This window comes from Terriglobus albidus (assembly GCF_025685425.1).
GTDB lineage: Bacteria > Acidobacteriota > Terriglobia > Terriglobales > Acidobacteriaceae > Terriglobus > Terriglobus albidus.
Genome location: NZ_JAGTAS010000026.1, coordinates 57,672 through 169,089 on the forward strand (window position 1 = coordinate 57,672; position 111,418 = coordinate 169,089).

A 111,418-nucleotide genomic window follows, 5' to 3' on the forward strand; every position below is an offset into this window, starting at 1 on the left:
CTCCGATGCGAATGCCCAGATCAGAACCGGCACAAGAATGATGGGATAGCGGAATCGGTTGGTGACGATTGCGCCGGGCCAGTCGAAGAAGAGGGCCGCAAGAAATATTCCTGTGAACAGCAGGCAGACTCTTCCGAGCCATGACCGAAAAAGATATGGAATCGCGATGCAGATAGGACCGACGGTGAAAGCGAAGCTGATGAGACCCAGCGCCTCGACTGATAAGGCTCTTTTAGACAGGTAATCGGGATCGGCGAAGAAGTAGTGCTTTGCAACGCCGGTCTGCGGAAATGGAGTTCCGATTGAGCGGTAGTACCAGAGAGCAGTTAACACTAGTGGTATCCAAGCGATGACGCAAAGAAGAATGGCGCGCTGGTATTGTTTCTGCCGCCAGCACTTAATGACCAACAGAAGCATGACGAAAAAGGCCAGGGGCATCAGGTCAGGCCGAATGCTGCCGGCAAGTCCGGCTGCGACGGCAGCCCACGCCCATTTCTCCCGGTTTCCTGATGCAAGTGCGAGCAACCATATGACGGAAGCGAGCGCCCACGAGGTCTCAAGACCGTTCAGCAGCTGATATGGAACAAAAGAACAAAGAAGCCCGAGAGCTATCACAGCGATTCTCGTTGTTCTCGGGAGCCCCAGCACTCGTGTCATGAAATGCAATCCGAGTGTGTATGCGAGCACGCCGAGCCAGCAGGCGATGTCGAGCGCCGCTAATGGTTTCAGGAAAAACAGAAGGAGATAGACGAGCCCTAAAAACGGCGCACATGTAATTCCGTAGAGGGGGTGCATGCCGGGAAAATTCGGATCGAAGCCAGAGTGCAGCACCTGCGCCGAATGCAGAGTGATGAAAGCGTCGTCCAGAGGGAAGGTTGGCGTCGGGCGAACCATTCTAATGACCGCGACCGCGAGGAAGACAATGCCTGCAATCGCTGCCGACTCGGATCCAAATATTTCAGGAGTGATTCGCTCTGCCGGCTTGGCCCAGCCGGACTCGGGAGTCTCTACGGTGCCGGGGACAGGACCGCTCATCAGGTGACTATCCTCCAAGGCTTACTTCGGGGTCTCCCACTCTATCACGGCATGCTGGAGGGCCCTCGTGAATTTGACGTTTTGCTCGAGCCCGGAATGCCGTCGTCACCCACGAGCTCAGGCTCGCTGGCGATCGAACGCAGTGCGATGAAGAATGCGTCCACAAACTCTTCCGGGGATACTAGCAACAGGGAAATGCTCTAAAGCGGGGCGACGGATCGTTGGTCAATTCAGATTGCAATTCACTTCAGGCCGATGGCTAGCGGGTGCTTTGGCTGGTACAGACCAACTGAGCCGCCACCGGGAAGCCATATCCTAGTAATGGAACCCCATCTTGCTTCTTGCACTTCGGAACACTTGACATCTCTTTTCGCAAGGGAAGCCATCTCGGATTTCAGGTCTTCGCAAATGAAATAGAGTTCGTGGGCGCCATTCTCATCGGATGGGTGAAATGCGGCCTCTCCTGGCGGTAAGGCAAAGATCAACCAGCCATGCCCCGCATCCACGGATTCGAACCCGAGAACGTCGCGGAAGAATGCGCGGTCCGCCTCGGCGTTTTTGGTGTGAACAACTATATGGGCGGCGGAAATCATTTTGTGCCTCCTAAGATGCCACCGCGTTCAGCGGTCGAAGCATTTCGGATGGTAAAAACTCGTCATGATTGATGTCACGAACTTTAGATTCAGGACACCAGATTGGCCATCCCTCGCTTCCAAGTGGCGGCAGATAAGCTCTGGACATCTTTCGCGTGGGGCATTCAGTGCGGAGCGCCTGGATAGGGTCGATGCTTGCTGCTCTCCGCGCTGGGATCATCGCAGCGACCAGCGTTGCTAATCCAAGGAGGACAGTCGCAGTTGCTAAGAGCAGCGGATTCCAGGGCGCGACTCCGAAAAGCTGGCTGGCCATGAGATATCCCAATCCAATGGCTGCCGGAATCCCGATTCCCAATCCTATGCCGACCTGCCAGAATGCTCCGCGCAGCACCATCGCGACCACTGAGCTGCGATCGGCCCCAACCGCCATGCGTACGCCAATCTCGCTTGTACGTTGTTCTACGCCGTATGCGGTGACGCCGTAGAGCCCAATCGCCGCCAGCACCAGGCCAACCGCACCAAAGAGCCAGGCAAGGCTGACGATCATATTCTGCTGGTCGAAGGTTCCCTGAATGACTCTCGAATACGGCTGAATGTCATAGATCACTATATTCGGATCGACTTCTGCCAGCGCCGTCTTCACTTGCATGAAAATGTTGGCGGGATGCCTCGGCGCCCAGATCACGATGTTGCCGAGGTTCTGCGACCAGAGCTCGTCACTCTGGATATCCGGCTGATCGAACTGTACCATCTGCGCTTCGGGGATGTAGTACATAGCCCGGGCCGGATCTCCGAAGCCCCACCTCACGTAATGAATGTTCTGGACGACACCGACAATCTCATACGTTCCCGCATTTTTTATAGGACCAGGACCGAATCGCCGGCCGATGGGATTCTGGTTCCCAAAAAATTTCTTCGCAAAAGCTTCGTTGATCACAGCCACATGCCGCGTATTTCCGTTGTCATCTTCGTCGATGGCGCGGCCCGCCAGCATTTGGGCGCCGATCGTATCGAAGAACCCCGGTGTGATGCGAGTCCAGTCGGCGGACACATCATCCTTCGGGCCGGGCTCCGGTTGGCCCTGAATGCGAATGTCATTGCCCATCTGGTTGCCGGACATCGGCGCATACGTTGCGGAACTGACGCCACGTACCCCGGGAATAGTGCTGAGCCGATCTTGAATCTCACGAAAGAGTGGAAGCAGTTGCTCCTGTTTATATTTCGACACCAGCGAGCTATTGATGGAAACTAGGTAGCGATCATCCGGATTGAACCCGAAGTCCTGGTGCCCCAGATTTCGTAGGCTGCCGCCCAGCATCGCGGCCGCGCTGAGCAGCACAACTGATACCGCAGCCTGAGCGATGACCAGCGCTTTCTGCGCCCAATGGCGGCCACCCCCCACCGCACGGTGGGCGCCCCGCATCGCCTCCACCGGCTCGGCGTGCGAGGTCATCCACGCGGGCGCGATGCTGAAGATCACTCCGGTGAGCACAGAGACTCCAAGGGCGAAAAGCAGAACCAGTGTTGAGGGCGTGGCATGCACTGGAATCCAGGTGCTTTGCTCCAGGGTATGAAAAGCGAGATACAGAATCAGCCGCGCGCCCGACCAGGCCACAGCCACGCCGGCCGCGCCGCCGATCAGAGACAGTGTGACGCATTCAATCAGCGCATTTCTGACCAGGCGTCCGCGCGATGCGCCCAACGCTACACGTACCGCTGTTTGTTGCCGGTTTCTGAGAGCGCGCGCCAGCAGCAGGTTGGCGATGTTGGCGTAGGCAACCAATAGTACGCAACAAGCCGTGATCATCAGAAGCCGCAGACCCTCGCCGTAATCCTTCTCCAATCTGGAAAAGCCTGTGCCACCAGGCGTCAAGCGGAGCGTCTGCTTCTGCCACACAGCTCTTTCCTGCGGACTCATATCCGCCAGGTGGCTGGCCAGCCAGCCATACAGTTCGCTCTGGAGCTGCGCTTCGAGCGCTTTCGTGTTGGTTCCGGAGCGCACTCGTCCGATCAGGTCAAGCCAATCGACCCGCGTGTCTTTAATCCGCGACGTTGTTCCCAACATCAACGGCTCGGTTGTGAGCGGCAACCAGATATCCGGCATGCCCCAGTCCACGATTGTCGCCCCAACAAAACCTGCCGGGGCAACGCCGATGATGGTGAACGCACGGCCGTTGATCTGATAGGTGGATCCCACCACCGCAGGATCGGAGCCGTACTTCTCCTGCCAGGCATGGAAGCTCATCACCGCGACTGGAGGCGCGCCCTCCTGGTCGTCGGCATCGACAAACATCCTTCCACGCCACGCGGAGACACCAAGGGTCTGAAAAAAGTTGCCGGAGACAAACTCGCCGTTCGCGGTCTCCGGTGGTCCCGCTGAGCCGGCGCATCGCACTGCCAGCGCCTGGTTACCCGCCTGGAGCGCTGCCAGATCCTGGAACCCCGTCGTGTTTGCGCGAAATAGCTTGTATGCCTCCCACGGAAAGAGATTCCAATCGCCCGGCTGACCGTCGTTGTCCTGGCTGTATCCAGTCCAGTTGCAACAATGGGGGCGGTCGCCGATGCGCCAAAGCTGATCCGGCCTGGTGACCGGCAGCGATTGCAGCATCACCTGCTGCACCAGCGTGAAGATCGCAGTGGTGGCGCCGATGCCCAGCGCCAGTGTCAACACGGCCGTCAACGTGAAGCCAGGTGATTTCCGCAACTGGCGCAACGCGTACCTGACGTCTTGCACAAGCGATTCGAACCACATGGTTCCGCGGCTCTCCCGGCAATCTTCTTTGATCTGCTCCATGCCGCCGAACTCAAGGCGGGTGAGCCGGCGGGCTTCCGCTTCCGCAATCCCGGTCCGCATTTTGTCGGCGACCTGCGATTCGAAGTGGAAGCGCAGCTCTTTCTCCAGATCGCCCTCCATCTTCTTGCGAAAGATAAGCCTGCTTAGCCAGCTCATGAGGCGCCCTCCAGCGTTCCCTTGAGGATGAGACCCACCAACTCCGTGAGGCGTTTCCAGTTCTCTGTCTCGGCCTCGAGCTGTGTCCGTCCCTTAGCGGTGAGCTCGTAAAACTTGGCTTCACGCCCGGTTTCCGAAGATTTCCAGGTGGCGGCAAGCAGCTTTTTGTATTCGAGACGGTGGAGAGCGGGATAAAGCGAACCTTGCTGGACCTGCAAAGCGTCGCGCGACATCTGCTGGATTCTCTGTGCGATGGCGTAGCCATGAATGGGGCCAAGCGCAACAACCCTCATGATGAGGAGATCGAGCGTGCCTTGCGGGAGATCGAATCGGTTTTCAGCCTTCATACATACCTTTGGCTTCTACATATAGTCCTCAACGTGTAGAAGGTCAAGGTGTATGTCGGCCTCGGTTCAGCGTGGAGTGTTGGCTGTCCGCGCCGATTTCCTTCGAAGAAAAACGGCATTCTCAGATTTATCCAAAGCTACACATTCGGCCGCAGATCGGTGTTGACATCCGACCCGAGTGCAGGAATACTTGGGTCGGATGCCTACCTAAGTAATGGCGGTGGCGCGTGTCTTGAGTCCTTGTATCTTGCGCTGCAGAGACTGGAAGAGGGCAGGCTAATTACGGCGAAGTGGAGTGTCTCTGAAAGGACCGTAAGGCCCTGGTTTATACGCTGACAAGGAAGGGCGCGAACAACTCTCGATGAAACAGAGTAGTGGAAGCGGCTGACGCGGGCGATGGCGCTGGTCCTTGGCGCGGATTCAGGTATTTACGGTCGGGAGGTCTAAATGTTCGCGCGACGGATGTTTTGGCAACGGCGTAAGATGAATGATTTTGCGAAAGAGATTTGCAGTGATCCGGAACTGGAATCGGCGGAGCTCGAGACCGAGGGCAAGATAAAAGAGCAGGCGAAGCGCATTGCGCGGATCCGGCTCGGGAATGTCGCCGCAGTGGCGCTAATGGCTGCTTCAACAATGGTGTTGGGCGAACAAAAAATGATCTCCGTCGGAGATCGCCGTATTTCCATCTACTGCGATGGCAAAGCCGGTACTCTTCCCACCGTTATTTTGGTGCCGGCCGGCGGAAGAACCGCCAAGGATTGGTCGAAAGTACAGCCGGCTGTAGCCAGCTTCACCCGTGTTTGCAGTTACGACCACGCCAATTTTGGTGCAAGTGACAAGGCTCCTGTTCCGCTGCAATCCGTCGAAGACGTTGTCGACGATTTACATGCGTGGCTGCAGGCATCAGGCGAACAGGGGCCATTTGTACTGGTAAGCCATTCCAATTCAGGCATCTATGTTCGGCGATTCGAGACGCGCTACCGGCAGGATGTAGCAGGCCTCGTTTTTTTGGATTCCGCTCACGAGGAGCAGGCGCTACGTTTGCACGAACTCGACCCGCTGGACCCGTCCCAGATGAACTTATGGCCAGAGTCGGATGGTACGTGAAACCAGGACAACGCCTTGACTGGCACACGCAAGTTCCCTTGATTGTGATCGGTCGTGGTACACCCTATGAGCGCACCGCGCGTGATGGAAGTAACTCACAGACGAACCGTATGACAGAAGCTCAGTTTGAGGCCTGGGACCGCATCTGGACAGAGTTTCAAAAGGATCTCGCGAAGCGTTCTCCGCGAGGCCAATACCGCGTCGCACAAAAGAGTAGTCACTGGATTCAAATCGATCAGCCAGAGCTTGTCATTCAGGCAATCCGGGATGTTTGTCGTATGGTTCGTCCTTCCTGAATAGACTGACTTCTGGGATCGCGATGCTTTGGCGGTCGCATTCGATACCATAGCCAGCCGCCGCCGAACCATGCATCGTGTACACCGAAAGCTGCAGTTCCTGTCGAGCCGATCGCCGCGATCGTGGACGCGTTCCAGTCGCATGCCATCGTTGCGCTAGTAACGTGTAGTTCCGGAAAAATTTGACTCCTGTTGACATCCGACCCAAGAGGGCGCATTCTTGGGTCGGATGTCTTCCCGAAGCAGATCCGACGACCGCATCGCCCTCTTACAGGGCACGCTCGACTTACTTATTCTGAAGACTCTTGTGCTCGGTCCATGCCACGGACAGGGCATAGGGCGCTCCATACTACGCCGGTCGGAAGAGGTCCTTTTTGTCGATCACGGGTCGCTTTATCTTGCTCTCCAGCGATTGGAAGACAAGAAATGGATCAGTGCCAAATGGGGTGTCAGTGCAAACAACCGCAAGGCGCGGTTCTATTCGTTGACTCCTAAGGGACGCCAGCAGCTCACAGAAAAATTCAGCGAATGGCAGCGGCTCGTCCGGGCGATGGGGCTGATTCTGGAAGGCGGCATGTTGGATGGAGGAACGGACAACCAGGAGGTCTAGTCATGTTCAGACGCAGACGAAGCGAGGATGATTTCGCCGAGGAGATCAGATCGCATCTTGAACTCGAAGCCGATGAGCTACGACGTGAAGGCTTCAGCGAAGAGGAAGCGCATCGCAGAGCGAAGGTTGAGTTTGGGAACGCACAGACGGCCCGGGAGCGCTTCTATCTCAGAGGCAGAGTCATCTGGTTCGACAATCTAGTTCGCGATATTCAGTTCGCCATTCGTCAGCTCACACGAAATCCCGGCTTTGCCGTGGTTGCATTTCTCGTGCTTGCTCTTGGTGTCGGCGCCAGTGTCGCGATCTTCGCATTCGTCGATGCGGCCCTCTTGGAGCCATTGCCCTACGCGAGCCCGGACCGGCTCATGTCGGTCAGTGAAAGTGATACCTCGCTGCCGGGTTGGCCACTTTCGTATCCCGACTTTCTCGATTGGAAGGCGGAGAACAAGTCTTTCAGCTCGCTCGATATTTACACCGGCAGCGGTTATCTTCTGCGCACCCGTTCAGGTGCGGAGCCTGTGCACGGAGAACGGGTAAGCGGCGGTTTTTTCCAGACATTAGGAGTGCGTCCTCTCCTCGGACGAGACTTCAATCCAGGAGAGAATCAGCCAGGCGGCCCCAATGTAACGCTCCTGAGCTACGGTGCATGGGTCCGCCGCTTTGGCGCGCGGCCCGAGATCGTTGGACAGACTATTGACCTCGACAATGAGGCCTACACGATTATTGGTGTGCTGCCGCAATCGTTTTCGTTCGCACCAAGCGGCAACGCCGAGTTCTGGGTTCCCATCAACAAACTAAGCCTCCATGAGCATTCACGGACCTTCTATAACTTTGCTGGTATTGGACGGTTGCGGGATGGAGTCACGGTAGCATCGGCGCAGTCCGAGGTACGTGCGATCTCTAATCAGATTCAACAGCAATACGCCATTACAGGACATGACCTGAACGCCGGCGTCACTCCTCTCTCGGAGGTGATGGTCGGTGACGTGCGACCCATTTTGCTCACCCTGCTCTGTGGAGCCGGACTGTTATTGCTGATTGCATGTGTCAACGTCAGCAGCCTCGTTCTCGTTCGCGCAGAAAACCGCAGGCGCGAAATCGCAGTACGTGGCGCGTTGGGTGCAACTCCGGCCCGATTAGTAAAGCAGTTCGTTACCGAAGCAGTCGTACTGGCAGCATGTGGCAGCAGTGCGGGAATCATCCTTGCCGCAACTCTCATTCCGGTTCTCGCTCGATTGGTTCCTGTCCGTATGGCCTCAGGAATGCCGTTCCTCGACCGTGTTGGCTTGAATGTGCACACAGCGGGAGTTGCCACGGCGACCGCATTGCTGACCACCTTGCTGCTTGCTATCACACCAATATTGCGGCTTCCGTTTCGGCAAGTACACGCAGATCTCGCTGATGGAGGGCGCGGTGCAGCCAGCGAGTTTTGGAGCAGGCTTGGAGCCAATCTGGTTGTCTTTGAACTTGCAATTGCGGTCGTACTGCTTGCCGGGGCCGGATTGCTGGGGCGAAGCCTTTACCACCTGCTGCATGTGCACCTGGGGTTTGATTCCGGCCATCTTGCAACCGTAGAGATCGCGCTACCCAGCACCTTGCACCAGAACAGTGAGCAGATCAAGGTATTCAATAACGAAGTGCTTCAGCGCGCAACGAGCCTGCCAGGAGTCGAATCGGCCGGGCTGACCAGCAGACTCCCAGTCCAATGCAATTGCAGCACCGATGGAATCAGGATCGTAGGAAGGCCATATCATGGTGAGCATAATGAAGTGAATGAGCGCCATGTAAGTCCTGGTTATCTACCTGCGCTCAAAGCTGGCCTGATTCGGGGGCGTTTCTTCACCGAAGAAGACGATGCATCGAGGCCAGGAGTAGCTGTCATCAATCAGACGCTTGCTCGGAGGTATTTCCCTGACCAGGATCCGATTGGTCAAAGCATCGCGAACGATGAAGGAGGACGGCCTTCCACTTGGCAGATCGTCGGTGTCATCGACGATGTTCGCGAGGGTCCGCTCGATGCTGAGATCGCACCTACGGAATATTTCCCCGTCAACCAGACGGGCGATCGCTCGTTCACTCTAGCCGTCCGATCGTCGCGTGATGCCGGAGCTCTCCTGCCTGAAATGGTGAGCTCCTTGCATGAGGTCAATCCGAATTTAGGTGTATCCAATGAAGCGACCATGGTGGACAAGATCGACACTACCCAAGCCGCTCTACTGCACCGCTTTGCGGCATTGCTGGTAGGCGGTTTTGCGGTGATGGCATTAGTGCTCGGTGTCGTTGGGCTCTATGGCGTAGTCTCATATTCCGTAGGCCAGAGAAAACGCGAGATCGGTGTGCGCATGGCACTTGGGGCACAGAGAAGCTCTGTCTACCGCCTCATTATCCGCCAGGCGGCATGGCTGGTCTTAGTAGGTCTGACGGTAGGGCTGCTCTGCTCCTTAGGAACATCTATACTCATGCGCCGCCTGTTGTTCGGCGTTCACGCATGGGATGCAGTTACTTTAGTTGGCGTGTCTGTACTTCTAGGTCTGTCATCACTGGCTGCAAGTTTTTTGCCTGCGCGTCGCGCGGCGTCGGTAGATCCGGTGGAAGCTCTTCGTGCTGAATAGTTGACACTCCGGCTCCGCTTCTACTTCTTCATCGCGCCGGAGCGATCCGGGGGAACCTGGGGACAGGAGCGTCATAGGAAAAACGCCGCTGCACTCCTCTTCCGGAACACCCAGCAACAGGGAAAATGCTCTAAGAGGTTATTGAAAGGATGGTAGGCACGAGCGGATTCGAACCGCTGACCTCTACCGTGTCAAATCTAAGGTTCACGCATTTTCAATGACTTACACGAAATAAATCAGCCACTTAAACCACGCAAAGGAACATCAAGGAACGCTTATTGTTCCCAAATTGTTCCTTGATTGTTCCCAGATTTAAGCGGGCGGATTGGCGCTCTATCCCTCAGCAATATGCTGATGCACTCATCTTTTCAGCCTGCCTGATCGATTATGGCCGTCACAAAAATGGAGAAGACCGTCTCCGGGTCGGAAATACTGACATATTTCAGTGGAGTATTTATTGCCGTCGTCGTCGAGGTAGGTCTCAAGCCGCCCAACGTAGATGCGCTTACCTGATTGTTGGACGTCGATCATATCTTTGTCCGACAGTGGGCCGAGGTAGGTTGGCATAAACACACTGTTCTTTTCACCCGGTGGCTGGTCTGCGACGGGCTGATCTTTGTCCTTCGATCTGGCATAGAGATATTCAAACAGCTTGTCCTCTGTACGATCCTCGCGCCCTCCAATAGCCCAATAGGTAGCACCCCTACTTTGCCGCGCTACCGAAGAACCGTTGTTCACACCATCGACGTGCAGGTTGTAAACCCTTCCACCTGGTTCCACGGAATCGAGCATGAATTCAGATAGATCAATACGCGGCTCCGCAGCCCGTTCTTTTTTGGCGCTTGGGTAGATGTTGGTGATCTGCTGCACTATCGGCGGAGGCTTGCCTTCGGAGATAGCGGCTCGATTCTCGGATGGAGTGGTGGTCCCGCCCCTTTTCTTGTTGACAGAGACTCCCATCTTGAAGAGCCCGCTGCACGCTATCACCAGCGTGACCATATAAATGCCAAACTTCCTCGCCGGACTCAGGCCTTCTAACGATTTTGCTCTGAAGACGGCATATGGGACCACTGGCCCAAGGAGTACAAAATAACGACCATCGAGGAAAGTTCCGGCAATTCCCCCGAGCCACCCCAGCGTCGTCTGGAATGAGCTATTGTCGATCACGCGCCAGATCCGCTCACCAATGCTCATCTTCTCTTGAATCGGGTGTTGGGGGGCGGCGGTGGTCCCGGTGTTCTCTTTCATCGCATCCTTCAACAGCCTTTGGATAACTCTCCTCTGGTGGGAATTGGACATAACAAACTTTCTCGTTCGGCCAGGGATTGCGTCAATATGTTTCTCCTAGATCGCCTCTCTACTTCGGCTTGACGCTAAGCCGCTTGATGACGCGCAGATAGACGTGCCAAGGGATACGGATGCTTCGATATCCCTGTTTGTGCATCCGCTCCGGACGCTTAAGAACGATGACATCAGGCTCGTTCTCGAATAGCTTTTGCGTCGTCTCGTAGCTGAAGCCGAGCAAGCGGGCCGCTTCCCGGACGGTGTAGACCTCTTTGTTGATTGGGGTGCTACGGCATTTCCGCATACGCGGCCGGCCTAACGTCTTTGTGCAGACTGGACACACCCGCCAACGCCGGTTGTCCCTCCAGGTCGTTAAGCAAGGATCACAATCCATCGAAAATTCTATGGTGTAGTCGCGGGGCTGTACTTTTATTTGCATGTCCGCAATCCTGCCATTTACTGTAATTACTATCAAGTTAAATTATTGATTTTAAAGGATTAAAGTCCATCATTGGCATCCATTTTTGACGTTCTCCGGGAGTCGTGCAAAATTTATTGCGGGTTTTAGTGAAATGCGCTTGACATAACCCCACTGCGGGTTCACTGTAAACCTGCATGGCACCACTAAACGAACACGCTCGGAAGCTCGGTCAAAAGGCAATGGAAAAGACGCTCACGTCTGCGGGGCGGGTCCAGCGCAAGGTTAAATCCGGTCGGCCTCCGAGCGGGACGATCCGATTATCCATTTACCACGCGCTAGCTCGGCTCACAGACGAAGCGGATAGAGTTCGCTCACTGATGCAGGAAGAAGGGCTTAGCCCCGACGACGCGCAACTCATTCTCGTTTTCATTTTGGAGCGAGATGAAGTCGTCGCCGTAAAGCCCCTTCCTAGGCCGGGAGAGACCGCGAAGTTTTTCGCTTATTTCGACGGCTTGAAAGACGAAGCAGTACATTTTCTCGGCGTTTTGGGGTTATTGAAAGACCGAGAGGCGGAGAAGATTCTGTCTTTCATATTGCCTTTCACTTCGGAAGCAAGGGATAACAAAATTTTGGAGGCAGCAGTACGAGAAGCTGCGCTTAAGTCTGGAAAACCACAGCTCAACTAAGACGAAGGCCCCAAAGTGCGCTAACACTCTGAGGCCGGCTAGACCAAACAAATACGGGATAACGCATCGTTCGGGCTCTCTCCATTGTAGGTGAGGCGCGAACGCAATGGAGAACTTATGCAATTACGAAAGATCACGCCTGCCTTGGTACGTCGGGACTTGCGCAATCTAGCGCATGGACGTCCGACGAGCACAACGCCTTCCATGCTCGCGCATTATGCGTTGATGTTCTTACCTGCGGACCCGAAGCTCCCGCGGAATGACTTCAAGTCTTTCGCTACGAAGCTGTGGGCACTGCCTGATACACGGAGCGTACAGAAAGAGGGCCACGCATGAAACCTCTTCTGGATGAGTTTGAGCAAATCGCCTGCTGTGCGAAATACCCCGTTGCGATCTTAGCCAACACGCTAAAGCGTGACATCGAGCTAATCGACCTCGCGAACGCGCCATCCGTACCAGAACTGTACACGCTCGCTGAAGGCCGCGGACTCTGCTTTCTTGCGGCAGTCGGTCTAGTCGATGGCGTCCCGATGTCGGCGTTAGCCGCACCACTGGACGACGATATGACAAAGCTCATGACGTCCGCTTACCTGGAGTACGTCCACGAGAAGCAGCGACAGCGGGTCATGGACTTGATACCGCCAGATGCGGCACAGGATTATCTCTGCCGGCTTTGGTCTCTCTCGGACCCGCGTCATAACCGCACCGACGCTTAGCCACATAGCCAAGTTTCAGGGCTGCTCGGCTAAATAGGGCCGAGTCGTAGGCGATAGCCCCCGCAATACGCGGATGGTAGGCGCTGCTGTGCCCCCGTGCGTCCAGGGGAGGGACACGCGGGTATCTCATTACGGAGTTTTTTGCAATGCAGCTAATGGATATGAAACAGGAGCATAAAGCCGCTTTTGATCGTGCCGAAGTGATTATCACCAAGGCAGAGCACGAGAATCGCCCTCTCACCACGTCGGAGAAGGCAGAGTACGGCGAGAACATGGCCAAGTCGAATCCTTGAGTCGTCGAATCAAGGAAGTTGAGTCAAAAAACACAATCAGAAACAAGATGACCAACGGGACGCTCATCATGGATAACGGGCGTCGGTACAACGCGACGCCTCAGCAGAAGTTCCTTTCCAACCAATATGCCGAGGCGTTCTTCGATTACGTCGCATCGGGCGGCTCGCGCGTCGATGCGGCGTTATACGAGGGTGCAGACAACGCAGGCGGTTACACCGTACCTCTGACCGTGGAGTCCAACGTCATTCCGCTCGCTCCGCCAGATCAGGGTGTGCGGCAGGTTGCAACCGTCATTCCCACCGTGATGGACATCAAGCTGCCACGTAAAGGTGCGTTCGGTGTAGCAGGCGCGAAGCCGGAATCGGGGGCTAGCTCCAACAGCTTCCCCGAAACTGACCCCGTGCTTGAGCAAGTCACGTTATCCGCATTTATGGCCGGCATTCGAGAAACCATCAGTTGGGAACTCGCGCAGGACGTGCCGACCTTCCAGGCGTTCGCAGTGGATGACATGCTGACGGCGCAACAGATTTACGAGGGCAACAAATACATCAACGGCGGCGGTACCGGAGAGCCTCAAGGCTTGCTCGGCAACGTGGGCGCGGGTGTAACCGGAGCGGTGGCAGATGCGCAGGGTAATCTCTTGAGCATTGATGCAACCTTCGATGTCCTCGGCAAGCTGAAGACGCCATACCACCAGAACGCCGGATGGCTCATGCAGCGATCAACGGCTGTTGCAATCCGCAAGGCGCAGAAGCAGGCAAACCTCTTCGAGCCCGTGTTCGTTCGCGTGGGTGACCGTGACTATCTGCACGGCTATCCCGTGACGTACGACAGCAACATGCCCTCTACCGCAGCCGGCGCTACCCCTGTTCTGTTCGGCGACTTCAAAGCCGGATATGTCATTGGTGACCGCGGCGGTTCCGGTATCAACGTGAAGGTGCTCGATCAGGTCCAGGCAATGTATTCAAATTTTCTATTTGTCGACAAATCGTTGACATTAAATCTATGATGCCCACATGGCAAAATTGGTAACGGGCGTTTATGCGGCAGTACTTACGCCGCGCGATGCCGTGGGAAAGATCGACGCAGAACGGCTTCGGGGATGGATCGAGTTCCTTCTGCGCAAAGGTGTCCAGGGTTTTGCCATCAATGGAGCAACCGGCGAGTTTCCTATGGTGACCGAGGCAGAGTTCTCGGAGCTGATGGAGATCGTGGCCGGTACCGTCGCGGGGCGGGGGAGCTTCCTTGCTGGTGTGGGGGCTGCTGGAAGCTCTGCTGCCATTTGCCTGGGAAAGATTGCGTATGAGGCGGGCGCGCAGGCTTTGCTGTTACCGATGCCGTACTTCTTCCCATACAGCCAGGGAGATTTGACGGCTTTCTGCCGCGAGGTGGCCGAGAGTGTGGAGACACCGGTGCTGCTCTACAATCTGCCGCAGTTTACCTCCGGTCTGCAACCGGAGGCGTCGCTGGCGTTGATCGAACAGTGCAGCAACATCATCGGCATCAAGGACTCGAGCGGTTCGCTGGATACGGTATCGCTGCTGAGCAAGCGCGCGCCGGAGGCATGCCGCATCATTGGGAATGACAGTGCTCTGGCGCCGGCCTTGAAGAGCAAGGTGGCCGATGGTGTGGTCTCGGGCGTATCGTGCGTGTTGCCGGAGCTGATTACAGCGATCTTCTCCTCCGGTGTGGAGGAGACCCGCGGCGTGGATCTGGATGCGCTCAACGGCAGGCTGCACATGTTTATCCAGCAGCTTGACCGGATGCCGACGCCGTGGGGGCTGAAGGTCTTCGGCGAGGCGCGCGGTCTGGCGCATGCGACCTTCCCCTTTGCTCTCAGCGATGAGCGCAGGCAACAGATGCATGAGATGCTGGCGTGGTTTGCGGAGAACCGCGCAGCCATGATGGTTCAGGAGTAATGGCGATGGTGAAGGAAGTTGTTCTGGTAACAAGCGGCGATCTGCGGCTTTCGGCAAACCAGGCCTGCTGGCCGGCACAGAAGGAGCTGGAAGAAAAGCTAACCTCGGTGCTTGCGTCGATGGGTGTTACGTTGCGGCGTGCCTTTCCTGTCAATGAGAAGACAGGACACGGCTTTCTCTCCAGTCAGCGCATGGGAATGGATGTCTTCGCCACGATCTCCAAGGATATGCCGCTGATCTTTGCGACCGCAGCGTGGCAGTACACGCATCATGTGCTGCCGGGCATGCGCTTCCACAAGGGACCGATTCTGACGCTTGCGAACTGGTCGGGTCAGTGGCCGGGCCTGGTGGGTCTGTTGAACCTGAACGGATCGCTGGTCAAAGCGGGCGTAAAATTCTCCACCCTGTGGAGCCGCGGCTTTGACGATGCCTTCTTCCTGCATGGCCTGAAGCAGTGGCTGGAGACAGGGACGGTTACGCATGATCTTTCGCATGTGACGCCGCTGAAGATCGACAGGCTTCCGGAAGCGGCAAAGACCGCGGGCCGCGAGGTGGCCATTGCGCTTCGCGATCACAAGGCGATCTTCGGTATCTTCGATGAAGGCTGTATGGGAATGTACAACGCCATCATCGATGACGAGCTGCTGAATCCCTGTGGGTTCTTCAAAGAACGGCTGAGCCAGAGCGCGCTCGCCGCGCGCATGAACACAATCAGCGACGAAGAGGCTGCGAAGGTACGCGCGTGGCTCGATGCACGCGGTCTGCGCTTCGTCACCGGCACAGATGAGGCAACAGAGTTGACCGATCGCCAGATCCTGCTGCAGGCGAAGATGTATATCGCCGCTGTACGCATCGCGGCGGAGTTCGGTTGCGATGCTATCGGCATTCAGTATCAGCAGGGACTGAAGGATACGACGCCGGCCTCGGATCTGGTGGAAGGCCTGTTGAATAATCCTGAGCGTCCGCCGGTCTTTGATGAGAATGGTGTAGAGCTCTTCGAGGGTAAGGCGCTGCCGCATTTCAATGAGGTGGACGAGGGCGCCGGTGTCGATGCGCTGGTGACCAATCGCTGCTGGACGAAACTCGGGCTTGATCCTTCGACGACGCTGCATGACGTGCGTTGGGGCGAAGAGCTCGAGGTCGATGGGGAGAAGCAGTTTGTGTGGGTGTTGCAGATTTCGGGAGCTGCTCCGGCCAGCCATTTCGTCGGCGGCTATGCAGGTTCGGTCAGTGAGCGGCAGCCGGCGATGTACTTCCCGCTTGGTGGCGGATCATTGAAGGGTGTCGGCAAACCCGGCGAGATTGTATGGAGCCGTGTCTTTGTCGAAGGCGGCGCGTTGCACGTTGATCTCGGCCGTGGAACGGTTGTTGCGCTGCCCGAGCAGGAGACGGAGCGTCGCTGGCGCGAGACCACCTATCAGTGGCCCATCGTCAATACGGTGCTGCACGGCGTTACGCGTGACAGCTTCATGGCGCGCCATCGCGCCAACCACATCAGCATTGCCTATGCGAATGATGCCGCTGGTGCCGATCACGCACTGGCGGTAAAGGCCGCGGCGTTTGCGGAGCTTGGTGTTAACGTTCATCTATGCGGAGTCAATGCATAGCGTGACGGCCACCGAGTCGCGTACCGGCACGCCCTATCCCTGGCTGCTGGTGGGCATGCTGTGGTTTGTCTGCCTGTTCAACTATGCGGATCGTCAGGCAATCTTTTCGGTCTTTCCGTTGCTGCGGAAGGAGCTTTCGCTTACGCCGATTCAGCTCGGCATCGTGGGATCGAGCTTCATGTGGATGTATGCGCTTGCCGGACCGCTGGCAGGGTGGGTGAGCGATCGTATCTCTCCACGCAAGGTGATTATCGGCGCGTTGGCCTTCTGGTCGGTGGTAACGGCAGGAACGGCGCTCTGCCATAGCTACGGCATCCTCGTCTTCTTCCGCACGCTGGGTGGGTTGGGTGAGGCTTTTTACTTTCCCGCGGCCATGGCGCTGATCGGGGCGTATCACGGTGCGGCGACACGGTCCCGGGCAATGGCCCTGCATCAGTCGAGTGTCTACGCAGGCACCATCACGGGTGGAGCGATGTCCGCGTTCATCGCTGAGCGGCACGGCTGGCGGTCGAGCTTTACCATCTTCGGCGTGCTGGGTGTTGTGCTGGCGGTGGTGCTGCTCTTCTGCCTGCGGCAGCCTCCGCGTGTTGCCGGCGATGAGCGACAGGAGAACCCGCTGCTGCACTTTGTACGTGGAGTGCGTGAGGTGCTGCGTAACGGCCGCATTGTCCTGATGATTGCGGTCTTCATGGGAGCGAACTTCGTCGCCGTGGTCTTCCTGACATGGCTGCCGACCTTTCTGCTGGAGAAGTTCCACATGAGCCTGAGCAATGCCGGCTTCAGCTCGACGGCGTATCTGCAGGCTGCTTCGGTGTTGGGTGTGCTGCTGGGGGGCTGGCTTGCTGACCGGTTCGCAGCAAAGCGGGCAGGCGGACGTCAGCTGACGCAGGCGATCGGCCTGCTGTGCGGTGTGCCATTTTTGTTTCTTACCGGATGGTCGATCACCGTGTTGGGACTGATCGTCAGCATGACCGGCTTTGGTTTTTTCAAAGGCATCTACGACGCAAATATCTGGGCATCGTTGTATGACGTAGTGCCGGTGGAGAAGCGCGGTGTTGCCGCCGGTGTGATGAATAGTCTGGGATGGCTGGGTGGAGGCTTTGCTCCGGTGCTGATTGCTGCGGCAGCACAGAGGTTTGGGCTTTCAGCGTGTATCAGTGCGACGTCCGTGATCTATCTGTGTCTTTCGGTCGTGATGATGGGACTGGCGGCGAGGCTCGCGAAGCGAGCCTCGGTTAAAAGTTGAAAGTTAAAAGTTGAAGCGTTAATGCATGGGTGAGATTGGGCGTATGGTCTGCCCATGCACCGTTGCCCCATTCTTTCGCGTGGCGAAAGGGTGGGGTATCGCGCTGTGCGCGACCGCTTTTCGTTCTCTGGGTAATGAAAGCCAGAGCGGTCTCGCTTCGCTCGATACCCCACGCTAATACCCCAGCGAACAAGTTCGCCGGGGACCCCACCCTTCGCGATGAAGCCGCGAAGAATGGGGCAACGAGTGTATTGCTTGTCGAGAAATGTGTGGCTTCCGCTCACCCTAGCGTTGCGAGCGTTCACCCCCAAAACGAACAAGTCCATTGGGGACCCCGAGGGTGGGGTGCCCGGGCGGGATGTTTCTCTTGCTAGAGTGACGCCAGAAAAGCGCGGTCTTCGTCGGAGAGATCTGCTTTGGCTAACAGGTCGGGGCGGTTGCGGGCGGTCTTCAGGAGCTGTTGTTGCCGTCTCCATTTGCGTACCTGGGCGTGGTCGCCGTTGGCCAGCACTTCAGGGATGGTGTGACCGAGGAACTCTGCGGGGCGGGTGTAGTGCGGGTAGTCGAGCAGGCCTCCGCTGCCGTGGGTGGCTTGCGGACTTTCGAGGGTGTGTTCGATCTCCTCGTCGCTGTGGCCGAAGGATTCGAAGCGGGCGGAGTCGGCGTTGCCCAGCACGCCGGGCAGCAGTCGCGTAACCGCGTCGAGGATGATGGCCGCGCCCAGCTCGCCGCCTGAGAGAACGTAATCTCCGACGGAGAGTTCGCGGTCGCAGAGCAGGGTGTTGACGCGTTCGTCCACGCCTTCGTAGCGTCCGCAGATCATGGTGATGCGTTCCAGCCTGGAGAGTTCGTGAGCAATGCTCTGGGTAAACGGCTTGCCGCCCGCTGCCAGCAAGATGACGGATTCGTGTGTCAGATCGCGTTCGGCCAATGGAGTGATGCCGATCGATGCGGCGCACTCGAAGATGGGCTGGGCTTTCAGCACCATGCCTTCGCCTCCACCGAAGGGCCGGTCGTCGACAGTGCGATGGCGGTCGTGCGTAAAGGCACGGAGGTCGTGGGTGTTGGCAGAGACCACGCCTTTACGAATGGCGCGGGAGACCACGCCGTAGTCGAGGGGGCCGGCGAAGAAGCCGGGAAAGATGGTGATGATCTCGAACCGCATCCTGAGAGTTCAGTGTACGTCTCCTGCGAACAGGGAAGAGGGGGTGTACTTCGCCGGGGCTGGTTCGGTATAGTCCATACCGAGCCGTGTGGGACCCCGTTTTGCGTTCCTGGGAGGTTTTTCCGGGACAAATCCGGCCGGTTGAGATAACGTTTTCTTAAATCCGTTCGAGGAAGATACATGCAAATGAAGTGGATGGCAGTTGGCCTCAGCGCGCTGGCGCTGGGGGTTGCGGCGGCGCAGCAGCCGGCGAAGCTGAGCGTGGACACCACGCAGAAGACGGCTGATGTGAGCCCTACGCTCTATGGCCTGATGACAGAAGAGATCAACTTCAGCTACGACGGTGGCCTGTATGCGGAGATGATCCGCAACCGCACCTTCACCAACCGCTGGCCGCGGTTTGAGTGGTGGCGTGTGGTGACCCAGGGCGACTCCTCCGCTGTCGTGGAGAACGGCGACAGCGGCCCCAGCGAGGCGTTGCCCAAGAGCATGAAGCTCGTGGTGCGCGAGGCATCGAAGGGCAACGAGGCGGGTGTTACTAACGATGGCTACTGGGGCATGCCGGTGCGGCCTTCCTCGACTTACAGCGGATCGTTCTATGCCAAGCCTGCGGGTGTGGGGACGGCGCATATCCGCCTGATTGCGAACCAGACCGCTGCGACGCTGGCGGAGACGACCGTACCGCTGACCGATGGCGACTGGAAGAAGTATGACTACACCCTGAAGACGGGCGCAGGCGTGGTTCCGGGCAAAGACAATCATTGGGAGATGACGTTTACCCAGAAGGGCAGCATCGAGCTGCAGATGGTCAGCCTGTTCCAGCCCACGTTCAACAACCGCGAGCATGGCAATCGTCCCGACCTGATGAAGATGCTGGCGGCCATGCATCCGAACTTCCTGCGCTTCCCCGGCGGTAACTACGTCGAGGGCAACACGCTGGCCGAGCATTTCGATTGGAAGAAGACCATCGGGCCGCTGGTCGATCGTCCGACGAAGCGGACCTCATGGGGCTATACCTCGAGCGACGGCATGGGCCTGCTCGAGTTCCTGGAGTGGTGTGAGGACCTCAAGATGGAGCCGGTGCTGGCCATCTTCGCCGGTTACACGCTGAACGGAGAACATGCCGAGGGCGACGCGCTGAATCCCTATATTGCCGACGCCCTGGATGAGATCGAATACGTGATTGGTGACACGAGCACCAAGTGGGGCGCGGTCCGTGCTCGCGACGGACATCCGGAGCCGTTCAAGCTGCGCTTTATCGAAGTCGGCAACGAAGATAACCTCGACCGCTCGGGTAGCTACATCAAGCGCTATCCGCCATTTGAGAAGGCCCTCCGCGCGAAGTATCCGCAACTGAAGCTGATTGCGACTGCATGGCAGCATGGCGGCTCGCCCGACCTGGTGGACGATCACTACTATCAGACTCCGCATGAGTTCTTTGACCTGGTGCACAAATACGACAACGGCGACCGCAACGGCCCGAAGATCTTCGTGGGTGAGTGGGCGACGCGTACCGGCTCGCCGACGCCCGACTTCGGCGCTGCGCTGGGTGATGCTGCCTGGATGACCTCGATGGAGCGCAACTCCGACCTGGTGGTCATGGCTGCGTATGCTCCGCTGTTTACGAACGTGAATCCGGGCGGCATGCAATGGTCGAGCGATCTGATCGGCTATGACGCGCTGCATTCGTATGGCTCTCCCAGCTACTGGGCGCAGGTGCTCTTCAACGAGCATCTGGGAACGCAGGTGGCGAAGAGCCAGGCCGAAGGAGTGGGCAGCCGGTTCTTCTGGTCGGCGACGGTTTCGCCGGCGAAGAAGGTGCTCTACCTGAAGCTGGTGAACGCGAGCGATCGTCCCGAGGCGCTGACGCTGGACGTCACGGGAGCCAAGGCGGGAGCCGCGGTTACCAACACCATGCATGCAGCGACCTGGTATGTGACCAACGCAATCGATCATCCGGAGACCATCAAGCCGGTGAAGGGAACCACCATCGTAACGGCGGGCAGCTGGAAGCACGTGGTGGGACCGAACACCATTGAGGTGATCGACATTCCTCTGAAATAAAAGTCCCTCCCCGGAAAGCACGCAGGCGGAGCGCGTAACAGGCGCTCCGCCTGCTTTTTTTTGCGCGCAAAGCACACTTTCTTCTAAGGCTTAGAGCAGTTCTCCATCAGCTATAGAGCTGCAAAAGGGAGTCTGAAGCAAGCACTTGGTCATTGGGTGTGATGGAAGGAGCATTGGGTCCTTGCAATGAAACAAGCTCTATACCCCAAAGAGAACACTCTAAAGCACTGAAGGCCTTTCCACCCCAACGAACGTGTTCGTTGGGGGCAGACGCGTTCTATACCAGCCTACTGCTACGCCCAGGTTTTCGCGCTATATCGAAGTTCGTTCCTGTTTTGCTTAAGGGCACGGCTTCAGCCGTGCCGTATAAAGTTGGCAAGAAACGCGGCTTTAGCCGCTGAGGTCATGGTTTGGTACCTCAGCGGCTAAAAGCCGCATATCTTCTGGGCTCAGTACGGGACGGCTGAAGCCGTCCCCTTAAGCAAGGCATTCGCGCCGCAGGCGCGAACCAGAGCTGTTCTCCATCAGCCATAGAGCTGCAAAAGGGAGTCTGAACCAAGCAGTTGGTCGTTTGGTGTGATGGGAGAGAGCATCCGGGTCCTCGCAAAGAATCAAGCTCTATACCCCAATAAAAGAACAGCTCTAGTAGAAACGTTTGCGACCCCGAATCATCAGCCTCCAGTGACATTTCAGGCGAAATTCCCCCGATTTTTCCGATTTAATTCCTCTGCTGAAACTTCTTCCCTATTGACAATGAAACGTTTCACGAAATAGCGTTCCGATGGACATCCAACGACAAGATTTGGAGTCGCAGGAGGAAGTATGGCAACAACCCTTTTGGAGCCGTGTGAGCGCATTGTGTCTTCCAGGTGGAGCCGTCTGCTGGGTATGCTGGCCCTTCTCGCCGTTGTCTTGATGCCGGGCGTGTTGCCGGCGCAGACCGGTGGTGAAGGCGGTCTGCAGGGCTCCGTGACAGACAGCACCGGAGCCGCAGTTCCGGACGCAACCATCATCATCACCAACCAGGGAACCGGCACGCAGACCACTCGTCAGAGCACGGGCGCCGGCCTGTACTCCATCACCCCGCTACCGCCGGGCATCTACACCGTTGACGTGAAGCACGAGGGCTTCCAGGAGTTCATCCAGAAGAACCTGACCGTCAACGCGATGACGGTTACCGGCTTCGATGTGACGCTGACCGTCGGTGCAGCCTCGGATGTGGTGACCGTCAATGAAGCTCCGCCACAACTGGAGACGACGAACGCATCGCTTGGTCTGACGATCGAGAACGAGGCATATTCCAATCTTCCGCTGGTGACGAACAACGCCCAGCGCGATGCAACCGCATTTGGGGCGCTGGCGCCTGGCGCACAAGGCGGCGCACGGCTGCCGATCGTTGGCGGTACGGGAAATTATCTTGGGCAGCTCTATGTAGATGGTCTGCCCGCGCAGACGGTCAGCCAGCAGGGTGATAACCGCCTGGTCTCGCAGGCATTCTCGATCGAATCCATTGACCAGACGCAGGTTCTCACCAGCACGCCACCCGTGGAGTACTCCGGTGCGGGTGCGCAGAACTTCACCATCAAGTCAGGCACGTTGAGCTATCACGGCCAGGTCTCGGACTACATCCGCAACACAGCGCTGGATGCGTGGCCGCTGCTGACCAAAGCGCAGACTGTTTCCGATGGCAAGGGCGGGCAGGTTCCTGCGCCGAAGCCTGTCGATCACCAGAATGAGTTGTCCGCCAGCGTCGGAGGACACGTACCAGGCACGAAGCGTGTTTTCTTCTTCGCCGCATATGATCGCTACCACAACCGCACGGTGCGTGGTCCCGTGGCCTACACGATCCCAACGCTTCTCGAGCGCCAGGGGGACTTCACCGAACTGCTCGGTACCTCCAGCCCGGCGCTGTTCGATCCCACAACAACGAGCTGCTCCGGTGGAACCTGCACCCGTAAGCCATTTCAGGGAAGCAAGAACGGAGTTCCGACTTACAACGTAATTCCGAGCAGCTATCTTTCTCCGTTCGCGAAGGCGGCTCAGAATTATCTGCCCCAGCCTTCCAACTCCGGTACGACGAACAACTATCTCGGCAGTGTTCCGTACGGATTTGATAACTACACTGTCGATTACCGCGTAGACTTCCAGATCACACCGAACCACCGCATCTCAACCGTAGGTGCGATCGGTAAGGTCGGTTATCTGAACAACTACAGCGCACCTTTCCTGCCGCAGCCCTACACCGGCGGAAATCTCGCGACCATCTATCCGAAGATCTTCGACGTTCAGGATGTCTACACCATCAACAACAATCTGGTGAACCAGTTGAAGTTTGGTTTTGTACGCTTCTTCCAGGACATCAAGAACGCCACCCAGAATGTTCCGGGTTATCAGATCGGTGATCTCGGCGCGACCAACCTGCCTGCGGGGCAGGCGGGCCAGACCTTCCCGGGTATGACGTTTACAGCCGGAGGTGCCAGCTCGGTCGCGTTGCAGACGTGGACCGGCGCCAGCGATGCCGTCTCAACGCAGAAGACGACGCCGAACAACTACACCATCCTCGATAACGTGCTGTGGACCAAGGGCAAGCATTCTGTCACCGCCGGTATCCAGGTGCAGTGGCAGCAGATCAACAACGCCAATCCCGATACCTACACTGGTCTGCTGCAGATGGTTTTCAACAACTTCTCAACCGCGAACTTCGGAGCAAACTCGCAAACGCTTTCCAGCTCTTCCGGCTACTCCTATGCCAGCTTCCTGCTGGGAGCGATCGGCGGCACTCCGAGCCTGCAGCTTCGTCCTGTCAGCGAGGTCGGTGGCCGCTATCGCCCGATTGCTCCCTATGTCTCTGATACATGGAGAATCACGGAGAAGCTGACGCTGGATGCGGGACTTCGCTGGGACTATCTCCCGCCTTATCACGAGGTGAAGGATCGCTGGAGCTTCCTCAACCCAAACCTCACCAATCCATACACCGGAACACCAGGCGCGATTCAGTTCGCGGGTAACTATGGTGGAGCAGCGGCGAGCTGCCAGTGCCGTACGCCAGTACAAACCTATTGGAAGAACTGGGGACCGCGCGTCGGTCTCACCTATGCGCTGGATGATAAGACCGTGCTTCGTCTCGGTATTGGACGTGTCTTCTCGCAGGGCGGTGGTGTAGGCGGCCGAGGTGGAGCATTCAACGGAACCGGCCAGTTGGGCTTCAACACCAGTATTGCGTCACCGGCGGAAGTAACCACGGGCGCGGGTGCGGGTCCGTCGTATTACCTCAACAACAGCAGCGCATTCCAGGCGTTGGGGATGGCCAATACGGCTCTCTTTGGTGGCCAGGCATATCCGACGGCTCCGACCCCTGGGCCTGCGACGCTTGGGCTGAACACCGGCTTCTACCTGAACAACGGAAGAATGGTGACTGGGCAGGGAGTGAGCTATGCTGACCCGTATTTCTCCAGCCGCGCTCCGAACTTCACGTTCTACAACGTGGGCATCCAGCGTTCGTTGACCAAGGACATGGTGCTTGCCATCAACTACGTCGGCAACCAGAGCCATCACCTTATCAACTCAACCTCGAACGCCGCGAATGCCCGTGGCTACTGGTCGAATCAGCTCAACCCGATCTATCTGGCGGGGCTCGGGAGTGTTGTCGCGACGGACGGCAAGACGCCAATCCTGATCGCGCCGGCAACTGCGGCGAACGTTGCCAAAGCACAGGCAGCCATGCCGGGTGTCAATATTCCACAGTTCTTCCAGAACGCGGCGGCGGCCGGCAACGGAGGGGCGGCGACGATTGCTCAAGGTTTGACGGCGTTTCCGCAGTACTCCGGTGTTTCGGACACCTGGGGTAACGTGGGCAACTTTAGCTACAACTCTCTTCAGGTGACCGTTCAGCAGCGCATGTCGCGTGGACTTACCTTCAACTTCAATTACACGTGGTCGAAGAACGTCGGCGACGACGGAACCTTCCGTAGTGGCTTCGCGATTCCGCAGGCCGCGATCTCGGGTGGTACGCAGAGCTGGGCGCAGGATCGTATCGATCGTGGTGTCACTACGATCTCATCGCCCCATACGTTCCATGCCTATGGTGTCTGGAAGATGCCGTTTGGCAAGAACGGATTCGGCGGTGGCCATCTGGCGACTCGTACGCTCTTCAGCGATTGGCAGCTTTCGAACATCTTCACTTACAGCACGGGAACACCGGTAGCTGTGGTCTGGAACACGGACGCAAGCTGCAATACGCTTTCGACGGCGACGGGTTCCAATCCTCTTCAGGGGCGCTGCATGCCCGACTTGAATCCGTCGTATGTCGGATCTGGCCGGACCGGCAGCAACTACGGTAAGGGTGGCACCAGCATCGCCTGTAACCTTGGTGGCGCGGGATGCTCCGCGACCAAGTACCTTGACTCGACTGCCTTCCAGGCGCCGAGGAGCATTTCCACTGGAAGCACGCCTCTGTACCTGTTGGGGAACGCGCCTCGCACTCAGCCACTTGGCCTGAAGAATCCTGCGGCTCTTACGCTGGATGCCGCGCTTCGTCGCACCATTCCAATCCGCGAATCCATCAACTTCCAGTTTGAAGTGACGGCTTCGAATGTACTGAACCATCCCATCCTGGGCAATCCGAATGCACAGTGGGGTACGACAGCGTTCGGAACCATCACCAGCATCAACAGTGCCAGCACGCCGCGCAGCTTCCAGCTCGCGGGCCACCTCAACTTCTAACGTAGGTAGCAGCCAGCTCGTGGGCCCTGCATGACCACGTCATGTGGGGCTCAATTTCTTACCGACAACAATCTGCACCGCAGGAGTATGTTGTATGCGCTTCAAGGTAGCTGCATTCTTCCCCCTTGCCGCCGGCGTATTGCTCTGTCCGGCCCTGTCTGCCGCTCAGGACTTCAACGTCCCCAACGATCGCCGTCCCGCTGACAAGCGGCCCACGCCGGAGGAGGTCGCGCATCCCCCCAAGAGCTGGATCGATAAAGACACCGGCCACCGCGTCATTCGTCTGACGGATGAGCCGGGCTCGGCCAGCTTCTACTTCAACGTCAATGCCTACACTCCCGACGGCAAAGAGATGGTTTACACCACGCCGGAAGGCATCTCGGTGTTGGACCTGCACACGCTCAAGTCGCGCAGCGTGGTGAAGGGTAAGGTGCGCACGCTGGAGGTAGGCCACAAGACGCAGAGTATCTTCTATGTGAAGAACGACGAGCGTGCGGTCTACAAAACCAACGTCGATACCGGCGAGACCACCATGCTGGCCAAGCTGCCTCCGCGCGGCAACATTGTCTCGGTGAATGCAGACGAGACGCTGGCCGCGGGAACATACGACGAAGAAGATCGCCCGAACGAACAGTATGGCCGCAACGGACGCACCTCAACCGGACAGCCGGCCGGTGTTTCGCAGACCAGCCCTCTGGATCAGCCGGTCAATAAAGGCGAGATGATGGAGCGGCGTCTGGCGGCGAAGATTCCGCTGGTGCTCTACACGCTGGACCTGCGTAACGGCAAAGTCACCCCACTGCTGCATTCGACCGACTGGGTGAACCATCTGCTCTTCTCACCCAGCGATCCGAAGCTGCTGATGTATTGCCATGAGGGCCCGTGGCAGAAGGTCGACCGCATCTGGACCATCTGGACCGACGGCACGCACAATCAACTCATGCACAAGCGCACTATGGCGATGGAGATCGCGGGGCACGAGTTCTGGGGACAGGATGGAAAGACCGTCTACTACGATCTGCAAACACCGAAGGGCGAGGACTTCTGGTTGGCGTCTCTGAATCTCGAGACAGGGAAGCGCAACTGGTATCACATGGATCGCAATGAGTGGTCGATTCACTTCAACGTGAATGAGAAGGCTGGCTTGTTCACAGGTGACGGCGGCGATCCGCATCAGGTAGCTCGCGCTCCTGATGGCGAGTGGATCTATCTCTTCCATGCGAAAAAAATCCAGAGTGAGGGCATGATGGATGGCCCTGAGTTTGTTCAGCCGTGGGTCTTCCAGTCGGAGAAGCTGGTGAATATGAGCAAGCACAACTATACGCTGGAGCCGAATGTAAGCTTTACGCCGGATATGAAGATGGTGATCTTCCGGTCGAATATGTTCGGACCGACGTACGTGTTTGGCGTGGAGATTGAGAAGGCGAAGTAGCTGTTGATGAAAAAGAGGCACCCCGAAGGGTGCCTCTTTTGTTTTGGTTTGAATTGAGTGGCGACTTTAGAAATGACCTCAGCGGCTAAAGCCGCGCTTGGTGGAAGTCTTGTACGGGACGGCTGAAGCCGTCCCCTTAAGCACGGCATTCGCGCCTTCAGCGCGAAACCGTTGCGCGACGCGCAATGGTTTATAAGTCTTTCTATAAGTAATGTTGTTGCGAAAACGCCGTCTTTGTCGGGCTGCAATTTCTTATCAACGTCGCAGGATGGTCTTGCTTAAGGGCACGGCTTCAGCCGTGCCGAACTAATGCAGAACGAAGATGCGGCTTTAGCCGCTGAGGGCAATGTGTTGGAGAAACAGATTTCTTCGCTGCGCTACGAAATGACAAACAAAAAGCTCGAGCTTCGCTCGAATGTCCCACCCATCGCGATATCACCCCAGCGAACAAGTTCGTTGGGGACCTCGATGTGCGATGGATGGGGCAACCGGTGCATGGTCTACTTCTTCTTCGTCATCCGTTTCAGTTCGCTGCCGGCCATCAGGAAGCCGCCTACGCCGTAGGTGTAGCTGGCGCTGGGGCGGTAGTAGGCGGGCTCGGCGCCGGTCTGCTGGATGTTGCCCAGGCGGCCGTCGGCGTAGATGTTGGTGAGCAGCCCGGCCCATGCCTTCTTGATCACCGGCATGTACTTCGCCTTGTCGAGGATGCCTTCATTCACGCCATAAGCCATGCCGTAGACGAAGAGAGACGCGCCTGAGGTCTCGGCCGCAGGGAAGTGTTCCGCATCGAGCAGGCTTGCGTGCCACTGTCCATCTTTGTCCTGCAGCTCGGCGATGCGTGCGGCCATGTCCTTGAGTTGTTGCACATAGAAGGGACGCCGTGGGTCGTCCTTGGGAAGGAACTGCAGTGTACGGGCGAGACCGGCCATCACCCAGCCTTCGCCACGCGACCAGAAGATCTTTTTGCCGTTCGGGCCGCGCTTGGGGATGTAGCTCGCGTCACGCGCATAAAGACGCTCATCCTTGTCCCACAGCAGATCATAGGTGCGTTGCCACTGCGCGTTCATGTAGTCGATGTACTTGTGATCGCCGGTTGCGGCGTACATGCGGACATACACAGGTGGGGCCATGAACAGGGCATCACACCACCACCAGGGAATGCGCGGGTCGCCGGGACGCAGCGTCTCCAGCGGCATGACGGTATCAAGGGTGTGGATGGTGGGAGCGATGATCTTCGCATCCTTCTTACCGCCGGCGAGATAGAGCTCGGCATAGGTCTGCGCGATGCTGATGTCATCGGCATTCGGCAGCTTGTCAGGATTGCGCGGCTGGTACTCGAACTTCTCGGCCATTTCGGCCATGGCATTGCGATACTTCGGATCGCCCAGTGAGTCAGAGGCAGCCATGAAGCCGCTGTAGAGCACGCTCCAGGTCCAGATCCTGTCGAAATAAGGCTGCGACTCCTTGAGCTGCCGGTCGGCGACCTTGCGCATCACCTTGTCGATCGCGGCAGGCGACAGCGCGGGAGAGATGTCTTTCGCGAGCGGACCGGCATCTTCCGGCGAGGTGCCGAAGTGACGGCCGTTGTCCTTATCGATGATGGCCTGCATCTCCGGTGTGGGCTTCGGACTCTGCTGCGCGTGCGCAGAGATGGAGACCGCGGCGAGAGCAAGCGATGCAACTCCCGCGCGGAAGAGAGACGATGTCTTCATGCGTGCGTTATTCCTCGTATTTATGCGGGGTTTGAGCGTTGGCATCGCTCTTCTTTGAAGTCTGCGTAAGGCCCTTGATGTTCTCTGTGTCATCCAGCGCGACGGAACTGCCGTCGGCGATCTGCAGCTTCAGGTCGTGCAGGTTCCAGTCGCGCGCGGCGCTGATGTGTCCGGCGGTGCCGGCCTGTACATCCAGGTGATCGATCTCAAAGTGCTCGACCGGCTTCTTCGGATTGCCGGCGACGTCGAAGACCATTTTGGCACCGGTCGCTTTGATGTTCCAGATGTGCACATCGTGGAAGTAGGCAATGCCCTTCTCTTCAGGGACAGGGGTTGTAAGGACCTTGTAGTAGTCCGGATAGTTGGTCAGGCCATCGGGGATTTTGGTGTAGCTGTAGTTCGGATTCCAGTTCATGGTCATGCGCAGCACAGTTGGTGTGTCTTCCATCACCAGGTCGTGAATGCGTATGTTCTCGCCGAAGCCGCCGCGCGTGCGGGCTGATTTGAAGAGGATGCCTGACGGAACTCCCTTGAGTGTGCGCAGGTTGTAGATCTCGATGTTGCGGAATCCGCCCGAGGTCTCGCTGCCGAAGGTTACGCCTGCCGCTCCGACACGGATCAGCGAGTCGCGGATGATGATGTCTTGCGTGGGGCGATTGACGCGCAGCCCATCGGCATCGCGCCCGGCCTTCAGGCAGATGGCGTCATCGTTGTTCTCGATGTCGGCGTGGGCGACGGTAACTTTGCGGGAGGAGTCGATATCGACGCCGTCTGTCGAAGGGCCATGTCCGCCTTCATTGGCGCGGACGATCACTCCGTCTACCAACACATCGTGCGAGTAGACCACCTGTACGGTCCAGAAGCCGGGGCGTTTCAACAGCAGGCCACCACCAAGCTTCACATCGTGTGAGTCATAGATAACGATCAGGCGCGGGCGTTTGGCGTCGTAGTCCGCGGCCCAGCGCAGGCCTTTGGGATCGTCCTCTTTGCGCAGTGCCCAGTAGCCGTCCCACCAGACCTTGCCGTCGCCGTCGACGGTGCCTTCGCCGGTGATGGCGGCGTTGTGCTCCTGGTAGACGTTGATCAGAGCCGCGGGCCAGGTCATCTCAATACCGGCAACGCGCGTGGGACGCATGGGATAGTCTTCGAGCTTCTGCGATCCCTGAATGGTGACGCCTTTGTCGATCTGCAGCGTCACGCCCGACTTCACGAAGATGGCGCCGGTCAGATAGGTGCCCGCGGGGAAGGTGACGGTGCCGCCGTGTTTTGCAGCGGCATCGATGGCGCTCTGAATGGCTTTGGTGTTCAGTGTGACGCCATCGCCCTTGGCTCCGTATCTGGCGACAGAGAAGGTTGCGGCCGCAGCAGAGACGGTGGTGCAGGCAAGAGCAAGGAGGGAAAGAAGTGTCTTCTTCATGCGCGTTTCCTGTTATTGCTGCGCTTCAAATACAAGTTCAATGTTGCCGAGAATGCCTGATGGGACGGGCTTGACCTTATCGAGGTCCTGCATCTGGAAGCGGTCGCCGTACTTTTCAATCAGTGGCTCGTAGTCATGCGGAGGCAGTGCTGACCAGGCGTTGAGCGCGGTGTTGTAGACATAGATCTCGATCTTGTTCTCACCAGACTTCAGCAGCCCGGCGATGTCCAGGCGATAGGGCGGATGCCACAGCGCTCCCGCCGGCTTGCCATTTACGACGAGCAGGGCGCCTTCGCGCACAGGCGGGTTGTACCAGGCGCGGGTGCCAGGCCCTGTGCGGGTGACCAGGGGATTGGGAATGCCCTCACGCTTCTCAGCGCTTGGCGGAGCATCGGGAGCTCCAGGCTCCGCGCTGCCGCCGCTGATGGTGAGATACACACCTGAGGTCGGAGCCCTCTCGATACGGAAGCCGCGCGAGTAGACCGCCTCACCGGAGTAATGCAGCGTGGCTTCGTTGGAGGTCCAGTCAGCAAGCGTGTGCTGTGTTTCTGTCTTGCCCGTGCCGGTGAAGCTGACACTCCAGTCGTGGCTCAGATCGATGGGAGTGGTCGACGCTGTCGTTGTGGCTTTGCTTGCGGCAGCGGTCACTCCATTGCCGAAGAGATACGTTCTTGACTCATAGGGAGCCAGTGTCAGCACGATCTTCTTCGGTGCGAACGTGCCGGGTAGTGCGTGGCCAGTCTCCGGATCGAGCGCCACGCCTGATGCGTAGCTGGTGGCGAAGCTGACAGTCGCTTTGATCTCGCGATTGCTGGTGTTGGTCAGGAAGTAGATATCGCCGGTTGAAAGCTTGCGGCGGATGAAGCCGATTGCGTTGCGGTCGAAGTCTGCGGTATCGAACGAAAGATCGGGAACTGCTGCTTGGTGTAAGGCCGTGGTCAGTTCAACGGTGGTGTTGGCTGCTGCAGGAAACAGATTCGAAGCGAGCTCCGTGAGCTCGGCGGAAGGCCGGCCCTCGGGAGTGAGTGTGGGCAAGTGGCCGTAGGCAACGACCTTGCCTCCGGCTGCCTTGAAGGCAGCGATCTTCTTCAGCGTGGAGACAGGGATGCGTGTTGTTGGCGGCAGCAGCAGAATGCTGTGCTGCACGCCCAGGCGATCGATCGCTTCCGCATCGGTGAAGTCGAAGTTGTAGCCGGCGGAGAGGATCGCGCCCAGCATCTCCTTAGGAAGGAGGTCCTGCATCGCTCCGGTGACGGTGACCTTGGTCGGCCTGAAGGCTGCCCATGCATCGTCGGTCGGCAACAGAACTGCGACCTGGTTTGCGGGCTTGCCTTGTCGCATCAGGTAGCTCAGACGGGCGATGTAGTTTGTCACCGCAGGCATGACCGGATGCCACGGGTTGTGATCATTGAAGACGGCGGCGGCGTAGAGCGACCAACCGGGCTCTCCTACCTGTGGCGCCGAGTAGGGCCAGCCGTGGAAGATGAGCTGGTTCTCGCCCATGATGAAATCGATGTCGGCTTCGGCCTTCATATCGAGCGGTGTCGCACGGAAGACGGGCGAGTGCAGCCAGGTAAAGGTCTCGCCGGAGGTGACGTTATTGCCAAAGAGGTGATTGCCGGAGCTGGCCCAGCGCAGTGTCGAAAAGGCCCGCCACTGCGGTCCTTCACCTTCGGGTAGAGCGACAAGCTTCTGGCTCGAGAGTGAGACGGCGGGCTCGCCATAGGTCTGCGAACGGAACTTCGTGCCGTGCTGTTTGGCCCAGTCATTGATCTGCACCAGGTAGGCTTCGTTGACCAGCTCGGTCAGCGTCTTGCCCCAGTCGTGGCGAATGTTCGCGGAGTTCGGAGCGTCGCCCGCCACCAGTTCGGGCAGGTGTGGAAGCAGATCGTAGCCGCGACGTTTGCGGAACTCTTCGGGAAGCGTTGGCGTCCAGTCGGCTCCATAGGCTTCGAGGGAGTCGGAGAAGATGGCGTAGGGAGGCGTATTGCCGAAGGCTTTGACGAGAGGCTCGCCCACGGTCTTCAGATGAGTGGCGACTGCTTCCTTGCTGAAAGGATCGAGCACCCAGCCTTCAGCACCGACTGCGGCGCGTTTCACCATCTGGCCGGTGTGGCTCTGAACGAAGAAAAGGATCGCGCGCGGCACGTCTGCTGCAGTGACTTTTGCGGACGCAGAGTCCAGTGTTGCTGGCGATGAGGTGGAGGCATCCCACTTCGACTGCGTTCCGTTCACGGCTGCGGCGTAGATGAGGCTCTCGCCCTCTTTCAATGCGGGCAGTGGAGTGCTGGCGGCTCCCGCAGGCAGTGCCGCGACGATGGTGCGCAGGCGCGTTGCTGCATTGTGCAGCGTGACGGTGGGGCCGCCGTAGGGCCAGCCGCTGCCGAGGGTGACATCGATGCGCAGACCGAGCTTGCGGCCCTCTGCCTGGGCGTACTGCACGGCATCAAGCATCTCGGGCGAGAGGAAGGAGAAGTTCTTCAGGCCGCTTGCGGGATCATCGAGGACCTGGGGATAGACGAAGGCGAGCTCTGCTCCGCCGATGCCATCGGCCTTCATCTGCTGCAGCTCGCGCAGAATCTCGGGCTTCTCCACTGCGGGGCCGAACCACCACCAGCGCACCATGGGTTTGGCCTCGTTGGGCGGACTCAGAAATCCCTGTTGGATGGCTTGCAGAGACGGTGCGGCTTGCGCGTATGCAGAGACGTGGCAGCAGGCAAAGGCCAAGGCAGCCGCCGGCAGCAGCAGCTGTTTGCAGGGTAGAGATTTCATGCAGGCGAGCTTACTCCCTCAGGTGCGAACTCTAGTGAAGCTGATATGCCAGTGTCAATAGGTAAACAGTTTCTGGAAATTCAGGGTCAGATCGTGTTGCTTGCATACCGTCGCAGTGACGGCCGCGTCCGCCGCTCCGAGGCAATCCAGGGTATTACCCTCCACAGCTAACAGCTAATCGATATCCGCTAGGGTTGAGGAGCGGACGATAGAAGCGGACAAGCTCAACAGGGGCCTGCTTACCTCATCTCCCTTGTCCGCCTTTTCTCCACACCCGCTTTGTTTGTGATTGGACCCCCGAGCAAAGCGGGTGCTTTTCGAAAGGAATCCTGTCATGCATAGCACGACGATTACGGGCCGGTTGCGGCCCGCAAAGAAGTACTCTTTAATGCTGCTGTTCGCTGTAATCGGTATCGGTATCGGTACGGCGCGTGCGCAGTACACGACTGTGACAGCATCATCACTACGGACCGGAAATGCTCCCATCAGCGTAGGCACCGTATCATTTCAACCCCGGGACGCCAAACAGTTTAAACAAGCGATATCGTTGGCTGGTGGTGGTCTATTGTCTCCCGATCCTATCGTTTGCCATGTCAGCAATGGCGTAATCGACGGAGCGGTCCAGCCCGACGGAACGGTCTCTGGGCCTGCCAAGTTGCCGATCAAGCGTTGAGCAGTCCCCCATTTGCCTATGACATTACCATCGCGAATACATCAACAGGCCTCTCTACAAGCGGCAAGAGCTTCAACCTATGGGGCGTTATGGGAATAACTGGGGCAACATGGGCGCTCGACCACTACTCCCCGGTACAGGCTGCGGGCTCTATCCTTGGTCCGCAGGTCATCACCTATAAAGGTGACTATTCGCCCACTACCGGCTATGGCGTGGGAGACTTGGTCACTTATGCGGGTGGAACATGGGTCTCCCTTGTCAGTTCGAACACCAATCACACTCCCGGCAGCTCGCCGTCGCAGTGGTCAGGGGCTACTCCAGCCGCGAGGTATCCAGACACAACAGGGCCGGTCTGCAATACCTCAACAACCTCAGCCACGACGTGCGCCAGTAGCGATCTCACCAGCGTAATCAGATCTGGGGTATACGATGCCTCCGGAGCGGCGGCGGCTCAATCCGCCAGTCTGCAAAAGAGCGCGAATCTATCTGACGTCGCGAATGCGGGAGCGGCTCGTACCAACTTGGGATTGGGGACCGCTGCAACGCAGCCGACAGGCACCTTCGCGCAAGTAGCGAACAATCTTTCTGATCTCGCCAGCGCGACCACAGCACGCACAAATCTCGGTCTCGGAACGATCGTCACCCAGAACGCGAATTCCGTGAACGTCACGGGTGGGACAATCTCCGGTACCACTGTTGACGGAGTGTCTCCGACGGTCATGGGCTACCTGGACCCGACGAGCTCGGTACAAACTCAGCTCAACGGGAAAGCAGCTTTCCCGAGTTCTGGCGCTCCCTGCGTCATTACAGCCACCAGCGGCACTGCTAGCCAGTGCACTACTGTCAACGGGGTCACAACTGGCAACGTGAACGGATGGAGCCTCAATCTTTCAGGGCAGACATACTATTTCAGCGGGTCCAGCTATGAGGCCGCCGCCCACTCTGGCGGCTCTCACGTAAGTTCGGTCGTCAATACTGCTACGGCAATTGGCGGAAATACCTCCGCTTTTCCCTACGTCTTTTTGGAATTTAGCGTGGGCGCAGGGCCAGGGACGGTATTACAACAACTCGGTGGACGGAAAGAACGCCGCCCAGCAGTTTACGGACTACACCACGGACGTTACATATCAGGGCGTTACAATCCCCAATGCCCACAATCTTTCGCCAGCCGTCACCTGTGCAGCATTCGGGAGTAATCCGGCATCATGTCCACGACAGATATTCTTCGCATCGCTAAGCTGTGTGTTCAACAGCTTAGCTGCCAGTGTTCCTTACAGCACCGCTATTGCAAGTTTTCAGTCAATGCTTACAGCGGCCAAGACTGACGGATATTTTGTCGTCGTACTAACGATGCCAGATAGTAACAGTCAAAGTCCGACAATGGGCTTACTTGTTCAGCAAGCGAACCAAGCGGCAATAGAAGGTACTCTCACAGGCATCGACCTCGTTTTCGATATGTCAACGGTTCTTCCTGATCAGAATAACGCGAAATTTTACGATATTCCGACCGACCACCTGCACAACACCGTAGCTGGCGCAAATGCCATTGCGCAGGCACTAAATACTTTCATGATCTCGGATGGTGGTGCGCCTTACCCTAAGACTCCTGGGTTCTTCAATCGCATTCTCCAGCCCATCTACGGTATCAACTTCGGTACCTTGGGATTCAATGCAGCAACCCAACAGACTCCGGCGCTCGATCTCTACAACGATGGTACGAGCCAGCGCACGGGATTTGTGATCGACACCGGGTTCCAGTGGCGTGCATATACGACCAGCTCGTCGGGGATTTTCACGTTTGGCCAGTACAATTACGCGCTCAGCTCTTTCACCGAGTGGGGAAGATTCGATTCCACGGGGGCGAAGACGTCGCGATATAACACGACGGCCAACTGTAGTTCGGCTGCATCTCCAGCAGTATGCGCGGCAGCCTCCTCCGGTTCGGTAGTCATCGCTGCTGGCGCAACCTCGGTTCAGGTCAACACTACCGCCGTTACGGCTAACTCACAAATCCTTCTCAACAATGATTCCTCGCTTGGCACAAAGCTAGGTGTCACTTGTAATACCGGATTCCTCGCATCTCCTCCGCAGGTGACGGCCAGGACGGCGGCAACCAATTTCACGTTCTCCGTTTCGGCCGCTCCATCCACTAACCCGCAGTGCTTCAGCTACACCATCATCGGCGGTCGATTGTTGACCAAGTCGCGGGCAACACCAAGACGGTTGGGTCTAGACGGCCTCTTCCCATGACTGAAACCGTCTGGTCGGTGCTGTCAAAATGGCATTCAGTGACGGAATACAGCCGTCCCGAGGATTGGGTCTTCGCCAGTCCACGGGCGGAAGGGAAGTTGCCTTACTGGCCGCATACGCTACTAGGGCGGCAGATCAGGCCCGCCGCAGATCGAGCGGGCATTGAGAAGCAAATCGGGTGGCATACGTTCCGCAGGACGTTCGCAACGCTGCTCGAATCGGCCGGAGTTGGCCTCAAGGTGACGCAGGAACTCATGCGGCATTCAACGCCAACGATGACCTTGTCGAAATACGCCCAGGCCGTAACACCGGCGAAGCGTGAGGCTCAAACGCTACTCGCCGCGCAGTTGGGCGTCTAACGTTCCCATCTGTTCCCACACTTTTTGCTGTGTTCCCAGATTTGAACCGGAAGTGATTGAAAGGATGGTAGGCACGAGCGGATTCGAACCGCTGACCTCTACCGTGTCAAGGTAGCGCTCTAACCAACTGAGCTACGCGCCTGCAAGGTCGGATAGGCATCTTGGGGGACGCCCACCCCACAATTGTACCAAAGTATGTCCCGATTGAGTCCCGAAGCAGGCGGCGGGTGTAGGATGTGCCATGCTTTCCGAGGTGCATGAGGTCGCTTCAGCTAAGATTCAGCTAAGTACTTTGAACGTCCTGGCACAGTTTCGTACGGCTCCCAATCTGCTCACGCTGTTGCGGCTCTTTCTGGTGCCGTTTCTGGTGATCGAAATCTTCGACGGCAACTGGTCGGGCGCCTTTGTTCTTTTTGTGGCCGCCGGCATCTCCGACGGGCTCGATGGCATGCTGGCGCGGAAGCTGGGGCAGCGCACCACCCTGGGGCAGTACCTCGATCCCATCGCGGATAAGCTGCTGCTCTCCACGTTGTTTCTAGTGGTGACGCATGAAGGACTGGTGCCGCGTTATGTGACGGTGCTGGTCTTCAGCCGCGATCTCGGTATCCTGCTGGTCTGCACTCTGCTGTATGTCACCAACACTCTTCGCGACTTTCCCCCGAGCATGCTGGGCAAGGTAAATACGGCAGTCCAGATCGTCACGGTCATCCTGATCCTGGTGCATCAGGTTTGGGGGTGGCTTCCGTTTCAGACTCCGATCGATCTGCTGCTGCGTGCGATTTCAATGATTGCGCCCTGTTCCGCCGTGCAGTACGCCTGGGTGGTCGCACGGCGCGTCCAGGAAAGAGCATCGGCTAACGGCGCTGCCTGAAGCAAGCGTTTCAAAGAGTGAATGGAGTGGAGGATGAAGACGTTGGCCGTCAGCCCTATTTTGTCGTGCAGCTCGTGACAAGCTGAATGGCGCGTATCAGGTCTTCGCGACGGAATGGTTTCTGCAGCAGGAAGACCTTCTCGTCTTTCAGTGCGCTTTGATTTAATTCATTGCGTGTATAGCCGGACATGTAGATCACTGGGAGCCCCGGTTGTTTTTCCGTGATCTGTGCGCCGATCTCGACGCCGCTCATTCCGTTCGGAAGGACGACATCGGAGATGAGCATATCGATCTCTCCAAGCCGCTCATAGAGCGCCATGGCGCTCGGGCCATCCTCTGCGGCGAAGGCCTCATACCCGAGATGGTTCAGCAGGCGTTCGAGCATCTTGCGAATCGACGCGTCGTCTTCCACCAGGAGAACCGTTTTTCTGGGGCCAGAGTGAATCGGTTCTGAAGCAGGCGGCTCTACGATAGCCGTCTCGATCTGTTCGTGGACTCGCGGCAGATAGAGGCTGACGACGGTTCCGCTGCCCAACTCGCTGGTGATGCCTAATTGGCCGCCTGACTGCTTCGCGAATCCGTAGACCATGCTGAGGCCCAGGCCCGTGCCCTTGTTCACCGGTTTGGTGGTGAAGAACGGTTCCAGAACATGCTCCAGATCTTCGCGTGAGATACCTGTACCTGTGTCCTTCACGTCCAGCACGATGTAATCGCCGGCGGGCAGCTCATGCATAAGTGCCTCCGTTGCATCCATCGTGTGATTTCTACCGGAGATGATGATCGTTCCACCATGTGGCATGGCGTCTCGCGCGTTGACCACCAGATTCAGAATGGCGCTTTCCAATTGGCTCGGATCGACGCGCGTCTTCCAGAGATCCTCCGGCAATCGCTGTTCCACCTGGATCTCCTCTCCCAGGCTGCGAGCCAACAGATCTGCCATCTCGCTTACCTGCGAGCGGAGGTCCACGATCTTCGCTTCAAGAGACTGCTGCCGGGCATAAGCAAGCATGCGCCGCGTCAAACCGGCTCCCCGGGCGACAGAGGAGAGAGCATCGTCCACCATCTCCCGAATGCGTTGGTTGTCCGCGGCTTCGTCCGCGATGCCTTCCAGATTTCCCAGGATGATCATCAACAGGTTGTTGAAGTCATGGGCGATGCCGCCGGTCAGTTGGCCAATGGCGTCCATCTTCTGCGAGCGCCGCAACTGCGCCTCGGTCGTGTTGCGTTCTGTTACATCCAGCGCCACGACCATGCGCGCCGGTGTCCCTTCATAGATGACCGCATGGCTGAAGATATCAACCTCGATCAGCTTGCCATCCTTCGCCCGGTGCCGCCAGTTCCTGCTTCGCTGGTAACCGTCACGATCAGTGGATCCAAGGTTCTTCCGTAGACGTTCCAGCTCTCCGTCGGGGCGGATGTCCTGAATCGTCATCGACAGAAACTCGTCGCGGGTGTAACCGTAGCGACTCAGCGCTGCAGCGTTCACTTCGAGAAAGCGTAGCGTCTCCTGCGAGTAGAGCCACATCGGCAACGGATTGCGTTCGAAGAGATAACGGAATTTCTCTCGATTGTTCCGTAGATGTTCCTCGGCCTGGCTCAGCTTTACGGACTTTTCAGCCAGCATGTCCCGCAGCCGCTCCATTTCAAGCCGGCTGTGTTTCAACGAGGTCTCCAATTCTTTACGTTCGGAGAGATCCGTAATGGAGGCCAGCATCGGATCGCCGGAAGCGCCGTCCATCACCCCAAGCCGCACCTCAACTGGAATTACCGTACCGTTTCTGGAGATGGCGGAGAACTCCGCATGGTTGGCCGAGTGACTATCGGCAGCTTCAGTGCGCCCGCGTCTGCTGAATCCGGGAAGAAGTGTTTCGATCTGTCTCCCGATCAGTTCCTCCGGAGAATAGTCAAAAAAAGCCTCTCCTCCACCGCTGGCTGCGAGGATCAGACCATTTCGATCGAACAGCAGGAGCACACCGGGTAGCGCCCTGACCATGGCTCGGAGCGAAAAATCCGCCCTCCATGATAATTCGCTGACAGGAGGCATCGGCACCATGGCACCATTGTCAGGAACAACAGAGGGTCCCGGGAGGGGACGCACTGTGTTGATTGTGATGCATTCCCGTTTTGGACCAGTACTCGGCTGCGAGTCACCTCGAAGCCGGCAATTTCTGATTCCTTAAGTAACGTGTTTGCACGAAACGAAAGGACTTACTTCAATCCTTTTTATCGCTTGCCAGAGCTAGTGGTTTGCCTTCGCTGACGTAGTTACGATTCCAGCTCGGAATCTCCACGGTGTAACTTCCAGGCTTCGTAATGATGGCCTGGCAGCCCAGGCGGGAGTTCAGCTGAGGCCCAGCAGCCTGATCGATGCGGTCCAGTTCATCATCTTCTGGTTCGGAGAGGCCCTCAGCTCCTTCCTTCACATAGACATGGCATGTGGTGCAGGCGCAGGAGCCGCCACAGGCGTGGTCGAGAAAGATGTGATAGTTCTCGGCCACATCCAGAAAGCTCATCGGCTTGCCGTGATGATCGTAGGGCATCGTGCCGAACTTGAACTCCACTGTCTTGCCTTCAGGCAAAAAGGTCACGCGCACCATGTCAGCAGCGGGAGGCTTGCTGAGGTCAACCTCGGGAAGATTTGTGGTATCTGACATATCTCTTAATCCTTCTTTTCTTCAGGTTTCGCTTCGCTGATCTGTGCGGGTGCGAAAGGGTGCGGCGCCGTAGGGCCCTCTCCCATCTTCTCACCCGCGGCAGCCATAGTTTGTCCGGTCAGTGCTCCGGCAACAGCGGAGTCCATCATCAGTTCCGCGAAACGCCGTGTAGCTTTATCCAGGCTGTCGATTGCCGTGCGGATGATCCTGTAATCGCCACCCTTCACTGAGGCTTCGAGTTCGACCTCGGCGATCTTGATGGCGGCGAGCTCATCGGCAGTTAACTGCTGCCAGGCGGGATGCTTCTTACCTTTTTCGACCGCATCCGTGATCGTAGCGGCTTCGTTCTTTGCTTCGATCAACTGGCGTTCGGCCAGGTCGGCTTCGGCATTGTCGAAGCTCGAGAGAATCATCTCTTCCACCTGTTCGTCGGTGAGACCGTAGGTCGGCTTAACCTCGATCTCTGCCTCTTTACCACTGCGCTGTTCGCGGGCACTGACGTGCAAAATGCCGTTGGCGTCGATGAGGAACTTTACTTCGATACGCGGCATGCCGGCGGTCATAGGAGGAATTCCCTTGAGGTCGAAGCGAGCCAGCGAGCGGCAGTCTTTCGCCAGCTCGCGCTCGCCCTGCACGACATGGATGGCGACGTTCGTCTGTCCATCGACGCCGGTGGTGAAGTGCTCGGTGGCACTTGCCGGGATGGTGGAGTTGCGCTGAATGATTTTGGCGACGACACCACCGAGCGCTTCAATGCCGAGCGAGAGCGGAGTGACGTCAAGCAGCAGCAGGTCTTCGGTAGCGGACGATCCACCGGCGAGGATGTCAGCCTGCACAGCTGCCCCGAGAGCCACGACCTCGTCAGGATTGAGCTCGGTGTGAGCCTTCCTGCCGCGGGCACTCAGACCGAAGAGTGTATCGACAAGAGCGCGTACTGCAGGAATGCGAGTGGAACCACCAACGAGCACGACCTCGTCGATCTGCTCAGGCTGCAGGCCGGCATCTTTCAGCGCCTGCTTTACCGGACCAGCAGTGCGGGCGATGACATCGACGATCAGGCTTTCGAACTGTTCGCGTGTGATCGTGCGCTGGTATTTGCGGCCTCCTGGGAGGGCAGCATCAATCCGAGTCTCCTGTTCGGAGGAGAGAGCGATCTTGGCGTCGATGACGGCTTTGCGCACCGCCTGCACGGTATGCGGATTGGCGGCGAGTGTGGGGTCGATCTCGTTAGCGATCTCATCGAGCGCGATCGCCAGCAGCAGGTGATCGATGTCGTCCCCGCCGAGATGCGTGTCGCCGTTGGTAGAGATGACTTCGAAGATGCCCTCGTGCAGCTTCAGGATCGAGACGTCGAAGGTTCCGCCGCCGAGATCGTAGACGGCGACGATGCCTTCTTTTGCGCGGTCGAGGCCATAGGCCAGGGCTGCTGCTGTGGGTTCGTTGACAAGGCGCAGCACTTCAAGGCCGGCGATGCGACCGGCATCTTTGGTCGCCTGCCGCTGTGCGTCATTGAAGTACGCGGGAACGGTGATGACGGCCTTGGTGACGGGCTGGCCGAAGAATCGTTCGGCATTCCTCTTCAACTGGCCGAGAACCAGAGCGGAGATCTCCGGTGGCGTCATCTCACGGTCAGCGACTTTCAGGCGCAATACCTCGCCGGCTTTGGACGCGATATGGAAGGGAAAGAGCTTGATCTCCTCCTGCACGTCTTCCAAACCGCGGCCCATCAGGCGTTTGGCGGAGTAGACCGCGCTGCCGGGATGGCTCAGCAGGGTAGTGCGCGCCGGATTGCCTACGACTGCACCGTCGCCGGTCAATGCGACCACCGAGGGGACGAGGTTCAATCCATCTTCGCCCGGAATGACCACCGGCTTCTCGCCTTCCATGAAGGCAACGAGCGAGTTCGTTGTGCCGAGGTCAATGCCGACCACGCGGCCCGCGGGCTGAATGCTTTCAATCTGTAAAAGATCTGCCATAAACAAGAGTCCACTGGCGGCTGACAGCCGCAGAGGCGCAACATACTATTGTCGCATTCTTCTGATGACGGCACAGCAAAGGGCGATGCGTGGTCTATCTCGAATACAAGCCGAAGGCGCCGCTAGAGGCATGGGTGAAGATGTTCTGGTACGCCTGCACACCTGGCATTGCGAGCACCTTACAGCGCGTTCTGCCGAATGGCGACACTCAGATCGTCATTAACCTGGCTCATGCCAACTGTCACGGCGTTCTTCGCTCGGGAGAGCGATTCCTGCAGGCTCCCTCGCTCCTGGTTGGGCTGCAGCATGGATACCAGACCATCGACCTTGCAGACACCGAAGAGATGGTCGGTGTGGTTTTTGCTCCCGGCGGTCAGCGGCGTTTCTTGGCAGAGCCGGCAACAGAACTCTGCGGCGTAGAGACAGATCTGGAATTGCTGCTTGGGAGAGAGGCGGAAACGCTTCGTGAGCGCCTGATGGAGGTCTCCGGACCGGAGTCAAAGTTTGCTTTGCTCGAATTGTTCCTCCGTGGCAGGCTGGGAGCCGCTCCTCTGCATCCGGCGGTATGCGCCATGTTGCTGGAGATCCGGCGGCGCGCGACGGTATGTTCGCTGGCAGAGGCGAGCAAGGCGACTGGCCTGAGTGACCGCAGGGTGCGCGATCTGTTCCGTGAGGAGATTGGCGTGTCCCCGAAGTCGTTTCTGAGGATCCTGCGGTTCCAGCGGGCTGTGCAGCAATTACATCAAGGGACGGAGTTGCCATGGGCCGAGTTGGCGCTGGAGTGCGGGTACTATGATCAATCGCACTTTGCGAACGAGTTTCATGAGTTCTCCGGGATCAGTCCGACGGCCTATTCGCGTCTCGAACGGCCTTGGGCAAACCATCTTGTGCTGTAAGATGATTTCCGTTTTTTCCAAGAAGTCTGTTGGTAGAGAGGTGAGGATAGGCGAATGAAGACTCCGGCAGCGAATGTTCCCTCAACGGTGATTCCCGGCATGCGATATCGCGACTGCGTGGCGGCAATCGAATGGCTTTGTAACGCACTCGGCTTCGAGAAGCAGGCGGTGTATATGAACGCGGATGGTGTGCGTGTCGACCACGCACAGCTTACCTTCGGCAACGGCATGATCATGCTGGGATCTGCACAAAACGAAACTCCATATACGCCGTATGCCGCCACTCCGCAGGAGATCGGCGGCCGCGAGACGAGGAGTGTTGCGCTGGTCGTCAGCGATTGCGATGCCGTGTATGCGCTGGCAAAGGCTGCCGGGGCAGAGATGGTCTTCGATCTTGAAGAGAAGTTTTACGGTGGGAAGGGATTTACCTGCCGTGATCCCGAGGGATATCTATGGCATGTGGGGACGTATAACCCGTGGATTCAGTCGTAACGTAATTGGTTATGCATAGTGAAGCGTGGGAGCCGTGGGCTTCAGCCCTGGACTTTCTTTGATAGACAGAAATGCCCAGGGCTAAAGCCCATTGATCGGTCGCTCTGAATCAGCGGGCTAAAAGCCCGCTGCTCCCACCCAAGAACCTCCCGGGCGTTTATTCCAGTGCCGCGTTGACGTCGCGTACGAGATTGCGGATGTAGCTGCGGCGGTTGAGCAGAGCTACCATACCGTCGCGGGCTTTGGTCTTTGCGGTGTCGTCACTCGCATCGACGGCCGCATCCCATCTGGACCACAACGATTCGAGCTCGATCTGCGCGGTGGCGAGCATCCCTTCGAAGTTCGCCTTTGCAACTTCGAGGTCTTTGCGCAATTGGGGATCGTCGTCGCCCATCTGCTTGTTCATCTTCATCTCTTCAAGCTGCATGTTGAGCTCGAAGGCCTCCTCGAGAAGCTCCGGCGGAGCTACCTGTTTCTTCTCGGTACCGGCGGCTCTGGCGGCGTCGGTTGCGGCCCGTGACTGCTCTTCGAGCTGCACGCCTTCCAACGTCAGCAGATATTCGGTACGGGCAATGGGTTCCTTCAGTGTGCGATAGGCATCGTTCAGCAGCGAGGATTGGCGCAGCGCTTCTTCCTGCTCGGCGAGAGGCTTTGCAGCGAAGCGATCCGGATGCAATTTGCGGCTCAGCGTGTAGAACTGCTTCTCCAGTGCTGCGGTGTCGAGTTGCAGGTGACGGGGAAGGCCGAAGAATGCGAAGTAGTCGGTCATCAGAGATCAGTGTATCGAGGATAGTGACGACGAAAAACGGATCGAGCTGGCGCTCGATGATCCCACATCTCGGCAGAGCCGAGACACCACCCCAACAAACAAGTTTGTTGGGGACCCCATATATGAGACACCCATGGTGGGGTCATGCAGTGAACGATGAGCCGCAGCCGCAGGATTTCTGCGAGTTGGGATTGATGAAGTTGAAGCCCTGGCGCATGAGAGTCTCTTCGAAGTCGAGGATCATGCCGTTCAGATAGATGAAGCTCTTCGGGTCGACGAAGATGCGGACCCGTTCGCCATCCTGCTCAAACTCCCACACGCGGTCGCGTTCACGCGGCTTGGTATCGAAGCGGATGGAGTAGCTCAGGCCGGAGCAGCCGCCGCCGGTCACTCCCAGCCGCAGACCTCCGTCGGTGCCCGAGATGCCTTCCTTGTGCATGGCGGCGCGGATGCGGCGGATCGCCTTTTCCGTCACGGAGACGCCGGTAGCCTTTGCATTCGACTCGGGCGCAGCCACCGCCGTCGCCAGCGGCGAGGAGAGCTTCTGTTCCTCGGGCGCCGGGGCGCTCATGGCGTGGCTGGTGGTCGGGCTGATGGACACAGTAGACATAGATGTTTAGATGCGACAAGGCACTCATTCGCATCATTTCCAGTATATCGCTCCAGCACAGCGGAGCTGCCCTCGGCTATGCCGAAGGAAGAGCCAAAACTGCTAATTCTGGCCCAAGGCTAAAGCCATTCGTATTAGGCCGGTAAACCGAGGGCTAGAAGCCCTCGGCTCCCACCTGGTTCGAGCTACGCTCGAATAGTTCACCGCCGCGAACCGAGTGCATCGGTGGATCTTAAAACATAAAGGCGCAGACCGAAGTCTGCGCCTTTTCGTTATGAATGCCGAAGGAGATTAGTGGGCAGCGGCGGCCGGAGCTGCCGCTTCGGTCTCAACGCCGTTCTTCTTCTTCCAGTCGCCGATTGCGGCGCGGATGACGTCTTCCGCCAGAACCGAGCAGTGGATCTTGACCGGAGGAAGCGCGAGCTCCTTCACGATGTCGGTGTTCGAGATGGCGAGAGCCTCGTCGATGGTCTTGCCCTTCACCCACTCGGTGGCGAGCGAGGAAGAAGCGATGGCCGAGCCACAGCCGAAGGTCTTGAACTTGGCGTCTTCGATGACCTGCGTCTCGGGGTTCACCTTGATCTGCAGGCGCATCACGTCGCCGCACTCAGGTGCGCCGACCAGGCCCGTGCCAACATCCTCGGAGCTCTTGTCCAGGGTGCCGACGTTACGGGGGTTGTTGTAGTGGTCTACGACCTTATCGCTATATGCCATATTTCGTTTCCTCCCTCACGGGTTCCTTGAGTCTTAGATTAGCTTTCACGGACGAAGGTTCGTCCAAATTCCGTTGCTTAGTGAGCCGCCCACTCGATCTTGCTGAGGTCGATGCCTTCTTTCACCATCTCGTAGAGCGGGCTGAGTTCGCGCAGCTTTTGCACCACGTCGATCAGCTTGTCGGCGACGTAGTCTACTTCTTCGATCGTGTTGAAGCGGCCGAGGCCGAAGCGAATGGAGCTGTGCGCGACGTCATCGCCCAGGCCCAGAGCTTTGAGGACATAGCTCGGCTCCAGGGTGGCCGAGGTGCAGGCCGAACCGGAGGAGACGGCGATCTCGTTGATGCCCATCAGCAGGCTCTCGCCTTCCACGTACACGAAGCTCATGTTCAGGTTGCCGGGCAGGTGGTGCTCCATGTTGCCGTTGACGTGAACATAGTCCAACGCCGACTCAAGCTTCTGCTTGAGGTGATCGCGCAGCGAGGTGAGCCGCTTCGACTCTTCTTCCATCTCCTGGCCGGCGATCTCACAGGCCTTACCGAGACCGACGATGCCGGGAACATTCAGCGTGCCCGAACGCATGCCGCGCTCGTGACCGCCGCCATTGATCTGTTCGGAGATCTGCACGCGAGGGTTGCGGCGGCGAACGTACAGTGCCCCTACGCCCTTGGGTCCGTAGATCTTGTGGCCGGAGAGTGAGAGGACGTCGATGTTGTCCTTGATGACGTTGACCGGGATCTTGCCCACAGCCTGCACACCGTCGCTATGGAAGAGCACGCCCTTCTCATGGCAGAGCTTGCCAATCTCTTCAATGGGCTGAATGACGCCGATCTCGTTGTTGGCGTACATGATTGAGACAAGGATGGTCTTGTCATCGATGGCGCGCTTCAGGTCTTCGATGTCGATGAGGCCATCGGCCTTTACGGGCAGGTAGGTGACGCGGTAGCCCTGCTTCTCGAGCTTCTTACAGGTGTCGAGGGTGGCCTTATGCTCGGTAACCTGAGTGATGATGTGGTTGCCGCGCTCGCGATACATCTCGGCGATGCCCTTGATGGCGAGGTTATTGGATTCAGTCGCGCCTGAGGTGAAGATGATCTCCTTGGCAGAGGCGCCGATCAGCTTCGCGACCTGCTCACGGGCGTTCTCGACAGCCTGTTCAGCCTCCCAGCCGAAGCTGTGATTGCGGCTGGCGGCGTTTCCGAAGACGGTGGTGAAGTATGGCATCATCGCCTCCAACACGCGCGGATCCAGCGGCGTGGTGGCGTGGTTGTCCATATAGATGGGAAGCTTCACACCCTTCGGCGCGGCAACGGTAGCGGCAACAGTGCTCATAATCCTTGATCTTCTCCTTACAATCTTTCCCGTCCGTAATCGGACTTTTATTTGCCTATAGCGCAATCGCTTACAGCGCATCCGCTTTAGCGCATCGCTTACAGCGCAATCGTTACCAGGCCACTGCCCAGCGCAGTTCCGGTTTCTGCCGGTTCAGCCAGGTCTGCGACTGTGATGCCGCTCAGCAGTTCCTTGATGCTGTCATTGACCTTGCGCAGTGGTTCTTTGATGGTGCAGGTACTCGTCAGGTCGCAGGCGCCGTGAATGGTAATGCAACTGGTAATAAACAGCGGTCCATCAATCGTGCGGATAACCTCGAAGGCGCTGATCTGGTTTGCAGGCCGCGCCAGCGCATAGCCACCGTGTGTACCTGCGGTGGAGACCAGCAGGCCGCCCTTGGCGAGCGTCTGCAGAATCTTGGCAAGCAACTGTGCGGGGATATGGTATGCCTCAGCAATGTCCTTGGCGCTCTGGGCGCCGTTGTCCACGTGCTCGGCCAGATACTTGAGGGCCATCAGCCCGTAGTCCGCTTTTTTGGTCAGCCTGAGCATGCCGTTTCGCCTGGAGATCGTACAGACCTGGAGGTCTCACGATATAGGACAAGTCTAGTCCACCTCCAGGGTGAAAGCAACACCTATCAGACGATAATTATTATCAAAGTTGGCGAATGGCGTTGACATAAAGGTCATTGCGGGTAAAAATCCGAGTCATCCGGGGACCGGCGGAATGCACGTCTTCCGGATCAACTCGTCACATGAATCTTGACTGCAAGCACCCTCAGGTCCGCGTTGTTTCCCGCGATGAAGATGCGGAGTTCGTTGAATGTCTCCAGTGCGGAGAGGTTTTTGACTCCGAAGAGTTCCATGACATGCAGATCGAAGAAGAAGTCCTGAACGACGAAGAAGAGTAGGCGGACAGCCGCGTCCTAATTCACTGGCGATCTCTGGTATTGTCGCTGCATGCGTCTTCTCCATGCGGTAGTTCTCTCCAGCGGCATTGCTGTGTCTGCGGCCGCCCTCGCCCAGGTTGCGCCGGTCTCGGAGCGGATCGCCGCTCAGAACAAGCTCTTTGAAGAAGAGTTCCAGGAGAGCCTGCGACAGTCGCCACAGCGTGCGACGGCTTATGGCGACTATCGCTATAACGACCAGCTCGACGATGTCTCGCTGGCAACGATCGCCCGTCAGAACGAGCACCGCAAGGCGTATCTGGCGAAGCTGGATGCAATTTCGACCGCGGGATTTCCGGAGCAGGATCTGCTTTCACATCAACTCGCAGTCCGCAGTCTGAAACAGGCACTCGATAACTACGAGCTGAAGGACTATGAGATGCCTGTCGACCAGATGGGTGGGCCGCACACCAGCCTGGCAGATCTTCCGAACGCTGTTCCTCTGGATTCGGTGAAGCATTATGAGGACTACATCGCGCGGCTGCACCAGATTCCGCGCGTCTTCCAGCAGACGATGGAAGCGATGAAGGCCGGCGAGAATGATCACCTGATGCCGGTGCGGTTTCTTCTGGAGAAGGTTCCAGGTCAGTGCGAGGGTGTGATCCGCGCCAATCCATTTCTGCGGCCAACCCAGAAGTTCCCTGCGAGCTTCTCTGAGGCGGACAAAAAACGGCTGACCGATCAGATCACCGAGACAGTGGAAAAAGAAGTATTCCCGGCCTATCGGCAGTTTGCGGCGTATGTCCGGGACGAGTATGCTCCGCACGGCCGGACGCAGCTTTCGATTACCTCGTTGCCCAATGGCAAGCGCCGTTACCAGGCAGCGATCTACAGCCGCACCACTACGAATCTGCCTCCGGCAAAGATCCACCAGATTGGTCTGGATGAGATTAAGCGGATCGAGGCTGAGATGACTGCGGTGGCCAAACGCGCCGGGTATCCGGATCTGGCCAGCTTCCGGGCATCCATTGTGGGGAATCCGAAATACATTCCTACTTCGGAAGAGCAGATCCTCGACAACTTCCGCAAGGCGATTGCGCAGATGGAGCCCAAGCTGCCGCAGCTCTTCACCCTGTTGCCTAAGTCGCCGGTCACCGTCGAGGCGATCCCTGCCTTCCAGGCGGCCATGGCGACCCATTACCAGACTGGAACCCCCGACGGAAAGCGGCCGGGCCGCGTATCGGTTGCGGTTTCGGACTTCCAGCACCGGGACACGATCAAGGATGAGGCAGTTGCGTACCACGAGGGGATTCCCGGGCATCACATGCAGCTTTCGATCCAGCAGCAACTCACCGGCCTGCCCAGCTTCCGGCTGCATGGGGGGAACTCTGCTTATGTTGAGGGATGGGCGCTTTACGCCGAGCAACTGGGTAAAGAGGTCGGTTTCTACCAGGATCCGGTCTCCGATTATGGGCGGCTCTCCTCAGAACTCTTCCGGGCGGTTCGCCTGGTGGTCGATACGGGAATTCATGATCTTGGCTGGTCACGCGATCAGGTCGTCGAGTTTATGAGAAATTCACATGCCGTCGACGAGCCTACCATTCAGTCGGAGACGGACCGCTATATCGCATGGCCGGCGCAGGCGCTCTCCTACAAGCTGGGCCAGTTGAAGTTTGTGGAACTGCGGGAGCGGGCAAAGAAGGAACTGGGGCCGAAGTTCGACATCCGGACTTTCCATGACGAGATGCTGGACGGAGGGGCGCTCCCGCTGGATGTGCTGGATGCCCGTACTGATCGCTGGATCGCCGCGCAGAAGATGGCGCATTAAGGCGTGTCATCCGTTTGTGAGGAAATCTGGTACGATAAATCAACATCGTAGAATCCGATCTTGTAATCCCTGCATGTTCCCCCAAAGATGAACACGCAGAATTCCAAACATCAGAATTCAGCGGTACATCACAGGTAAAGAGGAACAACAATGGAACAGGGAACAGTGAAGTGGTTTAACGACGCTAAGGGATTCGGCTTTCTGAGCCGCGATAACGGTGAGGATGTTTTCGTGCACCACACCGCCATCAATGCCAACGGCTTCCGCTCGCTCGCCGAGGGACAGCGCGTTCAGTTCAACGTCGTGAAGGGCCCGAAGGGCTTCCAGGCTGAGAACGTTACGGCCGTCTAAGTTCACTCACGGATAGAGTGCCGAAGGGGACAGCGTTCGCGCTGTCCCCTTCGTGTTTTGGCGGGACGCAACTGCCGGGCGGGCATTCTGCATCTATCTTTCCATCCGGTTTATGGGCGGTCGAGAGCCGATAGCCCCTCCTTCCGGAAGGGTCTCTTATCCTTCCAGGGCATTGCGCTCCGCACGTCTTTCGCCCCAACCAAAGCACGACAACGTCTGTAGCCACATCGGCTTTGGAGAGATGACATCCATGCGTCATGTTGTTCATGACAAGTATTTTCTGAAGGATCTGCTCCGTGAGATTGACTTGTATGACCGCAAAATCGAGCATCTTCGGCATCACGCGCAGTTCGAGTCTGAACCCGAGCGCGAACGCGCTCTTCGTACCGCTACAACCCGTCGCGACAATCTGACGGTGACCGCTCGTAAGCTTATGGCTGAGGGAATTGCACACGATCCCATGGGGTTACCTGCTTCCATGATGACCCCGGAACAGTTTGCTGAGCGCCGCCAACATATCCAGCAGGAGCACGACCCGGCAGCGGCGATTCCGCATGAGGTTCACGTGATGGCGGCGCCGTCGTCAGAGCCCTCAAATGAGGACAGCACAGAACCGCAGACACCATTTGGAGAGGCGATCGAACGCCTGCAGCAACAGGCGAAACATGCAGGCATGCCTCAGGTGAACTGGAAAGAGGAACTATTGGACTATAAGCGTAAACGGAACAAGATTCCGGCTTAGGGCATTGCGAGCGCAAATTCGTGAACCCGTACTCTGGATGCCCCATCGATTGCAAATTCGGCGAGCCCCAGCGAACTTGTTCGTTGGTTCCGGGAACTAGGTTCGCTGGATGAACTATTCGAGCGGAGCTCGAGTAGGCGGGAGCCGTGGGCTTTTAGCCCATGGTTTACCAGGTTCTATAAAAAATGGGCTTTAAGCCGTGGGCCTTCTTTATCTGCTAGGAAAAGGCCCGAGGCTTAAAGCCCATTTACTTTTACACTTTTAGCAGCGGGCTGAAGCCCGCTGAACACCCCATCCAGCAAGGCTGGATGGGGACCCCGCTGCTCCCACCTGTTCCAGCCATCCTCCTGGCTATCTCAGATCAGCAGAGTTTGTCGATACACACTAGTGCAGAAACGCCTGGGGATCGGGGGTCGGAGCGCCCATCTCAAGGCAGACCGCAAGCAGCCCGTTTTCCTGGCCTTCGGGACGGACGCCGCGCATCTCCACTAAGCGGGTGACGCCTTCCGGCAGGATCATGTGGAACTGCAGGTCGATCTGGCCACTGGACAGAGCCGTGTGTATGGCAGCTTCGACACGCGCGCGGTCCTGTCGCGCGATCTGTCGCAGCCAGTCGGCATAGGTGCGCGTGATGGTTACGTGGGGAAAAGCGGGCGAACTGAGTTCTACGCTTTCGCCGCCGGTGTCATATCGCCACCAGTATCCCCCGGTGACGGCAACAGGAGAGACCCTGCGCCAGGCACGGATAAGGTAGTGAGAGCGGAACAGGAACGAGATCAGCAGCGCATTCATGAAGAAGGCGCCCAGGCCGACCCACTCGCTTGTGCCTTCCACTCTCCAACTCCCCTGCGGATAGCGAAGCAGCATCTGCCCGGCAAAGCAGAGTGCGGTCGCCAGTAGACCGGGTCCCAGGCCGCCGAACCAGGCGGCGAGGGTGACGGCAGCAAGCATCCATGCGGACTCCAGCCGGATATCCATCCGAAGCAGCACAGTGCTGAGAAGAATGGACAAGGTCGCAACACCGATGGCGGCGCCATAACGTACCGGCGAAGGGTAAGGATTGGGGAGCTGCATCTTTTGCATACTTAGAGTCCGCTATGCCTCGCTGCACTTTGGGAGCCGCCGAATGGGAGATCTGGAGCCGGGCGGCATAATTTGCGCAATTCGGTCTCGATCTGATGCATGAGATTCTCAGTGGAAGCCACGGCCGTGTACCTCTGCCGATAGGTTGCCCGGGCGTTTTGGCCCATGGTTGCCCTGGCGTGATTGTCCAGCGCGTCCCAGCGCTCCAGCAGGCATACCGTCCCTTCCAGCGTGTCCGGCTCCGCCATGCCCGCGTCCTCGCGAATTACATCGCGATAGATCTGCACTTTGTCGCTCAGTAGCACCGGTGTGCCGCAGCACATGGCTTCGGCGGCAGCGATGGCGAAGTTCTCCTGGTGTGAGGGAAGAACAAAGGCATCGGCCTCCTGCAGCATGGCCCATTTCTCTTCTCCCTGCACCATACCCGTCCAGAGAATGCGGTCCTCGATGCCCAGTTCCTTTGCCAGCTCCCGCAGATACCGTCCATACGAGCGGTCCGCGGGACCGGCGAAAACCAGTATCCGCTCGCTGTCGGCCTCGACACGGGCGAATGCCCTTAGTAGCAGATCGCAGCCCTTTTTAGGATGGAGTCTGCCAAAGAACAGGAGGTACTCTCTCTGTTCCAGTTGGGGCCATCTCTGGTACAGGCCGGACGGATCGATAGGATGTTGAGGCCCCTCAACTCCTAGAGCCGCAACCATCGCCCGCCACCTGTATGGGAAGAATGCTGATGTGGAGCGGCGAAGCTCCTCGTCTGTCGTGAAGATGACAGAAGCAGCCCCATCAAGGGCGCGACGCCCGATCGTGTGCCAGTAGAGAAGCTTCTTCACGTGCTTGAACCGAAAACTCTGGTTGAACCAGGGATCCAGCATGCCGTGGACGAAGACAAAGTAGGGAACATGACCGCGCAGCAAGGTGTAGGCGGCCTGATGCGGATACTGCCACAAGCCATGCACGATCACGGCATCGAATCGTGACCGGTTTTTCTTCAGCCATTCGGATAAACGCTTGGAATAGCCGTACCCGACGCCAGGACCGAGCCGATGTACGGGAAATTCAAACGCGGATACGTCCGTAGATTCGTCATCCGCACTCGCTGCCTCGACGTTATAACCCATAGCGGCTTGCGTCTTGCCCAGAAGACGAACCACCTCCGCCGGGCCTCCTCCACGGAGATCCAGGGATGTAATCAAATGAAGGATACGCACAGACAAAGTCCTTGGGAGCCGGGTGAAGTGCAGCTCAGCAGCCGGGCGAGAAAAATTATTACCTTCATCCTTATGATGCTTTTTATCGTGCAACATGTGGCATCGGGAGACTCGAATCGTTGAGGTCCCAGGCGCCTATCTTTTGTTTGATAGCCAATTCGGGATCGAGCTCGTGGGATATCTGCTAACAGGGTTGCACGAACCCTGCAATTTAGATAGGGAAAAGCGCAACTTTTCATGAAGAGTAATGTCTTAAGCCCGACACTCGGGCAAGGGATCGACGCTACGGTGCTGGTTTCACTTAGCCAGTTATAACTCTCGTAACTGACGTGTGATTACCATCTGCTGTTCCGTTAGCTTGCCGACCATAGCGGTGTCGCCGCGCCGATTCGCTTCTGCCATCAGAACGCGAATCTCGCGTTGCTGTCTCTCCAGGCTGCTGCGCTGGAGCGTGTGAAGAGCTCCCTGAAGATCTTTCTCCAGGCTTTCATCGGAGCTATGGATTTCAGAGAGGACTTTGGCCAGGATCTCGGCGAACTGGGGTTCGGAAGCCGCTTCGAGTGGGTTTGCCGGCACCGGGGCGTTCGCGAACTGTTCCAGCAATGGTGCGGTAGCCAGACCGGCATACCACTGGGGGTTGAGCATCAGGTATTCACTCGCGGTACGCCGTGGAGCGGTGCCCTCAGCCTGAAGCAGGGCACGCAGCAGGATGCGTTCTGTCTCGGAGACGGGAGTTGCGACGCTCCTGCGGACAGAGTCGAGCCGGTTGGCGGCGGCCTGTCTGATCTCCTGGCGAAGAAGAGAGCCGTCGATGCCTAGTTTCTGGGCCGCATCAGAAATGAATTCGTCGCGTCGAATCGCGGATGGCACCCGACGGATGTGCGGTAACAGATAGTTCACCGCCTTCACCTTAGCCTCGGGGGAGCGGAGAGGGAAAAGCATCTGGGCGCGCTCGATGAGGTAGTCGGAGTGTCGCTTTGCCTTTCTTAGAGCTGCTCCGTATGCCTGGATGCCCTGTTCGCGGACGAAGCGATCGGGGTCAAGACCGCCTTCAAGAGTCACGACCTTGACCTCGAAATCCTCTTCCGTAAGCAGCGCGATGGACTTCTCCGCGGCGGTGGCTCCAGCGGTATCAGGATCGAAGTTGACGACAACGCGTTTGGTGAAGCGGGAGAGCAGGCGTACCTGTGCCTCAGTGAAGGCGGTGCCGCTGGTGGCCAGGACAGGCTGAATGCCGGCCATGAAGACGGAGATACAGTCCATCTGGCCTTCCACCAGAAGGGCGTAATCCTGTGCGCGGACAGCAGCCTTCGCTTTGTCCAGATTGAAGAGGACCTGCCCTTTGGTATAGAGAGCAGTCTCCGGCGAATTGAGATATTTGGGTGTTTTTTCGTCGGGAAGCAGAGCACGTGCCGTAAACGCGATGACCTTGCCCTGCTCGTTGCAGATGGGAAACGTGACCCGGTTGCGGAAGCGGGCATAAAGATTGCCGGTTGGCAGTCCCTGCTGATCCTGCTCTTTGCTGGTGAAAAGACCGCTGGCGCGCAGCACCTCTTCGCTGAAGTGTTTTCGCAGCTCGTCCCGCATGTGATTGAAGTCATCCGGAGCAAAGCCGATGCGGAAGCGCTGCACGGTCTCGGGTGTAATGCCGCGGCCGCTCATATACTCGCGGGCACGGGCTGCCATGGGAGAGTTCAAGGCCGCCTGGAAGTACTGTGTGGCGGCCTCGTGGACATCGATAAGCTGCCGCCGCAAGCCTGCTTCGCGGGCATCTTCGGGAGACGAGAAGTCGCGCTTGGGCAGCGGGATACCGGCCTTCTGGGCGACGATGCGCAGCGCCTCGGGGAAGCCGACATTCTCCAGCTTCATCACAAAGGTAAAGACATCGCCCTTCTCATGGCAGCCGAAGCAGTAGAAGTAGCCATGGACGGCGTTGACCGAGAAGGAGGGAGATTTCTCTTTGTGGAAGGGGCAAAGGCCGGAGTAGTTCTGGGCCCCGCTCTTGCGGAGGCGGACATATTCCTCGACGATCTTGACGATGTCGGCCTGCCGCTTGACGAGCTGTGCGAAGTCATCCGCCACTGCTTCTAGTGTAGGTGAGCCGATGTATGCCTAGAGCAGAAAGCTCGGCAGCACCTCGGTGGCGGCGCCCAGGAAGATGGTGTCGAACGCCTCTGCATTCAGCGGTTCTTCCGGGCCGACATAGATCGTTTTCAGTCCACCCTGATTGGCGATCTGGACAAAACCCGCAGCCGGATAGACCGAGCCGGAGGTTCCCACGACCAGAAGATGTGTTGATGCAGCAAGACGGCTGTAGATCTCATCCATCTTCAGCGGAATCTCGCCAAACCAGACGATATGCGGCCGCACTGCGGCACCGCAGGTAGTGCATACCGGCAACGCAGCAGCATTCTCATAGAAGGCACGGTCCGCGAAGGGTTTTTCGCAACGCACGCAGCGCGACTGGAAAAGGGAACCATGCATGTGGTGCACGCGTTGGGAGCCGCCACGCTCGTGGAGGTCATCGACGTTCTGCGTACAGAGATACAGGCGATCGCCAAGCTTCTGTTCCAGGGTGGCCAGGGCTCGGTGAGCGAGGTTCGGTTCGGCGGCCATGGCATCGCGTCTCCGCATGGAGTAGAAGCGCCACACCAGCTCCGGATCAGTCTCCCAGGCCTCGGGGGTAGCAACCTCCTGGACGCGATAGCCGTTCCACAGACCGCCGCTTCCACGGAAGGTGGCCAGGCCACTCTCGGCGGAGATGCCGGCGCCGGTCAGGATGAAGAGACGCTCGTTCTCGCCCAACCCAAGTTCGCTCATGCTGCCTAGAATAGTCCCTGTGCTGACACCTGAGCAGAAAGAGAATCTGGTGGTTGTGCTGACCGGCGCGCGCAACCCGTTGAACATCGGCGCGGCGGCTCGTGCAATGAGTAATTTCGGCTTTCGCACTCTCCGGATCGTGACCGAGTTCCCGCTGCCGGTGACAGAGGCGAAGAGTGCCGTGGATGCCGCCGAGGTGATGCAACAGGCGGCGGTTCATACCAGCTTCGCCGAGGCTGTCGCTGACTGCAGCCTGATCTATGGCACGACGGCGGTCGGGAACCGGAGACTGGAGCATCCGGTTGAGCCATTACCGCAGGCGGCCGCGCATGTGAGAAATGCGCTGGCAGGGCAGCAGCGCGTGGCGATCGTCTTCGGCAGTGAAAAAACGGGTATGACTAACGAGCAGATGAGTTACTGTTCCGGCCTGCTGACCATTCCGATGGAGGTGCATGGGACCTCCATGAACCTGGGACAGTCAGTCGCGGTTTGTTTGTGGGAGCTCGCACGCGACGGAGCAAGTCCCTGTGAGGTGGCCGGGGATCAGGGCCTTGCCGACAGCGCGGCGGTAGACCGTTTTGAAGCGGTGCTTCGTGAAGGCCTGACAGCGACCGGCTATGAGGCGAAGTTTCCGGCTAACTGCGGTGAAGAGATGACACGCCGCCTGGTGCGACGGCTCCGGTTGAACCGGAAGGACGCTGAGATCTGGACAGGCATCTGGCGGCAGGTGCTTTGGAAGCTGCGGCAGTAGCACGATGTATGCTCAATGCATCCATTTGGAGGCAGTCTCTGATGCGTCTTTCCGTGCACTCTGGTGCGTTTCTGTGCGTTTTGACCACAGTCGCTCTGGCCCAGCCGGGCCGGGTCTATACCGATGCAGATTATGCCGCCGCTGAGCAGCGGCTTAGCTACAACGTCAATCCGCTGGTCTATCACCAGGTCAACCGCGTGGAGTGGATGAAGGATGGCCGCTTCTGGTACCGCGATGTTGGCCCAGAGGGAGCGCAGTTCTTCGTTGTCGATGCGAAGGGAGCCAAGTCTCCCGCGTTCGATGCAAAGAAGGTTGCGGCTTCTCTCAGTGGATTACTGAAGCGCCCTGTGGATGCCGCGCGGTTGCAGGTCAGCTCGCTGGAAGAGGGGAGCGACGGCAAGTCCCTTGAGATTGGTCTGCAGGGCGGGAGGTTCCTCTGCCAGAAGGCGGACTGGAGCTGCACCACGATTACGGCGCCGTCCAGTGGAACAGCAGGCCGCCGTTCTCCGGAGGCGCTGAGTCCCGATGGTTCGCAGGCCGCCTTTATCCGTGACTGGAACCTGTGGGTACGCGATGTGAAGTCCGGCGGAGAGAAACAGCTCACGACCGATGGCGTGAAGGATTATGGCTACGCCACTGACAACGCCGGCTGGACACACTCCGACAGCCCGATCCTGGTCTGGTCGCCCGACGGTAAGAAGATTGCCACCTTCCAGCAGGATCAGCGCAAGACCGGTGACATGTACCTGGTCAATACACAGATGGGACATCCGAAGCTGGAACAGTGGAAGTATCCACTGCCCGGCGATAAGGATGTGACGATGATTGAGCGCGTCATCATCGACGTGCCTGCAGCAAAGGTCCTGCGCCTGAAGATGGAGCCTGACCAGCACCGGTCAACCAACTGCGACGACGTAAGCTGCCGCGGTGGCTCCGGATGGGACGATGTGCAGTGGGCCGAGGACTGCAAGACTCTGGGCTTTGTCTCCACCTCGCGCGATCACAAGTCCGCGATCTTCCGCATTGCCGACGTCGAAACCGGTGAGATCCGCACCGTGATGAATGAGACGGTGAAGACTTACTTTGAAAGTGGCCATGCTGCGGTGGACTGGAAGTATCTGCCGAAGTCGAATGAGCTGCTCTGGTTTTCGCAGCGCAGTGACTGGGGACATCTGTATCTCTACGATCTGAAGACCGGTTCTTTGAAGAGCCAGATCACCAGCGGGGAGTGGAATGTCTATACCGTGCCGAAGGTGGATGAAGAGAAGCGGGAGATCTACTTCACGGGCATGGGCCGCGAAAAGGGCGACCCCTACTTCCATTACTTCTACAAGATCGGTTTTGACGGCAAAGGCCTGAAGCTGCTGACGCCGGAGACGGCCGATCACAACATTGTGCTCTCGAAGGACGGCAAGCTCTTCGTCGATGCATTCTCCACCGCCGATACGCCGACTATGACTGTATTGCGTGACAGTGACGGCAAACAGGTGGCGGAGATTGCGAAGACGGATGTTTCGAAGCTGACCGGATGGATTGCACCTACACCGATTACGGTGAAGGCGCGTGACGGCAAGACGGATCTCTACGGCTATCTCTACAAACCAGTGAACCTCGATCCGTCGAAGAAGTATCCGGTGATTGACTACATCTATCCGGGGCCGCAGACGGGTTCCTGTGGCAGCCGCAGCTTCGCGGCGGCGCGCGGCGACAACCAGGCCCTGGCGCAGCTTGGGTTCGTGGTGGTGTGTATCGACGGCATGGGAACACCATGGCGCTCGAAGACCTTCCAGGACACCTGGTACGGGAAGATGGGCGACAACACATTGCCAGATCAGGTGGCCGGGATCAAGGAGCTGGCGGCGAAGAATCCGTGGATGGACCTGAATCGCGTCGGCATGTGGGGACACTCGGGCGGAGGCAATGCAACGGCGGATGCGATGTTTGCTTATCCGGATTTCTTCAAGGTGGGTATCTCAGAGAGCGGTAACCATGACAACCGTTTGTATGAAGATGACTGGGGCGAACGCTACCAGGGCTTGCTGGAAGTGGGCCCGGATGGCAAGACCAGCAACTATGACAACCAGTCCAATATCACGCTGGCAAAGAACCTGAAGGGCAAGCTGCTGCTGGCGCATGGAACGATGGACGATAATGTTCCGCCGTACGAGACGTTGATGGTGGTGGATGCGCTGATCAAGGCGAATAAGAACTTCGATCTGCTGCTGATTCCGAACGCGCATCACGGCTATGGCGATGCTTCGCGTTACATGATGCGGCGGCGGTGGGATTACTTCGTGACCAACCTGATGGGGGCGACGCCTCCGGCGGAGTACAAGATGAGCACGAAGCCGGATGTGTTCTAGCAGTTGATGTGAATGACGGAAGAGGCATGGCCATAGGCCATGCCTCTTCCGTTTTTGGCTGCCCATACACCGGGTGCCCCGGGTCCCTAAAGGGACCTGGGCATTCGAGCGAAGCTCGAATGTTTTGTTTGTCATCCCGAAGGGATCTGCTTCTCTACCACGGTGCGAATCCTTGGTAGAGAAGCAGATTTGTCCGCTCCCTTTGGTCGCTGCGAAATGACAAACAAAAAGAAGACATTCGCGTTGAATCGCTACTTTGCGAAGCTCTCGATGAGTTGTTGGGGCGAAATGCCCTGTGCTTGAAGGGTTCTCAACGCAAGTGCATCGTGGCGTTTGGCGAGCCGTTCGCCGTGATCATCCAGCATAAGCTCGGTATGGAAGTAAGCCGGCGTGGGAAGTCCGAGTGCCTGTTGCAGCAGGATCTGCCGCGCGGTGGACTTCAGCAGATCGCGGCCGCGTACAACCTCGGTGATCCGCATGGCCGCATCATCCACAACACAGGCGAGCTGATAACTCGGCAGGCCGTCTTTGCGCCAGATGAGGAAGTCGCCGAAGTCTTTGCCGGCAACGAACTGTTGTGAACCCAGATTAGCGTCGGTGAATGGAATGACCTCTCTGTCCGGTACACGAAAGCGATAGTTGACGCCGGCAGCGAACGGCTGCGATGTGATCCCGTCGGGACGGCAATGATTGTCATAGACCGGTTCGTTATCGTCTTCGGCATGGGGAGCGGCGATCCGCGCCAGGTCTTTGCGGGAGCAGGTGCAGGCGTAGGCCCGCCCCATTGCGAGCAGGCGCCGCAACGCATCTTCATAGAGAGGCAGCCGATCTGATTGGGTATAGGGAGCAAAGGGGCCGCCGACATCGGGACCTTCCTGCCAGTCGAGCCCAAGCCACCGCAGGTCTTCCAACATGGCGGCGGTGAATTCCGGTCTGCATCGCTGGCGGTCCAGATCTTCATTACGCAGCACCAGTACTCCGCTGGCAGCACGCTGCTGCGCGATCCAGAAAGTACGCGCATGCCCCAGGTGCATATAGCCGGTCGGAGTAGGAGCAATGCGGCCCCGGTAGAGGATGGACATATGTCCATCCTAGTTGCTGGTTGCTGGTTGCTGGTTGCTAGTTCCTGGTTGCTAGTTCCTGGTTGCTAGTTGGAGCTCGTTTGCATCTGCTGTCCAGCCCCTCCGGAAGCCGATTCGGAAGCGATACCTCGTATACAAGCAAGGATTCAACTAGCAACCAGGAACCAGCAACTAGCAACCAGATATACTTTCGGCCATGCGGAAACTCCTCCTGAGCTCTCTTTTTGTTGTCACGTGTGTACCGGTATGGTCGCAGAAGGCGCCTACAGCTGCGGATGCGAAAGCCTTTGTCGATAAGGCCAATGCGGAGCTGCTAAAGCTTTCCACCGATGCCTCGCACGCGGAGTGGATTGCGGAAACGTACATCACCGATGACACGGAATCGAATACGGCGCTGCAGAATGAGCGCGTCGCTGCTCGTTCGCTGGAGTTGACGGCAGAGAGCCATAAGTTCGACAAGGTTAAGCTGCCGGACGATCTCCGCCGTCAGATCCTGCTGCTGCAGCTTGGTGCGCCCGCCGCGCCCAAGGATCCGAAGTTGCTGGCGGAGGAGACGCAGCTTGCAGCGCAGTTGACCGGCATGTACGGCAAGGGCAAGTTCTGTGTGGAACCACAGAAGTGCGAGGGAATCGATCCCTTGTCACAGATCATGGCCAAGTCCCGTGATCCTGAGGAGCTCAAGAAGATCTGGGTGGGATGGCACGACGTCGGTGCCCCCATGCGCCAAAAGTACAGGCGCTTCATCGAGCTGCAGAATATCGGTGCGAAGGAGCTGGGGTACAAGGACACAGGAGAGTTGTGGCGCGCGGGATATGACATGACTCCGGCGGAATTTTCTGCGGAGCTGGAGCGTGCCTGGACCCAGTTGCAGCCGCTTTACGATGAGCTATTTACCTATGTCCGCACACGGCTGATCACGAAGTATGGCAAAGCGGCAGAGCGCGCTGATGGAAAGATTCCCGCGCACTTACTCGGCAACATGTGGGCACAGGAGTGGGGCAATATCTATGACATCGTCGCCCCCACAGATCCGCAACTGGCACAGTACAAGCCGGTCAACCTGGAAGAGGCATTGAAGAAGCAGATCGCGGCGAAAGATCCGGCAGCGGCGCCCGCATTTGCGTCTGGGACGGACCTAACAAGCGATGCCGGTCAGGCAGCGAAGCTGGCAGCAGGCAAAGCGATGGTGCGCTATGGTGAAAGCTTCTTTACCTCTCTCGGCTTTCCAGCTCTGCCCGCCACCTTCTGGGAACGTTCGCAGTTCGTGCATCCGCGGGACCGTGACGTTGTGTGCCACGCTTCCGCCTGGGATCTGGATTCGGTTGATGACCTCCGGGTAAAGATGTGTATCGAGGTGAACGACGACTACTTCACCACCGTGCACCATGAGCTTGGGCACAACTTTTACCAGCGCGCCTATAACAAGCAGCCATTCCTCTTCCGTGGCGGAGCGAATGACGGATTCCATGAGGCGATCGGAGATGCCGTCGCGCTGTCGATTACACCTTCCTATTTGAAGGCGCTGGGACTGAGCGGATCGGAGCCTCCTGCTGAAGCCGATATTCCGCTGCAGCTCCGCACGGCGCTGGATAAGATCGCGTTCCTTCCCTTTGCTCTGGCGCTCGATAAGTGGCGGTGGGGTGTGTTCTCCGGAGAGATCAAGCCTGCGGATTACAACAAAGCCTGGTGGGAGCTGCGGGGCAAGTATCAGAAGGTCGCGCCTCCGGTGGATCGCTCCGAGGCCGACTTCGATGCGGGAGCAAAGATGCATGTGCCCAGCAACGTGCCCTATGCCCGCTACTACCTGGCGCGCATCTACCAGTTCCAGTTCTATAAGGCCATGTGCGATGCCAGCGGGTATCGAGGACCATTGAATCGTTGCAGCTTCTTCGGGTCGAAAGCCGCGGGAAATAAGTTGGCAAAGATGCTGGAGGCAGGGCAATCACAACCCTGGCAACAGACTCTCAAAGAGATGACCGGCAGCGATCATCTCGATGCACAGGCGATGGCGGAGTACTTCGCTCCCTTATACGCCTGGCTTAAAGTGCAGAACGCAAAAAAATAAAGCTAACCGGCAGCACTTCCTCCGGTCTAAGTCACAAGCCGGGCCAATTGCTTTAAACGGGAATGATTGACATACAAATCATTTCGTTGCAGTATTACGAAGTAATTCGTACATCGATTCTATTTTCCCGGATGCTGAGTAGGGGAGGGGTTCCGCTCGATGAGAACCGTGCTGCGTTTTTTTGCCTTGTCTGTTTGCCTTTGGGCCGCTGCGCTGATTGCGCAGGCTGTGCCGCATGTATCGCAGGTTTCGTTGACGGTGCTCGATACCTCCGGTGCCGCAATTCCGGGGGCGACGGTGCACGTCTCTCCGCAGCTTGGAGAGGATCGACAGACCGATGGTCAGGGAAATGTGGCGATACCCTTGCCGGCCGGAAGCTATGACATCACCGTCAAGGCAGAGAACTTTCGTGAACGCACGATGAAAAAAGTGCTCGTCCTCGACAGCAGAACTACGCCGTTGTCAGTGGTGCTGGTTGTCGCGGGTGAAGACGAGGTCGTCGAGGTCTCTGGCGAGGAGCAGGTCTCGAACGACAGCAGCTCGAATAAAAGCGCCCTGGTCTTCAAAGGTGACAAGCTCGATACGCTCTCGGACGATCCGGAGATGATGCAGCAGCAGCTTACGTCGCTGGCCGGTGGCGATCCCACCAATCCTCCGCAGCTTTATGTGGATGGCTTTGCTCACGGAGAGCTTCCTCCGAAGGAGAGCATCCGCGAGATACGCGTCAATCAGAATCCGTTCTCGCCTTACTACGATCAGTTCGGCGGCGGCCGCATTGAGGTCTTTACCAAACCGGGAGCCAATAAGCTGCACGGCAACGTTGCCACCAACTTCGGAGCGCAGGCGCTCAACGCCAACAATCCGTATGCGGCTTCGGTGCTGCCGTATACGAACTACTATCTCGATGGCGGCGTGAATGGTCCTCTGGGCAAGAACAGCTCCTTCTATTTCACCTGGCAGCAGCGAGGCGTCTCGGCCAATCAGATCATCAATGCAACCGTGCTGGACTCGAGCCTGAATCCCGTCAATGTGCAGCAGACCATCGCCAACAAGCGGTCTGTCCAGAATGACTCCGTCCGGCTCGATCATCAGTTCGGCAAGAAGAACACATTGATCGGGCGCTACAGCTACAGTAGCGTTCTGGTGCCGGCCTCAGGGGCGGGACAACTCGTGCTTGCATCGCAGGCCTATCGGAACAGCGTCCGGACAGATACTTTCCAACTCACCGATACTCACATCTTCAGTCCAAAGGTGGTGCTGGACTCCGCGGTGCAGTATCTGCGCAGCAAGACGAGCAGCGATGCCACATCGAATACACCCTCGCTGATCGTGCAGGGTTCCTTCAGCAGCGGAGCCAACACCATCCAGCAGGAGCACGATCACCAGGACCGTATCGAGCTGCGCGAAGAGGCATCGATCTCTTCGGGAAATCACTATCTTAGGACCGGCTTCCGCTATCGCTGGTATCACGATTCGAATCTCTCGCGAGCCGGCTACAACGGCCAGTTCATCTTTCCTTCGCTGGCCGCCTATCGCATCACGCTCGATGGCATTCAGCGCGGCCTTACTCCCGCGGCAATCCGCGCGGCCGGTGGAGGAGCGACGCAGTTCTCGTTGACGGCAGGTACTCCCACGGCGGCTGTGAGCGTCGGAGATCTGGGCGTGTACTTCGATGACGAATGGAAGCTGAACCGGAACTTCACATTGAACCTGGGTATCCGCTTCGAATCGCAGACGGGAATTCCTGATCACTTCGATCCCGCACCGCGTGTGGGCTTTGCCTGGTCTGTCCTGCATCATGGGAAAGCCAAGGAGCCTTTCTTTGTGATTCGCGGCGGCTTTGGCATCTTTTATCAGCGGTTCGATGCCGGCAATATCCTTCGCACCTATCGCCAGAATGGCGTGACGCAACAGGCATTCATCGTTCAGAATCCCGACTTCTATCCCAATATTCCGCCACCCTCTTCGTTGCCGCAGTATCTGAATACCATCTACCGGCTTGATCCCAATCTGCGGTCGCCGATGCAAATGCAAGGAATGGTCTCGGTCGATCACAGCCTGGGCAAGTACGGCTCTATCTCGGTGCAGTACTACCAGCGCAAATCCACGCACCAGTGGACGTCGCTGAATATTAATGCGCCGCTACCAGGTACGTATGATCCCAGCAATCCCAGCAGCGGAGTGCGGCCGCTGGGAGGAAACAGCAATCTGTATCAGTTCTCCTCCAACGGTCTGTCAGAGGGCCGCACCCTGGGTATCAATGGCAATTTCAACGTGACGAAGTCTCTCAACCTGTGGTCATTCGTTGGCTTTGCGCATCAGGAAGGCAACGTCAACTTCAGTACCAGCAGCTCTTCGGGTTTCTTCCCGTCGAACTCGTACAACCTCAATGCCGACTACGGCCGTCTCGCGGGGTTCTCTCCGATACGCTACTTCGGCGGAGCGAACTTCAAACCAGGCTGGGGCACGGCCTTCAACGTTTTCATGTCCGCATGGTCGCAGTCGAACTTCAACATCACGACCGGTACCGATTTGAATGGAGACGCGCAGTACAACGACCGGCCGGCATTTGCGACCGATCTGACGCGTTCCTCGGTGGTGCGGACGGCTTGGGGTAATTTCGATACCAAGCCAATGGCCGGGCAGACGATCATTCCGATCAACTACGGCACTGCGCCGGGGCTTTTCTACATGGAGCTGTATTTCAACAAGAACTTCTACTTCGGCAAGCGGCCGGAGTCGGCCAAAGATACGGCGAAAGAGAAGCTGCCGCAGAAACCATATCGCTTTCAGATCGGTGTCGGCGCAGACAACCTGCTGAATACGAATAATCCTGGAGCGCCTGTTGGGGTGTTGAGCTCTCCGTACTTTGGCAAATCCATTTCGCTGAACACGCCGTTTACGAATAACAGCGCGGCGAATCGTGCGTTGTTGATGCGGGGGGCGTTTTTCTTCTAAGGGTGAGCATGATCGTATTTTCGTTTGTCATTTCGTAGCGACCGAAGGGAGCGGAGAAATCTGGTTCTCTACCTATAGCGATTGGGGTGTTCCTAAAGCGGGTCCTTCGCTAATCACCCCAGCGAACAAGTTCGCTGGGGACCCCGAACGCTCAGGATGACAGCCAAATAGCCGTTGTATGAGCGCTGAAGGCGCGTTCTATACCAGCCTGGGGCAACGCCCCAGGTACGGTGCCACAAAGTTATTAAAGGGCTGAAGGCCCGCTCTATATAACGATCTTCAATCCCAGACCTATCATTTATCGAAATGCAATTCCATGCATCGCGAGAAAGACGCGGAAACAGCGGATGAGAGAGATTGTGCAATTGCGGGACTATAGATCGGGCCTTCAGCCCTCAGGCCTCTTTACTATCCGCAAACCTGGGGCGTTGCCCCAGGCTGGTATAGGTCGCGCCTTCAGCGCTCTTCTCGCGTCTCTGGTAACTTCATCGCGAGCAGCGCTGCAGGATTCAAATTCTCACCACCCCAGCGAAGCGACACGTGCAGGTGTGGTCCTGTGACGCGTCCTGTCGCTCCGGAGAGGCCGAGTAGCTGGCCTTTCTTCACCATCTCGCCTGCCTTCACCTGTAAGCGCGAGAAGTGCATGTAGATGCTGAAGAGCTGATTGCCATGATCGATGATGACGCAGTTGCCTTCAAGAAACATGCGCCGCGCCAGCACGACCCGGCCCGAGTTCAGCGCATGGACAGCAGTTCCGGGACGTGCGGGAAAGTCTGATCCGCGATGGATGCTGACCTTCTTCCCGTTGAAGATCCGGTTGTCGCCGAAGTTGTCGAAGACCCTGGAGGCAACCGGCGCCGCAAAACTGCCGGACCATAATGGCTGCGAGACAGAGCTTGCAAAGGCGCGCTTCTTCGCGGCTGCATCGCGCTCCATCTGCCGCTGCGCCGCAGGGCTGGGGGCGATGAAGGCCTTCGCCACAGAGAGCGTGCTGGAGTGAAAGTTCGCCGCGGTTATCTGTATCTCCTGCGTTGTGTTCAACGGTGCACCACCTGCATAGATTCCGCCGATCGATATGGGATAGGACGTTGGCTCCTGTTCGACATCGGCTCCGGCGAGGGCGTACCAGATGCGTCTGTCGTTTGCGGGAAAGAAGCCAACCTCTTTACCAAGCCATGTCGCCGTGATATGCGTTGCGGGGCGATCGAGTGTGAGCGTGAATAGTACCGGCGATCCCTGTTCGATATGCTGCGGCTGCCAGGTAAGTGTCTGCGCATGGAGAGCCGAGGCAGCAAACAGAAGCAGAACGACGAGCAGCGGAAATCTAAGCATGCCTCTACTGTGCAACGAGAGGATAACCTACATCCACTCGCTTCCGTATTGCACCGGAATCTGCGTAAAGGCGATGCGCGTCGGCGCGGAGTCGCGGGCCGACATCATGCCGGCAAGATGCACGGTGGTATGGCCATGTTTGAGGTTGATCTGATCGATAGCCGAGGAGAGCTGCGAGCGGCGGTCCTGATCGGCAAAAAGTCCCGGGTTATGGTGAGACTCCGGCAGCAGGCGTCCGAGCGTGACGCCAACGAAGAATGGTTTTTCAAAGTCAGGCCCCTGCGGCCGCTTCTGCCAGAGCTTTTGCAGGACTTCCAGCAGCGTGAGCGTATCCTGCGCATCCGGGAAGCGGGCTTCCATTCCCCAGCCGGTATGCTTCAGGCCGGAGAAGTGTTGTTTTGACCGCAGTCGCTCTGCCTGTTCGCGATTCAACGCGAAGCGGATGTGCAGCGCCATGGAGCCGGCATAGAACTTCTCCATCCGCAGCCGCATGGCGGCTTTATGCAGAAGCTTGTGGGCCACCGCCCAGGAGCCGGGGATGGTGCGATGCTCGGGAGCAAGAACGTGAGAGTGGCCGAGAGACTTCTGGATCTCACTTGGCACGGGAGCGCCGTCGTCGCCGGTGACATGACCGCGCAGCCAGTGATAAAGGCGGTCTCCCCACACAGAGTCCCAGAGCTTATGCATCCCTGGGCGATCCAGCGCCAGGAGTTGCGGCATGGTTTGGATTCCCTGGGCCTTCAGGCGAGCCTCAGTGCGGGCACCCACGCCGGGAAGGTCACGCAGCTCCAGGTGTGCGATGGCGCGCGGCAACTGCGAGGGAAGCAGGCCTATCAGGCCATCGGGCTTTTGCATGTCGCTGGCGATCTTCGCCAGGTAGCGGTTCGGCGCCATGCCGATGGAGCAGCGCAGCATCTCGCCGACGTCTTGATAGATCGCCTGCTTGATGTTGTGGGCGATGCGGCGCGCATTTTCCGGCAACTGTTCGCGTCCCATCAACTGGCAGACCATCTCATCAATGGAAGGCGTATGTGAGACAGGACATACGCGTTCGACCGCTTCTGCGATGGCATGGGAGAACCTCGCGTACTCGGTATGACTGCCTTCGACGAGGATGATGCCAGGGCACTTCTGCTTGGCCTCGCCAACGATGGTGCCTGTCTTGACGCCAAACTCTTTGGCTTCATAGCTGGCGGCGATGCAGGCAGTGGTATCGGAGTTGGTGGGAACAACGGCCAGCGGGCGGTTGCGGTACTCCGGATGAAGCTGCTGCTCGACCGAGGCGAAGAAGGAGTTGAGGTCGATGTGCAGAAAGACGAACCGGTCCTCCGGTATGCGGAACTCGCTGGATGGGGGCGCGGCCGTCATGGCAAACTGATTATATTCTCCTTTTCTTCGCTGGAATTGTGGATGCTTAAACATCAGACTCAAGGGTCTGTCATCCAATTCCCGCCGTCAGCGCCGGCAGCAGATTTTTTTGAGATCGAGGAGCGAGGAGAGAACTGTAGCTGATCTACTGGAACGACGAGGGACAACGAGATCGAGAAAATCTGCGCCGGCCCTTCGGGTTGCGGCGCAAATTCCCGTACTTCGTTGTCGGCCTCGGCAGTGGGAACGCCACAGCCTTCGGCCTCCGTCTCGTATGAACAAATTTGCGCTCGCAACGCTGACGACAGGAATTGGATGACAGACCCTAAGTCTATGAACGATTTTGGAACCGACCCGGCAAAGGTCATCAGCCGCCAAAGCGCGGAGCACTATCTCTGGGGCAAGCAGTGCGACGGCTGGCATCTTGTAAAGCAGGATGGCCTGAGTGTGATTGAAGAGCGCATGCCTCCGGCCACGAGCGAGGTGCGGCATCATCATGTGCGCTCGCGCCAGTTTGCTTACGTGCTGGAGGGTGAGTTGACGATGGAGGTCGAGCACCACGACTTCACGGTCCGCGCCGGAGAGGGGATTGAGATCCATCCCGGGCAGAGCCATCAGGCGATGAATCGCAGCGGAGGGGATGTGCGCTTTCTGATGATCAGCCAGCCGCCCAGTCACGGTGATCGGATCGATGAGGTTTAGTTTTGCCGGCTCTTTTATCGCACTTTAGGTAAACAAGCGGACACAGGTGGGAAGTCCAACTCAAGGTGCGTCATCTTCTGGTGGAGGGTCGTGCGAAGATCGAGGGTACTGAACTGTCTCCAGACATCCCTTACAACCCCGTCATAAGGATGTCTGGAGACAGTTCGGTGTCCCAATAGGTTTTTGTCTTGCTTAAGGGCATGGCTTCAGCCATGCCGTTCGAAATTCCTGGAACGACGCGGCTTAAAGCCGCTTTCTTTTGGAGGCTGTTGTCGCACGGCTAAAAGCCGTGCGCTTAAGCAAGACATTCGCACCTGCGGTGCGAAATGGCTTCGCGGTAATGGGAGCGCTGGACTAAAGCGCCGAGTTTTCGCTGACAAGCGTAAGGGTGTTTGGAGACAGCTTTGTCATGCAATATACAAAGCCCTCGCCGAAGCGAGGGCTTGTTGTAGTGTGTCGATTTTAGTGGGCCAGGTGGCTGTCGCTGGCGGCTTCGTGGGCTGCTGTCAGCTGGCGGACCAGGGCCGGCAGGCCGAAGAGCACACCGGCGATCAGGCCGGTCGCGATGAGGTCATTGCGGTAGAAGGGAATCGCTGCAACGTAGCAGGCGGCGAGTCCGCTCACGCTCTTGGCGTATAGGTTTGACCATGCCCAGACAAAGAAATTCGAGATCACAAAGAAGCTCGTGGCCGAGGCCAGCACCGCACCGGTGACGCGCAGGAAGCTCTGCTTTGCCAGAGTCACGTTCGCCATCAGGCAGACGCCGGCGTACCAGGCCCAGGTGGGCAGGTAATGCGAAGCGTGGAAGGCGTAGCCGTAGGCATAGACGGTCAGGTAGTAATCGGTCGCCATCAAGGCAAGCGTTGCAACGATGGCGTGCCACCGGTTGCGCTTTGCGCCGAAGTAGAGCAAACCGCCGCCGACGGCAGTAAAGCCAATCCCTGCGGAGTGGGTCAGGTGCGGCAGAAGGCGGCTGAAGACCGCGACGAGAAGTACCAGATACGCTGTCATAGTGAGGTGTCCCTAACGTTTTTATTCTGTGCTTATCGCAGAGGGCGGTCAAGCGAAAGGGTCGTCCGAAGACGACCCTTTTACATTTCCAACTGGAATGAAGCTTAGTTGAGGGCAGCGACCGGAACTGTCTTCTCAGCGGCGCGGCGCATGATCTCAAGCTCAGCGGGCGCAAAAAGATCGGGCGAGCTGCTGCCTACGACGACATAACCAGGGTCATGCCCCAAAGCCAGCGAAACCTGGTTCCACTTGAGGAAGGGAGAGGTCGTCGGCAGCACAATCATGCGGCGCTGCGGCTCGGGGATGAAGAAGTAGGCTGCCCAGATTCCGAACGCAATGCTGATGGCCACTCCGCGAACGATGCTGAGAGTGGAATAGACACTGGTCTGGTTCGTGAGGAATGCGGAGTAAACGAGCTCGACCGTCGACAGGATGCCCAGGCCGAGACTGATGCCGAAGATGCGGCTGCGGTGAGAGAGGCCCATCGGGCGGATGGCGAAGCAGACGAAGAGCAGCAGACACAAGGTCAGGATGCTCTGGGTGCGCTGCAACTGGTTGGCCGCATTGATGATGAACTTGGTGCTGGTCATGTGGGGGCCGAAGGCCATGCCAATGGCGACAGCGATCGAGATGGCTGCGGCCCAGCGGAAGACCAGGAGGCCCAGCGACTGCAGGCCTTTCAATGGTTCCATCGCCAGCTTGAAAATGCTGTAGATCACCAGGATGGAGAGGATCGCTTCAAGGGCGTAGGCGGTCCAGTAGGTATAGAAATAGATCGGGTAGACGGTGTGCTTGTCGACGCCTCTGGCCAACAGGCCGAGGATCAGCAATGCAATGCTGTCAGCCGCCACTTTGGTGGAGAGCAGGAGAAACAAGCTAAAGAACGCCCGCACCTGCCTGGCGCGAAACAGTGCGCCGATCGTGATCAGGCAGAGAAGTGGATCAACGTATTCCAGAAGCTCAATAACCGATTTTGCGTTCATGAACAGGCTCCTGCAGCTATCGGGACTTTAACTCTATCCCACGGGAGGAGCCGATTCAACGAATTTCCGCTGCAACTTTCGTATTAGAGACCGCAGGCGTTCGGGTCGTCGGGCGGGCAGGCCGGAACGGGGACGATGCTGGCGGCGCGGGTCGGCTTCACATCAGCGGTGCGGGTGTGCGCAGAAGCAACGGCTCCGGTGAGAGCAAGGGCAACAGCGAGAGTGCGAATGGCGATCTTCATGGTGTTCTTCCTCCTAGGAAATCCTGGGGTGATCTTTGGTTTTCACTGCATCAAAACGAATTGCATTAGAGGCCGCAGGCATTCGGATCATCGGGCGGGCAGGCCGGAACGGGGATGATGCTTGTGGTGCGGGTCGGCTTCACATCGGCAGTACGGGTGTGGGCGGAAGCAACAGCTCCGGTCAGGGCAAGGGCGACGGCGAGGGTGCGGATAGCGATCTTCATATTTGTGAACTCCTGGGAAGTAATAAATTACAGAAAACAAAAGATTTGCGGTCAGTATGACTAGAGGCCGCAGGCGTTCGGATCATCGGGCGGGCAGGCTGGAACGGGCACAATGCTGGTCGCGCGAGCAGGCTTTACGTCGGCGGTACGGGTGTGCGCAGAGGCAACGGCTCCGGTCAGAGCGAGGGCGACGGCGAGAGTGCGGATGGCGATCTTCATTGTGTTGAGAACCTCAATTCGGGCTAAAAATTTTTCTGGACTAGCCAGATGTCGAGAGAGTATCGTGGTGAATATCCATAAGTCCAATAGAATCAATTACATATAAAAATATTAATCATTTTTGATTACCGAGGTAACTTTCCCTCGATGCTGGCCTCCCCTGCCGCAAGTCCTAGAAAACAGTCAGGGTTCCGGCAAAAACGCGCAATTCTGGCGATTCCGTTTCGCCGCGATGCAGGTTTAAAAACGACAAAGCCGGCATCTCTGCCGGCTTTGCTGGCTTTTGCGTGACTCTTAGTCCACGACCTGCCATCCTGCCCCGGTCTGGGCCAGGGGAGTGGTTGCAGTCGCCTCACCGCTGAGGTCTTTGGCTAGTTGCGGGAAGGCTGCTTTCAGATCGTCAGACTTTGCCCATCCCGGAACATCTTTCATCTGGTAGCGATACGTAACACCTGTCTGCCGGAAGCCATCCTTTACTGCCGGAGGAGTATTGCTGAGCACCGCTGTCGCCTCGCGGTAGCCGTAGCAGTAGCGCGGAGCCCCGGTTTTGCCGTAGTCGGTCGGCTCGTAATAGGCAAGCTTCTCCTCCTTTGTGCGTTTGAGCAGCAGGACTTTTACCAGGGCATCGAGCTGTTGCTGCTCCTTGGGATTGCTGGTCGTGTAGGGGAAGCGCCAGCCGGCAGGGAACAGGCAGTCGCGGCGATGTTCTGGCCAGTATCGATTCAGTCCGGATAAGAAGTTCTCCGGCGTCTCGGCGGTTTTGCTGTTACAGCCGGCGATCAGGGAGACAGCGAGCAGGAGAGCAATACGTGCAGGGACTTTCATGTTTCGTATGATGCAAATGGAATGATTGAGGGAACTCCATCCCGAACCGCTCTCCGCGTTGCCATGCGGCGGGCTGCGCATCAGGTCTTTGATCGCCCGCTGGTGCTGGAGGATCCGGTCGCTTTGCAGATTCTTCCTCCGGAACAGCGGGACGAGGTCAAGCGCACGCCCGATGGTCTGCGTAAGCCCTTCTCGGCCGCAATCCGCGCCTTCATGGTGGTCCGCAGCCGGTATGCGGAAGACCTGCTTGGCGCCGCTGTCGCGCGCGGGTTGTCGCAGTACGTGCTGCTGGGAGCGGGGCTGGATACCTTTGCCTACCGCAATCCGTTCTCCGAGGTGCGGGTCTTTGAGGTGGACTTCCCTGCAACGCAGGTCTGGAAGCAGAGCCTGTTGGCAGAGGCTGGTGTTACGGTTCCGGGAAATGCTCGCTTTGCTCCCGTGGACTTTGAGGAGCATTCGCTTGCAGAGGGACTCGCCGAGGCGGGATTCGATTTTTCGCAGCCTGCCTTCTTTGCCTGGCTGGGCGTGGTGCCGTACCTCAGCGAAAGGGGATTTTCGGAGACGCTGCGTTTCATCGCGGAGCGGCCCGCAGGATCAGGTGTGGTCTTCGACTACTCGCAGCCGCGCGAGGTGCTGCCGCCGGTGGAGCAGATGATGCTGGACTCGATGTCCGCGCGCGTGGCGCAGGCAGGCGAGCCTTTCCAGCTCTTCTTCCGCAAAGAGGAACTGATTGACCGGCTCACGGAGGGCGGATTCGGGAAGATTGAGGATCTGGGTGGACCGGATCTCTCAGCGCGTTACCTTGCCGGGCGGGATGATGGGCTGGCGCTGCGGGGTAGTGGAGGCCGGATCATCTCGGCCTGGAGAGGGTAGCGGCCCGTCGACATAAGGATGTTCGAGCGAAGCTCGAACATCCACCCATCGGGTTGCGATGGATGGGGCACCAGTGGATGGGGCATCTTGAATTTGCCGATGGTCTTTAGCGGTTACGTTCCGAACTCGCCGCGCAGCAGCAGCTTTCTACGTGCTTCGGGGAAGCGTTCAATGGCATAACGAAGCGTTGTGCGCGGCAGGCGGGCGTAGTGCTTTTCCAGGAATTCCAGCAGCTCTGCGGGTGATTGTTTGCCTGCTTCGCGCAGCATCCAGCCGACTGCCTTGTGGATGAGGTCGTGGTGGTCATGCAGCAGCCTGCGGGCGATGCGGAACGTCGGTGCGAGCTCTCCTTTGCGAATGGAGGCGTAGGTGGAGACAATGGCGATCCGACGCTCCCACAGCGAATCGGATTCTGCGAGACGGTCGAGCAGAGCGTACTGTGCCGGCACAATGTGTTCTCCCACCATGGTTCTTGCCGAGGCATCGACCAGATCCCAGTTGTTCACCCAGGCAGTGTGTTGCAGGTAGAACTGATGCAGCTCTTCGCGCTGTTCGCTGTCTCCGTATGCGCGTTCGTAGCGGCCACAGAGCAGGATCAGGGCGATCAGCCGGTGTTCGTGGAACTTTGAGCGGAGCAGCTTCTCGATCTCCGGCAGGGGAAGGTCGCGGAAGTGCTTTGCGATGGTGCGCTGCTGCGGAACGGTAAGGCCGAGCAGGAGATCGCCTTCGGCGTACTCGCCTTTACCGGTACGGAAGAATCGCTGGAGGAATGTGGCGCGTGCCGGATCTGCGAGCCGGGCTACTTCTGTTTTGACCGCTGCGGCGGTGATCTTCATGGGTGAAGCCGATTAAACACGATGGCGGACTTGGTTTTCATCTGGGGGCGATACTTGTTGCCCCATTCTTCGCGAAGCGAAGGGTAGGGTATCGCGCTACGCGCGACCGTCTTGCCCTTGACCGTAGAGACGGGGGAACAGGGTGACAATTCGTTTTGAGTTTACTCGGAGTTTAGTGGTATTCCTCGCCCACCCTAGCGTTGCGAGGGTGGGGCACCCGGGTAGGGAAAACAATAGGAAAAGCAGATTTCTCCGCTTCGCTGCGAAATGACAAAAAAGCTGGCACCCTTAGCGCTTCACTGCAGGTCTATTTGGGCAAAAGACAATACTTTTAAACACCAAAGACCGCGTCCAGGTTCGGACCGCGGTCCTTGTTTGCCGCACGCGAGGTGCGTGATCTTTGGATTTAGAGGTTCTCTTCGGCGTTGGCATCACCGGAGCGGGCGGCGGTGATACAAGGTGCGAGAACCATGGCAACGAAAACAAGAGCGATGATGATGTCATGCATACTGTGTGCCTCTTTCTGCAGAGCGTTTTCTCGCTCCTGGCAGAGTCAGAATCTCCCGAACGTGCTTTGAGGAACATTCCACTTCGGCATCCAGGGGCGAACAGTCGTGGTAGCCCGCATTCCACCTTCGTGGTACCCGGTTCACTAAAATAGAATGGGAGTCCTCCATGTCCTACCAGCTTGCCGTCGAACAGCTTTACGCCCGTGGCCACGAGCTTGCGCCGCCACAGCCGGGTGTGCCCCGCCGCAAGTTCGACCTAGCTCATATGCGCCGGTTGATGGCAGAGCTGGGCGATCCGCAGACTACCTTCCCGTCGGTGCTGATTGCGGGTACGAATGGGAAAGGATCGACGGCGTCGACTCTGGCAAGTGTGCTGACCGCTTCCGGCTATCGTGCCGGTCTCTACACCTCGCCGCATCTGGAGCGCATCAATGAGCGCATCCGCATTGGCAGCGAGCTGATCGGCGATGAGGCCTTCGCACAGCTCTACTTCCGTGTGGATGACACGTCGAACCGCCTGGTCGCTGCAGGGGAGCTGCCGCATCCTCCCAGCTTCTTCGAGGTGATGACGGCGATTGCCTTCCTCTACTTCGCGGAGCAGAAGGTTGAGATCGCGGTGCTGGAGGTTGGTCTGGGTGGACGTCTGGATGCGACGAATATTGTGGAGCCTATCGTCTCGGTGATTACCGATCTCGGCCTCGATCATATGGACTACCTGGGACCGACGCTGACCCATATCGCGAAAGAGAAGGCCGGCATTCTGCGCAGGAACGGCGTGATGGTCACGCTGCCGCAGCATCCTGAGGCTAACTTCGCTCTGGGAGAAGTAGCGGTGCCGCTGGAGGTGCGTGGCGTCAATGCGGCTGCGTATATCCCTGACCGCGGGCTGGCACAGACGAGTCCCTTCCGCAATGTGTATCCCCTGCGCGTGCTGGGGGAAGACATCACCATCGATGCACCGCTGGGCGGTGCACATCAGCAGCGCAATCTCGCGCTTGCGATTGCTACTGCAGTGGAGCTTCGCGAGCATCGTGGCTTTGCGAAGATCACGGCCGGCAGTATTGCCGCTGGGATTCACCAGATCGAATGGCCGGGGCGCCTGGAGTTGCTGACCAGCGGCGGTGTGGAGTTCCTGTTGGATGTGGCGCACAACCCTGACGGCGCATGGACGCTGCGCTCCGCGCTGGGACAGCTTCCGGAGTCGCGGCCGCGCACGCTGCTTTTTTCCTGTCTGCGAGACAAAGCCGTGGATGCCATTGCGCAGGTGTTGTTCCCGCTCTTCGATGCAAGTGCCGACCGTGTACAGGATCACATCGTGTTGGCTCCGATGATGAATCCTCGAGCCGCATCGATCGACGATCTGAAGCAGGCCGCCGCTCGTCTGGAGATTCCTGCGATAGAGGCCTCAGATGTTGCCGCCGCGGTTGAGCAGGCGCGTGCTGTTACACCCGCCGGTGGACTAGTCGTTGTGACCGGTTCGGTTTATTTGATCGGCGATGTGCGTCACATTCTGAAGAAAGAGATATAACCGACTACGATGGCGAAACCGACCACCGCACAGAAGCTTCTGACGTACATTTTGCTGGCGCCGCTGATTGTGGCGTCCACGGCGTTCTTCGGCATCATCTCTCTGATTACGTCGTTGTGGGACAAGAGCGGACGACAGCAGCATGCGATTGCGCAGGTGTGGGCGAAGTCACTGCTGCTGCTCTCGTTCTCGCCCATGAAGGTGATTGGTCGCGAGAAGCTGGGCCGTGTTGCGGTATACGCGTCGAATCACATTAGCTACATGGATACGCCGGCTCTGTTTGGGAATCTGCCGTTCCAGTTCCGCATCCTGGCAAATCACTATCTCTTCAAGATCCCATTTATCGGCTGGCATCTCACCCGCTCCGGCCAGGTGCCGATCGACCAGTCGAACCTGCGTTCGCAGATCGCCGGATTGAATAAGGGCACAGGAACGCTCAAGTCCGGCATGCCGATTCTGTTGTTCCCGGAAGCAGGCCGCAGCCAGGATGGCCATATCCGCTCGATGCTGTCGGGTGCTGCATTTATGGCGATCAAGGCCCAGGTGCCCATTGTTCCGTTGGCTCTGGTGGGAACACATGAATTGATGCCGATGCACGTGTATGCTCTGGCTCCACGGCTGTTGAAGCTGGTCGTAGGTGATCCGATCGATACTGCCGGGCTTACCACGAAAGATGCCGAGGCGGTAACGAAGAAGCTGCACGATGCGATCGCGGAGATGTATTACGCGCATAGCGATGTGCAACGGCCGGCGAAGGAAGAGCCTGCGGTGTCGGCGGAGCTGGCCTGAAGGCAGTTGCTGGTTGCTAGTTCCTGGTTGCTAGTTGAAGAAACAAATTTCAGGAGAGCCCCCAGTTTGGGTGCCCCACATACGCGAAGCTTATGTGGGTGTATCGAGCGGAGCTCGATACGCTTTTCCTTGTCATTTCGCAGCGACCGTAGGGAGCGGAGAAATTCTGCTTCTCTACCCATGCTGCTTGACGTATGGAAAAGCGGTCGCGCTACGCGCGATGCCCATGTCCCCGAGGGACATGGGGCACCCAGTTCTGTGGCTTGTCGTTAATCCCCGATGGGCTTGAAGAACATGTGTTTAATGCCGCGCAGTGCCTGGCGGGTACGTTCTTCGTTCTCGATCAGTGAGAAGCGAACGTACTCATCGCCATACTCGCCGAAGCCGATGCCGGGGCTTACCGCGACCTTGGCTTGTTCCAGCATCAGCTTTGAGAACTCGAGCGATTTCAGGTGACGGTACTGCTCGGGAATGCGAGCCCAGGCGAACATCGTTGCCTTCGGCAGATCCACCGGCCAGCCTAGCTTGTTCAGGCCGTGGACGAGGACATCGCGGCGTGAGCGGTAGTTGTCGCAGATGGCTTTGACGCAGTCCTGTGGACCTTCCAGAGCGAGGATGCTGGCGACCTGGATCGGTGTGAAGGTGCCGTAGTCGAAGTAGCTCTTGATGCGGGCCAGGGCGCCGACAAGCTTCTGATTGCCGACCATGAAGCCGACGCGCCAGCCGGGCATGTTGTAGCTCTTCGAGAGGGTGAAGAACTCAACGGCGATCTCCTTCGCTCCGGGAACCTGCATCACGCTGGGCGGCGTGTAGCCGTCGAAGGCGATGTCGGCGTAGGCGAGATCGTGCACCAGCCACACACCGTACTCCTTGCAGATAGCGACCAGCTTCTCGAAGAAGGGAAGCTCCACGCACTGTGCAGTAGGATTGGCAGGGAAGTTGACGATCAGCACCTTGGGCCGCGGTGTCATGCGCGGAATCACATCCTCAACCCGCGCCAGGAACTCATCGGTTGAGTCTGTGATGGGAATGCTGAGCACGTCTGCGCCGGCGATGACCGGGCCATAGATGTGAATCGGGTAACTGGGATTGGGCACCAGCACGGTATCGCCCTTGTCGAGCACGGCCAGGCAGAAGTGGGCGATGCCCTCCTTCGAACCGATGGTCATGATGGCCTCGGTCGCGGGATCGAACTCCACGTTATAGCGCTGCGCGTACCAGTTGCAGATGGCCTTGCGCAGGCGGGGAATTCCCTTTGAAAGCGAATAGCGATGCGTGCGCGTCTTATGCGCCGCCTCGATCATCTTGTCGACAATATGCTGCGGCGTCGCGCCGTCAGGATTACCCATGCCGAAGTCGATGATGTCTTCGCCGCGCTTACGCGCCGCCGCCTTCAGCTCGCCGGTTATGTTGAAGACATAGGGCGGAAGGCGTTTGATTCTAGGAAATTCGTCGCTCACAATGTTTCTATTTTCCCACGTGGGTTAGAAGCGGTGTTGTTGATTCCGGTTCCCAGCCTGCTCGATTCCGTTTTCTTTTGTCCGTTCGCAGCGACCGAAGGGAGCGGAGAAATCTGCTTCTCTCCCCATGCTGTTAGTGCGAAAAGCGGTTCGCGCGTAGCGCGAATACCCAGGTCCCCGAGGGACCTGGGGCACCCAGTTTGGTGGTTACTCGGGTGCTTTGGCGCCGTTAGCGGGAGAAGAAAACGGCAGTCGCAGATTTATCCAGAGGCACCGTATCAGGAGAATTGCTCTAGACGTTGAACTTGAAGAAGAGGATGTCGCCGTCCTTGACGACGTACTCCTTGCCTTCCGAGCGATAGAGGCCTTTCTCCTTTACCGCCTGTTCGCTGCCGAGGGCGAAGAGATCGTCGCAGTGGTAAGCCTCGGCGCGGATGAAGCCCTTTTCGAAGTCGGAGTGGATCACGCCCGCGGCTCCCGGAGCCTTGGTGCCGCGCTTGATGGTCCAGGCGCGAACTTCGGTGACACCGGCGGTGAAGTAGGTGATCAGATGCAGCAGCTTGTAGGCAGCGCGGATCAGGCGGTTGAGGCCAGGTTCTTCCATGCCTATGGCGGAGAGGAACTCCTTGCGCTCTTCCGGATCGAGCAGAGCGATTTCGCTCTCCATCGCGCCGCAGATGCGCACAACCTCGCTGCCTTCTTCGGCGGCGCGCTTCTCCACCTGGGCCGTCCACTCATTGCCCTCGGTCAGACCGGCTTCGTCGACATTGGCGACGTAGAGCATCGGCTTCTGGGTGATGAGAAAAAGCTCGCGGCTGGCGATCAGCTCGTCTTCGGTGAGGTCGGCAACGCGCGCGGGCTTGCCTTCGCCGAGCACGGCCTGCAGCTTCTTCAGAGCGGAGAGTTCGCTCTTCACCTTGGCGTCCTGCGAGTTCTTGGCAACCTTCTCGGTCTTGACCAGCCGCTTCTCGACGGATTCAAGATCGGCGAGCAGAAGCTCGGTGTTGATGACATCGATGTCGCTTAGCGGATTTACGCCGCCGGCAACGTGCACCACATTGTCATCGGCGAAGCAGCGGACGACGTGCGCAATGGCATCCGTCGAGCGGATGTGGCCCAGGAACTGGTTGCCGAGGCCTTCGCCTTTGCTGGCGCCGGCGACGAGGCCGGCGATATCGACGAACTCCATAGTCGTGGGCACGGTCTTGGCCGGCTTGACGAACTGGGTGATCTTGTCGAGCCGGGGATCGGGAACGACCACGACGCCCACGTTGGGCTCGATGGTGCAGAAAGGATAGTTGGCGGCCATCGCCTTGGCCGAGGTCAGCGCGTTGAAGATCGTGCTCTTGCCGACGTTCGGCAGGCCGACGATGCCACAATTCAAAGCCATTGCTGGGGTGGGCCCTCTACTCTCAAAAAAGCTGTCTCTTTGATTGTAGTGGGCGTGAAGAAAATGGGTCTCGCGGGAATGTGGCATCCACGAGGCCCATTTGTTACTAGGCTGTTTCGTAAAGCGCTTCGGACTTGCGGAAAAGATCCCAGAAGGGCTCCAGCGGCTTCTCTTCCAGAACGCCTTCCAGCACTTCCAGATGCGTATGCCAACCTTTGGTAAAGCCATCCGCCTGGGTCGCGTCGGAGACGCGGCGGTGTGTCAGGACGAAGCGGACTTTCTTGCCCTCGGGCGTGAGCTCGAAGAGGACTTCAGAGGGCTCCTCGCCCTCTCCCCAGCTCATACCGAAGCGACGGGGAGGCTCCCACACGGTTACCTTGTGCGTGCTGGTAAGGCCGTTTTCGTACTGTTTGAATCGGTCAGGAATCGCGCCCGGCTCAGGTGTCAGCTCCGCGTGTTTGAAGCGCATCTGGAACTCTTCGCCGACCGAGGTTCCGGCGTCGCCCTTGGCGAGCCACTTGCCACGCTTCTCGCCGTCCACAAGGTATTCCCATACCCGTTCGATGGGGCCGGGAAACAGGCGTTCGAAGCGGAATGTGTCTGCATTGACGCGCACTGCGCGCTTGTCGATGATTGTTGCCTGCTTCACTATTTCTCTCCTTTCGATTTCGCATCCGCTGCCGCGTCCTGTTCCAGCAGCATCTCCAGACGATCCAGGCTGTCGCTCCAGAAGCGTTCATAAAAGCGCAACCACTCGTCCGCCTTCTTCAGTTGCCGTGCCTCAAGACGGCACAGGTGCACACGGCCCACAATGCGCCTCCGCACCAGACCTGCGTTCTCCAGCACCTTCACATGCTTGGCGCCTGCTGCGAACGACATCTCGAAGCCTGCGGCCAGTTCACCGACCGAGCGCTCTCCACCCGCCAGCCGGCGTAGCATCCTGCGGCGTGTGCCGTCAGAGAGTGCATGAAAGACTCGATCGAGTTTCGCTTCACGTTCAACCATGTGGTTGAGTATTGCCTGGATCGGAGGGAATTGTCAACCGAATGGTTTAATGAAATCGAATGATGGATTATTGAATGATTGAATGACGTGGCGCGCAGGTTCTTATTCAATTCTTCAATCATTGGGTTATTCAAAAAAAGAGCGGACGCCGGGGGACGTCCGCTAAGGGAGGCTAGCTGTCTGTCTGTGCTACTGCGGTGAGGCCGTGTTGTTGTTTGCCGGGGGGACGACGCTGAGGTCGTCGGCCAGGCGGAAGCGGACAAGCGACTCGGCAGGTAAGTCGATGTCCTTGTTGCCGGTCAGACCGGCAACAGCTGTGCCTGCACCAGCGCCGGAGAGGCCGCCGACCAGAAGGCCGACGCCGCCGGTGGCCAGGCCGCCGATCAGCATGCCCGCGCCGGTACCGCCGCCGATCCAGGCGGCGCTACGCTTGCCCTTACCCTTCTTCGTGCGGGTATAGGAGCCGGTTTCCAGCGGATACTCGGTGCCGTTCAGGGTCATGCTGGTGAGGCGAAGTTGCAGAATGGATGCGCCCTTGAAGTGGCCGCGCTTGTGCGACTCCTCGACGACGCCGCCCACCGGTGTGCCACGCGGCACGATCACACGATCATTCACTGCGATCGGCTCGGCGATCTCGCCGGTAAAGCGGGAGCCCGCGGGCGTAGTCTTCACGCTGATGTGTTGATTGATGCGAATGGCCATATTGGTTCCGGCGGGAATCCGTACATCCGCCGGCTTCACAACCGGCTTATTCGGTTCCGGTACAGTAGCGCCCGCTGGGGCCGGGCTCGCGCCCGGTACAGTGCCAGGAGCCACCATGGGAGATGCTGCCGTCGTGGTCGTTCCGGGGACGCTGCCCGCCGGAGCTGGCGCAGTGGTTTGTGTGACCGTCTGCTGATGGGTCTGGGGATCGGGCGGTTGCACGGTCGTCGTAACGATATTGCCTTTGCCGTCGTTGGTTACGACCTGCTGCGGTTGGCCAGTAGCAGCAGCTTGTTGTTTTGCTTGTTCCAACGCTTTTTCATCTGCAGACTTGCAACCCGCAAGCGCACAGCACAACAGCAGAGCCGCCGCGGTAGATGAAATTGTCTTCCAGGGGAGAAACATCGATCGTCCTCGTTTCTGATCGCGCCAGTGGGTGGGGGAGGCGCGAGTTGGTTCGATTGATTTGATGCGCGCGATGTATGGGGAAGTTGTAAGTAGTGGAAAGTCGTTGAATAGTTGAATGGTTGAATTGTTGAATAGTATTTGCGTGGGATGATGCTGGGCGGTTCTTGAATTAGCAAATATTCAAAAGTAAAAGCCCGGCATTCACCGGGCTTTTACCATTCAACCATTCCACCATTCAACTAAGCCTTATAAACAATTCTTCCTTCCGAGATCGTCATCTTCACCACGCCCGGCAATGTCTGTCCATCAAAGGGCGTGTTGCGTGATTTTGAGGGAGAGTTGCGGGCATTGAAGGTCCAGGTCGACTTCGGATCGAAGAGGACGACATCGGCGAAGGCATCAGGCGCCAGGGTTCCGCGCCCGCGCAGGCCCATGATGTGTGCGGGTGCGGTGCTCATCAGGTGAACCAGGCGCAGCAGCGGCATGCGGTGTTGGTGATGCAGCATCTTGATCGAAAGTGACAGCGCTGTCTCCAGACCGGTGATGCCGTTCGGAGCCTTCTCGAACTCCTGCTCCTTCTCATGCACCGCGTGCGGAGCGTGATCGGTCGCGATGCAGTCGGCAGTACCGTCCAGCAGTGCTGTCACCATCGCTGCGCGGTCGGCCTCGCTGCGCAGCGGGGGATTCATTTTCGCGTGCGTGTTGTAGCCTTCGACTGCTTCATCAGTCAGCATGAAGTGGTGCGGCGCAACCTCGCAGGTTACGTGCAGGCCCGCGCGCTTGGCGTGACGGATGGCTTCCATCGCCTTTGCAGTCGAGACATGCTGTACATGCAGATGTGGCCGCGGACCTTTGCCTGATGTGGTGAGCTCGCGCACCAGGCGAATGTCGCGTTCCACAATGCCGGACTCTGCTTCGACAGACATGCCGCGCAGGCCCAGGCGGAAGGCGCGTGCGCCGGCGTTCATGCTGGCGCCCACCGTGATCTTGGTGTTCTCCGCATGCTGGATCATCGGCAGACCGGCGCGCGCAGCAGCGATCAGCGCCTGGTGCATGACGGCGTCTTGCAGGACAGGTTTGCCGTCGTCGGAGACGCCGACGGCGCCGGCAGCCTTCAGCGAGCCGTATTCCGTGATGGTTTCGCCCATGCTGCCGCGGGTTGCGGCGGCGACTGGAAAGACGCGGATGACAGCGTTGCGCTCCGGTGAAAGCGTCCAGCGGGTGATCTCCGGCGAGTCGTTCACAGGGGAGGTGTTGGGCATGCAGCAGAGCGCGGTGAATCCGCCCATGGCTCCGGCCCTCGTGCCGGACTCGATGGTTTCCTTGTGAGCCTGTCCGGGTTCGCGCAGGTGAACATGGATATCGACTAATCCAGGTGCGACCACCAAGCCGGTGGCATCAATGACCTCGGCGCCTTCTTTTTTGGCAGTAGGGTTGAGCTTGCCCGGATCGCCGACCTCCACGATACGGTTGTCATGGATCAGCAGGTCGCGCGGACGATCGGTGCGCGATGGCGGATCAATCAGATGGCCGCCTTTGATCAGAATCGATTTCATGCGGCGCCTCCGTTCAACGCGCGTACCAGAAGCGCCATGCGGATGGCGAGACCGTTACGTACTTGCTCTTCAATAGCGGAGTTTGGACCGTCGGCGATATCAGCGGTGATTTCGAGCCCACGGATCATCGGTCCGGGATGCATCACCAACGCGTCAGGTGCATGTTTGAAGTAGCGATCTTCGTTGAGCTGGAACTGTTTCTGGTAGTCGGCCAGGTCGATCTGCATGCCTGCGAGCCGCTCCTTCTGGATGCGAAGCATCATGGCAACCTGCGACTGCTGCAGCGCCTTATCGAAGTCGCGTTCCAGCGTGATACCGGGATACAGGTCTTCAGCTTCCGGAGGAAGCAACTGCTGTGGACCGCACAGGATGACCTTTGCTCCCAGACGCGGCAGCAACAGTGCATTCGAACGGGCTACGCGTGAGTGCAGAATGTCGCCGGTGATGCAGACTGTAATGCCGTCGAGTGCCTTGTCCGTTACGGCTTGCATCTTCCCCAGGCGGCTGAGGATGGTGCGAAGATCCAGCAGCGCCTGCGAAGGATGCTCGTGCATACCGTCGCCTGCGTTCAGTACGGGCAGACCGGTATGCTTTGCCAGCAGGTAAGGTGAGCCGGAGGCATTGTGGCGCAGGATGATGCACTCCGCGCCAAGGGCGCGCAGGGTCAGTCCGGTATCTTTCAGGCTCTCGCCCTTCTCGATCGAGGAGGATTTGTCGCTGACCAGTGTGGTCATGGCGCCGAGGGACTTCGCTGCGAGCTCAAAGCTGGTACGCGTGCGGGTGCTGCTCTCATAGAACAGCAGTGCCAGCTTGCGGTTTTCCAGCAGGGTCGCGTGCTTGCTTGATGGTTCGCCGGCCAGGCGCTCGGCGAGCGCAAGAATATTGCTGACCTCGTCGAGCGAGAGCTGCGTGATGGAGAGCAGGCTGCCAGGGTGAATGCCGTCGGCTGGTGGTGTGGTAGCCTTCGGCTGCGGCGCCTCAGTGGCAGTCTTTTTAGGCACAGACTTAGGCGCAGATTTAGAGGCGGACTTGGTGGCAGGTGACATCAGGGTGTGAGACGGGGAACCTGGGTTAGTCGACTCGCTCCACGAGCAGAACCTGCTCCTGCTGGTCGACTTCGTTGAACTTCACTTCAATAATTTCACGATCAGTTGTTTGAACCTTGCGGCCGATGAACTGCGCTTCGATGGGCAGTTCGCGCCACCCGCGGTCAATCAGCACCAGAAGTTGTACCGAGCGAGGACGCCCGTGGTCAAACAGGGCATCGAGCGCGGCGCGGATGGTACGGCCGGTATAGAGCACGTCGTCCATCAGAATGATGTCGCGGTCGTTGACGTCAAAACCGATCGCGCCGGGAGTCACCGTCGGCCGCAGTCCAGAGGTTGAGAGGTCGTCGCGGTAGAAGCTGATGTCGAGAACGCCGGTATCAACCGTGGTCTTCTCAATCGCTCCGATCAGCTTTGCCAGACGCTCCGCCAGGGGAACACCGCGGCGCTTGATGCCGACCAGACCCAGGTTGGCCGCGCCATTGTTCTTTTCGACAATCTCGTGTGCCAGGCGCACCAGGGTGCGCTCAATCTCTGAGGCAGACATCAGTCTGCCCTTCTCGCGGAGGGTAGGTTTCGGCTTCGACTCGCTCATTCTGCCCTCGAATGATACGTGGCCCACAGTCTGCAGGCAACCGGGGGACGCTGGATGGAAGTCGATGGGTTTCCAGAGACAGCGTTGGCTGTAGATGGCGTCGCTTGCCGACAGGTGTGTGAATTTTCTGTGTATTCGGATATCGGTCACGCCGGGTTCGTCGGGGCAGTTTGGGAGTTCGAGGGGAGCTCCAATTGTTTTTGTCATCCCGCAGGGATCTGCTTTTGAGGTTTGGAGCCGGGAGAACCATCGGTAGAGAAGCAGATTTCTCCGCTACGCTTTGAATGAGAACATGCCAACCATCGCGTTCTCACCCCAACGAACAAGTTCGTCGGGACCCCGATATGCGATGGATGGCACCCGGTGCATGGGTTTCGCACGTAGGTCGATCAGCTAATTTGCTTGTTTTTCCTTGTCTTTATTGTCGTCGCCGAAGCTGATCTTGCCTGGCAAATCGAGCGCTACCAGACCAAAGCGGGTGATGTCACCCTTCTTCTCGATACCGACGATGTGCTGATGCTGCTTCGAACCGGCCCGCAGATCCAGATCGCCTTTTACAGAGTCCGCACCCTTGCCGTTGACGTTCACGTGGCCATCCTTCTCCTCGCAGGTGAGGCCTTGGCCTGTATGGGTAGGAGTCCCGATCGGTTGGTTATCCTTGCAGGCAATCACGTCTCCATAGGCGGCCAGCGCCTTGCGGTAGTAGGCCTCAACCTTGTCGGCTGAATCGGGTGTCGTGTAGGTCACTGCCTTCACGTGAATGCGGAAATCGCCGAAGCCCATATTGAAGTCGGCCGCATCGGGTTCTTCCTTGCCATCTTTCTGTTTCAGCTCGAGGGAGGCGCCGGGATAGATGGGCAGGCCGAGACCGCTGACCACCTTCTCCGGGTCGGTCTTTACCTGCAGTCCTCCAAATGGAGTGGCGACACGAACATCCTTGTTGCCGGACTCGCCGCTGGAGGTAACGCGGCAGCCGGTGGCGAGCAGCGCAGTCGCAGATACGAGAGTGAGCAGGCAGACGGAGGTTTTCATAGTGATGGAAGGATACGGCGAGTTGCGCAGATTCGTTCCAGCGAGGCGAAAATTTGCTTGACTTATCCGTATCGACAACACAATATGTTGTACGGTCCCATTGTTCGGGGCAATTAGGCTGGCTAACGATGCAGATTCCGGGCCCTTAGGGAGAGTCCGGCGGAGGCAAGTATGGTTAGCAGGTCCAAATGTCAGAAGAACAACCAGGCACCGACAATCCTTGAGCGAGGCCCCACCGCTGTGGGGCCTATTTTTTGCCTGTAACCTGTTGCAAGAATGGAATCCCCGTCCCCCATTCCCCAGGTGTCAACATCACGATGAAGAAGCTTGTTTTTCTGGTTTTTGTAGCTGTTTCCTGTTTTGCGCAACAGAAGGAAGAGCCGCCGAAGGTTCCCGCCCCTGCCCCTGCGGCCGCCATGCCCGCAGCCCCGAAGCCTGATTCAGAGACCGAAGGTTCGGTCATCGCCAACGGCCAGCGTGTCGACTACCGGGCGGTTGCCGGAACGCTGACGGTTGCAGCCGACGATGCGCATGATGCGCAGATCTCACTCGACGGAAGCTGGCTGCCTGAGGCCCACATCAATCTGGAAAAGCCGGAGGAGGCTCCGGCGACGGCCCGCATGTTCTACACGGCCTACTTCAAGAAGGGCGCCAAGGCCGAGGAGCGGCCGGTAACCTTCCTCTACAACGGTGGCCCAGGCAGCTCGACCATGTGGCTGCATATGGGCTCGTTCGGACCAAAGCGTGTGATCACGAACGACACACATCATGATCCGGCAGCGCCGTACAAGATCACGGAAAATGCCTATTCGCTGCTCGACGTCTCCGACGTGGTCTTCATCGATATGCCGGGAGCCGGCTTCAGCCGTATCTTCGGCAAGGACAAGGAAAAGTCCTTCTGGGGCATCGATCAGGACGCGCATGCGTTCGATCGGTTTGTCCGGCGTTTTCTGACCAAATATTCGCGCTGGAACTCACCGAAGTATCTCTTCGGCGAGAGTTATGGCACGACACGCTCGGCGGTGCTCTCGAATCTGCTGCAGAACAACGGTGTTGATCTCAACGGTGTCATCCTGCTCAGCCAGATTCTCAATTTTGCCGACTCGGCTGATGGATCTCGCTCCAACCCGGGTGTCGATATGGCATATGTGCTGTCGCTGCCCAGCATGGCGGCTACAGCGTTCTATCATCACAAACTGCCCAGCCAGCCGGCCGCCCTCGAGCCGTTCCTGAGCGAGGTAGAGCACTTTGCCATGACGGACTATCTGCTGGCGCTGGCGAAGGGAGCCGATCTCAGCGATGCTGATGAAAGGGCGATCGCCGACAAGCTGCATGGCTACACCGGTCTTCCCGTCGATTATCTGCTACGTGCCAATCTACGCGTCAACGGCGGCGGATTTTCCAAGATGCTGCAGCTGGGCGATGGTCTGACAACGGGCCGTTTGGACTCTCGCTACGAGGCGCCGGATATCGATCCGCTGGCATCGGAGGCAGAGTACGACCCACAGGGACAGGCAATTACTTCGGCCTATACCGCGGCTATCAACAGCTACACCCGCGAGATCCTGAAGTACGGCGATCAGTTGACCTATAAACAAAGCGTTTACGGGGATCCCGGGTTTGATTGGGATATGCGCAAGACCTTCGGCCGTGGCGCCAATGTCATGACCGACCTGGCGAACTGCATGAAGGGCAATCCCAGGATGAAGGTCATGCTGCTGGGCGGCTATTTCGATCTCGGAACGCTCTACTTCGGAGCAGAGTACGAGATGAAGCATCTGCAGATTCCGTCATCGCTCGAAAAGAACATCAGCTACCACTTCTACGAGTCCGGGCACATGGTCTACCTGAACGAGGCGGTGACGAAGCGCTTCCACGATGACACCGCCGAGTTCATCCGGTCCACGCAGAACGGAAAGTAATGGTTTCATACATCGCAAGACGTATAAACCCCGCTTCAGGGCGGGGTTTATACCTTTCGGGTGTGCTTTTGCGCACTTGGATGGACATCTATGAGTGCCCATCCTCGTTGACCAACAAGCTTGGCCATTGGAACCCCAAAAAACGGGGGTCGGCAGAAAGAGCGCTGAAGGCGCGCCCTATACCAGCCTGGGGCAACGCTCCAGGTATCCGGCGCCATTGAGAAATCAAAGGGCTGAAGGCCCCCTCTATAACTCCGCAGTGAAATCGAGTTTGTCGATGAGCTCAGGAACAATATTTCGGACTAGCTGAATATCGCGTACCAGGGAGAGGAAAAGCCGGGCCCATGTCCCTAAGGGGATATGGGGCACCCCGCGCATCGGTTATCGCCAATACGTCGATATGCCCGAGCTTCCGATTCACCGCATTCCACCTCCAGAGAAAATGCTCTAATGGCAGCATGATCTTGAACCTCGCGCGGCGAGCGCATAACCATAACTGGGCACTGGACCCGATCGTCCGCTCGCTGCTGGATACGGACTTTTACAAGCTGCTGATGCTGCAGTACATCTGGAAACATTTTCGTGACGTCCAGGTGACCTTCTCCGTCGTGAACCGCAAGTCTGTTGTGCGGCTGGCAGAGCAGATCGATGTCGAGCAGTTGCGGGCGCAACTGGATCACGTACGTAGCCTCACCTTCAAGAAGAGCGAACTGGTGTGGCTCGCCGGCAATACCTTCTACGGCGTACGCGGTATCTTCGAGCCCGCCTTTCTTGAATGGCTGGAGCATGACTTCCGTCTTCCGGACTATCTGCTCGATGTTATCGATGGACAGGTGCGGCTTGAGTTCGCAGGCGAGTGGACGCAGGTGACGATGTGGGAGATCTATGCGCTCTCCATCCTGAGTGAGATGAAGACGCGGTACGGTCTGCGTGGCCTGAATGAGCTGGAGCTCGACATTCTGTATGCGCGGGCGAAGACAAGGCTCTGGGAGAAGATCGAACGGATGCGCGCGGTCGATGGTCTACGCATCGCGGACTTCGGCACTCGCCGCCGTCACAGTTTTCTGTGGCAGGAGTACGTTGTCGATGCGATGCAGTCCACGCTTGGCGATCGCTTTACGGGAACATCCAATACATATCTCGCCTACAAGCACGATATGGAAGCCATCGGCACCAATGCGCACGAGCTACCTATGGCTCTGGCCGCCATGGCGAACAACGATGAAGAGCTATTGCAATCGCAGTACAAGGTGCTGGAGCTCTGGCAGCAGACCTATGGCGGAGCGCTGCTGATGCTGCTTCCCGACACGTATGGCAGTACGCAGTTCTTTCGCAACGCGCCGGACTGGGTCGCAGCATGGACCGGTCTGCGCATCGACAGCAAAGATCCTCTTATCGCGGGCGAGGAATATATTGCGTGGCTCAAAGAGCGTGGTCAGGATCCCTGCCGCAGACGCCTGATCGCGAGTGATGCGCTCGATGTGGATGAGATTCTCAACCTGCATCATCGCTTCCATGGACGTATCCGCTTCAGCGCAGGCTGGGGAACTCTGCTGACAAATGATTTTCGCGATTGCCACCCGCGTGGAGAACACGAGCTGGAGCCGCTTGGCCTGATCTGCAAATTGCAGACAGTGAATGGAAGGCCCGCGGTCAAGCTAAGTGACAACTACCAGAAAGCCACCGGGCCCTCTGATGAGGTGGCAAGATATCGGAAGGTATTTGGGAGCGAAGGTGTGGAGAATGTTCCAGTCCTTGTTTAGGAGTTAAAAGTTGAAAGTTAAAAGTTAAAGCGTTAATACCTGGGTGGTACATGCTTCGAAGCCTCATCAAGCTGAAGGCTTCTCTGTCTTCTTTGGCGAGAGGTAGGCCCAAAGATTATGCAGCATGCGGCTAACTTCCAGGGTTTGCATTTGTAATTCTTCTCCCGCTTTGCTCGCTAACAAGCCGATTCTTTGCGCGAGTTCGATCTGCGTTTGCAGTTCATTGGCAGAGCCTCGCGCGATCGTAACGAACTGTCGATAGTCTTTGCGGGTTCCGCGATTTGACCCCTCAGCGAGGTTGCTTGGAATGGATACCGCCGCCCTGCGCATTTGAGCAGCGAGACCGTATATCTCTCGAGGGGGAAAGCCGTCGGTGTTACGGTACACCGATTCGGCTAATTGCATCGATTTCTGCCAGACAAGGAGCTCGCGGAACGATTTGGCCATGTCGCTGCAGTGTAGCGGGCCTTCATTGCAATAGCCAAGGCAAACTCAAAGAGCGAAGAAAAGCACAGCCCGATGTGGCAAACTGCAACGTGCTCCCATGCATTAACGTTTTAACTTGCAACTTTTAACTCTTCTTAGCTCTTCAAAGGCAGCGCAATTCGCATCGTGGTCCCACAATGCCTGGGGTCGGTGCTGGTACGCAGGAAGAGTGTTCCGCCGGCTTCGGCGACGATACCTCGCGTGACCCACAGGCCGAGGCCTGTGCCGCGTTCGCCTTTGGTGGTGAAAAAGGGTTCGAAGATCTGTGAGATGTGCGCCTGTGCGATTCCCGGGCCAGTGTCAGCGATGGTAACGATGGCGCATTCGGGAGTCTCGCGGGAGCGGATGGTGAGGGTGCCGCCTATGCCTGACATAGCTTCGATGGCATTGCCGATCAGGTTGGCAAAGACCTGCCGCAATGAAAGCGGGAAGGTCTTTCCTGAAGGAGAAGGACGAAGATCCGTGATGATCTGTATCTGCGCTCCCTCGGCGCGGGAAGCGAAGAGCTGTACGACTTCATCAATAAGCTTATTCAGCAGATGTCCGGCGCCGGAGTTGCCGCGATAGAAGCTCAGTGTCGTGCGGGTGATATGGCCGACGCGGTCCAGCTCGCGTGCGCCCATGTTGACCAGCTCCTGCAGATCGAGTGGAAGCTCTGGATGTGTCTGCAGCAGATACAACACGTTGGTCAGAGCTTCGAGCGGATTATTGATCTCATGTGCGAGCGTGTTGGCCATGCGTCCCGCGGAAGCCAGGCGCTCGGAGTTGATCAGGCGTTTCACCAGCTCGGCACGTTCGCGCGCATCGGCCTTGCGCGCGGAGATATCTTCGATCACCAGTGAGAGCGATTCGGTCTCGCTGAGGTCCGGCTGCAGGACAGAGATGGTGAGTTGTACATCGACGGCATGGCCGTCTTTGTGGCGTAGGCACTTCTCGACACGCATGCTGGGGACTCTGCGTGAGAGCAGATCTTCGAACACGATCTCCTTGTCTTGATCGCGATCGGAGGAAGGTAACAACAGGTCGTAGAAGCTGACCGCCTCCAGCTCATCCGAGGTCAAACCGAGTATGTCGCGCAGGCGCTGATTGGCCAGAATCCATCGTCCGTCGAGCGAGATGTGCGCCATGCCGACAGCGGCCTGGTTGAAGGTCGCGGAGAAGCGCGTTTCCAGAGTTTTGAGCGCGGCTGCGGTGCGTAACTTTTCGTGACGGGCTTCGGCGTCAGCGAGCTCTCGTTCGATCGCGGGTACCAGGCGCTCCAGATTGTCTTTCAATACATAGTCATGTGCTCCGGCACGCATGGCAGAGACGGCGGTCTCTTCGCTGATGGTTCCTGAGACGATGATGAAGGGTAGGTCCATTCCACTGGCCTGCAGCAGGGCCAGTGCGTCGCGTGCTCCAAAACCGGGCAACGTGTAGTCGGCGATGACCAGGTCCCAGTTGCGTGAACGCAGGGCCTCATGCATCTGCGCGCGGGTTTCGATGCGACGCATCTCGATCTCGTATCCGGCCCGGTGAAGATGACGCCTCAGCAACAGCGCATCAGGCTCGTAGTCTTCGACGATAAGTACACGAAGCCGCCTGCGTTGTTCCGCGGGGAGAGTGATGTTGGGCTGCGGCAGGGTCACGCGCATGTCTCACGAGATAGGTGGCGCCTGGTTCAGCAGAAGCCAGTACATTCCGAGCTGCTTGGTAGCTTCAGCAAAATCTGTAAAGTTGACTGGTTTGCGAATGTAGCTGTTTACGCCCAGACGATACGAGCTGACGATATCGCGCTCTTCGTCCGACGAGGTGAGTACAACAACGGGCAACAGAGAGGCCCTTTCCTTGGAACGAATTGCCTTCAACACCTCCAGACCCTGCACCTTGGGAAGCTTCAGGTCCAGAAGAACGAGCTGCGGCATGGGAAGCTCGCCTGCCTCGTACCTGTCGACCAGTTCAAGAGCTTCGGCGCCGTCGCGGGCGACACTGATCTCGTTCGCGACATTAGCCTTGCGCAAAGCGCGGATGGCGAGTGCTTCGTGATCCGGGTCGTCTTCGACCAGCAGAATCAAATTCGTGTTGATGGTCATTCGTAGGAACCTTCCCCCCAAGATTATGATCCAAGTGTGAAGTAGAAGGTCGCGCCTTGATCCTCCTTACCCTCGGCCCAGATGCGGCCCTGGTGCCTGCGGACGATGCGAAGCGTGGTTGCAAGGCCGATGCCGGACCCTTTGAAGTCGCGGTCTCCATGCAGGCGCTGGAAGGCAGTAAAGAGGCGGTCAACATACCGCATGTCAAATCCGGCTCCATTATCGCGGACAAAGTAGACGTTCGAGCCGTCTCCCGGATAGGAGCCGAACCTGATGACAGCGTTTGGTATTTTTGCGGTGAACTTGAAGGCATTTCCCAGCAGGTTTTCAAGGGCAATGCGCAGCAGGCGGGGATCAGCCTGGGCAAGGACGGGAGTGCCGGGAATCTCGAAACGGACGTTGCGCTCGGGGTCCGACGCTTTGAGATCGGCGGCAACGGATCGGGCAAGCTCCGCCAGATCCGTTGTCTCGCGGATAAGGTCGGTACGAGTTACGCGGGACAACTGCAGCAGGGCATCGATCAGCTGACCCATGCGCTGCACACCGCTGCGGACGCGATGAATGTAGTCGCGCCCCTGATCGTCCAGTTTGTCGCCGTAGTCTTCATACAGGGCCAGCGAAAAACCGTCGATGGTGCGCAACGGTGCGCGAAGATCGTGCGATACGGAATAGGAGAAGGCTTCGAGCTCATGGTTCGAAGTTTCGAGCGCGTGCGTGCGTTCCCTCACGCGCTTTTCTAGATCGGTAGCCAGGGTGCGAATCTCCTCGGCTTGTGCAGCAATCTGGTCGCGGGCAGTAATCTCTTTTCCCAGGAAATGGAAGGCGAGAATCAGGAACAGCAGATTCAACCCGGTCGCAACGCCGAAGGTGGTGTAGGCCGAGCGCCGGGCGGTTGTGACCTGATCGTCCCGCCATTTGAGCAGACGGCGTTCCTCTCCTTCGATCTGGGCAACGGCGTAAGCGGCTGTGAAGTTGCCATACCGGTACTGGTCGGTCATCATGATCGAAAGCTGATCCGGCGTGAGCGCGGCAGCAGGTTGAGCCTTGCGAAGTTGAACGCCGATCTCAATCGAGGTCAGCCGTGCCTGAATCCGCTCGCGGACCTTGGGTAAGCGAGCCTGCTGGCTGGGGCTATCCTCTGTGAGCTTGCCTACGTACTCGAAGGTATCCCAGACCTGGTTGACGGCATCGTTGTACTGCTTTTCCAGGATCGGATCCGCCTGCAGGACATAGCCCCGGGCCGCGCTCTCGGCCGTCCGGATCTCTGCCACAAGCTGTTCACAGGCAGTAACGGTCTCCAGCGTGTGAGATTGCCACCGCTGACTCGCCGCGAAAATACGGAGAGCGCGATAAGCCAGCCAGCTATTAAGCAACACAATCAGGACGGCGCCGATGTAGGCGAGCCGGTAGCCAAAGGCACGCATCGAGACGATCAATGGGACTCCCATGCGATGCAAAGCTTTTGTTGAGGAGTTGCCTGAACGGGTATGTCATCATTCAGCACGGAGACCTTCCATGGTTCGGATCGTTGTCGGCGCTGTTCTCGGTTACCTGTTCTCACTCGGCAGCTCGGTTGTGTGGTTTATGAAAACACATCATGATCCGACACAGCGAGTCTCGACGCGCTACCTGCTCGCAAGTATCGTGGTCGGCTTCTTCTGCTCGGTGACGACCGGATTTCTGGCTGCGGTCATCGGCGGGTCGCGCCGCTCAGCCTGGGGGACGGCGATCATTCTGTTCGCTACAGGCGGGCTTGGTGTGGCGGAGTCTCTTCTGGTCAGCAAGTCGGGCTCGCTGGAGTTGACCTGGGTATCGATCGTCGTCATGGTTCCGGCGACGGTTTTCGGCGGTGAGTGGGCCGAGCGCCGCTTGGAACACGTGAAAAAGTAATTTATTTTCAACTGCTTACGAGAACGTGAGAGTCTTTTCTAAAAAGTTGAGTGTAATTGCATCACATTTTATGAATCGATTGTGCTATGGTATGCGTCAGATGATGTGAAGGCCGGAGATCCCGGCCCACAGTTCAGGAGGAAATGCATCATGACGATCACACGTTGGACCCCGTTCTCGGATCTGGCTGTCCTGCAGAACCGTTTGAACTCGATCTTCAATGATTTCGGTGCGCCTGAAGGGCGTAGTGAGTCGTTGGCGTCAGGGAATTTCACCCCCGCCGTGGACGTTTATGAGGATGCGCAGAAAATCGTGCTGAAACTCGACGTTCCGGGGATCAGGCAGGAAGATATCGACGTTCGTCTGGAGAACCAGACCCTGACGGTCAAGGGCGAACGCAAGTTTGAAAAGGAAGAGAAGGAAGAGAACTTCCACCGGATTGAGCGCCGATACGGCAGCTTCATTCGTATGTTCACTCTTCCGCAAACGGCGGATATGGAGAAGGTGAGCGCCGACTATAAAGATGGTGTGCTTCAGGTTGAGATCGCTAAGAAGTCTGAGGCTCAACCCAAGCAGATCAAGATCGGCGTTGCCGGTACCGGTCCGAAGCAGGTTGAGGCAAAGACCGCGGCGTAAGCTTCATGGTGCACTGACGGGCACCGAAACGATGGGAGACCTGCCGTTGAAGGGAGGGCTCCCATTCTTTTGTGATGCGTATGCAGCCCTGAGATGTATCTAAGGATTAGGTGAGGTAGGGAAACGATGGCAATTCGTTGGGACAAATTTACGGTGAAGTCGCAGGAGGCGGTGCAGGCGGCGCTGGGCCATGCCTCTGACTCGGGAAACCCCGAGGTACTGCCGCTGCATCTGGCCGCTGCTCTGCTGGAAGACCGTGAGGGCATCGTCATTCCGGTGCTGGAGAAGATCGGTGTCCCTGTGCAGCAGCTTCTTAGCCAGGTGAATGCGGCCATTGCGAAACTGCCGAAGGTACAGGGGGCAAGCCAGCAGCCCGGTGTGGGTGCTGCCCTGCAGAAAGTATTGGATCGCGCCTTCAAAGAGGCAGAGAACTTCAAGGACGAGTACGTCTCGACCGAGCATCTTCTGCTGGCCTTAAGCGAAGAGAAGAACGGCGTCGTCCAGGCCGCGCTGGCGACCTTCGGCGCAACCCATGATGCGATTCTGAAGGCGCTGACCTCGGTGCGCGGCACACAGCGCGTGACCGATCAGAATCCCGAAGGGAAGTTCCAGGCGCTGGAGAAGTACGCCAAGGATCTGACCGAGCAAGCGCGCAAAGGTAAGCTCGATCCGGTGATCGGCCGTGACGAGGAGATTCGCCGCGTCATTCAGGTACTGTCGCGCCGCAGTAAGAACAACCCGGTACTGATCGGTGAACCCGGCGTGGGTAAGACGGCGATTGTCGAAGGCCTGGCTCGCCGCATCGTCTCCGGCGATGTGCCGGAGATTCTGAAGGAGAAGCGGGTTATCTCGCTGGACCTGGGATCGATGCTTGCCGGAGCGAAGTTCCGCGGTGAGTTCGAAGACCGTCTGAAGGCTGTGCTGAAGGAGATTGAAGAGTCGAACGGACAGATCATCCTGTTCATCGATGAGCTGCACACGCTGGTGGGCGCTGGAGCTGCAGAAGGCGCGATTGACGCCAGCAATATGCTCAAGCCGGCGCTGGCGCGCGGCGAGCTACGGGCGATCGGCGCAACCACGCTGAACGAGTACCGCAAATACATCGAGAAGGATGCCGCACTGGAGCGCCGCTTCCAGATTGTGTATGTCGGCGAGCCCAATGTCGACGATACGATCGCGATTCTGCGCGGCCTGAAAGAGCGGTACGAGTCGCACCACAAGGTACGCATCAAGGACTCGGCGATTGTGTCGGCGGCCGTGCTCTCACATCGCTATATCAGCGACCGCTTCCTTCCGGACAAGGCGATTGATCTTGTGGACGAAGCGGCAGCATCGCTGGCCATCCAGATTGGCAGTGTTCCGGTAGAGATCGATGCGCTGGAGCGTCGGGCGACCTCGCTCGAGATTGAGCGTGAGGCCCTGAAGCGGGAGAAGGATCCGAACTCGCAGGACCGGTTGCAGGAAGTTGAGAAGGAGCTGGCCGACATCAAGGAGCAGGCCAGTGGCCTGCGGGCGCGGTGGCAGAAGGAGAAAGATGCTATTAGCCGCATCAGCGAGTTGAAGCAGGCGATTGAGAATCTGCGCTTCCAGATCGAAGAGCAGACCCGCAAGGGCGATCTCGGAAGGGCAGCGCAGATTCAGTACAGTGATCTGCCCAAGGCGGAGGCGGAGCTGAAGGAGCTCGAGAAGCTGCAGGATGGTAGCGACACTGCGCAACGCATGTTGAAGGAAGAGGTGGACGAGGAAGATATCGCCAAGATCGTCTCCAAGTGGACCGGAATTCCGGTGGCGAAGATGCTCGAAGGCGAAGTACAGAAGCTGGTCCATATGGAGCAGCGTCTGCGCGAGCGTGTCATCGGACAGGATGAAGCTTTGACGGCGGTGGCGAATGCAATTCGCCGCTCCCGTGCGGGCTTGTCCGATCCCAAGCGCCCCATCGGTAGTTTCATCTTCCTCGGACCCACGGGCGTAGGTAAGACGGAGACGGCGCGTGCTCTGGCGGAGTTCCTCTTCGACGACGAGCAGGCGATGGTGCGCATTGATATGTCGGAGTACATGGAGAAGCACGCCGTGGCACGCCTGATCGGCGCTCCTCCGGGATACGTGGGCTTCGACGAAGGTGGACAGTTGACGGAGGCGATCCGCCGGCGCCCGTATGCCGTAGTGCTCTTCGATGAGATCGAGAAAGCGCATCCGGATGTCTTCAACGTGCTGTTGCAGGTACTGGATGATGGCCGCCTGACCGATTCGAAGGGACGTACGGTCGATTTCAAAAACACCGTGCTGATCATGACGTCTAATATCGGTGCAAGCGCGTTGTCGACGGCCTGGGCCGACAGTGAAGATGGCTTCGAAGATGCCAAGAGCCGTGTGATCGACTCGCTGAAGCAGCACTTCCGCCCGGAGTTCCTGAACCGTGTGGATGACATCGTGGTCTTCCATCCGCTGGGCGAGGAGCAGTTGACGCATATCGTCGACCTGCGACTTGCCGACCTGCAGAAGCTTCTGGACGCACGGAAGATTCATCTGGAGCTGACACCGGCGGCGCACAAGAAACTCTTTGCCGCGGGTTACGATCGCGCCTACGGAGCTCGTCCGCTGAAGCGTGCGATCCAGCGACTGGTGCAGGACCCGCTCGCCATCAAGATTCTGGACGGCGAAGTGCGGCACGGCGACAAGGTGCGCGTCGATGCTGGTAAAGACGCTCTCACCTTCGAGGTCGTCGAATCGGAAGCGGTTCCGGCGTAAGAATAGGAAGAAAGGGCCGGGCATATTGCCCGGCCCTTTTCTTGTATGGACGGGTAATGCACCGTTGCCCCATTCTTTCGCGAAGCGTTGAGTTCCCTGACATCCTTTACAGAGTGTCTCCAGAGATCCTTACAGGTCTAGCAGGAAGCGAGGCCCTCGGCCGCGAATTTTTTATCCGCATAGCGCATCCCGTTTCGCACCGCAGGTGCGAATGCCATGCTTAAGGGGACGGCTTCAGCCGTCCCGTACGAAGTCCTCGCCCAGGCGGCGGCTTTTAGCCGCTGAGGTCAGATTTCTTCACGGCGAAGTGTAGCCTTGAGGCCACACTTTTGTCATTTCGTAGCGGAAGCGGAGAAATCTGCTTCTCCACCACGGAGCCCTCAGCGGCTAAAGCCGCTACTCCTGGCAGCTCAGTATGGGACGGCTGAAGCCGTCCCCTTAACAAGACATTCGCGCCCGTGGCGCGAAATAGTTGCGCCGCGCGCAACGGACTCAGGTGCTTGTCTGCTTATTATTCGCTCGATACCCCACGCTAAACCCCAGCGAACAAGTTCGCCGGGGACCCCATTCTTCGCGTTCCGCGAAGAATGGGGCAACGAGTGTCGGCGCGTCTCAATGATTGCTATCGAATGTCTTGAATCGGAAGTTCCAGGTCATCCTCATGCGGCTGATTCGCTTCACTGTGAAATGGAATGATTGTAGCCACGTGTCCATATCCACTGGCCGGCGAGCGGTCTCCTGAAGCTTCATAGAACTTCGGTACGCCGTGCATGAGCGGCGTAAATCCTCCAATTGCGCCCGCGCGTGTATTGATTGGCATCTCATCTACGGGATAACGGTGTTCGCGCAGGTCCTGCACCATCCAGTTCTTGTCGTGGCCAAGGATGATGAAGTGCCCTGTCTGTTGCAGGAAGCCGGCCAGCGGAACAATGGGGACGTGATAGTAGCTGTTCCGTCCGGTCCAGAGGTTGCGGTCGGGTGAGTCTTCTCCGCGGAACCGGCGGATTGCGTCGAAGTCGACGGGGAAGACAATGCGCGAGGCAAGTGACGGTGGTGCATAGCGTTGGAACGTAAGCACCATGAGCGGATCGGGAATCGCGATCGGTTGGTTGCCGGCGATGGTCGAAAGGTGGCTCACGACCTTATAAAAGCTCTGCTTCTGCTCTGTATACCAGTAGCCAATGATGGACTCACGGGTCGTTACCCATGTCACAAAGAGGATAAGGAAGATGATGGCGGCGTAGCGCGTATGTCCGAAGAGCCGATGCGCCGCCGCAACGCCGGCAATGGCAAAACCGAAACATACCGGAATCACAAAACGCGGAGAGAGCATGCCGCCTTTGATCGAAGCGACCGCATAACCGAGGAATGGATACAGCATGAGGAAGAACGCCGCGATCAGCTCATGGGTTGGAAACGCTTGCCTCCCATGTCGCATGCGGTACTCGGTTGCGAGTTGGCCCAGAGCTCTGGGCCGGATGGAAGCGCGGCAGTTTGTACAGAAGCGAGAAAGGACGCGGACGATGCCGACCAGCAGAAACAGCGCGAGCAGCGGATACAGCACTGCCTCCACCATCTCCGTGTAGGAGTCGAAGACCTGATCGAGAGAAACCTTGTTCCATGCATGCGGAGCATAGGTAGAAATTCCTGCGCGGATCAGGCCTCGGTAGCAGACGAGAGGAGCAGCAGCCAGCATCATTCCCAGCCAGATTCGGGGACGAATGATAGAGTGAAGCTCCGCCATGCGCCATCGCTCGGTATGCAGTCGTTGCAACGTGAAAGCCACCTCACCCGCTGCCACGGGAAGAAACGCGAGCACCGCGAAGTAATTGGTGGAGATGCCGAGCGCCAGTGCGATCACCATGCCGGTCAGAGTAAGGGCTTCATGGCTGCGCGTCTTCGGTTCGATGGTTCGAGACCAGCACAGTAGGGCCAGCATCGCGAAACCATAAAAGATGCCGTAGCTGCGGCTTTCATAGGAGTATTCGAAGGCGCCGGTTGCCATCGACAGGAAGGTTCCCGCGAGTGCCCATGTGGGGGAGATTCTCCGCCGCAGGAAGAGGTAGAGCGATAACAACCCCAACCAGTAGCCGGCGATTGCCGGCAGGCGCAGTGCGAGCTCGTGATTGCCAAACAGGCGCATCGCACTCAGAACCGCGAGATGCGACAGAGGCGGATTCGGATCGGCGCCCAGGCTGAGGGCGTGCCAGATCGCGTGGGCTGAACCCAGATTCGCAAGGTGATACGTGATCAGCTCATCGAGCCACAGCAGCTTCATGGAAGAGAGCAGCGTGGTAATGACAGCGTAGAAGGCGCTAAGCGTTGTAAAGGCCAGGGCAGGATGTGTATTGATCCATGTCTGCGCTCGATCCGCGGTGCCTCGCAGGCCTGAAGGCGCAAGAATGGCAGGTCTTGTTGTCGCCAAAGTGCCCACGTGCGGCTTCCCTCCAGTGGCCCAGATTCATTGCAGAAAGTCGTGCAGGCGTTCTGTTAGGGACGTGGGATGGAGCGTTGTTGGAAGAGGTTGTATTGCGGGCGTTTAACTGAGCCACTTTAACAGCCGAATAATACCCATACTCGCCGGTTTGCGGTGTGCGGAGACATCAGTACGTGCCGCGATCTCCTTGCGATTCTGTGAGTAATAGCTATAGGCACGCAGCAGCATCTCTTCATTGGTGAGTGTTGGCCGCCAGCCGAGCTCGCGCTTGATGCGTGTGGTGTCAAACAGAAAGCTCTCAGCGATCATCTTGTAGTGATACGGTCCAAGCGGCGAGAGTTTAAGTTTGTGCGCCGCAATCATAGCGGCAATCGTCGGTCCCTGCGGCAGCGAGCGCACCTTGCTGCGCGATCCGGCCGCGGTGATGACGGACTCATAGACTTCGCGCATCGACTTCACATTGTCTGAGCCGACATTGAAGGTATTGCTGCCGCTGTAGCCGGCTGCCTGGATGCAGGCTGTAGCCAGATCGTCAGCGTAGATGAATTGATAGGTATTGTTGCCCGGGCCGACGACCCAGACGGTTTTGTGATCGTCGATGAACTCGTACAGGATGGCGAGAAGGCCCAGACGGCCGGAATCCATGATGGTGGGACAGCGCAGTGTCACCACATTCAGACGATCGGTATAGTTCGAGAGAATCTTCTCCGCTTCCCATTTGGAGCGGCCATAGATCTCCACCGGAGCAGGGGCGTCTTCTTCTGTGATGGGGCGCCCCATATTGGCGGCCCACAGGCAGTTCGTGGAGGTAAAGACGAACGGTTTTACGCCATGCTCGACGGCCAGGTTCGCAAGAAGCCGGGTGGTATCGACGTTCGAGGTCCATAGGAGATGCTCGTCGATCCGGGCGCCATGCGCCAACTGTGCCGCGACATGGAAGATGGCGTCGAAACGATGTTCGGCGAAGACACGTTGCATCAACGCCCTATCGCGAAGATCTCCCTGGATGGAGATCAGTCCAGGCAGAGTGTCCTCGTCGCGTTCCAGGTCGATGTTGACCACGGTATGGCCTTCACGAAGGAGTCTGCGCTTGAGAACGCCGCCAAAGAATCCGGAGGCGCCGGTGACCAGGGTGTGCATGTCTAAGTCCATTCTAGACGTCCTCCCTGCGCAGTTTCGGATTACGGCGGAGGCATCCTTTTCTGCGGATGGGGCCTCACAGTTACAACCAAAATCGACAGAGTTCCGGAATCCTCCGTAGGATAGGAGAGGAATGAGAAAGCGAGCCGTGATCCTGGGCGCAGGCCCTGCTGGTCTGACTGCTGCCCTGGAACTGGTGCGGCAGTCGGATATCCAACCCATTGTTCTCGAAGCCGGGGACTGCGTTGGCGGTATCTCGCGGACGGTACGCTATAACGGCAACCGGATGGACATCGGCGGTCACCGCTTCTTTTCAAAGAGCGACAAAGTCATGCGCTGGTGGCTCGAACTGATGCCGGTGGAGCACGAGGCAGAGGCCGAAGCGGCGATCAGCTACCAGAACAAGACGCGGCATCTGCCCATACACGAACGCCGCGAGGGCGAGGACAAGGATCTCGTCATGCTGGTGCGCCCGCGCAAGAGTGAAATCTACTTTATGCGGAAGTTCTTTGACTATCCGCTGAGTCTGAGTGGACCGACACTTCGCAAGCTGGGTCCAGTCCGTCTGGTGCGCATCGGTTTCAGCTATCTGTCATCGCGTTTGTTTCCTATTAAGCAGGAGAAGAGCCTGCGCGACTTCCTCGTGAACCGCTTTGGCAACGAGCTTTACCTGACCTTCTTCAAGAGCTACACCGAAAAAGTATGGGGTGTGCCGTGTGAAGAGATCAGCGCGGAGTGGGGAGCGCAGCGCATCAAGGGCCTGAGCCTGACAGCCGCGGTAAAGCACTTCCTGAAGAAGACCTTCGGCAGGACCGAAGGCAACATCGAGCAGAAGAAGACTGAGACCTCGTTAATCGAGCAGTTCCTCTATCCAAAGTTTGGCCCAGGCCAACTCTGGGAGCACGTAGCCGGCCTGGTGCAGCAAGGCGGCGGAGAGCTGCATATGGGTTGGCGTGCTGTGAAGGTCAACACCGAAGGCGATCGCGTCGTCAGTGTGGAGGCGGTGAACCGCGCAGGCGAGAGGCGGACTATTGCCGGAGACTACTTCTTCTCCACCGTCCCTGTGCGGGAGCTGGTGCATTCACTGGAGGTGGAGCCTCCGGCGAACGTGGTCGAAGTGGCTGATGGCCTGCAATACCGTGACTTCATCACGGTGGGCCTGTTGGTGGACAAGCTGCAGCAGACTGAGCCGGACGGCAGCCTGCTGAAAGATACGTGGATCTATATCCAGGAGCCGGATGTCCAGATTGGCCGGCTACAGATCTTCAATAACTGGAGTCCCTATCTGGTCGCTGATCCCTCGAAGGTATGGCTGGGGCTGGAGTACTTCTGTTACGACACCGATCCGCTGTGGAAGATGTCGGACGAGGAACTCAAGGCCTTCGGCGCCATGGAACTGGAGAAGATCGGCATGATCCGCCGGGAGCATGTTCGTGACGGTCATGTCGTGCGGGTTCCGAAGACCTATCCTGCATACTTCGGCAGCTATGGCCGTTTCGATGAGATTCGCCGGTACATGGATCGCTACGAAAACCTCTTCCTGGTGGGCCGCAATGGCATGCACAAGTACAACAACCAGGACCATTCCATGCTGACCGCGATGGCTGCCGTGGACGCCATTCTGGCCGGTGAGACCAGCAAAAGCTCCCTTTGGGATGTAAATACCGAGCAGGAATATCACGAAGAAAAATAATCTGCCGAAGATATCCTTGTCGGTATGAACGTCCCTTTAAGCCTGCGCTGGATGGTGGAATCGTACGTCCTGCTGCTGGGCATGCTGATGCTTGGGCTGGGCCTGGCTGCCCGTTCCATGCCTCGTTTACGTGGTGTTCTCCGGCTGTGCTTCAGTATGTTGTTCATCGCTCTGGCGATGATGATTCTGTTCTATCGCAATCAGATCCCGACGGTGGCGTTCATCTTTTCGGACGGCCTGATCATCACTGGTTTCGCCTTGATGGACGAGACGATGACCCGCTTCCTGGAGCTTCGTTATACCGAACGATGGATCGATGTCCTGCTTTTTGTGGGGACGGTCGGTTTTTCCATCTATTCCCAGGTCATGCATATGCCGATGAGGACCAGGGCGGAGCTTCTGGTCTTGGCTCTGGCGCTGCAGACGGCCCGTAGCGGCATTACCTTGCTGCGTCGTGCGCCGAAATCGCTGCAGTTGCCGGCACGGTTTCTGGCAGGCAGCTTCTTTCTCTTCTCATCCTTTTGCCTTGTGCGGATGGTGTTGCCCATCCTTCGCGGCCAACTGCTGAACCTTCCGGCCGATGACCAGGCCTTCATGGTTGATGGCGCTTCGCGGCTTTCAAAGGTCGTTCTTTTATGCGCCAGTATCGCCATCGGTTATCTCTGGATGGCCGCACTGCAGTTGAGCAATGAGCTAGACGCCCTGTCGCTGACCGATCCATTGACGTCAGCATTGAATCGCCGTGGTCTGGAAGTTCGCCTCAGCCGTGAGCTGAAGCGTGCGTCGATGAATGGCGGGAGTATCGGTCTGATTTGTCTGGACGTAGATCACTTCAAGCTGATCAACGACCGCTATGGTCATCCGGCAGGAGATTCGGTCTTATCCACGTTCGCGAAGGCGCTGTCTGAGATGCTACGGCCTGCCGATGCGCTGGGCCGCTTTGGTGGAGAAGAGTTCGTCGCTGTTCTGCCGAACACGGATGAGGAAGGAGCCCGCCTGGTGGCAGAGCGCCTGCGCGAAAGGCTGCGCAGCCTGCGATTTGAGTTCGACTCACAACTGCGGCTGACGGCAAGTTTCGGAGTTACCGCTTGCGAACGCGGCGAAGATGATCAGGCGGCGCTGCGGCGATGCGATCAGGCGCTCTATGCAGCAAAGCAATCAGGGCGGAACCGTGTGGTGGCTTTTACGTCGTTGGAACTCCAGGGCGTGTCATCCAGCTAGCTATCTTGAGGCGTGGTGGGGTGGAGCAGCGGGCTTCAGCCCGCTGATTAGAAGGCTCTCTCGAGATGGGCTTCAGCCCTGGGCTTTCCTACATGTCAGAAGAAACCCAGGGCTGAAGCCCATTTACTTGGAAGGCTGATAGACCGTGGGCTAAAAGCCCACGGCTCCCACCATTCGAGCTGCGCTCGAATATCCCATGGAATCAGAGCTAGCTTGCCGGCAGGCTCACGCCTTATATAGCAAATTGATGGCCGCTTAGCGGCGCTTCGCCAGGATGGTGCGGGGAATTCCCTGCAGGTCGTTGAGGATGGTCACTTCATTCCACTCTGAGAGCAGAGATCGCAGGGCTGCATCCTGTCCATAACCGATCTCCAGTGCCAGCAGGCCGCCTGGGTGCAGTGCCGCGTATGCCTGGGGAATCAGGCGGCGATAGATCTCCAGTCCATCTTCTCCTGCATAGAGAGCAGTGTCCGGTTCGAAGTCACGGACCTGCGGCGCAAGGGTGGAACGATCACTGAGGGGGACATAGGGAGGGTTGGAGACGATGACGTCGAAGGCCAGCCCCGCGACACTGGTCAGCAGGTCAGAGTGCAGCGGCGTGACTCGCCTCTTTACATGGTTAATGGCAGCATTCTCCCGCGCCACGCTGAGGGCGGCATCGGAGAGATCGAGCGCGGTCACATGCGCGTATGGCAGATGCACGGCAAGTGCAATGGCAATGCATCCGGTGCCGGTGCCAACGTCGGCAATGCGAACCGCATGATGCTGCGGGATCTGCGCCAGAACCGACTCCACCAGTAGTTCGGTCTCAGGCCGTGGGATCAGCGTTGCAGGGGTGACACGGAAGGGAAGACCATAGAACTCCTGCACGCCGGTGATGTACTGCACGGGTTCATGGGCAGCGCGGCGGGCAAGCAATGCCTGGTAAGCGGCGAGCTCCGCGGAGGCTAGCTCGCGCGTGGGATCGATCAGCAGTTGCGCTTTGGTGATGCCGAGGGTGTGTAGCAGCAACAGCTCGGCATCGCGCGCCGGAGACTCCGTGTGCGCAAGCTGGGTACGGGCTTCGAGCTGGGCCTCACGAAGGTTCATCGGGGGAGATGCAGCGCCCGCGTCGTGCGAGGTACGCACGCGGCCGTCCTTTCGTTAGGCTGCTGTGGCTTCGGCCTTGAGGCGTTCTGCGGTATCGTGCTCGATCAGGGCATCGATGACCGGCTGCAGCTTACCTTCCATGATCAGGTCAAGCTGGTGCAGGGTCAGGCCGATGCGGTGATCGGTCAGGCGATTCTGCGGGAAGTTGTAGGTGCGAATCTTCTCGGACCGGTCGCCGGAGCCAACCTGTTGCTTGCGGGCACTGGCCTGAGCCGCATGCTGCTTCTCCATCTCCACCTCATAGAGGCGGGCACGAAGAACACGCATGGCCTTTTCACGGTTCTTGATCTGCGACTTCTCGTCCTGGCAACTCACGACTGTGTTGGTCGGGATGTGCGTGATACGGACAGCCGAGTAGGTGGTGTTCACGCTCTGTCCGCCCGGGCCGGAGGAGCAGAAGGTATCAACGCGCAGATCCTTGGCCTCGACCTTGATGTCGACTTCCTCGGCTTCCGGCAGAACGGCGACTGTGACAGCGGAGGTGTGAACGCGGCCCTGGGTCTCCGTTGCCGGGACACGCTGCACGCGGTGCACGCCGGACTCGTACTTCATCTGCGAGTAGACGCGGTCGCCTTCGAAGATAGCGACGACTTCCTTCATGCCGCCGACGGTGGACTCGCTCTCGGAGAGAATTTCCACCTTCCAGCGGTGCTGTTCCGCAAAGCGCAGGTACAGGCGGAAGAGCTCGGCCGCAAAGAGCGAGGCTTCATCGCCGCCGGTGCCGGCACGGATTTCGATGATGACGTTCTTCTCGTCATTCGGATCCTTGGGCAGCAGCATGACCTTCAGCTCGTCTTCAATAGCGGGAAGACGGGTCTCCAGGGTGGAAAGCTCTTCCTCGGCCATGGCGCGGATGTCGGCATCGCTCTCATTGAGCATGAGTTTGGCATCAGCAATGCCCTGGTTTACCTGCTTGTACTCACGGAACTTGTCGATGGTGGGTTCCATGTCGCGGTGCTGCTTGGCGGTCTTCTGGTAGCGCTGCTGATCGGTGACGATGCCGGGGTCGGCGAGATCGCGCGAGAGCTCGTTGTAGCGGTCTTCGAGTTGTTGCAGACGGTCAAACATAAGTATGCCCTTAGGGGTAACGCTTTCTGATTGGATGAGGAGGCGCGGTAGATTGGCGCAGCAGGCTGCAGACTTGGCGCAGCTAGGCGAAGTCGTGGCGGGCCGGGTTGGAACGGTGGCTGCGCATATGCCTGTCTCTAGGATACTCCGGTTTGTTCGTGCATCCTAGGGCGTATCATCCAACTGCTGGCCAGCAGCGCCGGGAGCGGATTTTTCCGAGATCGAGGAGTGAGGAGTGAACTGTATCTGGCCTACTGGAACGACGAGGGACGAAGAGACCGGGGAAATCCGCCCCGGCCCGGTGGGTTGCGATGAAAAATTGGCCCATACTTCGTTGTCGGTCTCGACTGTGGGCCCGCCACAGCCTTCGGCCTCCGCCTCGTCTGAGACCAATTTTCACTCGCAACGCTGCTGGCGAGCAGCTGGATGACACGCCCTTGGATGGCTCTGTTTGCCGAACTCGCGTCACTGGCGGAGGAACTGGCCGGAACCTCCAGCCGCCTGAAAAAGCGGGCGGCGATTGCTGCAGCTATCGCCAAAGTCCAGGCTGAGAGCAGTCGGCAGGCCGGGCTGTTTGCGCAGTATCTGGCCGGGTTGCCGTTTGCCGAAGCCGATAACCGCAAGCTGAACGCCGGCGGAGCGATGCTGAGCGGCATCGTGAAGGAGATCAGCGGGGCGGCCGATATCACCATGTCGGCGGCCTACCGCAAGCATGGCGACCTGGGCGCAGCCGCCGCTGAACTGTGGCCCCGTCTTGCGGATCCCGGGATCGTGCTGGACGAGCTGGAAGCGGCTTTTGCCGCCTCCTCGTCGGCGAAGTCGATGGCCGCCCGGAAGCATGTCCTGACGGAGCTGTTGCGGCGGGCGACGCCGCTGGAGGCGAAGTATCTGCTCAAGCTGATGCTCGGCGATATGCGCATCGGCGTGAAGCAAAGCCTGGTGGAGGAGGCGATCGCCGAGGCTTCGGGCACCGAGGTGCGGTCGGTACGGAATGCCGTCATGCTGGAGGCGGACCTTGCCGGGGCAGTCGAGCGAGCCTTTGCCGGAACCCTGGCTGAGGCGCGGATGCGGTTATTTCACCCCCTGGGCTTCATGCTGGCCTCGCCGGTAGAGACGCCGGAGGAGGCGGTGGAGCGATTTGCCTCGACGAAGGAGTCGGCCGAAGCGGCGGACGTCGAGCTCCGAGCCGAAGAGCCCGACCCGGATGTACCGATGGCCGAGCACCTGCCTGTGGAAGCGCTGCGTATCGAGGCCCTGGTGGAGGACAAGTACGACGGCATGCGGGCGCAGGTGCACTGCGGCGTCGACAGGCGGGTGGCGATCTACTCCCGCAACCGCGACGACATCACCGAGAGTTATCCCGAACTGGTCGAGGCCTTCGAGAAGGTGAGTGAGCCGCTCATTCTGGATGGCGAGATTCTTGGCTGGGATCTTGCCGCGCAACGGGCGCTACCATTTGCCGTGCTGGGCACTCGGATCGGGCGCAAGAAGGTGAACGATGCCATGCGCGCCCAGGTTCCGGTTGTCTTCATGGTCTTCGACCTGATGTACGCCGGCGGCGAACTGAAGCTTGATCTTCCCCTGCGTGCCCGCCGTAATGAGCTGGAGGCGGTGGTGGAGCGCATCTCGGCGATGACGCGATCTCCTGTAGAGAAGGGAGTCGGGGAACTGTTTGCTGGCGGGGCGCCCAATGTGGAGCGGTTGATCCTGTCTCCGTCGTTTGTGGTGGAGAGCGCCGACGATATCGATCGCACCTATCGCGAGGCCCGTGAGCGTGGCAATGAGGGCGTCATGCTGAAGGCGATGGACTCGACCTATCAGCCCGGCCGCCGCGGCCTGATGTGGATGAAGCTCAAGCGCGAGTTGGCAACGCTGGATGTGGTTGTCACCGGTTGCGAGTTTGGCCACGGGAAGCGGGCGGGCCTACTGAGTGACTACACCTTTGCGGTGCGCGGTGAAGGCGGGGAATTGTTGAATGTGGGTAAAGCTTACTCTGGCCTGACCGATGCGGAGATTCTCGAACTTACGCAGTGGATGAAGGAGCATACGATCGAAGACTTCGGCCACTTCCGCACGGTGGAGCCGAAGAAGATTCTGGAAGTGGCCTTCAATAACGTGATGCGCAGCGACCGCCACAACAGCGGATTCGCGCTGCGCTTCCCGCGCATTCTGCGGATTCGCGATGACAAACCGGTCGAGGAGATCGATACGGTGGAACGTGTTGAAGAGATCTATCAGTCACAGCCGGATAAAGCCGGCTGAGGCTCGCTCCGCTTGAAGCTCCATCCAAAGGTCATGCCCGCAACCGCCAGAAAGATGATGCCGGCTCCGGCAATCTGTATCAGATACAGCCGTCGCCCAAGCGCGATGAGATCTACCAGAATCGCGACCGCCGGATAGATAAATGACAGAGCTGCTGTCAGATGGGTGGGCAGCTTCTGAATCGCCCCATAGAGCAGGATGTAGACCAGTCCTGTATGCACGATGCCGATGGTGGCGACCATCCCCCAGCCTTTGGTGGTAGAGGGTGCGGCGTGTGCGATCGGTCCCATCAGAACAATGCCGACGACGACCTGGATCAGCGCGATGATGTGGGGTGGTGTTCCGCTCAGCTTCTTGATCAGAACGGTGCAGACGGCGTAACAAAAGGCAGCACCCAGCGCCATGGCGACGCCGGAGAGATACTGCGATCCAAAACCGCCAACCTTCGTGTCTGCCATCACGATAAGCAGTACGCCCGCGAATGCGGCGATCAGCCAGAGCAGCTTGCTTGCCGTCATCTTCTCCGCAAAGAAGATCGCGCCCAGCACAAACAGCATGAAGGGATAAGTGTTGTAGATTGCTGTCGCGATGGAGATGGAGCTGCGCGAGTAGGCGCTGAAGAGCAGCAGCCAGTTGATGACAATCGTTACGCCACCAAGCGATCCCAGCAGAAGAACGCGCTTGTTTCGCAGATGATGCAGCAGCCCCATGGCGGCACAGGCCAGGAAGAGCGTCAGGGCGCCGAAGATGCAGCGCCAAAGCACCACGCGAAGAACGCTCTCTCCCGAGCTTAGGACAAACCATCCGATGGTGCCGGAGGCTGTCATGGCGACGGACATCTCCAGAGTTCCAAGCCGCTGTGTATCCATCTCTTGATTCTGTCAGGTTGAGGTCGCGAAATACATGACATTCCGTAAGATTCCCGCCATTATGGACAGCTTTCGAAAGCGATAGACTTGTTTCTCCTTCGATTCTGAGGGTGGTGAGGAGTGCATGGATCAGACTGACCTGGAATTGCTGCGGCTGCTCGCTGTCGATGCGCGAATGTCGCTGAAGAGTCTTGCCGACGAGGTGGGTATGTCTTCGCCCGCTGTAGCCGAGCGTTTGCAGAAGTTGAAGGAGAACGATGTCATTCGGGCGTTTACCCTTGATCTGAATGCGGAAGCGATGGGCTATCCCATGGTGGCCATCGTTCGCATCCGTCCCTTGCCAGGAAAGCTGTTGGCGGTGGAGCGGCTACTGCAGGAAATCCCGGAGGTTGCAGAGTGTGACCGTGTCACGGGTGACGATTGTTTCGTCGCGCGTGTCTACCTGCGGTCGATCCAGCACCTGGATGAGGTTCTCAACCGGATCATCGATAAGGCGCAGACGAGTACGTCGATCGTGAAGTCGCAGGTTGTTAAGCGGAGGCCCGCACCGTTTGCCTTGGAGTAGCAGGTATTTGATTAACCCATGCACCCGGTGCATGGGGGGCTCTAACAGCGGTGGGCTAGCGCGCGGGCGATCTTGCGATCGGTCTTGTACTGCGAAAGAGCGTAGACGGCCCAGATCGTTGCTGGTATCCAGCCGAGGATCGTGATCTGCAGCAGCAGGCACAGCAGCCCGGTAAACGGCCGTCCGATCAGGAAGAACGTGAGCCAAGGAAACAGAAATGCAATCAACAGGCGCATGATAAAACAATACGCTGCGGGGCTTCGCGCAGTTCCGTGACTGGTTTCAAGTTCCGTGGCGTCAGAAGAGGGTGGGCAGCGTCTCCGGTGCCGGCTGGCCGGGTTTGCCGTCCTGGCAGCGCGGGCATTTGCGTTTGTGGATATCGATGCCGTCGGCTCCGTACTCGAAGCCGCAGCCTTGCCACTCGCAGCGTAGCTTATAAGTGTTCTGGTTCGGTGCATTGGAGTCGACCCAGGCAGCTTTGCCGATCACTCTCTGTTTGTTACGGTTCAGATAGCCGGGACGCGTCGTGGGAGATTCAGAACGGGACATGACTCGGTCGAGGATAATGGAAAACCTGGGCGCGTCCGATGGCGTCCTTGGTGCATCCCTTGTGCATGGAGCATTTTCCCTGTAGGTGTAGAGTCGGGCTTCCGTATCTATGGGCGTTTTCCGCAATGAAAACGCCGCGGCAGTGCCCTACCGGGATACCCAGGAACAGGGAAAATGCTTTAAAGGAGGAGTGAATCTGCATGGAATACAGGCTGCTGGGCAACTCTGGTCTGCGTGTCTCCGAGCTTTGTTTCGGAGCAGGAACCTTCGGCCGTGACAGCGAGTTCTTTAAGGAATGGGGTCTGATGGAGGGGGACGCTGCGAAACGCATCGTCGACCTCTGTGTCGATGCCGGAATCAATTTCTTCGATACGGCGGATGTGTACTCCGACGGCGAGAGCGAAAAGGTACTTGGTGAGTCGATCCGCCATCTTGATCGTTCGCAGCTCGTAATCGGCACCAAGGCGACCTTCCGTCTTGGCACGGGGATCAATGATGCCGGCCAATCGCGGCATCATCTCATTCGTTCGATTGAAGGCAGTCTCAAGCGATTAGGGACGGACTACATCGATGTGTATTACATGCACGAAGTCGATGCCCTGACACCCATGGAGGAGACGCTGTACACCCTGAACAGAGCCGTCGAGGAAGGTAAGATCCGCTACATCGGCTGCTCGAACTTCTCCGGCTGGCAGTTGATGAAGTCTCTTTCTATCAGTGAGCGCTACGGCTGGGCGAGGTATGTTGTGCAGCAGAGCTACTACTCCCTGATCGGCCGTGACTTCGAGTGGGAGCTGATGCCGCTGGGCCGGAGCGAGAAGGTCGGCACGGCGGTGTGGTCTCCGCTTGGATGGGCGCGTCTGACCGGGAAGTACAGCCGTAATAAGCCAAAGCCTACGACCAGCCGCCTGAACGACGAGAAGATGATCGCCGCAGGTCCGAAGGTTTCGGACGAACATCTCTACAACGTCGTCGATGCGATTGAAGCGATTGCGCAGGAGACTGGAAAGTCTGTCCCGGAGATTTCATTGAATTGGCTATTACATCGGCCAACCGTATCGACCATCATCATCGGCGGACGCAGCGAAGAGCAGTTGAAGCAGAACTTCAAAGCTGTCGGCTGGAAGCTTACGCCGGAGCAGATGACGAAGTTGGATGAAGCCAGCAAGGTAATAGCAGCGTATCCGTATTGGCATCAACGCCAGTTTCCGGAACGCAATCCTGATCTGCTCTAATAGCCGGCAGTTCGAAACGAAAGAGGCGGCCTGTGTGGCCGCCTCTTTTTTGCTTATGAAGAACGTTGATCAATAGGTGGGAGCAGCGGGCCTTACAGCCCGCTGATAAGGCATGAAAAGTGAATGGGCTTTAGCCTGGGCTTTTGTTTCGTTAGACAGTAGAGGCTCAAGGCTAAAGCCCATCTTTTGTGGCTCTGTAAACCGTGGGCTTTAGCCTAATGTCACTTACTTTTTGATTTTGGGAGAGGACCGAAGTGATGTTTTGAGGGGAAGGATTTTCCTTTTCCCCAGATTTCGCGAGGGTAAGATCGATGTTTGGTTCGTTGTGGAAGCTTGGCT

94 protein-coding genes and 1 tRNA gene (1 of these 95 running past the window's edge) are annotated in these 111,418 nt (G+C 58.1%); 42 read left to right on the forward strand and 53 right to left on the reverse strand.

Annotated features, from left to right (window positions below):
• From OHL21_RS04480 to OHL21_RS04495, 4 genes are all read right to left on the reverse strand, one after another.
• A protein-coding gene (locus OHL21_RS04480; protein ID WP_263416051.1) for a hypothetical protein crosses the window boundary here: on the reverse strand, positions 1–1,035 show its 5' portion. 465 nt of this gene lie to the left of the window's left edge; 1,035 of the gene's 1,500 nt are visible here — the first part of the coding sequence; the start codon lies at positions 1,033–1,035; the stop codon falls past the left edge of the window.
• A 242-nt stretch (positions 1,036–1,277) separates the two neighbouring features.
• Positions 1,278–1,628 carry a VOC family protein gene (locus tag OHL21_RS04485; protein WP_263416052.1) on the reverse strand — a complete coding sequence of 117 codons (351 nt, stop codon included), beginning with the start codon at positions 1,626–1,628 and terminating at the stop codon, positions 1,278–1,280.
• 10 nt (positions 1,629–1,638) lie between these two features.
• Positions 1,639–4,578, reverse strand: coding sequence for an ABC transporter permease (locus OHL21_RS04490; RefSeq protein ID WP_263416053.1), 2,940 nt, complete (start codon positions 4,576–4,578; stop codon positions 1,639–1,641).
• Entirely contained in the window at positions 4,575–4,925 is a 351-nt protein-coding gene (locus OHL21_RS04495; protein WP_263416054.1) for a PadR family transcriptional regulator, read from the reverse strand. The genes OHL21_RS04490 and OHL21_RS04495 overlap by 4 nt, the downstream gene beginning before the upstream one ends.
• Positions 4,926–5,372: 447 nt before the next feature.
• On the opposite strand from OHL21_RS04495, the gene OHL21_RS04500 reads away from it, so the two are divergent.
• The 3 genes from OHL21_RS04500 to OHL21_RS04510 all read left to right on the forward strand — a co-directional run bounded on the left by OHL21_RS04500 (position 5,373) and on the right by OHL21_RS04510 (position 9,550).
• Positions 5,373–6,032, forward strand: coding sequence for an alpha/beta fold hydrolase (locus tag OHL21_RS04500; protein WP_263416055.1), 660 nt, complete (start codon positions 5,373–5,375; stop codon positions 6,030–6,032).
• Positions 6,033–6,557: 525 nt separating this feature from the next.
• Positions 6,558–6,938 carry a PadR family transcriptional regulator gene (locus tag OHL21_RS04505; RefSeq protein WP_263416140.1) on the forward strand — a complete coding sequence of 127 codons (381 nt, stop codon included), beginning with the start codon at positions 6,558–6,560 and terminating at the stop codon, positions 6,936–6,938.
• A gap of 2 nt (positions 6,939–6,940) precedes the next feature.
• Positions 6,941–9,550, forward strand: coding sequence for an ABC transporter permease (locus tag OHL21_RS04510; RefSeq protein WP_263416056.1), 2,610 nt, complete (start codon positions 6,941–6,943; stop codon positions 9,548–9,550).
• A gap of 360 nt (positions 9,551–9,910) precedes the next feature.
• Here the strand turns inward: OHL21_RS04510 and OHL21_RS04515 are convergent, their stop codons facing one another.
• Together OHL21_RS04515 and OHL21_RS04520 are read right to left on the reverse strand one after the other, a co-directional pair.
• Entirely contained in the window at positions 9,911–10,798 is an 888-nt protein-coding gene (locus OHL21_RS04515) for a hypothetical protein (RefSeq protein ID WP_263416057.1), read from the reverse strand.
• Between the two features lie 109 nt (positions 10,799–10,907).
• Positions 10,908–11,138 (reverse strand): hypothetical protein, encoded by a 231-nt coding sequence (locus tag OHL21_RS04520; RefSeq protein ID WP_263416058.1) that lies wholly within the window; start codon positions 11,136–11,138, stop codon positions 10,908–10,910.
• A 356-nt stretch (positions 11,139–11,494) separates the two neighbouring features.
• On the opposite strand from OHL21_RS04520, the gene OHL21_RS04525 reads away from it, so the two are divergent.
• The 7 genes from OHL21_RS04525 to OHL21_RS04555 all read left to right on the forward strand — a co-directional run bounded on the left by OHL21_RS04525 (position 11,495) and on the right by OHL21_RS04555 (position 17,723).
• Positions 11,495–11,941, forward strand: a complete 447-nt coding sequence (locus tag OHL21_RS04525; protein WP_263416059.1) for a hypothetical protein — start codon at positions 11,495–11,497, stop codon at positions 11,939–11,941.
• A 332-nt stretch (positions 11,942–12,273) separates the two neighbouring features.
• Positions 12,274–12,657, forward strand: coding sequence for a hypothetical protein (locus tag OHL21_RS04530; protein WP_263416060.1), 384 nt, complete (start codon positions 12,274–12,276; stop codon positions 12,655–12,657).
• Positions 12,658–12,803: 146 nt separating this feature from the next.
• Positions 12,804–12,950, forward strand: a complete 147-nt coding sequence (locus OHL21_RS04535; protein WP_263416061.1) for a hypothetical protein — start codon at positions 12,804–12,806, stop codon at positions 12,948–12,950.
• Positions 12,947–13,960: a phage major capsid protein gene (locus OHL21_RS04540; protein ID WP_263416062.1), complete on the forward strand. Its 1,014-nt coding sequence runs from the start codon at positions 12,947–12,949 to the stop codon at positions 13,958–13,960. Before OHL21_RS04535 ends, OHL21_RS04540 begins: the two co-directional genes overlap by 4 nt.
• Positions 13,961–13,967: 7 nt before the next feature.
• Positions 13,968–14,870 (forward strand): dihydrodipicolinate synthase family protein, encoded by a 903-nt coding sequence (locus OHL21_RS04545; protein ID WP_263416063.1) that lies wholly within the window; start codon positions 13,968–13,970, stop codon positions 14,868–14,870.
• A gap of 5 nt (positions 14,871–14,875) precedes the next feature.
• Positions 14,876–16,477, forward strand: a complete 1,602-nt coding sequence (locus OHL21_RS04550) for a fucose isomerase (RefSeq protein ID WP_263416064.1) — start codon at positions 14,876–14,878, stop codon at positions 16,475–16,477.
• Positions 16,443–17,723: an MFS transporter gene (locus OHL21_RS04555; RefSeq protein ID WP_263416065.1), complete on the forward strand. Its 1,281-nt coding sequence runs from the start codon at positions 16,443–16,445 to the stop codon at positions 17,721–17,723. Before OHL21_RS04550 ends, OHL21_RS04555 begins: the two co-directional genes overlap by 35 nt.
• Positions 17,724–18,093: 370 nt before the next feature.
• On the opposite strand, the gene trmD is transcribed toward OHL21_RS04555, so the two are convergent.
• Positions 18,094–18,888, reverse strand: a complete 795-nt coding sequence (trmD, locus tag OHL21_RS04560) for a tRNA (guanosine(37)-N1)-methyltransferase TrmD (RefSeq protein ID WP_263416066.1) — start codon at positions 18,886–18,888, stop codon at positions 18,094–18,096.
• Positions 18,889–19,074: 186 nt separating this feature from the next.
• Between trmD and OHL21_RS04565 the strand changes: the two genes are divergently transcribed.
• The 3 genes from OHL21_RS04565 to OHL21_RS04575 all read left to right on the forward strand — a co-directional run bounded on the left by OHL21_RS04565 (position 19,075) and on the right by OHL21_RS04575 (position 27,106).
• A complete protein-coding gene (locus OHL21_RS04565; protein ID WP_263416067.1) occupies positions 19,075–20,952 on the forward strand; it encodes an alpha-L-arabinofuranosidase C-terminal domain-containing protein in 1,878 nt (625 codons plus the stop codon).
• Positions 20,953–21,774: 822 nt separating this feature from the next.
• Positions 21,775–25,674, forward strand: coding sequence for a carboxypeptidase regulatory-like domain-containing protein (locus OHL21_RS04570; RefSeq protein ID WP_263416068.1), 3,900 nt, complete (start codon positions 21,775–21,777; stop codon positions 25,672–25,674).
• Between the two features lie 94 nt (positions 25,675–25,768).
• Positions 25,769–27,106, forward strand: a complete 1,338-nt coding sequence (locus OHL21_RS04575) for an oligogalacturonate lyase family protein (protein ID WP_263416069.1) — start codon at positions 25,769–25,771, stop codon at positions 27,104–27,106.
• A gap of 500 nt (positions 27,107–27,606) precedes the next feature.
• On the opposite strand, the gene OHL21_RS04580 is transcribed toward OHL21_RS04575, so the two are convergent.
• The 3 genes from OHL21_RS04580 to OHL21_RS04590 are packed head-to-tail and all read right to left on the reverse strand — an operon-like array spanning position 27,607 to position 33,007.
• Positions 27,607–28,818, reverse strand: a complete 1,212-nt coding sequence (locus tag OHL21_RS04580; protein WP_263416070.1) for a glycoside hydrolase family 88/105 protein — start codon at positions 28,816–28,818, stop codon at positions 27,607–27,609.
• Positions 28,819–28,825: 7 nt separating this feature from the next.
• On the reverse strand, positions 28,826–30,235 hold the full coding sequence (locus OHL21_RS04585) for a glycoside hydrolase family 28 protein (RefSeq protein WP_263416071.1): 1,410 nt from the start codon (positions 30,233–30,235) through the stop codon (positions 28,826–28,828).
• 12 nt (positions 30,236–30,247) lie between these two features.
• Positions 30,248–33,007: a glycosyl hydrolase gene (locus OHL21_RS04590; RefSeq protein ID WP_263416072.1), complete on the reverse strand. Its 2,760-nt coding sequence runs from the start codon at positions 33,005–33,007 to the stop codon at positions 30,248–30,250.
• A 334-nt stretch (positions 33,008–33,341) separates the two neighbouring features.
• Here OHL21_RS04590 and OHL21_RS04595 point away from each other — a divergent pair, with 334 nt between their 5' ends.
• The 4 genes from OHL21_RS04595 to OHL21_RS04610 all read left to right on the forward strand — a co-directional run bounded on the left by OHL21_RS04595 (position 33,342) and on the right by OHL21_RS04610 (position 36,289).
• Positions 33,342–33,680, forward strand: a complete 339-nt coding sequence (locus OHL21_RS04595; RefSeq protein WP_263416073.1) for a hypothetical protein — start codon at positions 33,342–33,344, stop codon at positions 33,678–33,680.
• Complete coding sequence (locus tag OHL21_RS04600; RefSeq protein ID WP_263416074.1) at positions 33,677–34,876, forward strand: hypothetical protein; 1,200 nt, start codon at positions 33,677–33,679, stop codon at positions 34,874–34,876. The genes OHL21_RS04595 and OHL21_RS04600 overlap by 4 nt, the downstream gene beginning before the upstream one ends.
• Positions 34,877–35,135: 259 nt before the next feature.
• Complete coding sequence (locus tag OHL21_RS04605) at positions 35,136–35,930, forward strand: hypothetical protein (RefSeq protein WP_263416075.1); 795 nt, start codon at positions 35,136–35,138, stop codon at positions 35,928–35,930.
• Entirely contained in the window at positions 35,927–36,289 is a 363-nt protein-coding gene (locus OHL21_RS04610) for a tyrosine-type recombinase/integrase (protein ID WP_399257320.1), read from the forward strand. Before OHL21_RS04605 ends, OHL21_RS04610 begins: the two co-directional genes overlap by 4 nt.
• Positions 36,290–36,354: 65 nt before the next feature.
• Here the strand turns inward: OHL21_RS04610 and OHL21_RS04615 are convergent.
• Positions 36,355–36,431: transfer RNA gene (locus OHL21_RS04615), tRNA-Val, on the reverse strand.
• Between the two features lie 99 nt (positions 36,432–36,530).
• Here OHL21_RS04615 and OHL21_RS04620 point away from each other — a divergent pair.
• Complete coding sequence (locus tag OHL21_RS04620) at positions 36,531–37,160, forward strand: CDP-alcohol phosphatidyltransferase family protein (protein WP_263416077.1); 630 nt, start codon at positions 36,531–36,533, stop codon at positions 37,158–37,160.
• Between the two features lie 55 nt (positions 37,161–37,215).
• Here OHL21_RS04620 and OHL21_RS04625 read toward each other — a convergent pair whose 3' ends face one another.
• The 3 genes from OHL21_RS04625 to hscA form a co-directional block, all read right to left on the reverse strand.
• Positions 37,216–39,153 carry a hybrid sensor histidine kinase/response regulator gene (locus OHL21_RS04625; protein WP_263416078.1) on the reverse strand — a complete coding sequence of 646 codons (1,938 nt, stop codon included), beginning with the start codon at positions 39,151–39,153 and terminating at the stop codon, positions 37,216–37,218.
• A 220-nt stretch (positions 39,154–39,373) separates the two neighbouring features.
• On the reverse strand, positions 39,374–39,814 hold the full coding sequence (locus tag OHL21_RS04630; RefSeq protein WP_263416079.1) for a 2Fe-2S iron-sulfur cluster-binding protein: 441 nt from the start codon (positions 39,812–39,814) through the stop codon (positions 39,374–39,376).
• Between the two features lie 5 nt (positions 39,815–39,819).
• On the reverse strand, positions 39,820–41,790 hold the full coding sequence (gene hscA / locus OHL21_RS04635) for a Fe-S protein assembly chaperone HscA (protein ID WP_263416080.1): 1,971 nt from the start codon (positions 41,788–41,790) through the stop codon (positions 39,820–39,822).
• An 89-nt stretch (positions 41,791–41,879) separates the two neighbouring features.
• Here hscA and OHL21_RS04640 point away from each other — a divergent pair, with 89 nt between their 5' ends.
• On the forward strand, positions 41,880–42,686 hold the full coding sequence (locus tag OHL21_RS04640; protein ID WP_263416081.1) for a helix-turn-helix domain-containing protein: 807 nt from the start codon (positions 41,880–41,882) through the stop codon (positions 42,684–42,686).
• A gap of 54 nt (positions 42,687–42,740) precedes the next feature.
• A complete protein-coding gene (locus tag OHL21_RS04645; RefSeq protein ID WP_263416082.1) occupies positions 42,741–43,178 on the forward strand; it encodes a VOC family protein in 438 nt (145 codons plus the stop codon).
• Between the two features lie 157 nt (positions 43,179–43,335).
• On the opposite strand, the gene hscB is transcribed toward OHL21_RS04645, so the two are convergent.
• From hscB to OHL21_RS04670, 5 genes are all read right to left on the reverse strand, one after another.
• A complete protein-coding gene (gene hscB, locus OHL21_RS04650; protein ID WP_263416083.1) occupies positions 43,336–43,947 on the reverse strand; it encodes a Fe-S protein assembly co-chaperone HscB in 612 nt (203 codons plus the stop codon).
• Positions 43,948–44,089: 142 nt separating this feature from the next.
• A complete protein-coding gene (locus tag OHL21_RS04655) occupies positions 44,090–44,557 on the reverse strand; it encodes a HesB/IscA family protein (RefSeq protein ID WP_263416084.1) in 468 nt (155 codons plus the stop codon).
• Positions 44,558–44,848: 291 nt separating this feature from the next.
• Complete coding sequence (iscU, locus tag OHL21_RS04660) at positions 44,849–45,271, reverse strand: Fe-S cluster assembly scaffold IscU (RefSeq protein ID WP_263416085.1); 423 nt, start codon at positions 45,269–45,271, stop codon at positions 44,849–44,851.
• 77 nt (positions 45,272–45,348) lie between these two features.
• Positions 45,349–46,602: an IscS subfamily cysteine desulfurase gene (locus OHL21_RS04665; protein WP_263416086.1), complete on the reverse strand. Its 1,254-nt coding sequence runs from the start codon at positions 46,600–46,602 to the stop codon at positions 45,349–45,351.
• A 98-nt stretch (positions 46,603–46,700) separates the two neighbouring features.
• Positions 46,701–47,153 (reverse strand): RrF2 family transcriptional regulator, encoded by a 453-nt coding sequence (locus tag OHL21_RS04670; RefSeq protein WP_263416087.1) that lies wholly within the window; start codon positions 47,151–47,153, stop codon positions 46,701–46,703.
• A 203-nt stretch (positions 47,154–47,356) separates the two neighbouring features.
• Here OHL21_RS04670 and OHL21_RS04675 point away from each other — a divergent pair, with 203 nt between their 5' ends.
• The 4 genes from OHL21_RS04675 (at position 47,357) to OHL21_RS04690 (ending at position 50,409) form a co-directional block, all read left to right on the forward strand.
• Entirely contained in the window at positions 47,357–47,512 is a 156-nt protein-coding gene (locus OHL21_RS04675; RefSeq protein WP_263416088.1) for a hypothetical protein, read from the forward strand.
• A gap of 49 nt (positions 47,513–47,561) precedes the next feature.
• Positions 47,562–49,316: a DUF885 domain-containing protein gene (locus tag OHL21_RS04680; RefSeq protein WP_263416089.1), complete on the forward strand. Its 1,755-nt coding sequence runs from the start codon at positions 47,562–47,564 to the stop codon at positions 49,314–49,316.
• 150 nt (positions 49,317–49,466) lie between these two features.
• Positions 49,467–49,667 (forward strand): cold-shock protein, encoded by a 201-nt coding sequence (locus tag OHL21_RS04685; RefSeq protein WP_147645673.1) that lies wholly within the window; start codon positions 49,467–49,469, stop codon positions 49,665–49,667.
• Between the two features lie 250 nt (positions 49,668–49,917).
• On the forward strand, positions 49,918–50,409 hold the full coding sequence (locus OHL21_RS04690; RefSeq protein ID WP_263416090.1) for a hypothetical protein: 492 nt from the start codon (positions 49,918–49,920) through the stop codon (positions 50,407–50,409).
• Positions 50,410–50,793: 384 nt separating this feature from the next.
• On the opposite strand, the gene OHL21_RS04695 is transcribed toward OHL21_RS04690, so the two are convergent.
• From OHL21_RS04695 to OHL21_RS04710, 4 genes are all read right to left on the reverse strand, one after another.
• Positions 50,794–51,492 (reverse strand): DUF4118 domain-containing protein, encoded by a 699-nt coding sequence (locus tag OHL21_RS04695; RefSeq protein WP_263416091.1) that lies wholly within the window; start codon positions 51,490–51,492, stop codon positions 50,794–50,796.
• A 2-nt stretch (positions 51,493–51,494) separates the two neighbouring features.
• Positions 51,495–52,796, reverse strand: coding sequence for a glycosyltransferase (locus tag OHL21_RS04700; RefSeq protein WP_263416092.1), 1,302 nt, complete (start codon positions 52,794–52,796; stop codon positions 51,495–51,497).
• 213 nt (positions 52,797–53,009) lie between these two features.
• The gene (gene dnaG, locus OHL21_RS04705) at positions 53,010–54,782 is read right to left on the reverse strand and encodes a DNA primase (RefSeq protein WP_263416093.1); all 1,773 of its coding nucleotides are present in this window, start codon (positions 54,780–54,782) and stop codon (positions 53,010–53,012) included.
• Between the two features lie 30 nt (positions 54,783–54,812).
• Positions 54,813–55,520: an SIR2 family NAD-dependent protein deacylase gene (locus OHL21_RS04710; protein WP_263416094.1), complete on the reverse strand. Its 708-nt coding sequence runs from the start codon at positions 55,518–55,520 to the stop codon at positions 54,813–54,815.
• 19 nt (positions 55,521–55,539) lie between these two features.
• Here OHL21_RS04710 and OHL21_RS04715 point away from each other — a divergent pair, with 19 nt between their 5' ends.
• Both OHL21_RS04715 and OHL21_RS04720 read left to right on the forward strand, forming a co-directional pair.
• Positions 55,540–56,271 carry an RNA methyltransferase gene (locus tag OHL21_RS04715; RefSeq protein ID WP_263416095.1) on the forward strand — a complete coding sequence of 244 codons (732 nt, stop codon included), beginning with the start codon at positions 55,540–55,542 and terminating at the stop codon, positions 56,269–56,271.
• 41 nt (positions 56,272–56,312) lie between these two features.
• Positions 56,313–58,634, forward strand: coding sequence for a S9 family peptidase (locus OHL21_RS04720; protein WP_263416096.1), 2,322 nt, complete (start codon positions 56,313–56,315; stop codon positions 58,632–58,634).
• Between the two features lie 251 nt (positions 58,635–58,885).
• On the opposite strand, the gene gluQRS is transcribed toward OHL21_RS04720, so the two are convergent.
• The gene (gluQRS, locus tag OHL21_RS04725; protein ID WP_263416097.1) at positions 58,886–59,716 is read right to left on the reverse strand and encodes a tRNA glutamyl-Q(34) synthetase GluQRS; all 831 of its coding nucleotides are present in this window, start codon (positions 59,714–59,716) and stop codon (positions 58,886–58,888) included.
• A 196-nt stretch (positions 59,717–59,912) separates the two neighbouring features.
• Between gluQRS and OHL21_RS04730 the strand changes: the two genes are divergently transcribed.
• Both OHL21_RS04730 and OHL21_RS04735 read left to right on the forward strand, forming a co-directional pair.
• The gene (locus OHL21_RS04730; protein WP_263416098.1) at positions 59,913–61,781 is read left to right on the forward strand and encodes a M2 family metallopeptidase; all 1,869 of its coding nucleotides are present in this window, start codon (positions 59,913–59,915) and stop codon (positions 61,779–61,781) included.
• A 159-nt stretch (positions 61,782–61,940) separates the two neighbouring features.
• A complete protein-coding gene (locus tag OHL21_RS04735; RefSeq protein ID WP_263416099.1) occupies positions 61,941–64,739 on the forward strand; it encodes a TonB-dependent receptor in 2,799 nt (932 codons plus the stop codon).
• A gap of 456 nt (positions 64,740–65,195) precedes the next feature.
• Here the strand turns inward: OHL21_RS04735 and OHL21_RS04740 are convergent, their stop codons facing one another.
• A complete protein-coding gene (locus tag OHL21_RS04740; RefSeq protein ID WP_263416100.1) occupies positions 65,196–66,071 on the reverse strand; it encodes a M23 family metallopeptidase in 876 nt (291 codons plus the stop codon).
• 27 nt (positions 66,072–66,098) lie between these two features.
• Complete coding sequence (locus OHL21_RS04745; RefSeq protein ID WP_263416101.1) at positions 66,099–67,439, reverse strand: DNA polymerase Y family protein; 1,341 nt, start codon at positions 67,437–67,439, stop codon at positions 66,099–66,101.
• A 315-nt stretch (positions 67,440–67,754) separates the two neighbouring features.
• On the opposite strand from OHL21_RS04745, the gene OHL21_RS04750 reads away from it, so the two are divergent.
• Entirely contained in the window at positions 67,755–68,141 is a 387-nt protein-coding gene (locus OHL21_RS04750) for a cupin domain-containing protein (protein WP_263416102.1), read from the forward strand.
• Positions 68,142–68,603: 462 nt separating this feature from the next.
• On the opposite strand, the gene OHL21_RS04755 is transcribed toward OHL21_RS04750, so the two are convergent.
• The 6 genes from OHL21_RS04755 to OHL21_RS04780 all read right to left on the reverse strand — a co-directional run bounded on the left by OHL21_RS04755 (position 68,604) and on the right by OHL21_RS04780 (position 71,645).
• A complete protein-coding gene (locus OHL21_RS04755; RefSeq protein ID WP_263416103.1) occupies positions 68,604–69,152 on the reverse strand; it encodes a DUF6580 family putative transport protein in 549 nt (182 codons plus the stop codon).
• A 104-nt stretch (positions 69,153–69,256) separates the two neighbouring features.
• Positions 69,257–70,135, reverse strand: a complete 879-nt coding sequence (locus OHL21_RS04760) for a hypothetical protein (protein WP_263416104.1) — start codon at positions 70,133–70,135, stop codon at positions 69,257–69,259.
• Positions 70,136–70,218: 83 nt separating this feature from the next.
• Positions 70,219–70,377: a hypothetical protein gene (locus OHL21_RS04765; protein ID WP_263416105.1), complete on the reverse strand. Its 159-nt coding sequence runs from the start codon at positions 70,375–70,377 to the stop codon at positions 70,219–70,221.
• 65 nt (positions 70,378–70,442) lie between these two features.
• Positions 70,443–70,601: a hypothetical protein gene (locus OHL21_RS04770; RefSeq protein WP_263416106.1), complete on the reverse strand. Its 159-nt coding sequence runs from the start codon at positions 70,599–70,601 to the stop codon at positions 70,443–70,445.
• A 60-nt stretch (positions 70,602–70,661) separates the two neighbouring features.
• Positions 70,662–70,820 (reverse strand): hypothetical protein, encoded by a 159-nt coding sequence (locus OHL21_RS04775; RefSeq protein WP_263416107.1) that lies wholly within the window; start codon positions 70,818–70,820, stop codon positions 70,662–70,664.
• Positions 70,821–71,114: 294 nt separating this feature from the next.
• Complete coding sequence (locus OHL21_RS04780; protein WP_263416108.1) at positions 71,115–71,645, reverse strand: hypothetical protein; 531 nt, start codon at positions 71,643–71,645, stop codon at positions 71,115–71,117.
• A 21-nt stretch (positions 71,646–71,666) separates the two neighbouring features.
• On the opposite strand from OHL21_RS04780, the gene OHL21_RS04785 reads away from it, so the two are divergent.
• Positions 71,667–72,518, forward strand: a complete 852-nt coding sequence (locus OHL21_RS04785; protein WP_263416109.1) for a class I SAM-dependent methyltransferase — start codon at positions 71,667–71,669, stop codon at positions 72,516–72,518.
• Between the two features lie 113 nt (positions 72,519–72,631).
• Here the strand turns inward: OHL21_RS04785 and OHL21_RS04790 are convergent, their stop codons facing one another.
• On the reverse strand, positions 72,632–73,354 hold the full coding sequence (locus OHL21_RS04790; RefSeq protein WP_263416110.1) for a DNA alkylation repair protein: 723 nt from the start codon (positions 73,352–73,354) through the stop codon (positions 72,632–72,634).
• A gap of 675 nt (positions 73,355–74,029) precedes the next feature.
• On the opposite strand from OHL21_RS04790, the gene OHL21_RS04795 reads away from it, so the two are divergent.
• Both OHL21_RS04795 and OHL21_RS04800 read left to right on the forward strand, forming a co-directional pair.
• Positions 74,030–75,391 carry a bifunctional folylpolyglutamate synthase/dihydrofolate synthase gene (locus tag OHL21_RS04795; RefSeq protein WP_263416111.1) on the forward strand — a complete coding sequence of 454 codons (1,362 nt, stop codon included), beginning with the start codon at positions 74,030–74,032 and terminating at the stop codon, positions 75,389–75,391.
• A 9-nt stretch (positions 75,392–75,400) separates the two neighbouring features.
• Positions 75,401–76,180, forward strand: coding sequence for a lysophospholipid acyltransferase family protein (locus OHL21_RS04800; RefSeq protein ID WP_263416112.1), 780 nt, complete (start codon positions 75,401–75,403; stop codon positions 76,178–76,180).
• A 269-nt stretch (positions 76,181–76,449) separates the two neighbouring features.
• Here OHL21_RS04800 and alaC read toward each other — a convergent pair whose 3' ends face one another.
• The 9 genes from alaC to OHL21_RS04845 form a co-directional block, all read right to left on the reverse strand.
• Positions 76,450–77,640 carry an alanine transaminase gene (alaC, locus tag OHL21_RS04805; RefSeq protein WP_263416113.1) on the reverse strand — a complete coding sequence of 397 codons (1,191 nt, stop codon included), beginning with the start codon at positions 77,638–77,640 and terminating at the stop codon, positions 76,450–76,452.
• A 292-nt stretch (positions 77,641–77,932) separates the two neighbouring features.
• Entirely contained in the window at positions 77,933–79,030 is a 1,098-nt protein-coding gene (gene ychF / locus OHL21_RS04810) for a redox-regulated ATPase YchF (RefSeq protein ID WP_263416114.1), read from the reverse strand.
• A gap of 106 nt (positions 79,031–79,136) precedes the next feature.
• A complete protein-coding gene (locus OHL21_RS04815; protein WP_263416115.1) occupies positions 79,137–79,679 on the reverse strand; it encodes an SRPBCC family protein in 543 nt (180 codons plus the stop codon).
• Positions 79,679–80,035 (reverse strand): ArsR/SmtB family transcription factor, encoded by a 357-nt coding sequence (locus tag OHL21_RS04820; RefSeq protein ID WP_263416116.1) that lies wholly within the window; start codon positions 80,033–80,035, stop codon positions 79,679–79,681. The genes OHL21_RS04815 and OHL21_RS04820 overlap by 1 nt, the downstream gene beginning before the upstream one ends.
• 189 nt (positions 80,036–80,224) lie before the next feature.
• Positions 80,225–81,142 carry a RodZ family helix-turn-helix domain-containing protein gene (locus OHL21_RS04825; RefSeq protein WP_263416117.1) on the reverse strand — a complete coding sequence of 306 codons (918 nt, stop codon included), beginning with the start codon at positions 81,140–81,142 and terminating at the stop codon, positions 80,225–80,227.
• Between the two features lie 242 nt (positions 81,143–81,384).
• Positions 81,385–82,701, reverse strand: a complete 1,317-nt coding sequence (locus OHL21_RS04830) for a dihydroorotase (RefSeq protein ID WP_263416118.1) — start codon at positions 82,699–82,701, stop codon at positions 81,385–81,387.
• The gene (locus tag OHL21_RS04835; RefSeq protein WP_399257350.1) at positions 82,698–83,702 is read right to left on the reverse strand and encodes an aspartate carbamoyltransferase catalytic subunit; all 1,005 of its coding nucleotides are present in this window, start codon (positions 83,700–83,702) and stop codon (positions 82,698–82,700) included. The genes OHL21_RS04830 and OHL21_RS04835 overlap by 4 nt, the downstream gene beginning before the upstream one ends.
• Before the next feature lie 70 nt (positions 83,703–83,772).
• A complete protein-coding gene (pyrR, locus tag OHL21_RS04840; protein ID WP_263416119.1) occupies positions 83,773–84,342 on the reverse strand; it encodes a bifunctional pyr operon transcriptional regulator/uracil phosphoribosyltransferase PyrR in 570 nt (189 codons plus the stop codon).
• 393 nt (positions 84,343–84,735) lie between these two features.
• Complete coding sequence (locus OHL21_RS04845) at positions 84,736–85,374, reverse strand: hypothetical protein (RefSeq protein WP_263416120.1); 639 nt, start codon at positions 85,372–85,374, stop codon at positions 84,736–84,738.
• A 317-nt stretch (positions 85,375–85,691) separates the two neighbouring features.
• Between OHL21_RS04845 and OHL21_RS04850 the strand changes: the two genes are divergently transcribed.
• The gene (locus tag OHL21_RS04850; RefSeq protein WP_263416121.1) at positions 85,692–87,296 is read left to right on the forward strand and encodes a S10 family peptidase; all 1,605 of its coding nucleotides are present in this window, start codon (positions 85,692–85,694) and stop codon (positions 87,294–87,296) included.
• 458 nt (positions 87,297–87,754) lie between these two features.
• On the forward strand, positions 87,755–89,059 hold the full coding sequence (gene pncB / locus OHL21_RS04855) for a nicotinate phosphoribosyltransferase (protein ID WP_263416122.1): 1,305 nt from the start codon (positions 87,755–87,757) through the stop codon (positions 89,057–89,059).
• A gap of 66 nt (positions 89,060–89,125) precedes the next feature.
• On the opposite strand, the gene OHL21_RS04860 is transcribed toward pncB, so the two are convergent.
• The 4 genes from OHL21_RS04860 to OHL21_RS04875 form a co-directional block, all read right to left on the reverse strand.
• Positions 89,126–89,506: a four helix bundle protein gene (locus OHL21_RS04860; protein ID WP_263416123.1), complete on the reverse strand. Its 381-nt coding sequence runs from the start codon at positions 89,504–89,506 to the stop codon at positions 89,126–89,128.
• Between the two features lie 134 nt (positions 89,507–89,640).
• Complete coding sequence (locus OHL21_RS04865) at positions 89,641–91,179, reverse strand: hybrid sensor histidine kinase/response regulator (protein WP_263416124.1); 1,539 nt, start codon at positions 91,177–91,179, stop codon at positions 89,641–89,643.
• A 3-nt stretch (positions 91,180–91,182) separates the two neighbouring features.
• A complete protein-coding gene (locus OHL21_RS04870) occupies positions 91,183–91,617 on the reverse strand; it encodes a response regulator (protein ID WP_263416125.1) in 435 nt (144 codons plus the stop codon).
• Positions 91,618–91,640: 23 nt separating this feature from the next.
• Positions 91,641–93,065, reverse strand: coding sequence for a sensor histidine kinase (locus OHL21_RS04875; protein ID WP_263416126.1), 1,425 nt, complete (start codon positions 93,063–93,065; stop codon positions 91,641–91,643).
• A 67-nt stretch (positions 93,066–93,132) separates the two neighbouring features.
• Between OHL21_RS04875 and OHL21_RS04880 the strand changes: the two genes are divergently transcribed.
• From OHL21_RS04880 to clpB, 3 genes are all read left to right on the forward strand, one after another.
• Positions 93,133–93,507: a hypothetical protein gene (locus OHL21_RS04880; RefSeq protein ID WP_263416127.1), complete on the forward strand. Its 375-nt coding sequence runs from the start codon at positions 93,133–93,135 to the stop codon at positions 93,505–93,507.
• A 150-nt stretch (positions 93,508–93,657) separates the two neighbouring features.
• Complete coding sequence (locus OHL21_RS04885) at positions 93,658–94,143, forward strand: Hsp20/alpha crystallin family protein (RefSeq protein WP_263416128.1); 486 nt, start codon at positions 93,658–93,660, stop codon at positions 94,141–94,143.
• Between the two features lie 126 nt (positions 94,144–94,269).
• Positions 94,270–96,891, forward strand: a complete 2,622-nt coding sequence (gene clpB, locus OHL21_RS04890) for an ATP-dependent chaperone ClpB (protein WP_263416129.1) — start codon at positions 94,270–94,272, stop codon at positions 96,889–96,891.
• A 622-nt stretch (positions 96,892–97,513) separates the two neighbouring features.
• Here clpB and OHL21_RS04895 read toward each other — a convergent pair.
• Both OHL21_RS04895 and OHL21_RS04900 read right to left on the reverse strand, forming a co-directional pair.
• Complete coding sequence (locus OHL21_RS04895; protein WP_263416130.1) at positions 97,514–99,316, reverse strand: ArnT family glycosyltransferase; 1,803 nt, start codon at positions 99,314–99,316, stop codon at positions 97,514–97,516.
• A 114-nt stretch (positions 99,317–99,430) separates the two neighbouring features.
• Entirely contained in the window at positions 99,431–100,480 is a 1,050-nt protein-coding gene (locus OHL21_RS04900) for an NAD-dependent epimerase/dehydratase family protein (RefSeq protein WP_263416131.1), read from the reverse strand.
• Positions 100,481–100,601: 121 nt separating this feature from the next.
• Between OHL21_RS04900 and OHL21_RS04905 the strand changes: the two genes are divergently transcribed.
• The gene (locus tag OHL21_RS04905; protein WP_263416132.1) at positions 100,602–102,161 is read left to right on the forward strand and encodes an NAD(P)/FAD-dependent oxidoreductase; all 1,560 of its coding nucleotides are present in this window, start codon (positions 100,602–100,604) and stop codon (positions 102,159–102,161) included.
• Positions 102,162–102,185: 24 nt separating this feature from the next.
• Positions 102,186–103,382, forward strand: coding sequence for a GGDEF domain-containing protein (locus tag OHL21_RS04910; RefSeq protein WP_263416133.1), 1,197 nt, complete (start codon positions 102,186–102,188; stop codon positions 103,380–103,382).
• Positions 103,383–103,637: 255 nt separating this feature from the next.
• On the opposite strand, the gene prmC is transcribed toward OHL21_RS04910, so the two are convergent.
• Together prmC and prfA are read right to left on the reverse strand one after the other, a co-directional pair.
• The gene (gene prmC / locus OHL21_RS04915; RefSeq protein WP_263416134.1) at positions 103,638–104,510 is read right to left on the reverse strand and encodes a peptide chain release factor N(5)-glutamine methyltransferase; all 873 of its coding nucleotides are present in this window, start codon (positions 104,508–104,510) and stop codon (positions 103,638–103,640) included.
• A 15-nt stretch (positions 104,511–104,525) separates the two neighbouring features.
• Positions 104,526–105,599, reverse strand: coding sequence for a peptide chain release factor 1 (gene prfA, locus OHL21_RS04920; RefSeq protein ID WP_263416135.1), 1,074 nt, complete (start codon positions 105,597–105,599; stop codon positions 104,526–104,528).
• 426 nt (positions 105,600–106,025) lie between these two features.
• Here prfA and OHL21_RS04925 point away from each other — a divergent pair, with 426 nt between their 5' ends.
• Entirely contained in the window at positions 106,026–107,861 is a 1,836-nt protein-coding gene (locus OHL21_RS04925; protein WP_317889958.1) for an ATP-dependent DNA ligase, read from the forward strand.
• Here OHL21_RS04925 and OHL21_RS04930 read toward each other — a convergent pair.
• Entirely contained in the window at positions 107,834–108,730 is an 897-nt protein-coding gene (locus OHL21_RS04930; RefSeq protein WP_263416136.1) for a DMT family transporter, read from the reverse strand. The two genes, OHL21_RS04925 and OHL21_RS04930, sit on opposite strands and share 28 nt — an antisense overlap.
• 124 nt (positions 108,731–108,854) lie before the next feature.
• Between OHL21_RS04930 and OHL21_RS04935 the strand changes: the two genes are divergently transcribed.
• Positions 108,855–109,295 (forward strand): Lrp/AsnC family transcriptional regulator, encoded by a 441-nt coding sequence (locus OHL21_RS04935; protein WP_263416137.1) that lies wholly within the window; start codon positions 108,855–108,857, stop codon positions 109,293–109,295.
• A gap of 41 nt (positions 109,296–109,336) precedes the next feature.
• Here OHL21_RS04935 and OHL21_RS04940 read toward each other — a convergent pair whose 3' ends face one another.
• Both OHL21_RS04940 and OHL21_RS04945 read right to left on the reverse strand, forming a co-directional pair.
• Complete coding sequence (locus OHL21_RS04940) at positions 109,337–109,531, reverse strand: YqaE/Pmp3 family membrane protein (RefSeq protein WP_147650335.1); 195 nt, start codon at positions 109,529–109,531, stop codon at positions 109,337–109,339.
• Positions 109,532–109,592: 61 nt separating this feature from the next.
• Positions 109,593–109,844 carry a hypothetical protein gene (locus OHL21_RS04945; protein WP_263416138.1) on the reverse strand — a complete coding sequence of 84 codons (252 nt, stop codon included), beginning with the start codon at positions 109,842–109,844 and terminating at the stop codon, positions 109,593–109,595.
• A gap of 200 nt (positions 109,845–110,044) precedes the next feature.
• Between OHL21_RS04945 and OHL21_RS04950 the strand changes: the two genes are divergently transcribed.
• Entirely contained in the window at positions 110,045–111,079 is a 1,035-nt protein-coding gene (locus OHL21_RS04950; protein ID WP_263416139.1) for an aldo/keto reductase, read from the forward strand.
• Positions 111,080–111,418: the final 339 nt, after the last annotated feature.

Coding starts and splice junctions, on each gene's coding strand:
- OHL21_RS04485 (WP_263416052.1), bottom strand. CDS start 1,628: ATGATTTCCGCCGCCCATATAGTTGTTCACACCAAAAACGCCGAGGCG.
- OHL21_RS04490 (WP_263416053.1), bottom strand. CDS start 4,578: ATGAGCTGGCTAAGCAGGCTTATCTTTCGCAAGAAGATGGAGGGCGAT.
- OHL21_RS04495 (WP_263416054.1), bottom strand. CDS start 4,925: ATGAAGGCTGAAAACCGATTCGATCTCCCGCAAGGCACGCTCGATCTC.
- OHL21_RS04500 (WP_263416055.1), top strand. CDS start 5,373: ATGTTCGCGCGACGGATGTTTTGGCAACGGCGTAAGATGAATGATTTT.
- OHL21_RS04505 (WP_263416140.1), top strand. CDS start 6,558: ATGTCTTCCCGAAGCAGATCCGACGACCGCATCGCCCTCTTACAGGGC.
- OHL21_RS04510 (WP_263416056.1), top strand. CDS start 6,941: ATGTTCAGACGCAGACGAAGCGAGGATGATTTCGCCGAGGAGATCAGA.
- OHL21_RS04515 (WP_263416057.1), bottom strand. CDS start 10,798: ATGAAAGAGAACACCGGGACCACCGCCGCCCCCCAACACCCGATTCAA.
- OHL21_RS04520 (WP_263416058.1), bottom strand. CDS start 11,138: ATGCGGAAATGCCGTAGCACCCCAATCAACAAAGAGGTCTACACCGTC.
- OHL21_RS04525 (WP_263416059.1), top strand. CDS start 11,495: ATGGAAAAGACGCTCACGTCTGCGGGGCGGGTCCAGCGCAAGGTTAAA.
- OHL21_RS04530 (WP_263416060.1), top strand. CDS start 12,274: ATGAAACCTCTTCTGGATGAGTTTGAGCAAATCGCCTGCTGTGCGAAA.
- OHL21_RS04535 (WP_263416061.1), top strand. CDS start 12,804: ATGCAGCTAATGGATATGAAACAGGAGCATAAAGCCGCTTTTGATCGT.
- OHL21_RS04545 (WP_263416063.1), top strand. CDS start 13,968: ATGGCAAAATTGGTAACGGGCGTTTATGCGGCAGTACTTACGCCGCGC.
- OHL21_RS04550 (WP_263416064.1), top strand. CDS start 14,876: ATGGTGAAGGAAGTTGTTCTGGTAACAAGCGGCGATCTGCGGCTTTCG.
- trmD (WP_263416066.1), bottom strand. CDS start 18,888: ATGCGGTTCGAGATCATCACCATCTTTCCCGGCTTCTTCGCCGGCCCC.
- OHL21_RS04565 (WP_263416067.1), top strand. CDS start 19,075: ATGAAGTGGATGGCAGTTGGCCTCAGCGCGCTGGCGCTGGGGGTTGCG.
- OHL21_RS04570 (WP_263416068.1), top strand. CDS start 21,775: ATGGCAACAACCCTTTTGGAGCCGTGTGAGCGCATTGTGTCTTCCAGG.
- OHL21_RS04575 (WP_263416069.1), top strand. CDS start 25,769: ATGCGCTTCAAGGTAGCTGCATTCTTCCCCCTTGCCGCCGGCGTATTG.
- OHL21_RS04580 (WP_263416070.1), bottom strand. CDS start 28,818: ATGAAGACATCGTCTCTCTTCCGCGCGGGAGTTGCATCGCTTGCTCTC.
- OHL21_RS04585 (WP_263416071.1), bottom strand. CDS start 30,235: ATGAAGAAGACACTTCTTTCCCTCCTTGCTCTTGCCTGCACCACCGTC.
- OHL21_RS04590 (WP_263416072.1), bottom strand. CDS start 33,007: ATGAAATCTCTACCCTGCAAACAGCTGCTGCTGCCGGCGGCTGCCTTG.
- OHL21_RS04595 (WP_263416073.1), top strand. CDS start 33,342: ATGCATAGCACGACGATTACGGGCCGGTTGCGGCCCGCAAAGAAGTAC.
- OHL21_RS04605 (WP_263416075.1), top strand. CDS start 35,136: ATGTCAACGGTTCTTCCTGATCAGAATAACGCGAAATTTTACGATATT.
- OHL21_RS04610 (WP_399257320.1), top strand. CDS start 35,927: ATGACTGAAACCGTCTGGTCGGTGCTGTCAAAATGGCATTCAGTGACG.
- OHL21_RS04620 (WP_263416077.1), top strand. CDS start 36,531: ATGCTTTCCGAGGTGCATGAGGTCGCTTCAGCTAAGATTCAGCTAAGT.
- OHL21_RS04625 (WP_263416078.1), bottom strand. CDS start 39,153: ATGGTCAGGGCGCTACCCGGTGTGCTCCTGCTGTTCGATCGAAATGGT.
- OHL21_RS04630 (WP_263416079.1), bottom strand. CDS start 39,814: ATGTCAGATACCACAAATCTTCCCGAGGTTGACCTCAGCAAGCCTCCC.
- hscA (WP_263416080.1), bottom strand. CDS start 41,790: ATGGCAGATCTTTTACAGATTGAAAGCATTCAGCCCGCGGGCCGCGTG.
- OHL21_RS04645 (WP_263416082.1), top strand. CDS start 42,741: ATGAAGACTCCGGCAGCGAATGTTCCCTCAACGGTGATTCCCGGCATG.
- hscB (WP_263416083.1), bottom strand. CDS start 43,947: ATGACCGACTACTTCGCATTCTTCGGCCTTCCCCGTCACCTGCAACTC.
- OHL21_RS04655 (WP_263416084.1), bottom strand. CDS start 44,557: ATGTCTACTGTGTCCATCAGCCCGACCACCAGCCACGCCATGAGCGCC.
- iscU (WP_263416085.1), bottom strand. CDS start 45,271: ATGGCATATAGCGATAAGGTCGTAGACCACTACAACAACCCCCGTAAC.
- OHL21_RS04665 (WP_263416086.1), bottom strand. CDS start 46,602: ATGAGCACTGTTGCCGCTACCGTTGCCGCGCCGAAGGGTGTGAAGCTT.
- OHL21_RS04670 (WP_263416087.1), bottom strand. CDS start 47,153: ATGCTCAGGCTGACCAAAAAAGCGGACTACGGGCTGATGGCCCTCAAG.
- OHL21_RS04675 (WP_263416088.1), top strand. CDS start 47,357: ATGAATCTTGACTGCAAGCACCCTCAGGTCCGCGTTGTTTCCCGCGAT.
- OHL21_RS04680 (WP_263416089.1), top strand. CDS start 47,562: ATGCGTCTTCTCCATGCGGTAGTTCTCTCCAGCGGCATTGCTGTGTCT.
- OHL21_RS04685 (WP_147645673.1), top strand. CDS start 49,467: ATGGAACAGGGAACAGTGAAGTGGTTTAACGACGCTAAGGGATTCGGC.
- OHL21_RS04690 (WP_263416090.1), top strand. CDS start 49,918: ATGCGTCATGTTGTTCATGACAAGTATTTTCTGAAGGATCTGCTCCGT.
- OHL21_RS04695 (WP_263416091.1), bottom strand. CDS start 51,492: ATGCAAAAGATGCAGCTCCCCAATCCTTACCCTTCGCCGGTACGTTAT.
- OHL21_RS04700 (WP_263416092.1), bottom strand. CDS start 52,796: ATGTTGCACGATAAAAAGCATCATAAGGATGAAGGTAATAATTTTTCT.
- OHL21_RS04710 (WP_263416094.1), bottom strand. CDS start 55,520: ATGAGCGAACTTGGGTTGGGCGAGAACGAGCGTCTCTTCATCCTGACC.
- OHL21_RS04720 (WP_263416096.1), top strand. CDS start 56,313: ATGCGTCTTTCCGTGCACTCTGGTGCGTTTCTGTGCGTTTTGACCACA.
- gluQRS (WP_263416097.1), bottom strand. CDS start 59,716: ATGTCCATCCTCTACCGGGGCCGCATTGCTCCTACTCCGACCGGCTAT.
- OHL21_RS04730 (WP_263416098.1), top strand. CDS start 59,913: ATGCGGAAACTCCTCCTGAGCTCTCTTTTTGTTGTCACGTGTGTACCG.
- OHL21_RS04735 (WP_263416099.1), top strand. CDS start 61,941: ATGAGAACCGTGCTGCGTTTTTTTGCCTTGTCTGTTTGCCTTTGGGCC.
- OHL21_RS04740 (WP_263416100.1), bottom strand. CDS start 66,071: ATGCTTAGATTTCCGCTGCTCGTCGTTCTGCTTCTGTTTGCTGCCTCG.
- OHL21_RS04745 (WP_263416101.1), bottom strand. CDS start 67,439: ATGACGGCCGCGCCCCCATCCAGCGAGTTCCGCATACCGGAGGACCGG.
- OHL21_RS04750 (WP_263416102.1), top strand. CDS start 67,755: ATGACAGACCCTAAGTCTATGAACGATTTTGGAACCGACCCGGCAAAG.
- OHL21_RS04755 (WP_263416103.1), bottom strand. CDS start 69,152: ATGACAGCGTATCTGGTACTTCTCGTCGCGGTCTTCAGCCGCCTTCTG.
- OHL21_RS04760 (WP_263416104.1), bottom strand. CDS start 70,135: ATGAACGCAAAATCGGTTATTGAGCTTCTGGAATACGTTGATCCACTT.
- OHL21_RS04765 (WP_263416105.1), bottom strand. CDS start 70,377: ATGAAGATCGCCATTCGCACTCTCGCTGTTGCCCTTGCTCTCACCGGA.
- OHL21_RS04770 (WP_263416106.1), bottom strand. CDS start 70,601: ATGAAGATCGCTATCCGCACCCTCGCCGTCGCCCTTGCCCTGACCGGA.
- OHL21_RS04775 (WP_263416107.1), bottom strand. CDS start 70,820: ATGAAGATCGCCATCCGCACTCTCGCCGTCGCCCTCGCTCTGACCGGA.
- OHL21_RS04780 (WP_263416108.1), bottom strand. CDS start 71,645: ATGAAAGTCCCTGCACGTATTGCTCTCCTGCTCGCTGTCTCCCTGATC.
- OHL21_RS04785 (WP_263416109.1), top strand. CDS start 71,667: ATGATTGAGGGAACTCCATCCCGAACCGCTCTCCGCGTTGCCATGCGG.
- OHL21_RS04790 (WP_263416110.1), bottom strand. CDS start 73,354: ATGAAGATCACCGCCGCAGCGGTCAAAACAGAAGTAGCCCGGCTCGCA.
- OHL21_RS04795 (WP_263416111.1), top strand. CDS start 74,030: ATGTCCTACCAGCTTGCCGTCGAACAGCTTTACGCCCGTGGCCACGAG.
- OHL21_RS04800 (WP_263416112.1), top strand. CDS start 75,401: ATGGCGAAACCGACCACCGCACAGAAGCTTCTGACGTACATTTTGCTG.
- ychF (WP_263416114.1), bottom strand. CDS start 79,030: ATGGCTTTGAATTGTGGCATCGTCGGCCTGCCGAACGTCGGCAAGAGC.
- OHL21_RS04820 (WP_263416116.1), bottom strand. CDS start 80,035: ATGGTTGAACGTGAAGCGAAACTCGATCGAGTCTTTCATGCACTCTCT.
- OHL21_RS04825 (WP_263416117.1), bottom strand. CDS start 81,142: ATGTTTCTCCCCTGGAAGACAATTTCATCTACCGCGGCGGCTCTGCTG.
- OHL21_RS04830 (WP_263416118.1), bottom strand. CDS start 82,701: ATGAAATCGATTCTGATCAAAGGCGGCCATCTGATTGATCCGCCATCG.
- pyrR (WP_263416119.1), bottom strand. CDS start 84,342: ATGAGCGAGTCGAAGCCGAAACCTACCCTCCGCGAGAAGGGCAGACTG.
- OHL21_RS04845 (WP_263416120.1), bottom strand. CDS start 85,374: ATGAAAACCTCCGTCTGCCTGCTCACTCTCGTATCTGCGACTGCGCTG.
- OHL21_RS04850 (WP_263416121.1), top strand. CDS start 85,692: ATGAAGAAGCTTGTTTTTCTGGTTTTTGTAGCTGTTTCCTGTTTTGCG.
- pncB (WP_263416122.1), top strand. CDS start 87,755: ATGATCTTGAACCTCGCGCGGCGAGCGCATAACCATAACTGGGCACTG.
- OHL21_RS04860 (WP_263416123.1), bottom strand. CDS start 89,506: ATGGCCAAATCGTTCCGCGAGCTCCTTGTCTGGCAGAAATCGATGCAA.
- OHL21_RS04865 (WP_263416124.1), bottom strand. CDS start 91,179: ATGCGCGTGACCCTGCCGCAGCCCAACATCACTCTCCCCGCGGAACAA.
- OHL21_RS04870 (WP_263416125.1), bottom strand. CDS start 91,617: ATGACCATCAACACGAATTTGATTCTGCTGGTCGAAGACGACCCGGAT.
- OHL21_RS04875 (WP_263416126.1), bottom strand. CDS start 93,065: ATGGGAGTCCCATTGATCGTCTCGATGCGTGCCTTTGGCTACCGGCTC.
- OHL21_RS04880 (WP_263416127.1), top strand. CDS start 93,133: ATGGTTCGGATCGTTGTCGGCGCTGTTCTCGGTTACCTGTTCTCACTC.
- OHL21_RS04885 (WP_263416128.1), top strand. CDS start 93,658: ATGACGATCACACGTTGGACCCCGTTCTCGGATCTGGCTGTCCTGCAG.
- clpB (WP_263416129.1), top strand. CDS start 94,270: ATGGCAATTCGTTGGGACAAATTTACGGTGAAGTCGCAGGAGGCGGTG.
- OHL21_RS04900 (WP_263416131.1), bottom strand. CDS start 100,480: ATGGACTTAGACATGCACACCCTGGTCACCGGCGCCTCCGGATTCTTT.
- OHL21_RS04905 (WP_263416132.1), top strand. CDS start 100,602: ATGAGAAAGCGAGCCGTGATCCTGGGCGCAGGCCCTGCTGGTCTGACT.
- OHL21_RS04910 (WP_263416133.1), top strand. CDS start 102,186: ATGAACGTCCCTTTAAGCCTGCGCTGGATGGTGGAATCGTACGTCCTG.
- prfA (WP_263416135.1), bottom strand. CDS start 105,599: ATGTTTGACCGTCTGCAACAACTCGAAGACCGCTACAACGAGCTCTCG.
- OHL21_RS04925 (WP_317889958.1), top strand. CDS start 106,026: ATGACACGCCCTTGGATGGCTCTGTTTGCCGAACTCGCGTCACTGGCG.
- OHL21_RS04930 (WP_263416136.1), bottom strand. CDS start 108,730: ATGGATACACAGCGGCTTGGAACTCTGGAGATGTCCGTCGCCATGACA.
- OHL21_RS04935 (WP_263416137.1), top strand. CDS start 108,855: ATGGATCAGACTGACCTGGAATTGCTGCGGCTGCTCGCTGTCGATGCG.
- OHL21_RS04940 (WP_147650335.1), bottom strand. CDS start 109,531: ATGCGCCTGTTGATTGCATTTCTGTTTCCTTGGCTCACGTTCTTCCTG.
- OHL21_RS04945 (WP_263416138.1), bottom strand. CDS start 109,844: ATGTCCCGTTCTGAATCTCCCACGACGCGTCCCGGCTATCTGAACCGT.
- OHL21_RS04950 (WP_263416139.1), top strand. CDS start 110,045: ATGGAATACAGGCTGCTGGGCAACTCTGGTCTGCGTGTCTCCGAGCTT.